At 53.0% G+C, this 115,343-nt stretch carries 91 protein-coding genes and 1 pseudogene (1 of these 92 cut by a window edge); 49 read left to right on the forward strand and 43 right to left on the reverse strand.

Features of this window, described 5'->3' with window-relative positions; all coding sequences use genetic code 11:
• Positions 1-569: the 3' portion of a stringent starvation protein SspA gene (gene sspA / locus WKR14_RS03560; RefSeq protein ID WP_039035519.1), read on the forward strand. It extends 61 nt beyond the left edge of the window; the window shows 569 of its 630 coding nt (coding positions 62-630); the start codon falls outside the window, past its left edge; the stop codon is at positions 567-569.
• The gene (locus WKR14_RS03565) at positions 569-1,021 is read left to right on the forward strand and encodes a ClpXP protease specificity-enhancing factor (RefSeq protein WP_025011320.1); all 453 of its coding nucleotides are present in this window, start codon (positions 569-571) and stop codon (positions 1,019-1,021) included. The genes sspA and WKR14_RS03565 overlap by 1 nt, the downstream gene beginning before the upstream one ends.
• A 44-nt stretch (positions 1,022-1,065) precedes the next feature.
• On the opposite strand, the gene WKR14_RS03570 is transcribed toward WKR14_RS03565, so the two are convergent.
• A complete protein-coding gene (locus WKR14_RS03570) occupies positions 1,066-2,196 on the reverse strand; it encodes a GGDEF domain-containing protein (protein WP_052657931.1) in 1,131 nt (376 codons plus the stop codon).
• A 168-nt stretch (positions 2,197-2,364) separates the two neighbouring features.
• Between WKR14_RS03570 and WKR14_RS03575 the strand changes: the two genes are divergently transcribed.
• The 11 genes from WKR14_RS03575 (at position 2,365) to WKR14_RS03625 (ending at position 17,934) form a co-directional block, all read left to right on the forward strand.
• Entirely contained in the window at positions 2,365-2,937 is a 573-nt protein-coding gene (locus WKR14_RS03575; RefSeq protein ID WP_339087383.1) for an aminodeoxychorismate/anthranilate synthase component II, read from the forward strand.
• A 177-nt stretch (positions 2,938-3,114) separates the two neighbouring features.
• Positions 3,115-5,595, forward strand: coding sequence for a S9 family peptidase (locus WKR14_RS03580; protein ID WP_339087728.1), 2,481 nt, complete (start codon positions 3,115-3,117; stop codon positions 5,593-5,595).
• A gap of 136 nt (positions 5,596-5,731) precedes the next feature.
• Positions 5,732-6,874, forward strand: a complete 1,143-nt coding sequence (locus WKR14_RS03585) for an HDOD domain-containing protein (protein ID WP_101056776.1) — start codon at positions 5,732-5,734, stop codon at positions 6,872-6,874.
• A gap of 37 nt (positions 6,875-6,911) precedes the next feature.
• Positions 6,912-7,817, forward strand: a complete 906-nt coding sequence (locus WKR14_RS03590) for an alpha/beta hydrolase (protein WP_335923557.1) — start codon at positions 6,912-6,914, stop codon at positions 7,815-7,817.
• 305 nt (positions 7,818-8,122) lie between these two features.
• Positions 8,123-9,340: an aspartate aminotransferase family protein gene (locus tag WKR14_RS03595; protein WP_339087384.1), complete on the forward strand. Its 1,218-nt coding sequence runs from the start codon at positions 8,123-8,125 to the stop codon at positions 9,338-9,340.
• 101 nt (positions 9,341-9,441) lie between these two features.
• On the forward strand, positions 9,442-10,461 hold the full coding sequence (gene astA / locus WKR14_RS03600) for an arginine N-succinyltransferase (protein WP_039035546.1): 1,020 nt from the start codon (positions 9,442-9,444) through the stop codon (positions 10,459-10,461).
• A gap of 10 nt (positions 10,462-10,471) precedes the next feature.
• Positions 10,472-11,932, forward strand: a complete 1,461-nt coding sequence (astD, locus tag WKR14_RS03605) for a succinylglutamate-semialdehyde dehydrogenase (RefSeq protein ID WP_339087385.1) — start codon at positions 10,472-10,474, stop codon at positions 11,930-11,932.
• Between the two features lie 83 nt (positions 11,933-12,015).
• Positions 12,016-12,816, forward strand: a complete 801-nt coding sequence (locus tag WKR14_RS03610) for a DUF1338 domain-containing protein (protein WP_339087386.1) — start codon at positions 12,016-12,018, stop codon at positions 12,814-12,816.
• A 327-nt stretch (positions 12,817-13,143) separates the two neighbouring features.
• Positions 13,144-13,536, forward strand: coding sequence for a hypothetical protein (locus tag WKR14_RS03615; protein WP_339087387.1), 393 nt, complete (start codon positions 13,144-13,146; stop codon positions 13,534-13,536).
• A gap of 52 nt (positions 13,537-13,588) precedes the next feature.
• A complete protein-coding gene (locus tag WKR14_RS03620) occupies positions 13,589-14,452 on the forward strand; it encodes a hypothetical protein (RefSeq protein WP_206194653.1) in 864 nt (287 codons plus the stop codon).
• Positions 14,453-14,475: 23 nt separating this feature from the next.
• The gene (locus WKR14_RS03625; RefSeq protein ID WP_339087388.1) at positions 14,476-17,934 is read left to right on the forward strand and encodes a zinc-dependent metalloprotease; all 3,459 of its coding nucleotides are present in this window, start codon (positions 14,476-14,478) and stop codon (positions 17,932-17,934) included.
• Between the two features lie 80 nt (positions 17,935-18,014).
• Here the strand turns inward: WKR14_RS03625 and WKR14_RS03630 are convergent, their stop codons facing one another.
• The 4 genes from WKR14_RS03630 to crp all read right to left on the reverse strand — a co-directional run bounded on the left by WKR14_RS03630 (position 18,015) and on the right by crp (position 21,069).
• Positions 18,015-19,346 carry an ATP-binding protein gene (locus WKR14_RS03630; RefSeq protein ID WP_165564482.1) on the reverse strand — a complete coding sequence of 444 codons (1,332 nt, stop codon included), beginning with the start codon at positions 19,344-19,346 and terminating at the stop codon, positions 18,015-18,017.
• A complete protein-coding gene (locus WKR14_RS03635; RefSeq protein WP_101056768.1) occupies positions 19,346-20,020 on the reverse strand; it encodes a response regulator transcription factor in 675 nt (224 codons plus the stop codon). The genes WKR14_RS03630 and WKR14_RS03635 overlap by 1 nt, the downstream gene beginning before the upstream one ends.
• Positions 20,001-20,348, reverse strand: a complete 348-nt coding sequence (locus WKR14_RS03640) for a PepSY domain-containing protein (protein WP_101056767.1) — start codon at positions 20,346-20,348, stop codon at positions 20,001-20,003. Before WKR14_RS03640 ends, WKR14_RS03635 begins: the two co-directional genes overlap by 20 nt.
• An 85-nt stretch (positions 20,349-20,433) precedes the next feature.
• Positions 20,434-21,069 carry a cAMP-activated global transcriptional regulator CRP gene (gene crp, locus WKR14_RS03645; protein WP_025011303.1) on the reverse strand — a complete coding sequence of 212 codons (636 nt, stop codon included), beginning with the start codon at positions 21,067-21,069 and terminating at the stop codon, positions 20,434-20,436.
• Between the two features lie 356 nt (positions 21,070-21,425).
• Between crp and WKR14_RS03650 the strand changes: the two genes are divergently transcribed.
• Positions 21,426-22,208, forward strand: coding sequence for a tetratricopeptide repeat protein (locus WKR14_RS03650; RefSeq protein WP_373296859.1), 783 nt, complete (start codon positions 21,426-21,428; stop codon positions 22,206-22,208).
• 345 nt (positions 22,209-22,553) lie between these two features.
• Here WKR14_RS03650 and WKR14_RS03655 read toward each other — a convergent pair whose 3' ends face one another.
• From WKR14_RS03655 to WKR14_RS03665, 3 genes are all read right to left on the reverse strand, one after another.
• Positions 22,554-23,441 carry a phosphoribulokinase gene (locus WKR14_RS03655; RefSeq protein WP_039035531.1) on the reverse strand — a complete coding sequence of 296 codons (888 nt, stop codon included), beginning with the start codon at positions 23,439-23,441 and terminating at the stop codon, positions 22,554-22,556.
• Positions 23,442-23,543: 102 nt separating this feature from the next.
• Positions 23,544-23,801, reverse strand: a complete 258-nt coding sequence (locus WKR14_RS03660; protein ID WP_156020294.1) for a YheU family protein — start codon at positions 23,799-23,801, stop codon at positions 23,544-23,546.
• The gene (locus tag WKR14_RS03665; protein ID WP_101056779.1) at positions 23,785-24,762 is read right to left on the reverse strand and encodes a hydrolase; all 978 of its coding nucleotides are present in this window, start codon (positions 24,760-24,762) and stop codon (positions 23,785-23,787) included. Before WKR14_RS03665 ends, WKR14_RS03660 begins: the two co-directional genes overlap by 17 nt.
• A gap of 122 nt (positions 24,763-24,884) precedes the next feature.
• Here WKR14_RS03665 and WKR14_RS03670 point away from each other — a divergent pair, with 122 nt between their 5' ends.
• Together WKR14_RS03670 and WKR14_RS03675 are read left to right on the forward strand one after the other, a co-directional pair.
• Positions 24,885-25,391: a TAT leader-containing periplasmic protein gene (locus WKR14_RS03670; protein WP_101056764.1), complete on the forward strand. Its 507-nt coding sequence runs from the start codon at positions 24,885-24,887 to the stop codon at positions 25,389-25,391.
• Positions 25,392-25,410: 19 nt separating this feature from the next.
• Positions 25,411-27,024, forward strand: a complete 1,614-nt coding sequence (locus WKR14_RS03675; RefSeq protein WP_101056763.1) for a GMC family oxidoreductase — start codon at positions 25,411-25,413, stop codon at positions 27,022-27,024.
• On the opposite strand, the gene WKR14_RS03680 is transcribed toward WKR14_RS03675, so the two are convergent.
• Positions 26,984-27,436: a DUF2390 domain-containing protein gene (locus WKR14_RS03680; protein WP_096141983.1), complete on the reverse strand. Its 453-nt coding sequence runs from the start codon at positions 27,434-27,436 to the stop codon at positions 26,984-26,986. The genes WKR14_RS03675 and WKR14_RS03680 overlap by 41 nt on opposite strands.
• 44 nt (positions 27,437-27,480) lie before the next feature.
• Positions 27,481-29,388, reverse strand: a complete 1,908-nt coding sequence (locus tag WKR14_RS03685) for an ABC transporter ATP-binding protein (RefSeq protein ID WP_226563738.1) — start codon at positions 29,386-29,388, stop codon at positions 27,481-27,483.
• A 330-nt stretch (positions 29,389-29,718) separates the two neighbouring features.
• Between WKR14_RS03685 and WKR14_RS03690 the strand changes: the two genes are divergently transcribed.
• The 5 genes and pseudogenes from WKR14_RS03690 to WKR14_RS03710 all read left to right on the forward strand — a co-directional run.
• The gene (locus tag WKR14_RS03690; RefSeq protein WP_165564483.1) at positions 29,719-31,623 is read left to right on the forward strand and encodes a Tox-REase-5 domain-containing protein; all 1,905 of its coding nucleotides are present in this window, start codon (positions 29,719-29,721) and stop codon (positions 31,621-31,623) included.
• Positions 31,623-32,372 (forward strand): Imm52 family immunity protein, encoded by a 750-nt coding sequence (locus tag WKR14_RS03695; protein WP_144220432.1) that lies wholly within the window; start codon positions 31,623-31,625, stop codon positions 32,370-32,372. Before WKR14_RS03690 ends, WKR14_RS03695 begins: the two co-directional genes overlap by 1 nt.
• Before the next feature lie 205 nt (positions 32,373-32,577).
• Complete coding sequence (locus WKR14_RS03700; protein ID WP_000082736.1) at positions 32,578-33,558, forward strand: IS5-like element ISEc68 family transposase; 981 nt, start codon at positions 32,578-32,580, stop codon at positions 33,556-33,558.
• Between the two features lie 191 nt (positions 33,559-33,749).
• Complete coding sequence (locus WKR14_RS03705) at positions 33,750-34,739, forward strand: transposase (RefSeq protein WP_339087389.1); 990 nt, start codon at positions 33,750-33,752, stop codon at positions 34,737-34,739.
• Between the two features lie 204 nt (positions 34,740-34,943).
• Positions 34,944-35,108: pseudogene (locus WKR14_RS03710) on the forward strand (alpha-amylase family glycosyl hydrolase); the annotation flags it as partial.
• Positions 35,109-35,698: 590 nt separating this feature from the next.
• Here WKR14_RS03710 and WKR14_RS03715 read toward each other — a convergent pair.
• A complete protein-coding gene (locus WKR14_RS03715) occupies positions 35,699-36,970 on the reverse strand; it encodes a hypothetical protein (RefSeq protein WP_101057779.1) in 1,272 nt (423 codons plus the stop codon).
• Positions 36,971-38,188: 1,218 nt separating this feature from the next.
• Between WKR14_RS03715 and WKR14_RS03720 the strand changes: the two genes are divergently transcribed.
• From WKR14_RS03720 to WKR14_RS03750, 7 genes are all read left to right on the forward strand, one after another.
• Positions 38,189-39,073, forward strand: coding sequence for a LysR substrate-binding domain-containing protein (locus WKR14_RS03720; RefSeq protein WP_101052688.1), 885 nt, complete (start codon positions 38,189-38,191; stop codon positions 39,071-39,073).
• A gap of 106 nt (positions 39,074-39,179) precedes the next feature.
• Positions 39,180-40,289, forward strand: a complete 1,110-nt coding sequence (locus tag WKR14_RS03725; protein WP_224867552.1) for an efflux RND transporter periplasmic adaptor subunit — start codon at positions 39,180-39,182, stop codon at positions 40,287-40,289.
• A complete protein-coding gene (locus WKR14_RS03730) occupies positions 40,286-43,384 on the forward strand; it encodes an efflux RND transporter permease subunit (protein WP_335917980.1) in 3,099 nt (1,032 codons plus the stop codon). The genes WKR14_RS03725 and WKR14_RS03730 overlap by 4 nt, the downstream gene beginning before the upstream one ends.
• Positions 43,384-44,859, forward strand: a complete 1,476-nt coding sequence (locus WKR14_RS03735) for a TolC family protein (protein ID WP_339087391.1) — start codon at positions 43,384-43,386, stop codon at positions 44,857-44,859. The genes WKR14_RS03730 and WKR14_RS03735 overlap by 1 nt, the downstream gene beginning before the upstream one ends.
• 106 nt (positions 44,860-44,965) lie before the next feature.
• On the forward strand, positions 44,966-46,273 hold the full coding sequence (locus WKR14_RS03740; RefSeq protein WP_224867548.1) for a paraquat-inducible protein A: 1,308 nt from the start codon (positions 44,966-44,968) through the stop codon (positions 46,271-46,273).
• Position 46,274: 1 nt separating this feature from the next.
• Entirely contained in the window at positions 46,275-47,939 is a 1,665-nt protein-coding gene (pqiB, locus tag WKR14_RS03745) for an intermembrane transport protein PqiB (protein WP_101052702.1), read from the forward strand.
• A gap of 1 nt (position 47,940) precedes the next feature.
• Positions 47,941-48,543, forward strand: coding sequence for a PqiC family protein (locus WKR14_RS03750; protein ID WP_101052680.1), 603 nt, complete (start codon positions 47,941-47,943; stop codon positions 48,541-48,543).
• Between the two features lie 189 nt (positions 48,544-48,732).
• On the opposite strand, the gene dbpA is transcribed toward WKR14_RS03750, so the two are convergent.
• Positions 48,733-50,118 (reverse strand): ATP-dependent RNA helicase DbpA, encoded by a 1,386-nt coding sequence (gene dbpA / locus WKR14_RS03755; protein ID WP_101052678.1) that lies wholly within the window; start codon positions 50,116-50,118, stop codon positions 48,733-48,735.
• 140 nt (positions 50,119-50,258) lie between these two features.
• Positions 50,259-51,758 carry a DEAD/DEAH box helicase gene (locus WKR14_RS03760; protein ID WP_144167907.1) on the reverse strand — a complete coding sequence of 500 codons (1,500 nt, stop codon included), beginning with the start codon at positions 51,756-51,758 and terminating at the stop codon, positions 50,259-50,261.
• A 223-nt stretch (positions 51,759-51,981) separates the two neighbouring features.
• Here WKR14_RS03760 and WKR14_RS03765 point away from each other — a divergent pair, with 223 nt between their 5' ends.
• The 5 genes from WKR14_RS03765 to WKR14_RS03785 all read left to right on the forward strand — a co-directional run bounded on the left by WKR14_RS03765 (position 51,982) and on the right by WKR14_RS03785 (position 58,008).
• A complete protein-coding gene (locus WKR14_RS03765; RefSeq protein ID WP_234556373.1) occupies positions 51,982-53,028 on the forward strand; it encodes a DUF3626 domain-containing protein in 1,047 nt (348 codons plus the stop codon).
• A gap of 356 nt (positions 53,029-53,384) precedes the next feature.
• Entirely contained in the window at positions 53,385-55,274 is a 1,890-nt protein-coding gene (cydD, locus tag WKR14_RS03770; RefSeq protein ID WP_339087395.1) for a heme ABC transporter permease/ATP-binding protein CydD, read from the forward strand.
• 1 nt (position 55,275) lies between these two features.
• Positions 55,276-57,021 carry a heme ABC transporter ATP-binding protein/permease CydC gene (gene cydC / locus WKR14_RS03775; RefSeq protein WP_339087396.1) on the forward strand — a complete coding sequence of 582 codons (1,746 nt, stop codon included), beginning with the start codon at positions 55,276-55,278 and terminating at the stop codon, positions 57,019-57,021.
• 154 nt (positions 57,022-57,175) lie between these two features.
• Positions 57,176-57,466 (forward strand): DUF134 domain-containing protein, encoded by a 291-nt coding sequence (locus WKR14_RS03780; RefSeq protein WP_025888568.1) that lies wholly within the window; start codon positions 57,176-57,178, stop codon positions 57,464-57,466.
• Positions 57,463-58,008, forward strand: coding sequence for a NifB/NifX family molybdenum-iron cluster-binding protein (locus WKR14_RS03785; RefSeq protein ID WP_339087397.1), 546 nt, complete (start codon positions 57,463-57,465; stop codon positions 58,006-58,008). Before WKR14_RS03780 ends, WKR14_RS03785 begins: the two co-directional genes overlap by 4 nt.
• Before the next feature lie 67 nt (positions 58,009-58,075).
• Here WKR14_RS03785 and WKR14_RS03790 read toward each other — a convergent pair whose 3' ends face one another.
• Positions 58,076-59,374 carry a DUF5666 domain-containing protein gene (locus WKR14_RS03790; protein ID WP_101052666.1) on the reverse strand — a complete coding sequence of 433 codons (1,299 nt, stop codon included), beginning with the start codon at positions 59,372-59,374 and terminating at the stop codon, positions 58,076-58,078.
• 432 nt (positions 59,375-59,806) lie between these two features.
• Here WKR14_RS03790 and WKR14_RS03795 point away from each other — a divergent pair, with 432 nt between their 5' ends.
• Both WKR14_RS03795 and WKR14_RS03800 read left to right on the forward strand, forming a co-directional pair.
• Entirely contained in the window at positions 59,807-60,070 is a 264-nt protein-coding gene (locus WKR14_RS03795; protein ID WP_101052664.1) for a hypothetical protein, read from the forward strand.
• Positions 60,071-60,300: 230 nt separating this feature from the next.
• Positions 60,301-61,530, forward strand: coding sequence for a dicarboxylate/amino acid:cation symporter (locus WKR14_RS03800; protein ID WP_101052662.1), 1,230 nt, complete (start codon positions 60,301-60,303; stop codon positions 61,528-61,530).
• A 75-nt stretch (positions 61,531-61,605) separates the two neighbouring features.
• On the opposite strand, the gene putA is transcribed toward WKR14_RS03800, so the two are convergent.
• The 4 genes from putA to WKR14_RS03820 all read right to left on the reverse strand — a co-directional run bounded on the left by putA (position 61,606) and on the right by WKR14_RS03820 (position 67,735).
• The gene (gene putA / locus WKR14_RS03805; RefSeq protein ID WP_226563757.1) at positions 61,606-64,797 is read right to left on the reverse strand and encodes a bifunctional proline dehydrogenase/L-glutamate gamma-semialdehyde dehydrogenase PutA; all 3,192 of its coding nucleotides are present in this window, start codon (positions 64,795-64,797) and stop codon (positions 61,606-61,608) included.
• Positions 64,798-65,052: 255 nt separating this feature from the next.
• On the reverse strand, positions 65,053-65,631 hold the full coding sequence (locus tag WKR14_RS03810; protein ID WP_101052658.1) for a TIGR04211 family SH3 domain-containing protein: 579 nt from the start codon (positions 65,629-65,631) through the stop codon (positions 65,053-65,055).
• 127 nt (positions 65,632-65,758) lie between these two features.
• The gene (locus WKR14_RS03815; RefSeq protein ID WP_101052656.1) at positions 65,759-67,027 is read right to left on the reverse strand and encodes an inorganic phosphate transporter; all 1,269 of its coding nucleotides are present in this window, start codon (positions 67,025-67,027) and stop codon (positions 65,759-65,761) included.
• Between the two features lie 27 nt (positions 67,028-67,054).
• Positions 67,055-67,735, reverse strand: a complete 681-nt coding sequence (locus WKR14_RS03820; RefSeq protein WP_039034527.1) for a TIGR00153 family protein — start codon at positions 67,733-67,735, stop codon at positions 67,055-67,057.
• A 232-nt stretch (positions 67,736-67,967) separates the two neighbouring features.
• Between WKR14_RS03820 and WKR14_RS03825 the strand changes: the two genes are divergently transcribed.
• Complete coding sequence (locus WKR14_RS03825; RefSeq protein ID WP_248952493.1) at positions 67,968-69,452, forward strand: inorganic triphosphatase; 1,485 nt, start codon at positions 67,968-67,970, stop codon at positions 69,450-69,452.
• Positions 69,453-69,529: 77 nt separating this feature from the next.
• Here WKR14_RS03825 and WKR14_RS03830 read toward each other — a convergent pair whose 3' ends face one another.
• The 8 genes from WKR14_RS03830 to WKR14_RS03865 form a co-directional block, all read right to left on the reverse strand.
• The gene (locus tag WKR14_RS03830; RefSeq protein ID WP_101052654.1) at positions 69,530-70,330 is read right to left on the reverse strand and encodes an ion transporter; all 801 of its coding nucleotides are present in this window, start codon (positions 70,328-70,330) and stop codon (positions 69,530-69,532) included.
• A 71-nt stretch (positions 70,331-70,401) separates the two neighbouring features.
• On the reverse strand, positions 70,402-70,728 hold the full coding sequence (locus WKR14_RS03835; RefSeq protein ID WP_100144902.1) for a hypothetical protein: 327 nt from the start codon (positions 70,726-70,728) through the stop codon (positions 70,402-70,404).
• 6 nt (positions 70,729-70,734) lie between these two features.
• Positions 70,735-71,385 carry a hypothetical protein gene (locus WKR14_RS03840; RefSeq protein WP_039034530.1) on the reverse strand — a complete coding sequence of 217 codons (651 nt, stop codon included), beginning with the start codon at positions 71,383-71,385 and terminating at the stop codon, positions 70,735-70,737.
• A gap of 6 nt (positions 71,386-71,391) precedes the next feature.
• The gene (locus tag WKR14_RS03845) at positions 71,392-72,081 is read right to left on the reverse strand and encodes a PspA/IM30 family protein (RefSeq protein WP_025010358.1); all 690 of its coding nucleotides are present in this window, start codon (positions 72,079-72,081) and stop codon (positions 71,392-71,394) included.
• 11 nt (positions 72,082-72,092) lie between these two features.
• Complete coding sequence (locus WKR14_RS03850; RefSeq protein WP_025010359.1) at positions 72,093-72,506, reverse strand: YjfI family protein; 414 nt, start codon at positions 72,504-72,506, stop codon at positions 72,093-72,095.
• A gap of 79 nt (positions 72,507-72,585) precedes the next feature.
• Positions 72,586-74,313, reverse strand: a complete 1,728-nt coding sequence (locus WKR14_RS03855; protein ID WP_286996229.1) for a polyamine aminopropyltransferase — start codon at positions 74,311-74,313, stop codon at positions 72,586-72,588.
• Positions 74,314-74,317: 4 nt separating this feature from the next.
• On the reverse strand, positions 74,318-75,217 hold the full coding sequence (locus WKR14_RS03860) for a DUF350 domain-containing protein (protein ID WP_101052649.1): 900 nt from the start codon (positions 75,215-75,217) through the stop codon (positions 74,318-74,320).
• A gap of 31 nt (positions 75,218-75,248) precedes the next feature.
• Entirely contained in the window at positions 75,249-76,199 is a 951-nt protein-coding gene (locus WKR14_RS03865; protein ID WP_039034534.1) for a hypothetical protein, read from the reverse strand.
• A 234-nt stretch (positions 76,200-76,433) separates the two neighbouring features.
• Here WKR14_RS03865 and glnE point away from each other — a divergent pair, with 234 nt between their 5' ends.
• Entirely contained in the window at positions 76,434-79,286 is a 2,853-nt protein-coding gene (gene glnE / locus WKR14_RS03870) for a bifunctional [glutamate--ammonia ligase]-adenylyl-L-tyrosine phosphorylase/[glutamate--ammonia-ligase] adenylyltransferase (protein WP_339087400.1), read from the forward strand.
• 63 nt (positions 79,287-79,349) lie between these two features.
• On the opposite strand, the gene zapE is transcribed toward glnE, so the two are convergent.
• Positions 79,350-80,468: a cell division protein ZapE gene (zapE, locus tag WKR14_RS03875; RefSeq protein WP_339087401.1), complete on the reverse strand. Its 1,119-nt coding sequence runs from the start codon at positions 80,466-80,468 to the stop codon at positions 79,350-79,352.
• A gap of 184 nt (positions 80,469-80,652) precedes the next feature.
• Between zapE and WKR14_RS03880 the strand changes: the two genes are divergently transcribed.
• Together WKR14_RS03880 and WKR14_RS03885 are read left to right on the forward strand one after the other, a co-directional pair.
• On the forward strand, positions 80,653-80,994 hold the full coding sequence (locus WKR14_RS03880) for an FKBP-type peptidyl-prolyl cis-trans isomerase (RefSeq protein ID WP_025890081.1): 342 nt from the start codon (positions 80,653-80,655) through the stop codon (positions 80,992-80,994).
• 100 nt (positions 80,995-81,094) lie between these two features.
• Positions 81,095-81,916 carry a M14 family metallopeptidase gene (locus WKR14_RS03885; protein WP_025890080.1) on the forward strand — a complete coding sequence of 274 codons (822 nt, stop codon included), beginning with the start codon at positions 81,095-81,097 and terminating at the stop codon, positions 81,914-81,916.
• 68 nt (positions 81,917-81,984) lie between these two features.
• Here the strand turns inward: WKR14_RS03885 and WKR14_RS03890 are convergent, their stop codons facing one another.
• The 3 genes from WKR14_RS03890 to WKR14_RS03900 form a co-directional block, all read right to left on the reverse strand.
• The gene (locus tag WKR14_RS03890) at positions 81,985-82,899 is read right to left on the reverse strand and encodes a L,D-transpeptidase family protein (protein WP_025890079.1); all 915 of its coding nucleotides are present in this window, start codon (positions 82,897-82,899) and stop codon (positions 81,985-81,987) included.
• A 111-nt stretch (positions 82,900-83,010) separates the two neighbouring features.
• Positions 83,011-84,531 (reverse strand): nitric oxide reductase transcriptional regulator NorR, encoded by a 1,521-nt coding sequence (norR, locus tag WKR14_RS03895; RefSeq protein ID WP_101052642.1) that lies wholly within the window; start codon positions 84,529-84,531, stop codon positions 83,011-83,013.
• A gap of 85 nt (positions 84,532-84,616) precedes the next feature.
• The gene (locus WKR14_RS03900) at positions 84,617-86,890 is read right to left on the reverse strand and encodes a nitric-oxide reductase large subunit (protein WP_339087402.1); all 2,274 of its coding nucleotides are present in this window, start codon (positions 86,888-86,890) and stop codon (positions 84,617-84,619) included.
• A 515-nt stretch (positions 86,891-87,405) separates the two neighbouring features.
• Here WKR14_RS03900 and WKR14_RS03905 point away from each other — a divergent pair.
• A complete protein-coding gene (locus WKR14_RS03905) occupies positions 87,406-89,130 on the forward strand; it encodes a potassium/proton antiporter (RefSeq protein ID WP_144438680.1) in 1,725 nt (574 codons plus the stop codon).
• Positions 89,131-89,203: 73 nt separating this feature from the next.
• Here the strand turns inward: WKR14_RS03905 and lpxL are convergent, their stop codons facing one another.
• Entirely contained in the window at positions 89,204-90,127 is a 924-nt protein-coding gene (gene lpxL, locus WKR14_RS03910) for an LpxL/LpxP family Kdo(2)-lipid IV(A) lauroyl/palmitoleoyl acyltransferase (RefSeq protein WP_339087403.1), read from the reverse strand.
• Between the two features lie 106 nt (positions 90,128-90,233).
• On the opposite strand from lpxL, the gene hldE reads away from it, so the two are divergent.
• The 3 genes from hldE to WKR14_RS03925 all read left to right on the forward strand — a co-directional run bounded on the left by hldE (position 90,234) and on the right by WKR14_RS03925 (position 93,127).
• Positions 90,234-91,664, forward strand: coding sequence for a bifunctional D-glycero-beta-D-manno-heptose-7-phosphate kinase/D-glycero-beta-D-manno-heptose 1-phosphate adenylyltransferase HldE (gene hldE / locus WKR14_RS03915; protein ID WP_101052633.1), 1,431 nt, complete (start codon positions 90,234-90,236; stop codon positions 91,662-91,664).
• Between the two features lie 179 nt (positions 91,665-91,843).
• Positions 91,844-92,491, forward strand: coding sequence for a hypothetical protein (locus tag WKR14_RS03920; protein ID WP_339087404.1), 648 nt, complete (start codon positions 91,844-91,846; stop codon positions 92,489-92,491).
• A 156-nt stretch (positions 92,492-92,647) separates the two neighbouring features.
• Positions 92,648-93,127 (forward strand): TetR family transcriptional regulator, encoded by a 480-nt coding sequence (locus WKR14_RS03925; RefSeq protein WP_101052629.1) that lies wholly within the window; start codon positions 92,648-92,650, stop codon positions 93,125-93,127.
• 162 nt (positions 93,128-93,289) lie between these two features.
• Here the strand turns inward: WKR14_RS03925 and WKR14_RS03930 are convergent, their stop codons facing one another.
• From WKR14_RS03930 to WKR14_RS03955, 6 genes are all read right to left on the reverse strand, one after another.
• Complete coding sequence (locus WKR14_RS03930; protein WP_101052627.1) at positions 93,290-95,509, reverse strand: PAS domain-containing protein; 2,220 nt, start codon at positions 95,507-95,509, stop codon at positions 93,290-93,292.
• A gap of 181 nt (positions 95,510-95,690) precedes the next feature.
• The gene (locus WKR14_RS03935; protein WP_165564495.1) at positions 95,691-96,308 is read right to left on the reverse strand and encodes a TatD family nuclease-associated radical SAM protein; all 618 of its coding nucleotides are present in this window, start codon (positions 96,306-96,308) and stop codon (positions 95,691-95,693) included.
• 169 nt (positions 96,309-96,477) lie between these two features.
• Positions 96,478-99,627 (reverse strand): efflux RND transporter permease subunit, encoded by a 3,150-nt coding sequence (locus WKR14_RS03940; RefSeq protein ID WP_101052621.1) that lies wholly within the window; start codon positions 99,625-99,627, stop codon positions 96,478-96,480.
• The gene (locus WKR14_RS03945; protein ID WP_339087729.1) at positions 99,627-100,841 is read right to left on the reverse strand and encodes an efflux RND transporter periplasmic adaptor subunit; all 1,215 of its coding nucleotides are present in this window, start codon (positions 100,839-100,841) and stop codon (positions 99,627-99,629) included. Before WKR14_RS03945 ends, WKR14_RS03940 begins: the two co-directional genes overlap by 1 nt.
• Before the next feature lie 281 nt (positions 100,842-101,122).
• Positions 101,123-102,346 (reverse strand): ATP-dependent RNA helicase SrmB, encoded by a 1,224-nt coding sequence (gene srmB / locus WKR14_RS03950; protein ID WP_101052619.1) that lies wholly within the window; start codon positions 102,344-102,346, stop codon positions 101,123-101,125.
• A 108-nt stretch (positions 102,347-102,454) separates the two neighbouring features.
• Positions 102,455-103,186 (reverse strand): tRNA1(Val) (adenine(37)-N6)-methyltransferase, encoded by a 732-nt coding sequence (locus WKR14_RS03955; protein ID WP_101052698.1) that lies wholly within the window; start codon positions 103,184-103,186, stop codon positions 102,455-102,457.
• 576 nt (positions 103,187-103,762) lie between these two features.
• Between WKR14_RS03955 and brnQ the strand changes: the two genes are divergently transcribed.
• The 5 genes from brnQ (at position 103,763) to WKR14_RS03980 (ending at position 109,425) form a co-directional block, all read left to right on the forward strand.
• A complete protein-coding gene (brnQ, locus tag WKR14_RS03960; RefSeq protein WP_101052617.1) occupies positions 103,763-105,172 on the forward strand; it encodes a branched-chain amino acid transport system II carrier protein in 1,410 nt (469 codons plus the stop codon).
• Between the two features lie 132 nt (positions 105,173-105,304).
• Positions 105,305-106,249 (forward strand): site-specific tyrosine recombinase XerD, encoded by a 945-nt coding sequence (gene xerD, locus WKR14_RS03965; RefSeq protein ID WP_101052614.1) that lies wholly within the window; start codon positions 105,305-105,307, stop codon positions 106,247-106,249.
• 199 nt (positions 106,250-106,448) lie between these two features.
• Positions 106,449-107,177, forward strand: a complete 729-nt coding sequence (gene dsbC, locus WKR14_RS03970; RefSeq protein ID WP_101052612.1) for a bifunctional protein-disulfide isomerase/oxidoreductase DsbC — start codon at positions 106,449-106,451, stop codon at positions 107,175-107,177.
• Between the two features lie 86 nt (positions 107,178-107,263).
• Positions 107,264-108,988 (forward strand): single-stranded-DNA-specific exonuclease RecJ, encoded by a 1,725-nt coding sequence (gene recJ, locus WKR14_RS03975; protein WP_101052610.1) that lies wholly within the window; start codon positions 107,264-107,266, stop codon positions 108,986-108,988.
• A 122-nt stretch (positions 108,989-109,110) separates the two neighbouring features.
• Entirely contained in the window at positions 109,111-109,425 is a 315-nt protein-coding gene (locus WKR14_RS03980; protein ID WP_101052608.1) for a cupin domain-containing protein, read from the forward strand.
• A gap of 94 nt (positions 109,426-109,519) precedes the next feature.
• Here the strand turns inward: WKR14_RS03980 and rpiA are convergent, their stop codons facing one another.
• Complete coding sequence (gene rpiA, locus WKR14_RS03985) at positions 109,520-110,176, reverse strand: ribose-5-phosphate isomerase RpiA (protein ID WP_025008999.1); 657 nt, start codon at positions 110,174-110,176, stop codon at positions 109,520-109,522.
• Between the two features lie 289 nt (positions 110,177-110,465).
• On the opposite strand from rpiA, the gene WKR14_RS03990 reads away from it, so the two are divergent.
• Positions 110,466-111,419: a DUF808 domain-containing protein gene (locus tag WKR14_RS03990; RefSeq protein ID WP_101052605.1), complete on the forward strand. Its 954-nt coding sequence runs from the start codon at positions 110,466-110,468 to the stop codon at positions 111,417-111,419.
• A 99-nt stretch (positions 111,420-111,518) separates the two neighbouring features.
• Here WKR14_RS03990 and sodC read toward each other — a convergent pair whose 3' ends face one another.
• The 5 genes from sodC to WKR14_RS04015 form a co-directional block, all read right to left on the reverse strand.
• A complete protein-coding gene (gene sodC / locus WKR14_RS03995; RefSeq protein WP_144379894.1) occupies positions 111,519-112,040 on the reverse strand; it encodes a superoxide dismutase family protein in 522 nt (173 codons plus the stop codon).
• Positions 112,041-112,443: 403 nt separating this feature from the next.
• Positions 112,444-113,112 (reverse strand): GAD-like domain-containing protein, encoded by a 669-nt coding sequence (locus tag WKR14_RS04000; protein ID WP_339087405.1) that lies wholly within the window; start codon positions 113,110-113,112, stop codon positions 112,444-112,446.
• Positions 113,113-113,129: 17 nt separating this feature from the next.
• Positions 113,130-113,798 carry a GAD-like domain-containing protein gene (locus tag WKR14_RS04005; protein ID WP_339087407.1) on the reverse strand — a complete coding sequence of 223 codons (669 nt, stop codon included), beginning with the start codon at positions 113,796-113,798 and terminating at the stop codon, positions 113,130-113,132.
• 71 nt (positions 113,799-113,869) lie between these two features.
• Positions 113,870-114,493, reverse strand: coding sequence for a polymorphic toxin type 15 domain-containing protein (locus tag WKR14_RS04010; protein WP_339087408.1), 624 nt, complete (start codon positions 114,491-114,493; stop codon positions 113,870-113,872).
• Entirely contained in the window at positions 114,466-115,203 is a 738-nt protein-coding gene (locus WKR14_RS04015; protein ID WP_339087410.1) for a hypothetical protein, read from the reverse strand. Before WKR14_RS04015 ends, WKR14_RS04010 begins: the two co-directional genes overlap by 28 nt.
• Between the last annotated feature and the right edge of the window lie 140 nt (positions 115,204-115,343).

A 115,343-nucleotide genomic window follows, 5' to 3' on the forward strand; every position in this document is an offset into this window, starting at 1 on the left:
ATAGCCATCAGGTTCGCATCGTATTGGCTGAAAAAGGGGTAACTGTTGATGTGTTGCAGGTAGATCCCAATGATATGCCAGAGGATCTGCTGGAACTCAACCCTTACAACTCAGTGCCAACGCTGGTAGACCGTGAACTGGTGTTATACGAAAGCCGTATTATCATGGAGTATCTGGACGAGCGCTTCCCGCACCCGCCGCTGATGCCCGTTTACCCAGTTTCCCGTGGTCAAAGCCGTTTGATGATGCATCGCATCGATACAGACTGGTATTGCCTGGTTGATCGCATTCGTAAGGGTGACCGCGCCGATGCGGCCCGTAAAGAGTTGCAGGAAAGCCTGCTGTCTATCGCGCCTGTGTTTGCCGAAATGCCTTACTTCATGAGTGAAGAGTTCGGTTTGGCCGATTGTTATCTTGGCCCCTTGTTGTGGCGCCTGCCGGTGCTGGGTATCGAATTGGATAACCGCACGGGTAAAGATATCAAAGCCTATATGAACCGTATTTTCGAGCGTGAGTCCTTTAAGGCCTCTCTGACCGAAGCCGAGCGCGAAATGCGCATGGGTATCTGATGAAAGATTTGACCCCAAGTCGTCCATATCTGCTTAGAGCTTACTATGAATGGCTGATGGATAATCAGCTGACCCCACATCTGGTAGTGGATGCCACTGTGCCAGATATTCAGGTACCGCTGCAGTATGTTAAGGATGGTCAAATCGTACTGAATGTCGCCGGCAGTGCTGTCGGTGGCCTGCAGCTCGGCAACGAGTTTGTCGAGTTCAATGCTCGTTTCGGTGGTGTGCCACAGCAAGTGCTGCTGCCTATGGCTTCTATTGTTGCCATCTATGCCCGTGAAAATGGTGCCGGCACAGTATTCGATATGGAAGACGCCTATCTGCTTGAAGAGGGTGAGGAATCACTGCTGAATGTGGTTGAAGAGGTTGAACAGCCACGGACTGAAGCCGAAACTGAACCTACAGCAGACAAGCCCAAACGGCGTGGCCACCTGACTTTGGTTAAATAAAGCCGGGTTGACGCTTCAGCTACAGCATTGCAAAAAGCCAGTCACTATGACTGGCTTTTTCTTTTCAGCGGCTGCAATACCGTGCCGGCCAGCTCCACTCGGTTACGACCATTTATCTTGGCCTGATACAGAGCCTTGTCAGCCTGTTTGAGTGCCTCGCTTGCACTATCTCCAGGATCGAGAGTTGCCAGGCCAACAGAAGCGGTCAGTTGTAGGTAATGGCTTTGATATTCCAGGCCTTGTTGTCTGAGGGACTCAAGGAGTTGCTCGCCTCTTTGCTGCAGGGCCTGAGTCCCGGTTTCATCCAGCCTCAGCAGCAAGGCAAACTCTTCCCCGCCTATTCTGGCCAGTCGCTCCTGAGGCTTGAGTGCTTTCTTGAGCAGCTTACTGACATGAATAAGGGCGACATCGCCGGCATCATGGCCAAAGTTATCGTTTATCTTCTTGAAGAAATCCAGATCCAACAGGGCAAGCACCCAGCAGCCCGGCTGCTCTCTTTGCAGTGCGACTTGGCGCATGAATGCGCGGCGGTTAAGCAATCCGGTCAAGGTGTCTGTGTCGGCCTGATGTTGCAGTACCAGCTCGGCGCGCTCGGCATACATTTCGCTGATCAGCAGTATGGCGCAGGAGCTGATAATACATGAGCAGATCACCAAGGCCTTTAAAATGGCCAGAGTGTGTGTAGAAAGCAGGGCGATATCAGGGTGGGATGGCCAGCCGTGCAGCTCAAAGAAGCTGAACAACCCCAGATTGGCTAACATCAGGATCAGGATGGAACGCCATTCACGGATCTCAAACAGTACAACCAACATGATGGCAAACAGCAGGTAATAGCTGTGGATTTTGATACTGGTACCTTGGGCCGTCATTAAAGCTGTGGCGGCATCGGCCATCAACAGCAACATTAAACACCACCTGGCGGCAAAGAACTTTCCCTTGTAGTTGAGCAGTAACACCAGAGGAAGCAGGGCAACAAAGGGCAGCTGATTCAAGCCGGAAAGAATAAAGCCTTGGTTACCGCTGATATAAAAACCCAAAATAAACAGCAATATAGTTGTTACGGAAACCAGTACGCCCAAGTTGACCTGAATGACTTTGCGCTCCCGGGTCTTGATAGCGCATCTATCACACCCCAGCATCAGCAAAAAATTCAGCAACCTGGTCATATTGGGCATAGGCAAAGCACTTTTATAAGCCACTCGAAATATCAGCTTAATTCAAACGTGGTTATTGAACCAGTGTTGGCTGACTTTCGGTATGATCCCCGTGCGTCAGTATGGTAGCATTTCTCGCCTGCACGACCTTTACCGTGCAATTGCCGGGAAAGATAAGGTGAGACCACAATGCTGCTGATGATCGACAATTATGATTCCTTTACCTTCAATCTGGTGCAGTATTTTCAGCAGTTGGGGCTGCAGCCTGTTATCAAGCGTAACGATGAGATTGGGCTCGATGAGATCCGCGAATTGGCGCCGGATTATCTGGTGATCTCTCCCGGGCCCTGTAGCCCGGATCAGGCGGGGATCTCGCTGGCCGCCATCGAACATTTTGCCGGTAAGTTGCCTATCCTGGGCGTCTGTCTTGGACATCAATCGCTGGCTCAGGTGTTTGGTGCCAAGGTGGTTCGGGCCAAGCGGGTGATGCATGGCAAGACATCGGCAATCAGTCACAATGACCGTGGGCTGTTTCAAGGTCTGGCCAATCCTTTGACCGTGACCCGTTATCACTCGCTGCTGATTGACTCTGTGCCTGAAGGCTTTAGTCTGGATGCCTGGTATGATGACCCGGTATACGGGCGGGAAATCATGGCCATCAGCCATGCCGAGAAACGCCTCTACGGCGTGCAGTTTCATCCCGAATCCATTCTGACCCAGCAGGGGCTTGAACTGCTCAATAATTTTCTGCGTCTGGCTTAAGGAGCAGTGAGTCAGTCCTGGATTCGTACCAAGGCTCCATCCTTAACAAGCCTTTACAAGTTTTCAGCTTTTGCAGAACAACATCCTCTGGCAAATATGGTATAACAGGCCGCAATCGCTTGTTTTCTGTCATATGTCGCTTCCCGGCGGCCAAGATAACTATAAAAAGGAAGGATGATGAAAAGCCTGATGCGTCATGCCGGTCTGAGTGTTTTGACTCTGGCCGTTCTCAGCGGCTGCGCCGCTACTGAGCCGCAACTCACCCCCCAAGAGATCACCAACACCAGCCAAACAGTACCCTTGGCAGCGCCTCCTGTGGCCGACAAGCCGTTAACTCTGAATCAAATTATGGCGGATCCCGATTGGATGGGACTCGCCCCCAAGGGTGCCTACTGGAGCGATGACAGCCACGCTGTGCTGTTCGCCCGCCAGCAGAGTGCATCTGTGCTGCGCAGTTACTATCGTCAGGGAGTGGCAGACAAACAGGCGCAGGAGCTGGCGTTGTCTGAACTGCATACAGTTTCGCAACGAGACGGTGTTCTGAGCCCGGATAAGCGCCGCAAGGCTTACATCTATCAAGGCAACCTGTTTGTGAAGGCGCTCGATAGCGGTGAGATCACTCAGTTGACCCGACAAAATACCAAGGTTGAAGGGCTGCGTTTTTTAGCGAATGGCGATCTTGCCTATTGGCAGGCGGGGCAGATATTCAGATTGCATGCAGACTCAGGCCTTGTGGAGCAGCTCGCGGATATCAAGATGGCCAAAGAGCCGGCACAGGCCCAAGAGCCGGAAACTTATCTCGCCAAGGAGCAACACAAGCTGATCCGCTATGTGGCCAAACAGCAGGAAAACGCCAAGTCTCGGGAGACATATCAGCAGCAGTTACAGAATGAAGACCCGACCCTGTCGGCCAAGCCTTGGTATCTGGGCGAGAGTGAGCAGTTGGTGGAACTGAGCCTGTCGCCGGATGGCCGCTATGTGCTGCTGGCGTTGCAGGACAAGAGCTACAACTGGCGTGGCGAGCATGACATCATGCCCAACTATCTTGGCAAAGATGGCTATGTCGATCCTGTGCCCGTGCGAGCCAGAGTCGCTGAAGACAAGGCACCGGGGCAGCGCTTGGTACTGCTGGACTTGCAGCAGCAGAGTCAGAAAGAGATAACCATCGAAGGTTTGCTCGGTTACAACCAGGATGTGTTGGCCGAGGTCAAGGCCGAAAACGCCAAGGCGAAAGGCGAGCGCTATGAAAGCAAAAAGGCCCCGCGCAAGATCCAACTGATGCAGGATTGGGGCTGGCGCCAAAGCGCTATTCAATGGCAAGACTCAGGCAAGCGCTTGGCCGTAATGCTGGAAGCCGTGGACAACAAAGACCGGTGGCTGGCCAGTGTCGATCTGGCCAAGGGCAAGCTAGTCACTGAGCACAGACTGCATGACGATGCCTGGGTCAACTATGACTACAATCAGTATGGTTGGTTACCCGGCAGCGAGACCCTTTACTACCTGTCGGAAGAGAGTGGTTATTCGCAGCTGTATCTCAAGCCGCTCGGTGGCAAGGCGCGGGCTTTGACCTCGGGCAAGTTCGTGGTCAGTGACATCACTCTGAGCCCGGATAACCGTTATATCTACTACAAGGCCAACAAAGAACACCCCGGCAAGTACAATGTTTATCGGGTTGAGATAAGTAGCGGCAAGGATGAACAACTGACCCAGTGGAATGGAGTGCTTGACTACAGCCTGAGCCCGGATGGACGTTCGCTGCTGTTGACCGCCTCCAGCCTGACCCGGCCGGATGAGCTCTATATTCAAACCATAGGCGGTGAGCTGACCCAGCTGACCCATTACACCAGCGACAGCTTCAAGAGCTATCCTTGGCAGGCGCCTGAGGTGGTTGCCGTGCCTTCCAGCCATGGCGCAGGTGAAGTCTATGCCAGGGTGTATCTGCCGGCAGGTTTCGACAAGGATCGCGCCGAATCATATCCGGCGGTGATCTTCAATCATGGTGCCGGTTATCTGCAGAATGCCCATTATGGTTTTTCCGGTTATTTCCGTGAGTTCATGTTCCATAACCTGCTGGCACAGCAGGGATATGTGGTGATGGACATGGATTATCGCGGCTCCAAAGGCTATGGCCGCGACTGGCGCACCGCCATCTACCGTAATATGGGGCATCCGGAAGTGCAAGACTTGGCCGATGGCGTCAAGTGGATGAGCCAGCATGCCAATGTTGATGCCAAGCGGGTAGGCACCTATGGTGGTTCTTACGGCGGCTTTTTGACCTTTATGGCACTGTTTACCCAACCCGAGTTGTTCCAGGCCGGCGCCGCGCTGCGGCCGGTGACCGACTGGGCTCACTATAATGCGCCCTATACCTCGAACATACTCAATACCCCGGAGGTGGATCACATTGCCTATGAACGCAGTTCGCCCATCTACCATGCCGAGGGTTTGCAAAAGCCGCTGCTGATCATGAGCGGAGTCATGGACGATAACGTATTCTTCCAGGACAGTGTCCGCCTGGTGCAGCGACTGATAGAGCTGGAAAAACCGATGTTTGAGACGGCTATCTACCCGGTGGAACCCCATGGCTTCAGGCAGCCATCAAGCTGGCTGGACGAGTATCGCCGTATCTATAAGTTGTTTGAACAAGAGCTGAAATAGTCACTTTACAGGCCTCATACGAGGCCTGTTTCTTTTTGCTATCAAGATATTGCTGATAAAGCCGCTACATATAACAATAAAGGGGCTAACATAAAAACACAGGGCCCGGACACGGGCGTGGCAGGAAGGTAACATTTTGGCCTTGTCGGTAGCGGGTGGGGTTAAACCCGGCAGTGTAATAGAGATAGAGCAGCGTCTGTATCAGCAGTTGATACTGGGCAAGCAACGCATTGACAGTGGTGGCGATAAGCTTGAACCTGAGCTGGAGGCGGTGGCTTTCAAGCTTGAGGTTGAACGCGAGGCGACTCTGGAACGGCTCGCCAGGCAGCAACAGGCCAAGGCGCTCTATCAGAAGGTGTCGGCTCAGTTAATCGAGACCCTGGCGGCAGAGCTCGGCAATCGTCTGGCCTCCATCGAAGAGGTGGCACGCCTGGCAGGCATCACAGATAAACAGATCTTGCTGCTGGAGTTATTGCTGCACCCAAGGCTTGATTTGGCGCGCATTCGCCCGGTCGTTGCCGAGCAGAGTTGGCTGGTGAGAGACTTGAGCTCTCTGGTCAACAGTCCCTCATTCAGGGCTCGCAGGCCGCAGAATCTGGATGTACAGCTGACAGATCTCAAGTTGGTGCTCAGCTATATCGGGGTTGAGAATCTGCGCATTTTAGTCCCTTACTACAGCTGTCGTTATTGGCTGCCCACAGGCCATGCCAGTCTGCTTTGGACTGTGCGCAAGCTATGGCGTTTCTCGCAGGTGCAGGGCATTGCTGCCAGAACCCTGGCCAAGTTGCATGACTTGGATGCCCCTATGCTGCATGCGGTTTCCCTGATGCAGCAACTGGGGATCTCAGTGCTGCTCTCCATGAGCGCCAAGTTGTTTGAGCAGTTGCGCGGCTCATGGCTCAGAGAGGCGAGTCGAGACAGGGATAAGGCTCTCTATGATGCCATTGCCCTGTGTGATTTCCCCGCGGCCTTGGTCTATTCCCTGGTTAAGCAGCATGCGCTATCACTCAATTGGCAACTGCCAACCCAGCTTGGGTTTGCGGATGCGGCCATGGTGACTCTGCTCAAGGAGCGGGACACGGCCCTTGGCTTCAGTCAGTTGTCAGCCAATGCGGCAGTGCTGGCCAAAGCCGATTGTTTTGCCAAGTGTTTTTTACTGGAAGAGATGCGGCAACTGGAATTCAGGGACAGGCGGATCATGATGGCGTATCATGAGCTCACGGAACAGGAACTCATTCGTCTCAAAGGCCAGAATTACCGCAAACCCGAGCTGCTTTAAGCCGTTGCGGAGCCTGTAGGCCTTCCATGGAGGAGCTATGCCCAGTTGGCAAGCCTCGGTATTGAACCGGTTGTTAACTTATGTGGCGCGGCCATCGGTCAGTCGCGGCAGCGCCAAAGTACCACTCAGTGCTATTCGTCAGCGTTTGCTGGAGATGGATCGTCGCTTGCTGGGCTGGCCGCCGGAACTCAAGGTCGAACACTGGCCGTTGAGCCACTCGCCGCTCATCCATTACCAGCTGCCGCAACCCAGAGAAGTCAGCCTCTTTTATATCCGCGGCGGAGGCTTCTGTTTCAAGACCCCCCATGCCCATGCCCGTTTCCTGGCCGATATCATGCAGCGCAGTCTGGCAGATTGTTACGTGCCCGATTATCGTCTGGCGCCGGAGCACCCGTTTCCGGCGGCCTGTGATGATGTGCTGGAAGCTTATCGGATGACGCTTGAGCATTGTGACCCGGACAAACTGGTGCTGATGGGGGACTCGGCCGGAGGCAACTTGGCCTTGAGCCTGTTGTTGCAGCTGAAACAGCTTGAGTTACCGTTGCCGAGAGCCTGCGTGTTGCTGTCTCCGGCGCTGGATCTCGGCATCACAGGCGATACCGAGCGCATTTTGGCGGCCGACGACCCCTTGTTTACCGTTGAATCCCTGCTCAGACTCAGGGGGGCGTATCTCGCCGGTAGTAACCCCATGTCTGAGCGGGTTTCGCCGCTTTATGGTTGCTTTAAGGACTTGCCGCCCATCTTGCTGCTGGCCGGTACCCGTGAGCTGTTGTTGCAGGATGCCGAGCGCCTGCAACAGGCGGTATTGCGCGACGGAGGCCGGATAGAAGCCGGTTTCTACCTCAATATGCCCCATGTCTTTCCGCTATTTGAACTCTTGCCCGAGGCCATGGAAGCCAGGGGCCAAATCGCTGCTTTTATACGCAATAATCTACTGTTATGATTGTCGTTAACTATTCAAAATAGGTGAATAGTTAACGAATTCGGTGTCAGTTGAGATTTTTTGTGACTATTTATGCCGTTAAATGGCAGATATTTGCCTGCTTAATTCTCAAACTCAGATCTTTATGCACTTATAGGCCAAGGCATTGCTCCTGCATATTGATCAAACTGGTATTTTGATCACAATTTCGCTAATAATGACACCTAAGCAACACAAGTAAGTGCAGTTTTACTCACAAATAATAAAGATTAACTGCTTAAAACGGTGGCCGACAGAGCCGCCGACAACACAAAGGATGAGAAGGAATGAGTGTAAACATGAATTTGACACGTGCCCAGTTTGATGAAGTTATGGTGCCTAATTATGCACCGTCACCCGTTATCCCGGTTCGTGGCGATGGCAGTCGTGTTTGGGATCAGGAAGGCAAAGAGTATGTCGACTTTGCCGGTGGTATTGCAGTTAACTGTTTGGGCCACTGTCATCCAGCCGCCGTTGAGGCGCTTAAGGCGCAGGGTGAAAAACTCTGGCACTTGTCCAATGTGATGACCAATGAGCCGGCACTGGCATTGGCGACCAAACTGGTTAACGCCACTTTTGCCGACAAGGTCTATTTCGCCAACTCAGGTGCCGAAGCCAATGAAGCGGCCCTGAAACTGGCCCGCCGCTATGCTCTGGATAATTTCGGCGCCGGAAAAGATCAGATTATAGCCTTCGACAAGGCCTTCCACGGCAGAACCTTCTTTACCGTCAGCGTGGGTGGCCAGGCCGCCTACTCAGATGGTTTTGGCCCCAAGCCGCAGGGGATCACACACCTGCCATTCAACGATGTTGCCGCATTGGAAGCCGCGGTGTCGGACAAGACCTGCGCCATCATGCTGGAGCCGCTGCAGGGTGAGGGCGGTATCATAAACGCCACTCCAGAGTTCCTGGCCAAGGTGCGTGAACTGGCCGACAAGCACAATGCGTTGGTGGTGTTCGATGAAGTGCAAACCGGCGTTGGTCGTACCGGCGAGCTGTATGCCTACATGGGGACAGATATAGTGCCGGACATTCTCACCACGGCCAAGGCCCTGGGCGGCGGTTTCCCCATCGCGGCCATGCTGACCACGGACAAGATTGCCGCTCATCTTAAAGTGGGCACTCATGGTTCCACCTATGGTGGTAACCCTCTGGCCTGCGCCGTCAGCAACGCGGTATTTGATCTAGTCAATACCCCCGAAGTGTTGCAGGGCGTTAAGCGTCGTGAGCAACTGCTGCGTGATGGCCTGGAAAAAATCAATTCCAAGTACCAGGTGTTTTCCGAGGTACGCGGCAAGGGACTGTTGCTCGGCGCCGTGTTGAATGAGCAGTATCAGGGACGCAGCCGTGAGTTTCTGTTGGCCTCGGTCGACAGTGGCCTGATGACACTGATGGCCGGTGCCAACGTGGTTCGTTTTACTCCTTCTTTGATCATCCCTGAAAGTGATATTGCCGAGGGTCTGGCACGCTTTGAAAAAGCGGTCGCCAAGGTGGTTGCCGCCTGATCCCCGTGGGCCCAGGCCCACTTAGCGCAATAGACTCACAGCTGCTGTTCTGACGGGCGGGCCCGACGGAGCAGCAACTGTGGATGAGTGGAGATTTAACCATGTTAATCATACGGCCTATCCGAGCCTCAGATTTCCCGGCGCTGCGCTGTATCGCCGAAGAATCGGGCCATGGATTCACCTCGCTGCCGGTCAATGATGAACTGCTGACCCGCAAGATCGCCCGTTCGGAAACCTCTTTCGCCAAGGCGGTGGAAACGCCTTTTGATGAAGGCTACCTCATGGTGCTGGAAGACACAGAGACCCAGGAGGTTGTGGGCACCTGTGGTCTGGAAGCCGCAGTGGGAATGGAAGATGCTTTCTACCATTACCGTTTGGGCACAGAGGTTTATCATTCGTCGCAGATAGAAGTACGTAACGAGGTTGAAACCCTCAGCCTGTGTCATGACTACACAGGTGCCGCCGAGCTCTGCACCCTGTTTCTGAGAGACTCCTATCGCAAGGGCAACAATGGCCGCATGCTGTCACGCAGTCGCTTTCTGTTTTTGGCCCAGCATGCCAATCGGTTCGGTGAAACTGTTATCGCCGAGATGCGCGGGGTCAGCGATGAAAACGGTAATTCCCCTTTCTACGGCTGGCTGCAGCAAAACTTCCTCGGCATAGACTTTATTCAGGCCGATTATCTCTCTGGTCTGGGGCAGAAGGCCTTTATGGCCGAGATGATGCCCCGCAGCCCTGTCTATGTCTGCCTGTTGCCCGAAGCGGCGCAGAAGGTTATCGGTGAAGTGCATACCAATACACGCCCGGCCCTGAGCCTGTTACAGGCGGAAGGTTTCCGCTGGCGCAACTATGTGGATATTTTTGATGGTGGCCCCACGGTTGAATGCAATCTGGCGGACATTCGCTCCGTGCGCGAGAGTCGCCTGCTGACGGTGCGTATCGGTGATATGCCCCAATCAAAGGACAGTTTTATTCTCTCCAACACCCATTTGGCAGACTACCGTGCCGGTTCGGCCAAGCTGGCGCTGACAGACGACAGTGAAGAAGTGATCCTGTCGAGCGAGTTGGCCGCCGCACTTTTGGTGGCAGACGGGCAATCGGTCAGGGTATTGGCAATATAGGAACAGCATAATGACACAATTTATCAAGGGCCAATGGCTCGCTGGCGAAGGCCAGGCAATGAGTTCAAGCAACCCGGCCAACGGCGAAACCCTGTGGCAGGGTAATGCCGCTACCCCGGCTCAGGTAGACGCTGCCGTTGCAGCCGCCAGAGAGGCGCAGTTTGACTGGTTTATGCTCGGCTTTGATGGCCGCCTGCAGGTGATAGAGGCCTATCGCGATCAACTGGAAGCCCATAAGGCGGAAATCGCCGACACCATAGCGCAGGAAACCGGTAAGCCACTGTGGGAAACGGCCACTGAGGCGGGTGCCATGATAGGCAAAATTGGTCTGTCGGTCGCGGCTTATCACAAGCGTACCGGCGAAACTGAAAATGAATTGCCTGCCGGGCGGGCGGTGCTGAGACACAAGCCCCACGGTGTAGTGGCGGTCTTTGGGCCTTATAACTTCCCTGGGCATCTTCCCAACGGCCATATAGTACCGGCTTTGCTGGCGGGCAATACCGTGGTATTCAAGCCATCGGAGCTGACGCCCAAAGTGGCTGAGCTGATGCTCAAGCTGTGGGAGAAAGCCGGTCTGCCCGCCGGGGTCATCAATCTGGTGCAGGGCGAAGTGGAAACCGGCAAGAGGCTGGCTTCACATCCTCAGCTTGATGGTCTGTTCTTTACCGGCAGCTCCCGCACCGGCCACTTGCTGCATCAGCAGTACGCCGGTCATCCGGGCAAGATCCTTGCCCTGGAAATGGGCGGCAACAATCCGCTCATTGTTAAAGGGATCTGTGATATCAAGGCGGCCGTGCACGAAATAATTCAATCTGCCTATATCTCCAGTGGCCAGCGCTGTACCTGTGCCCGCCGTCTCTACATAGAGAAAGGTGAGCAGGGCGATGCTTTGATTGCCGCCTTGGTTGCAGCGGTCAAAGCGATAGCTGTCGGCCCCTGGAATGCCGAACCTCAGCCCTTTATGGGCTCGATGATCTCTGAAGCAGCAGCCAAGGGAATGGTCGCGGCGCAGCGTAATCTGCAGAATCTCGGCGGGGTCTCGCTGGTGGAACTGACCCATATTGAGAGCGGTACCGGTCTGGTGTCTCCTGGGTTGATTGATGTTACCGAGGTGATTGAACTGCCGGATGAAGAGTATTTCGGACCCTTGCTGCAACTGGTGCGCTACAGCAGCTTTGACCAGGCGATTTCGCTGGCCAATGATACCCGCTATGGCCTTTCTGCCGGGTTGCTGGCCGATAGCCGTGAAGACTATGACTATTTCCTGGCACGGATTCGTGCCGGCATAGTGAACTGGAACAAGCAGATCACCGGAGCCTCTGGTGCGGCGCCATTCGGCGGTGTCGGGGCATCGGGTAACCACAGAGCCAGCGCCTTCTATGCGGCCGACTATTGTGCTTATCCCGTGGCTTCCATGGAGGCCGATGGTCTGAGTTTGCCACCATCATTGAGTCCGGGACTTAGCCTCTGACAGTGAAGGGAAGCGCAGTGGCGCTTCCCTTTTTTGAACATACCATTTGCCTTTGGGCAAACTGCATTACACAGGGAATAACCATGCATACAGATATCAATGCGCTGTTCAATGCCATGTGGCAGGACTATATCAAGATGACGCCATCGGCGGCCAAAGTGCACCAGCTGTTGGGGCAAGGCAAGGCGATTATTAACGACCATATCGCCTTGCGTACATTCAATCTGCCTAAGGTGGGCTTGGATGTGCTGGCAGCCCATTTCGAAGCGCTGGGCTATGTGGTTTGCGGCGATTATCGCTTTGAGCAGAAAAAGCTGGTGGCAAAGCACTTTGAGCATCCGGACCCGACTCAGCCCAAGGTCTTTATTTCTGAGCTGCTGGTGGAAGAGTTCAGCCCAGAGTTGCAGCAGCGGGTTGCCGACTTGGTTGAGCAGATCCCAACCCAGGCGTTGACCGCAGATAACTTTACTTATTCAGGCAGACACTGGCAGCTTGACTATGACACCTACCAAGCCCTGCTCGCCGAGAGTGAGTATGCTGCCTGGGTTGCCGCTTTTGGTTATCGTGCCAACCACTTTACCGTGTTTGTGAACCATCTGGCCGAGTTCAGCACCCTGGCTGCCGTGAATACCGCGCTCAAGGAGGCGGGGTTTACCCTCAACAGTGTTGGCGGTGAGATCAAAGGATCAGCTGAAGTCTTGCTGGAACAGTCTTCCACCATGGCCGACAGAATCCCCGTCGCCTTCGATGACAAGACGGTAGAGATCCCCAGTTGTTTCTATGAATTTGCCCTGCGTTATCCCAAAGCCGATGGTGAACTCTATACCGGCTTTGTTGCGGCCTCGGCAGATAAGATTTTTGAGAGCACTAACGTCAAAGCATAGCATTGCTTAAACTTTTATAAATGGCCTCCTTAATTAGGGAGGCCTTTTTTTATAAACAAAACGACATGCTTAATATATTGATGCGTTAATGTGTTTGTTGTGTTTTAAATATGTTTTTCATTGGTGTTTTTTATGCTGTGTTAATTTGTTTTTATGATGTTTTTTATGACGTACACCCAGTTTTTAATCTATTTAGACTAGTCATTAAGTATTGTTGTTGATTGTAAGGTTTTTCACGCCTATGCTTGTTTACATACGTAACAATATGTATTGAGTGCATTAGAATCAATATCGAGACGCTATTCCCCTTGGAACAGCGAAAAAAACATGAACGAGAGAAAAAAGTCGAATAGTAAATTGCTGAGCTTGGTTAAATTTGTCATGCCTTTGCTATTGTTCTTGGCTTTTTCTAATGCAGCGATATCTAATGAGTTTGAAGAAGTTAATACACTGATATCTATTGCCAAACAGAACACATCACAGGTAAATCAGCTGGCAATCTATTCTCTTTCCTTGCCTTGTATTATGGCCGTTAAACTGGCTGACAATGCCGTCTTGGCCGAAGTGTTTAAATTTATTGCCGTCAGTTGGTTTATTTTGTTTTTCTGCGGGCCCCGTATACCCAACCTGGGGGTCCCGCAACTTTCCTTTGATTGGATGCCCTATTGGGCGCAATTACTCCTCGAATGGGTAAAACCTATTTGTGGCAGTACCTCTTAGACTGGAATTATCTCCAGATTAATTCGTTTTAAATAAATTAAGGCTTTTAAATATGAGATCCGGTAAATATCACCGCGATCTGGCCTTGTCACGCATAATAAAAAGTAAAAAAGCAAAGACGAGCTTCCCTTTGCTGGGCTTACTATTGCTTGCGGGACAAGCTCAGGCGGTTAATGAGTTTGAACTCAAACAGGAAGAATTCGGCGAATGGACTGCCTATTTTAATGCGTCTTATACCCGCAATGTCTACAGTGAGTCGGCCTTCGATGCGTATCGGGCTTATAGTCTGGATGCCAGGGTCGATTACAACAGTGATTGGGGCAGTGTGCTGCTGACTTTTGGCGGTGAAAAAGAGACGCTGCACGGTAAGGAGTCGAGCTTTTTTGACCCCTTGCTTGAGTATAGGACGCCACTCTATTCCCTGACCAATACTCTCTCGCTCAAGGGCAGTGTCGGTGTCTATCTGCCAGCGGGACATTACAGCAAGCTGGATAGACTGGAGTATGCCCCCAGAGTGGCGGCTTATCTCTTCTATCGTCCTGAGGGCAACTTCAGCTTCTACCTGTCTCCCAGATACAGGTACAACGCCTACAAGTACAAGACCGCCGGTGAGCGGGTGCTGATTGAACATCAGGTCGATCTGGTGGCCGATGCCTATTGGCAGTTTGCCAGTAATTGGTACCTGGATATCAGCGGTCGCTATCGGATGTCGAAGAATTACCGTGGTCGTCGTATGGATGACCAATTCACCTTTGCCCAGGAACTGGGATGGATGCCTGCCGAGAGTTGGACATTGGCCATTGGCCATAACAACAGCGGTCGTTTCTACCACCCGGAACTGGGGCCTTCAGAAGGATTTGAGCTGTATGACAAGCGCAGCTCCACCTTCTATTTCTCAGTAACAAAATACCTATAAACTCAATTTATTCAGAGGATTAAATGAAGAAGTCAAGTCTGAGCCTGGCGATAGCAGCCAGCCTGGCACTCGCAGGATGTGGGGCAGGAGAAGAACCGTACAAGGAGTTGCCCAAAGATGAGAAACAGATTAGCAGCGACTCGATAGAGAAGGCCGGTGAGCGCCAATACCTCTATATCCGCAGTGTCGGCAAGGCGCCGCGTTATGCCGCCGCTATCCGCGGCTTCAGCCAGGGGGATCCCAAGTTGGTGACCCTGCACAAGACAGAGAATGGTATTCAGGTTCGCCAGTTGGACCGGGACGCCATAGGTCTTGGTCATAACAGCCGCTACCAGGAGGGCATCAACCAGGCCCCGGTACTGACCATCCCAGGTGAGTACATAGACTTCAGATGTACCGAAGACAAGTGGCGTGAATGCATCAACGTCGAGCAGGTCAATACAGATGCCAACCTGACCTGGCAGGACAAGCGCTTCTTTGTGCCTGACTTTGCCGACACCAAGATTGCCGAGCTGGGGATCAACGATATCTTTATGTTTGGTGAGTGTGTCACCGAAACTGAATCCCCAAAACTGGTCAATGCCGGAGCCTACAAAGGCTATGAAATGGACCTGGACAAGGGCGTAATCAACTTCGAGATTGAACACACCTATCAGGCATCGGGCCAGTGTTTCAATCAGTTTTACGGTGGCAATCTGGATAATCTGTCGTTCACCACCACGGAATTTATCTCCATAGTGGCGCTGGATCAGCTTGCCAGTGAAGATTATCAAGCCATTCCTTACAGCGAGCATGAGAAGGGCACCTTTGGTTTCTTCAACTCCAGTCACAGCTATCGGGACAGAACCGACTCAGAAGGGGTGGATGGCTATGTTCGTACCTACCTGAACCGCTTCAACCCGGCTAAGGGTGAGTTGGTGTACTACTTGTCCAACAACTTCTATGAAGCCAAGAACAAGCCTTTCCTGGATGCGGCTATCGAATCTGTGACCGCGATGAATATCGCCAACAGCCGTTATCATACCGGCTTGCCACAGATTAAGCTGGAGCAGGCGGGCGATAAACGCCATGGCGATCTGCGTTATAACCATATCACTCTGTTTGATGAGCCTCTGGATAACGGTCTGGCCGGTTACGGTCCTTCAGCAGCCAACCCACTGACAGGGGAGATTGTCAGCGCCAGGGTTAACCAATACAGCTCCAACCTCAAGCAAGGCGCGGTGCGTTACTATCGGCAACTGATGCTGGATTATAACCGCGGCAAGCTGAATGCGGCTTCGGTCGAAGCGCTCACCGGCGTGCCTTATCAGCAAGCCGTGGTTAAGCCAGCGGCTTCCACCACATTGCAAGCTGTGCCTGCGGCGCTGGACAAGCCCGCCGATGTGATGGTGGCGGCCATTCCGGCCGCTTTGCCACTTAAACCTGCCGAGCAGCAGTTCAACGCCTTGGCCGATTTCGATGAAGCCAGCCGTGACTATTGGTCCGAGCATACTTTGATGCATGTCGACACTGTGTTTGCCGCAGGTGGTCAGCAAAGAATGCTGCCGGCCGGCGTCAAGGATCACAAGATTGATTGGCAGAATGCCGAGTTGTGGGTCAATGGTGATGTTGGCGGTAAGCTGCAGGCATTCGAGAATCTGAGCCTGGACCTGCAGGATAGCCTGAGCACGGCGCTGGCCGCCCAGGCCTTTGCCGGTACCCTGACCCATGAACTGGGCCACAACTTCGGCTTGAGACACAACTTCGCCGGTAGCCGCGATGGTGACAACACCTTCAGCCAACAGGAATTGGAAACCCTGAACCAGGCCTTTGCCGGTGCCGGTTATCCTGATCTGAAAGTGAACGCCGAGTTCTCCAGCCAGATGGACTATAACGTCAACCGTTTTGCCACGACATTTGAGCCCTATGACCTGGCGGCGCTGCGTTTCGGTTATGCCCGTGAAGTCGAGGCTGACAGCGGTGACTTTGTCTCCCTCAAAGCGGAAGATGCCAAGCGTCGTGAGGAGCTGCAAAAAGGAGTGCTCCAGGGCGAGACACGTTTCGGCGCGCTCTACAACATTGCCCGCGACCACAAGCTGCGCAGCTATGCCTTCTGTACTGACGAACATGTGTCGCTCAACAGCAACTGTAACCGCAGTGATGCCGGTCAGAACCTGGATGACATCGCCCAGTTCTATATCGACAGATATCAGGACAGCTATGAAACCAGTAACCTGAGACATAACCGTCAGTCGCTTTATGAAGACCACAGCCTGGGTTACACCATTGCCCGCAAGCGTCAGTTTGATGAGATCCGCCAGTTTATTGAAGATGTCAGCTTCCTCGAGGGGATCTTTGACTTGCCGGAAAATTTCTTCGCTAATGACTGTCAGGTGAAAGCCGCAGCCGGCCAAGATAGCTGGTATTGTGCCAACCAAAGGGCGATGAACAAGGCGGCCGACCTGTTCCTGCGCCTTGCCGGTGAGAACGATGCCGTGGTAGATGTCACCTTCCGCACCGAAGATGGTCAGGCAGCCCTGAGACAGCAGTACAACTTTGCCAAGTTGTTGGAGCAGTATCGCTTCAAGAGCGCCGACATGACCATGAAGTTTGCTCCGGGTGAAGTGATCAGCCGGTTTGCCGACTCTCCAGAGGCATTGAAGGAACTGATTATCAACTATGGTATCAAGGAAGAGTTCCGGGATATGCTGAGCGCCGATGTTACCTTCGCCGGTCGTTTGCTGAACGGGATCAAGGCGCCTGAAGGCTCGCCCAACCATCCTTACGTCAACGAGCGTGATGTGCTTGGGGTATGGCCGGACAAACTGCTGGCAGTGCGTGCCTTGGTAAGTCGCACGACGCCGAGATCGACTTCCAGCCGTGGTCACAAGGCGCTGGTGGATCTGCCACAAACCGGCAAGCTGTTCGAAGATATGCTTTGCCGCATGGCGCTGGGTAATGGCCCGGATCTGGTCAGCAATGGCAAGCCTTTGTTTGCCGATGCCTGCAACAGCAGCCCTGAGCTGGAAACGTATCTGCCTTACTACAGCGATTTTGCCAGCCAGAGCATAGAGCCTCTGCCCAATTATGACCGCACAGTATCACGCTTCTTCGGCTTTGATACCGTCAATGGTCAGCCCAAAGGCAAGAGCAACCTGCTGCAGATGATGCTGAGACAAGTGGTGTTGGCCTCGGTCGACAGCGATTATCAGGGTGAGCAGAAGGCCAGGGTATGGCGTGAATATGTTGGTATTCATCAGGCTGCCCCTGGGCTGGATATGCAGGCCCAAGTGTCCCTGAACGGTAAAATCTATGCCGCGACCGCCGAGAATAAGTTGGCGCTGGCGCTGATTGCCCGCATCAAAGAAGTGCAGCAGTTTATCGCCTCGGCTTCTCCTGAACTGCTGGCACAGCAGCTCAAGGGCGGCACTGTGGGTGAGATACTCAATGGTCAATTGAGCCGTGACCGCCTGGCTCTGAGCTACCTGCCAGTGCTTGATTGAGCCAAGGGCTGACAGCTTGATAGCAGAGAACCCAGCCTAGGCTGGGTTCTCTATTTTTGTTTGAGGGGCCAGGTTAACCTTCAGGCCTTAAAGGTCAGTGAAACCTTGAGTCCACCCAGTGCCGGGCTCTTGCCGAAGTCGATATCCAACTGATATTGCTCGGCAATATCCTTGACTATCGATAACCCCAGCCCATGACCATTGATCTCTTCATCCAGGCGATTGCCGCGGCGGGTGAGGGTTTGCATGTTTTCCTTTGCCACCCCGGGGCCATCATCCTCGACGCTGACATATACCTGCCCCTGATGTTGCCATACCCTTACCAATACCAGGCTAGAGGCCCACTTATAGGCGTTATCAAGTAGGTTACCGAGCAGCTCCATGCCGTCTTCTCTGTGGATTGGCAGCCTGGGAATGCCATCACTGATATCGAAGCGCCAACTGATTTGCTTGTATCTATGTACCTTATCCAAGGTCTGGCACAGGCTTTCCAGATCTCTTGGCAGTACCAGCTGCGCCGCCGGCAGCATATCGCCGGTTATTCGCGCCGCCGCCAGTTTACGCTCTATCATTTTGTGGATCTGATCCAGTTGTTGCTCCAGTGCCCTGGCGGTATCGGGATCTTTCAGCCCCAGCGCTTCTACCTGCTGGCGCATCACTGCCAGTGGCGTCTTCAGACCGTGGCTGAGATTGCCAAGGTTGTTGCGGCTGCGTTGAATTTGATTACTCGTGTATTCGAGCAACTCGTTGTAGGTCTCGGCTAGGGGTTTGACTTCTGGGGGAATGGTCTCCAGCGACAACGAGTTGATCTCCCCCTCTCTGAGTTTGGCCAGCGCCTGTTTTATCTGCTTCACCGGCTTGAAGGATTGCCGCAATACCAGAAATATCCCCAGGATCATTGCCAGCAGCATGGCCAGGTTGACACTCAGTTTGGTGCCATAAACCTCGGTAAATACCTTGCGGCCTATACTGAGATCCTGCGCCACTGTCAGAGTGGCATTGATCTTCTTACTACTGGAGGTCAGCCCCAATGACAACAACTGAATGTCGTGATTTTGTGGCCCTTTGGTTTGCCAGGCGCGGGTTTGCCCCGGCTCCAACTGCACTATTTCCAGGCGTTGATCCCATAAGGAGCGGGAGCGGATCTCCCGATCCGGCAGATTGAGCTGGTAGTAGCGCCCGGAATAGGCGGGTTTGTAGAAGCCGGAAAGCAGGCTCTGATCTATCAGGATCTCACCGTCATTGAGGTGAGTGGCCAGTGCCACCTGTTCCAGATCTTCTTGCAAGCGGTTGATGATAGAGTCGTGAAATGCCTGGCGCAGCATGGACTCCATAAACGCCAGGCCTATCAGGGTACTCAGTAACACCAGTGCTGTCAGCCACAGGCTCAGCTTGGTGCGGATGGACATCATCAGGATTGGCTGCCGTGAAAGATATAACCTTGGCCGCGACGGGTTTCTATCGCTGTCTTACCCAGTTTCTTGCGCAGATGGGTGACATAGACCTCGACCACATTGCTCTCTTTCTCATCGTCAAACTGGTACAGCTTATCTGTGATCTGCGCCTTGGAAAGCAGTTTCTTGGGCGACATCAAGAAAATTCGCAGCAAGCGAAACTCCATGGCAGTCAGGTCGAAATGTTGTCCATTGACTGTCACCGCCTGTTCGGCTTCATCCAGACTGACGCCGCCGAAGTTCAATTGCTTGCCAGGCACAGTAGCACGGCCATGGGTACGGTGGATAATTGCCTGCAGTCTGGCCAACAGTTCCTGGGTGTGAAAGGGTTTACCCAGGTAGTCATCGGCACCTGCATTGAAGCCTTCGACCTTTTCATGCCACTGACTGCGAGCTGTCAGCATAATCACAGGAGTGGTCAGTCCCTGCTGACGCCATTTTTCCAGCAACTGCAAGCCGTTGCCATCGGGCAGGCCGATATCGAGAATGATGCAGTCATACTGGGTTTCTTTGACCAGATAGTCGGCTTCTATGGCTTTGTCGGTGACATCCGTGACATAGCCTGCTTGTTTTAATTGTTTTGCCAGTTCTTCAACCAGCAGGGCGTTATCTTCAACGAGTAGCAGTTTCATTGGGACGACATTCGCTCGGTAATGGGGTTAGGTCATCGTATAAACCTGTGCCTGCATTCAGGCTCAGGCTGACGATATGGCCATGTTCGACTTTTATCTGCAAATCATAACGCCATTCACCCTCTTTCTGATAGAGATGAGCGTCAATCAATTTGCCATGGCACACCCATTGTAGCTGAGAGAGAGTGGCATCCAAGGAGAGAATCGTCCCGGATTTCACTAATTCCTTGGCGATATCGTGATCGGGTTCCAGGTGGGGACTTGCCACTTCAGCCTTTGCAGTACTCAAAGTCAGGCTAATAAAGCAAACGAAAAATAGCCCTCTCAATTGATGCTCCTGAAAAACAAAAGTGGCCAAGGTTATTTACCTTGGCCACTCTATAGAATCAGGCTTAAATCAAGCTGAAGCTGGCTTAGCGGGTACCGTAAACCACTATGGTTTTACCGTGCGCCTGGATCAGGTTCTGCTCTTCCAACATCTTGAGGATGCGGCCCACAGTTTCGCGGGAACAGCCAACAATCTGACCGATTTCCTGACGGGTGATCTTGATCTGCATACCGTCTGGGTGGGTCATGGCATCAGGCTGTTTGGCCAGATGCAACAGAGTTTGAGCGATGCGACCTGCCACGTCGAGGAAGGCCAAGTTGCCCACTTTCTGACTGGTGCTTTGCAGACGGTGAGCCATCTGAGCGGCCAGTTTCATCAGGATCTCTGGGTTAACCTGGATCAGTTGCTTGAACTTCTTGTAAGAGATTTCAGCAATTTCACAGGCTTGCTTGGCGCGAACCCAAGCGGTACGCTCGGCTTGCTCTTCGAACAGACCCAGTTCACCGATAAAGTCGCCCTGATTCAGATAAGAGAGGATCATTTCCTTACCTTCTTCATCTTTAATCAATACGGCAACAGACCCTTTAACTATGTAATACAGGGTGTCTGAATCTTCACCAGCATGGATCAGAGTGCTTTTGGCTGGATACTTATGAATGTGACAGTGTGATAAAAACCACTCCAAAGTCGGATCTGGTTTTGGCTTACCAATCAGAGCCATGCCTATGTTCCTCGATTGATTAAAACGAAAGTAAGGATATTCTAAATAAGGATTTTACGTCAATATCAAAGAGTAAACTTTGAACCAGGTCTTAGTTTAGACTGAGTGAATCAACGCAATTAAATCGCTAATCTTGGTTATCATTCTGATACTTTAGTGATACATGTCAACCAATTCAGATTAAAAGCCTCCGGATTCGCTCGAGTCTGTAGGTTAAATCACATCTTCTCTGCCTTGCTCACAATTCGCCAAGCTCATTGAGGGCTATTATTAGCATTTTATTGTTGGATTGACCTCGACTTTTACGCCGGGTTCGGGCTAATTTATGAGTCTGTATGCGTAGATTATCAAAGGGTATCAGAGTGAAATCTCCCTTAATTGCAGCGGCTGCCATGTTGGCCTTGAGTCTGTTCAGCGGACAGTTACAGGCCTTTGCCATTCCCCAGCCAAGCAAGGAAATTGCCGCCAGCAAACTGGCCTATATTCAGCTCAATGCCGCCAATGGTGAAGTGGAGGCTCAGTACCTGCTTGGTTTGATGTACCTCTCCGGCCGTTTCGTCGTCGAGGACAAAATTGCCGGCCTTGCCTGGTTGACCAAGGCTGCCGACGGGGGCGAAACCAAGGCGCAGCAAACCTTGGCAGACCTGGCATTTGAAGGCAAGTTGATGCAGCGGGACTTGGCGCTGGCCGAGCGTTGGTATCTGCCGTTGGCGGAGCAGGGCAACCATTGGGCCAAGTTCAGACTGGGTTTCCTCTATGCTTCAGGTGGGGAAGGGGTTAACCGCCATTGCGGCAAGGCTGTGGCGTTTTTCAGCTCGGCCGGTGATGACATCTCTCTTGGTAATGCCGCCTGGATCCTGGCCACTTGCCCCGAAGCCAAGTACCGCGATGGTGGTCGGGCGTTGGCGCTTGCCAAGCAACTACTGGAAGACAACAATCAGGACCCCACCAATCTCGATAACTTGGCGGCTGCTTACGCCGAATTAGGGAATTTTACTGCCGCAGTGGCGACTCAGCAGCAGGCCATTGCAGCGCTGGAGCAGTCGCAGGATCTCAGTAAGGCGCTTGAATTCCGGCAGCGGCTGGAGAGTTATCGCAGTCATAAGCCTTACCGTGAAGTGGTGCCCTTGATGGAATAACGCCCATTGTGAATGCTTCAAGCCGATACGGATAATTCCTTTGCCGAACGCTGGGGTTTTGGTTGAAGTTTTAGCTGTGGTTGATTGTGTTTGCGTCAGAGGAAGAGACTGACGCTTGCATGGAGAGCAAGAATTCGGGCAATAAAAAATGCCCATTATGGGCATCTAAAATAGGGTAGGTTGTTGACATACTCGAGGGAACAAACAGATCAAGATGGGGGAATCTATCCCCAAGAGTATGTCAACCATCAGTATTTCGCCTGAAATCCCGATGACTGTAATTTACCCCTTTAGACTTAAATCAAACTTAATCGAGTCTGAAGCCAAAATTTATCTGCATCCAGCCTATTCAATATCCTGCTCCAGCAGGGCTTGGCGCTTATCCATCAGGTCTTTGATAAGCGGTGTCAGAATAAGCTCCATCGCCAGTGACATCTTGCCACCCGGCACGACCAGGGTATTAACCCTGGACATAAAAGCTCCCTGGATCATCTTCAAATAGTAAGGAAAGTCGACATTGTTGATACCGCGAAAGCGGATCACCACAAAGCTTTCGTCCAGGCTGGGAATATCCTTGGCGCTGAAGGGGTTGGAGGTATCTACCGTAGGGACCCGCTGAAAATTGATATGAGTGCGGGAGAATTGCGGCGTCATGTGATTGATATAGTCGTCCATCGAACGCACGATTGAGCCCATCACTTTTTCACGGGTATGGCCGCGCTCAGAGGTATCGCGGATAATCTTCTGGATCCACTCCAGGTTGACTATGGGTACCATGCCAATCAAGAGATCCACGTGCTGGGCAACATTGCTTTCGCCGGTTACTACACCGCCGTGCAGCCCCTCGTAGTAGAGCATATCCGTGTCTTCCGGCAGCGGTCGCCACTGAGTAAAGGTACCCGGCATCTGGTTGTAAGGCACGGCTTCATCGAAGGTATGCAGGTAGGAGCGGGTTTCCCCTTGTCCCGTGCCGGCATAGTCGGCAAAACACTTTTCCAGACGGGCAAAGTCATTGGCTTCCGGGCCAAAATAGCTGATGTTGCGGTTCTCGGCCTTGGCCTTGCGGATCATCACTTCCATTTCGGCGCGGGTATAGTGGTGAAAGCTATCCCCTTCCACCATGGCCGCGTTGATCCCCAGTTGTCTGAAGATGTGACTGAAGGCGGTTGTGGTAGTCGTGGTTCCGGCACCCGATGAACCTGTCACTGCGATAATTGGATGTTTTGCAGACATTTTTCCTACCTGTTTTAAAAAACTTGGGCGCAGGCCGACGCTGTGGTTGTCTGGCCCGTTAACCTTTAGTTAACTACTTATAAAGGAATGCAGGGGGACGGGTCAATCATGGGCAAGTGGAGTTCGGCGCATGATCTCCTCGCGGGAGCGGATGGCAACAGACTCGTCATCTTCGCTGAATTCTACCAGTAAATGCCCTTCCTTCAGCGCCAAGCGGCACTTGCCGATGGCCTGTTCCAGCGCTTTGTCACCCAGGGCATCAAAACTGCCGTCTTCCACCTGGGAGAGCAGGAATTCTTTAATCAGGTTATCCAGGGTTTCATTGGGCAGTTGCAGCAGGGATTCATAGGGTATCAGCATGAGTTGACTCCGTTAGATAACGCAGCAAACGCTGCTCCAGATAATAGCGTGGCTGCCACGGTGTGCCGCCCTCGATAAAGCCCACATGGCCGCCATTGGCATGAAGCTCATATTCGACGCAGGCGGGCAGATGTGCCAATGATGGGATAACGGCGTCAGTCATAAAAGGGTCGTCTGCTGCATGAATTATCAGGGTCGGCTTGGCTATCTTACCCAATAAAGGCAAGGCGCTGGCCTTTTGATAATAGTCATCGACACCGTTGAAGCCGTGCAGCGGTGCCGTCACCTGATGGTCAAAATCATAAAAGGTGTTCAGCCGTTTGATGGCTTCGCCATTCAGCGGCAACTGACTATTGCCCCGCTCGAGTTTTAGCAGCATTTTTTGCTGCAGTTGGCGGATAAGATAACTTTGATAAACCTTGGAGAAGCCTTTCTCCAACCGCTTGGCACAGGATGCCAGCGCCAGCGGTGCCGATACCACGGCGGCGCGGCTGAGCAGGCTTTTCTCTGCAAATTCTCCCTGGTACTTGGCCAGTACATTGCCGCCTAGACTGTAACCTACCGCCAGCAGAGGCGAATGGGGATAGCGCTGCTTCAGGGTTTGCAGGCTATGGCTGATATCGGCCGTATCACCGCTGTGGTAACTGCGCGCCAGGCGATTGTCTTCACCCGAGCAGCCTCTGTGATGGTGCACTACGGCTGCCAGCTCCTGCTTCTGACACTCGCGCAGCAGGCGGCGGATATAGTGGGAGTCGGCGCTGCCTTCCAGCCCGTGCAGTATTACCAACAAGGGCTTACCCGGGATAGGCGCTTTAAGCCAGTCGAGGTCGATAAAGTCGCCATCTTCCAGCTCCAGACGCTCACGCCGCAGCGGCAGCCCAGCCACCTTGGTCAGCACGGGAATGATAGTTTGAAAATGGGGGCTTCTGGCCCACCAGGGCGGACGAAAACTGCTGCTCATGATATCTCGCATGCAAAATGGCCTATTGCCGTGGGCGCTTTGCTGTGGTTAATTGGTTATCGGCCGAATTGTAACACAGATGTCAGCACAGCCCAGTGCAGGGAAATGACAGGAGGACAGGCATGCAAAGACGGCAGTTTCTACTCTGGACTTTGGGAGGAACAACGGCACTGGCGTTAGGTGTCAGCCTCTATGTGGATGAGGAGATCGCCAACCTGAGTGAGCACGAAAAACCCCATGACCTTCTGCTCGGCGCCTTGATCCCTGTGTTGCTGGAAGGCGCATTGCCGGAGATTAGCAAGCATAGAGTTGATGCCATCAATCGCACTCTGGATGCGGTCAATCAAACTTTGAAATGGCTACCTAAGGCCCAGCGTCAGGAGCTGGAACAGCTGCTCGACATGCTGGAAAACCGCTTTGGCTTACTCTTGCTGAGCGGCAGCATGACTCCTCTGATGTTGCGCAGCCCCAACGAATTGGTCGAGATGCTGGAATCCTGGCGCAGCTCTTGGATGGCGCTGCTGCAACAAGCCTATCTCGGTCTCAGAGAGTTGTTGATGGCAAGCTATTATGCCTGCCCTGAGCATTGGGACAGACTTAACTATAACAAGCCAAAACTGGCACTCTGATACCCGACTGGAGACACATTTGCCGATAGCTGATCCCATTTTGGCCGGGCTGGCCGCAGGTTGGAAACATACAGATGGAGCCTCTTTGACCGAGGATCTTGAACTGGAGACGGATGTTGTCATCATAGGCACAGGTGCCGGCGGTGGCACGGCGGCTGAAATATTGACTCAGGCTGGGCTCAGAGTCTTGCTGTTGGAGGCCGGGCCGCTCAAGTCATCCTCTGACTTTGTCATGGAGGAGCGCCGCGCCTATCCAGAACTCTACCAGCAAGCGGCGGCCATGAAGACCCTGGATAAGGGAATAGGTATTTTCCAGGGCAAGTCGGTCGGCGGCTCCACCACAGTCAACTGGACCACTTCGATTCGCACCCCCAAAGCCACCTTGGATTATTGGCAAAGCCTTGGGGTTAAAGGTTTGTCCCGCAGCGAGTTGAACCCCTGGTTCGACAAGATGGAGCAAAGGCTTAATATCAGTCGTTGGCCGATAGATCCCAACCGCAACAACCAGGCCCTCAGGGATGGCTGTGTCGAGCTTGGCTGGGACTACACAGTTATCAAACGCAATGTGCTGGGCTGCTGGAACACGGGGTACTGCGGCATGGGCTGCCCGGTTAATGCCAAGCAATCCATGCTGGTCACCACCATACCTGCTGCCCTGAATGCCGGAGCAGAGTTATACAGCCATGTTCGCGCCGAGCGCTTCGAGCATCATGGTGAGCGGGTTTTTGCCCTCAGAGCCGAGGCGCTCGATGGCTATAACAAGCCCACTGGAGTCAAATTGATGATCCGCGCCCGTCATTATGTGGTGGCGGCCGGGGCAATCCACACTCCGGCATTACTGCTGCGTTCACAAATGACAGATCCCTATCAGCGCCTCGGCAAGCAGACCTGTTTACACCCAACCGTGCTCAGTGGCGCTCGCTTTCGGGAGGCAATCAATGCCCACTCCGGGGCACCGCAGTCGATATATTCGGATCAGTTTGTTTGGCAAGATGGTGCCACTGGTCAACCAGGATATAAGCTGGAGGTACCGCCGGTGCATCCTGTGCTTATCGCCTCCAAAACCCTGGGGTATGGGCCACAGCATGCCGAGCTGATGTCCTGGTTCAATCATCTGCAGGTCACCATAGCCCTGATCCGGGATGGCTTTTCGCCGGAATTGCCCGGTGGCCAGGTATTGCTGACAGATAAAGGCACTGCCCTGGATTACCCTCTGACGCCGGCCTTGTTTGCCGCCGCCAGACGGGCCTTTGCCAGCATGGCCGAGCTGCAGTTTGCCGCAGGCGCCGAGCAGGTTATGCCCATCAATGAGGGCGCCGGAATTTTGTCCTCCTGGCAAGAGGCCAAACAGGTTATTGCCGACATGCCGCTGGCGCCACTGAAGACCATAGTGGCTTCGGCGCATGTGATGGGCGGCTGCGCCATGGGGGAAGACAGGCAGTTATCCTGGGTGAACAGCGAAGGCCAGGCGCATTACTACAGCAATCTGTCGGTGATGGATGGCTCTGTATTCCCCAGCAGTTTGGGAGCCAATCCACAGCTGAGTATCTATGGTTTGACTGCGCGCAACGCCAGCTTACTGGCCCGGAGGCTCAAGCCTGAGCCAGCAGTGCAGGATGTTGCTGAGGGCTGAGGTTGAACTGTGCCAGATAGGTACTGAGATTGTGTTGCTTGTCTTCAGTGACGCTGCGAGGCAGGCCATTGAGTTTGTGCAATATCAGCTGCTGCCCTCTGCGTTCCATCATCAGCTCGACATCCAACATCTGTTGGTACTCGGCTTGTCCCAGGTTGGGTTTGGCCAAGCGTCTCAGCCGCCGATAGGGGCGCAGAATGCCGCTTTCCCACTGCTCAACTTCGCTGTGGAGCTGGGACCATGATCCCTGGTTGAGGCTAACGCCTTTGTTGTCCAGAGTCAGCGCCAGCAGCAAGAGGTTGACTATCAGGCCGTGTTCGTCCTGCAGTTTTATCAGCAGGCTTTCCAGCGCCGGGTAAAGTGTTTCACATTCCTGCCAAAGACTAGAGGTAAACAGACTCGTATGTGGCACGCTTTTCTCCTTGCTTGCAATCTCAACACCCGGGTTTCCCCGGCTCAAAGGCCTGACTCGGCTTCGATGGTGTCTATCTCTTCCTGAAGTTCCAACCAGTTCATTTCACTCTCTTCCAGCGCCTGCGAAAGTTGGGTGCGCTCGGCGAGGATCTCCGTCAGTCTGGGCTTTTGCTCGGCCTCGTAGAGAGAAGTATCCGCCAGCAGATTTTCCAGCTCCGCCAATCTGTCGGTAGCCTGGCTCTGCTCGGCTTCCAGTTTGGCCTGGCGTTTCTTCAGTGGTGATAGTTTTTGTCTCAATTCAGCTTCCAGGCGCTTTTGCAGCTTCTTGTCCTGGGCCGGTGAGGCTTCGTCAACCTGGGACACACTCGCCGTTGCGGCCTTGGCGGCATCCAGCAACCACTGGTGATAGTCATCCAGATCGCCATCGAACATCCGCACTTCGCCGCCGTCGACCAGATAATAGTCGTTGCAGGTGAGTCTCAGCAGGTGACGGTCGTGGGAAACTATCACCATGGCGCCTTCAAAGCCCTGTAGCGCTACGGTCAGGGCGTGGCGCATCTCCAGATCCAGATGGTTGGTGGGCTCATCAAGCAGCAATAGATTGGGGCGTTGCCAAACCAGCAGCGCCAATACCAGACGGGCCTTTTCACCACCGGAGAAGGGACGCACTTGGGCCAGTGCCATATCTCCCTGGAACCCAAAACCACCGAGGAAGTCTCTCAACTCCTGTTCGCGGGCATTGGGTGCCAGGCGCTGCAGATGCTGCAGCGGGGTATCATCCAGCTGCAGAAACTCTATCTGATGCTGGGCAAAGTAGCCGATATTGAGCCCGGGATTGGGCTCGTACAGGCCGCGCATGGGCGAGAGCTGCTCAGACAGCAACTTAATCAGGGTGGACTTACCGGCACCGTTGCGCCCCAGCAAACCGATGCGGGCGCCGGGTACCAGATTGAGATGCACCTTGTTGAGAATAGCCTTGTCGCCGTAGCCGACCGACACATCTTCCATCTTCACCAAGGGGTTGGGCAGCGCATCCGGCTCGCGAAACTCCATATAGAAAGGGCTGTCGGCCTTGGAAGGCATCAACTCAGTCATCCTTTCCAGTGCCTTCAGGCGGCTTTGGGCCTGTTTGGCCTTACTGGCCTTGTAACGGAAGCGGTCCACAAAAGACTGCATATGCGCCCGCTCTCGCTGCTGGCGCTCATAGGCCACCTGTTGCTGGGCCATACGCTCGGCGCGAGTGTGTTCAAAGGCGCTGTAGTTACCCTTGTAGAAGTTGAGTTTCTGGTGTTCCACATGGACGATTTCGTCCACTATGGCATCGATAAAGTCACGGTCGTGGCTGATCAGCACCAGCGTACCCTGATAGGATTTAATCCAACCTTCCAGCCAGTACATGGTATCCAGATCCAGGTGGTTGGTGGGTTCATCGAGCAGCAATAATTCTGAGCGACACAGCAGTGCCTGCGCCAGATTGAGACGCATCCGCCAGCCGCCGGAGAAGCTCTTCACCGGATGGCTCTGCTGGGCCTCGGTAAAGCCAAGACCTGCCAGCAAAGTACCGGCACGGGCGCGTATGCTGTAGCCGCCTACGGCATCAAGCTTGCCGTGCAGTTCGGCTATCCTGTGGCCATTATCCTCGGCTTCAGCCTTGGCCAACTGGGTTTCGAGCTCGCGAAACTCTCGATCGCCATCGAGCACATATTCCAGTGCCGTTACCTCCAGCGCCGGGGTTTCCTGGGCGACAGTTGCAATGCGCCACTGGGATGGCACGCTGATCTCGCCTTTGTCCAGGTGTAGTTGCCCTAAAATCAGGGCCAGCAATGAGGACTTGCCCGTACCGTTGGCGCCGACTAATCCCACCTTGTGGCCGGGATAAATAGTCAATGAGGCCTCGTCAAGCAAGGTCTTGGTGCCACGGATCAACTGGGCATCGGAAATGGTGATCATGAATACTGCTTTGGAATACGCTGAATTTATGGGGCCAGATGATAGCCCAGAACCCCGGCCTCAGGCTATAGCAGCAACACTTTGCTGTGAGCTGGCACCTGGGGGTAAAAGTAGGCCATCATTTCGAATGAAAGACTACCCTTAAAAGTATAGTTTTACGGCTAACGACGCGAAAAATATGGGAAAAAGCCAAAGTTTCAGATATTTCTGAGCTGCTTTTTGTAAAAACTTGCAGTACCATCCAGGTGCGCTCAAAAAAGCGCCACAGGAAACAAGGAGTTTTACCAAGGGGTAACCTAATTACCTTGGGGCAGACAGGGAGAGTCGTAGATGGGCGTAATCCGCGTAGTCAGCATGGCTGAGTTGCATCTCAGCGATGCCGGGCAGATTGAGGCCAACTGGCAAAGCTTGAGCAATGAACAGCTGGTATCTTTGGCGCCGTCCGGGCGCTCGCTCGAGCAGCTCAAGCGGGAACTGGCCGATGGCAGCAGAGTGATCCTCAGTGATACTCCAATCTTGCCACTATTTCGTTATCAATCAGGCGAGTGGATTACCAACATTCAAGAAGGTATTTCCCCTCACGCCGTTAATCAGATCCAAAAGCGTTTTGCCTCTGCAGGCAGCAGTGCTCACTTTAAGACATCCACCGGCAGCCTGGCCCCGGCCATCGAACCTGTTTACAGCCCGGATCCCAGCCTTACTCAGATTGCGCCCACCACGGCGCCAACGGCCAAAATCAGCCCCAAGTTCGCTCAAGCCAGACGCAGGTTGGAGTTGGAACTGGTCTACGATGACAAAGAGGAGACGGCGGCCGGTAAGGTGCCCTATAGAGTCGAATTTAGTGATGGTTCGCAAAAGAGCGGGGTATTGAATGCCAAGGGCTGGGCCTGCCTGGAAGATTGCCCCAACGGGGAAGCCACAGTGATCTTCGGCGATGAGGCAGAGCGCCAAAGTGCAGAGCAAAGGTTACCCGACCTCTACCGTCAGTTGGCGGCGTCGCTGGACACTGCGGCAGCGGAAATGGCCAAGAAAAGCGAACAGTTGGCCGCTCAGGCGGATGTTCAGCAAGTCAGTGACAGCTTCAGGCAAAAAGTGGATGCACAACTGGCGGAGCTGACGGCTCAGCGAGAGCAGTTCAACCAACAGCAAATCTGGCAACAAGCCTTGCAGACTGGCCAGGCTTATACACAGGGGCTGAGTCAGGGAACAGCCAGCTTCATGGACGATTTGCTGGATTTCAGTGGCTTGATGGCATTCCTCGAGGAAGCAGAGATAAGTCTTTCTTTGTTGCTCGAGGCGATAATGACAGGCGATGTCGATGCTCTGGAGGCCAAACTGGCCCAATGGCGTGCCCGCGGTGAAAATGGCTTGAAGGCCACCGGTGAGGCGATGGAAATGCTGATCTTGCTGTTAAAAGATGAGTATGTCCGCGCCTTATTGCAATCACTGCCACTGCGTTATCTCGACGCCATTCCCAAAGATAAGCTGGCCGAAATAGCCGGTTATATGCATAGCCGGGTCAGTTTGGATGGCATGTTGGAGATGTCTCTTGTCCTGCTTGCGGCGCTGGTTGGCAGCGTCTTTGGGGTGATCCTGATGTTCCTTTTGGTGACAAAGAAACGGGCCAATAGGATTATCAGCCCGGCCAGCAGCGTATTGGAAGATATCGCCAAGGCCCAAAAGGCGGTTCGGAACGACCATGCAGTTCAAACTTATATCGGGAAACACCAGACTCCACTGAATAGCAAGACACCAAAGGGTGATGTTGACACTCCTTTGAAAAGTCAGGAAAATCCGAAAGGTGTTCCAAGCAAACTTAAACCTTCCTATGTTCATGGGCAAAGTGATGGAGGCCCTGGTGTGTGGGCTAGTCGACATACACCAGAAAAAGGCGCTGCATATCAAATTGAAGTCACGGGTGCTCCACGGCATACAGAGTATGTTGTAAAGACGGATTTAATGAAAAGCGGTGAAATCAAATTTGATGGATTCAACCCTGAACGTGGAGTTTTAATTGATGCTAAGGATTTTAATAAATGGCCCAAAGATGAGGCTTGGTCGCTTGATGTTGTTTTGCGAGATGCGAGAAAGCAGTCAGCTGTAGCATCACAGGTGAAAACGAAAGTCGAGTGGCATATACCTAATCAAGAAAAGTTTGATCTTGTAAGTCAGTTGTTAAGAGAGAATAAAGTTAAACATATTAAACCAGTTTATACGCCTAAGGGTGGTCAATAATGATTAGAGCAAAAGAATACATGGGATTCTATTGGCAAGACAGGCAACAGTGCCTAGATGAATACTTATCTTTCATCATTGATTTACTCATAGGTATTGAGGCAGCGGTAGAACGCCCGTGCTCATTTGAAATACTCTCAAAGGGACTAAAACTAGATGTGATGCCAGATGATTTTCTTGAACAAAAGAGTAAAATTATTAGTTTAGTGCTTGACCCTGATGTCGCATATACAGAAGTTGTTCAAGAAGATTCGACTGTTTCCCTATTGTCCCCTTTGGGGTTCACATCGCAGTGGAAAGTTAAATTGGACTGTGGGCCAGTTTTTTTTATTATAGTGAGTTCGGGAGCATATGGTACTGCTAGCCCGGGAAATTCTGTTGTATGTAAACTAGATTCTCCTGTTGAAAGTAGAGTCAATGAATTGCAGTTTTTTAGGCAAGTTTGGAAGCTTTTAGTTACACAATGTAATCCAGAATTTGCAGTGTTCACGTCTCATGATTTGGCTTGCAAAATAGATCCTGATATGGAGTTTGACAATAGTGTCGGTTGGATTTCATACGTGAGTTCTACAGTCAACAGCCAGTCTATGCCTAGTGATATCATAATTAGTAATCTAGCTAATGGTTGTCAGTTGGAGGTAATTGAACGCTTAATGGGTGTTAATGATTCTGAAGTCGTTAATCTATTGAGAAATACTCAGAACGCATTGGTTAATGCAGGAATTATTTCTGTTGAAGATGATTTCTAGCTAAATAAGTGATCCTAATTGTGCTCCACTTTCATGACAGGGCGGGATTCCACTTTGCTTATATCTTAACCAAACACAATTTACAGCAATTTACAGGACAGCCAAATCTTTTTGATGTTTAGCCCAGCCTTGACTAGGGAAGGTGCGAATAAGTCCGAGATGTGAGATCATCGTGTTGTAACCTGAACCCAGAATGAGTAACCGGATGAGCCAGCAACTGACTTTTGCCGACAGTGAGTTTTCCAGTAAACGCCGCCAGACCCGCAAAGAAGTTTTCCTTGGCAGAATGGATGACTTGCTTCCCTGGGACAAATTACTTGGCGTTATCGAGCCTGTGTATCCCAAGGCCGGTAATGGTCGCAGGCCCTATCCGCTGGAAACCATGCTGCGTATTCACTGCATGCAGCAATGGTACAACCTGAGCGATGAGGCCATGGAAGATGCCCTCTATGAAATCGCCTCCATGCGACAATTTGCTCGCCTGTCACTGGATAAAGCCATTCCAGACCGCACTACCATCATGAATTTCCGGCATTTGCTGGAGCAGCATGAACTGGCCCGCAAAATCTTCAGTACCGTTAATCACTGGCTAGCAGAGTGTGGCGTTCTAATGACCCAGGGCACCTTGGTGGATGCCACCATCATTCAAGCCCCCAGCTCTACCAAAAACAAACACAACAGCCGTGATGAAGACATGCACCAGACCAAGAAAGGTAACCAGTGGTACTTCGGCATGAAAGCGCACATTGGCGTGGACGCCAAAAGTGGCCTGACCCACAGTCTGGTGACCACGGCGGCTAACGAGCACGACCTCAATCAGGTTGGCAAGTTACTGCATGGCGATGAAGAATTTATCTCAGCCGATGCTGGTTATCAGGGGGCCGAAAAGCGCGATGAGCTCAGCGATGTCAGCGCAGACTGGCTTATCGCCAAGCGTCCCGGCAAAGTGAATGCATTGAAGCAACACCCGCGCAAGAACAAGCTGGCCATCCGTTACGAATACCTGAAAGCGAGTATCCGAGCGAAGGTTGAGCATCCATTTCGGATAGTAAAATGTCAGTTTGGTTTCGTCAAAGCCAGGTACAAGGGGCTGGCTAAAAATGACAGTCAACTGGCGATGTTATTCACCCTGGCGAACCTGGTTCGAGTTGACCAATTGATACGGGCACAGGCGAGATCTACCTGAAATGAGGAAATTGGCCTGAAACAGGGCCAAAATCAGCCACGAAGAGACGATTTTGGGCTGAAAATTGGAAAATTGAGCCACAGGACGTCGATAAAGGACGGTTTGGGGCGTCATATCGGGAGCTGCGGACCACTTAATCGCAGCTTCCCTAGGCTTTGAAATACCCATCAAAGCTCAGTCGAGGTTTGGTTATGACCACAGCCCGTCGCCAGTTGATAGATGCTGAAAGCACGCCCTTTTACCACGTGATTAGTCGCTGCGTGAGAAGGGCATTTTTGTGTGGTGAAGATGCTCTGTCGGGGCGCAGTTACGAGCATAGACGTGGCTGGATAGTGGATAAAATCAGGCAGTTGTCGTCAATATTCTGCATCAACGTTTGCGCTTATGCGGTTATGAGTAATCACTACCATTTGGTGCTTAAAATCGACCTTGCTGCGCAACAATCGTTGTCACCATTTGAAGTCATTGAGCGTTGGACCGGGCTCTTTAGTGGCAATCCTGTGGCGGCAAAGTTCCTCAAGGGCGATAGTCTCTCAGACGGTGAACGAATACTGTTGGATACGCTGATTAGCGATTGGCAGGAACGCCTTGGCAGTATCAGTTGGTTTATGCGCTGTTTAAACGAAGATATCGCCCGCAAGGCCAATCGAGAAGATGGTTGCAAGGGTGTATTCTGGGAAGGGCGCTTTAAGTCGCAGGCGCTGCTCGATGAACAGGCGCTGCTGGCCTGCATGATGTACGTGGATTTAAATCCCATTCGCGCAGGTATTGCTGATTCGCTGCAAACTTCTGATTACACGTCCATTCAGGAGCGTATAGAAGAAGTTGCTGAGCCTGCATCTGCCAACGCTTCAATTAAGCCACTGCTGCAATTTAATGGTGCAGCCACTGCCACCGAACAAAGCGGCATTCCGTTTCACTTTGCCGACTATCTGGAGCTGATTGATTGGACAGGCCGGGCGGTGCGGGAAGACAAGCGTGGCTTTATTGCCTGTTCCAGGCCCAAACTACTGCTTGAGCTTGGTATCAGCGACGATGCCTGGATAACTTCCGCCAAGGAGTTTCGCCGTCAGTACAGTGGCATGAGTGGCCGATGGGATGCCATGTGTGCCATGAAGGCCAAATATGGCGGTAAATGGTGCCGGGGTAAGCAACAAAGCCAAGCAATACATCCCCATTAACCTTAAACCCTTGGTGATATTGCAGCAACAGGCTTAAGCCTGCCGTTGGCATGCCTGGCAACCGCAGTTTTTGTATGAAGCACGCAGATTACTCGTCTCAGAGAGCCTACTTCCAAAAATCCGTCGTTATTTCTCAGAGACTGACACCCTGTAACGAGTTTCCTTGCAGCTCGGAAAGTGTTTAGGATGTCCTATATATCGTTTGAGCTTGGTATCAGTGACGATGCCTGGATAACTTCCGCCAAGGAGTTTCGCCGTCAGTACAGTGGCATGAGTGGCCGATGGGATGCCATGTGTGCCATGAAGGCCAAATATGGCGGTAAGTGGTGCCGGGGTAAGCAACAAAGCCAAGCAATACATCCCCATTAACCTTAAACCCTTGGTGATATTGCAGCAACAGGCTTAAGCCTGCCGTTGGCATGCCTGGCAACCGCAGTTTTTGTATGAAGCACGCAGATTACTCGTCTCAGAGAGCCTACTTCCAAAAATCCGTCGTTATTTCTCAGAGACTGACACCCTGCAACGAGTTTCCTTGCAGCTCGGAAAGTGTTTAGGATGTCCTATATATCGCGCAGATTACTCGTCTCAGAGAGCCTACTTCCAAAAATCCGTCGTTATTTCTCAGAGACTGACACCCTGTAACGAGTTTCCTTGCAGCTCGGAAAGTGTTTAGGATGTCCTATATATCTTTATATATCTGGCGCTAATAAACCAAAAAACAGAGTATATCGTTAAGTAACTAACTGATTTTAATAAGTCCAAAGAGTTGATGTGCTGACAGGTAGAACCGACTCTCTGTGAACCTGACAAATAGCTGGGCTGCTAAAAGCCATGGCACTAATGAGGACAGAGAGTACGGATGTTCATTAGGGCTCACGAAGCCGGATATATGTGTGTGGCTACTTTGTCAGAAAGAGACCTGCCGGTGCTTGCATCGGAGAGGTGTCCATATAAGCTATTTAGCCTTTATCATAGTGGCGAATGGGCAGTTGGCTGACACTGTCGAGTCGCCAGGCTCCCTTCTCATACACGAAGCGAACGCTGTGCAGGGCATCCTTAAAGTCATAGCGTTGGTTCGAGTCTGGCAGGACCTTGTTAAACTCCAGCTGAATGTTTTGATAGCCATCCTCAATAGACAACTTACCCAGATGATTTGGCAAATCGATAAGGCGGCTCAGCGCCTTGTCCAACTCGCGATTTTGTATCGGCAGTTGCTGCTTAAACTGTTCACTGAACAAGGCCGCGAAGGCTTGTTTGTCCTTGCTGTGGATATAGGCGGCATTGGTCCAGTCGGCCAACAAGAGTTCGAAGGTCTTGTCTGCCCGGGTTAGAGATGCGATGGGGGTTTTGTTGTCGTTGGTAAGGTAACTTTTAAGAGCTGCCTCGGCTTCTTCAAGGCCGCGCTCGAATATTTGCGCCACCTTTATCGCAGCCGGATCCTGGTTGGCCTTTAGCTCAGCGCTAAGTCTGTTGACGGCTTCCACCCGCTCTTGCCAACTGTTGAAACCTTTCATTAGGCTTTGTAGTGAAGCTTTATGCTGCTTCATTGCTTCGGCGACGGCCTCATCTTGCTGCCGCGCCGCTCTGGCTTCGGAGCTCACATAATCTCTAAAGGTGCTGTTGAGTATGGTTTCGGGGGCATCGAAGTAGAGTCCCGCGCCGCTGTAGGGATCGACCCAGAGATCGCCTGTGTTTATTGGAGCTGATGGCTTAGGGTGGATATCGCCGTAATAGATTCGATCTAATTTGGCTTGGTTTTGGCTAAGGAAGGCGCTAATCGCCTTGCCATCAGTGGCGGACAGTCGTTGGTATTCGGCCGCCAGTTGCTGCAACTCTTTGGAGTTCTGCACCCTTTGGCTGGCATAGTAGCCACAGCGCAGGTCACAGGCTTGCTTGGTCAAACTGGAAGCCGGGTCTAAGGTGATCGCCTTGCTCTGGACAAACACCTCGGCGGTATAGACGCCTCTGGGAATAACACCACTCTTATCCATCAGGTAAATGGTGTTGTTGGGACTATGGCGGCCGACGACTTGAAGATCTTGTTTGCTGGCGCACAGGGAGTAGTCCCTGCTGGTGACCGGCAGTTCCTTGCCATAGGTGGAAACGACCAACTTATCCAGGCTAATCCCTTCGGGCACACTGCCTGTAATGCTGAGATCGCATTGTTGAGCGTTGACATTGAGAGTTAGGCCACCCAGGGCCAGGCCAAGAAATATCAATCTTTGTTTCATGCAAAGTCCTTGTTGCGAGTTGTTTCTTAAAACTTGTAGTGAGGCTTTTCCCATCAGTCTTTCGTGAAAAATCCCATATTTGCAGTTAAAATTAGTTGCTTAGTGAATGATGGTTTAATTTGTTTATGCTATCGCGAATTGTCCTGCCTTGTCACCAGTTAATGGGGGGCAAGTAAACGGATGATTGTAGAACGTAAGAGATGTGGTACATCATCCTATGTTAAACATATCTCACTGATGCCTCGGATCGACTGTAATTGGCGGAAATTATGCTTTCAGTCACTGTTTATAATGTGGTTTCAGGTGTATCAACAACGGGGCCGCCGAGCTAATCTTTGAAGTGGTGCCTGATTCTGCTTGGGAGAATTAGTTGGCCTGACTGGTAACATGGCTATAGGTATTAAAAATGATCAGCACTACTACAAGTTTGAATCATCTCTGTTATAAACAGTAATTGGATAATAGATGTTTTCAATGGCGAGTTATAGCTTTATATAAAAATATGACTCCATTAAGTGTTGGGGTTGGTACCAATTTCGAGATTGGAAAAATGAAAGCTTTACTGTATTTAATTTAGATGAAAAATAGCCAAAGACATTCAGTGAAGTAAATTATCCCACTGCGACACACGGAACTTTGACTTTTTTGTTGCAGAAGGTGAATAACTTTATGTGACTGGTTGATTGAGTTTTGATTGAATCCTTTTGGATAGTATTTAGGTTGAATTCGCGATAAGTTGCAGAGCCAAAATTGAAATGTTCAATGTTGGCAGGGTAAGCCAATGTCAGTCGGGTTATTGCTAATTTTATAATTGCCAATATCATTAATGTTAATCTGTTAAGTGTAGAGTGTAATTTACTTGCAACCCAATAGTAAGGTGAAGGGTTGGCTCTTCTAGTTTTTATAGGTCTATATTATTTACAAGTGTACTTTTTATAATGTAAGTATGATTGTCGGTTTGTGAACTGTGATAACATTGAGGTTCAATTGTTGTATTTTGAATTTATACTGAATTATTTTGTAACTGTAGATCTTGGTAAGGCTTTAATAACACCTTTTATGAGTTAATGGCTTACAATGAGTAAGGAAAGGTGGGATTGTGACTGGTAGTGCGGAGCCATGCTCATACGTTATCTGAGCTGTTGATATTCCGCATTTGTCATCTTGGTCTCCTTAGAGGCATAGTGTGTAACTTATGTTTGGTATGAGAAGAAAACAGTGAAAATTGACGACCTCAGATTATTTTTATCGGTTGTGGATCTGGGCAGCTTTGCCGCCGCCGCCAGTTCCATAGGTGTTCCACGAGCCTATGTCAGCCGCCGTATTGGTGAGTTGGAGGCTGATTTAGGTAGCAAACTCTTTACCAGAACTACACGTAAGCTGACTCTGACGCCCACCGGAGAAATTTACTATCAGCAGTTGCTGGAGATTATTCCCAGATTGGAGTCGTTAAATGAGTCAATCAAGAACCAAAGGAATATGCCAACGGGCTCTGTCAAACTGGGCTTGATTGGCGATGCCGATATTGTCGCCCACAACTTGTTGCAGGAATTTCTTCGAAAATATCCGCTGATCACTTTGGAAACTCATGTCAGCAACCTGGGATACCACGATATTTTGACCTACGGTCTGGATGCCTGTGTTCATATAGGTGAGATGAAAGACAGTTCCTTCGTGGCCCGCCCCTTGATGAGAGGATTGCGAAAGCTCTATGCCAGCCCGGATTATATCGCGCAGCATGGCATGCCCACATCGATAAATGATCTGGATAATCATGCTTTGATCATTCACCGTTTGGCCAACGGCGAGCTGGAAGATAAATGGATTTTTAATCAGGGTGAATACCGAACCCATAGCCGGCTGATCTCCAACAATAGTTCCTACGTAAAACATGCTGTTATGAATGGTGCTGGTATCAGTTTGTTGGCTGAACTGAGCGCCGAAGAACACGTCAAGTCGGGTGAGTTGGTAGAAGTACTGCCCGAGTGTGAAGTTTATGTTGATGATGTTTGGTTGGTTTATCCGAGCCGCAAGGGGATGACCCATGCCGCCAGGTTATTGATCGACAGTATTATTGAGGAGGCACGTAAGTTGGATCTGTAGATTGTCATGAATTCCGTGACATTGATGTGTAAATATATGTTATTGTTTTAAATATGGCCTGGTATTACTCTGTGCCGCAATTGATATAAGTAGTTAGGAAATTGCAGTGACAAGAGTAAAATCGACCGGGCTTAAGTTAAGTCTGCTATGCAGTAGCGTGGTATTCATGCTGTGGGGTTGTGGCAACAGTGAGCAACCACAGGCGGCCTCGACCGCGCTTCCACTGGTTCAGGTGATGGAGCTTCCGGCTCCGGTCAGTGACAGAGTGCATCAGTTCAGTGGCATTCTGGAGTCGGACAAGACGGCTGAGCTGTCTTTTAGGGTGCCGGGCACACTGGAGCAGATCTTGGCTGATGAAGGCAGTCAGGTTAAAAAGGGTCAAGTCATCGCTCGTCTGGATCCTCATGATTTTCAGGTCAGCGTGATGGAGCTTGAGGCCAGGCTCAGTGAGGCCGAGGCTGCACATCGTTTGGCAGCCATCGAGCTCAAGCGGGTTCGCGCCGCTATTAATGATAAGGCGATAGCCGGGGTCAAACTGGATCGGGCCATTAGTGCCGAAGCACGCGCCAAGGCGGGTGTCGAGCTGCTGAAGCAATCTTTGAAAAAGGCCCAGGACTCTCTGGCCTATACCTCTCTCAAAGCTCCCTATGACGGCGTCATAGGTAAGCGCTTTGTCGACCGATATGAGCAGGTGGATGTTGGTACTCAGATAGTGACTATACATCAACCCACCACACTTAATGCCGTGGTCGATGTCTCTGAAAGTCAAATTTGGAATCTACGCCAGGGCGCAAACGGTGAAGTCTCTTGGTTCAATGCTGAAGGTTCGGTTGCGGCCGAGATCACCCAGATTGCCAGTGTCCCCGATAGGCTCAAACGCACCTATGAAGTGACCTTTGCCCTGAAACAAGCGCCTAAGCAGTTGGTTGCCGGAAAGGCGGTCAATGTGGCGGTGAACTTACCTTACGCCAGCCAAGCGCCGGTGTTTTGTATTCCGGCCATGGCGGTATCCAGTCAAAAGAGCCAGCTGTACGTTAATCGGGTAGTGAATGAGCATGCCAGCGCAGTAGCGGTTAAAGCCATGAGTCAAACCGACGACTCTATCTGTGTTTCCGGCGAACTCCAGCAAGGTGAACGTATCATTTTGGCCGGTGGAGCCTTTGTGGAAAATGGACACAAGGTGGAGGTATTGGGCGAGGCGCAGGTTAAGTCATGAATCTGTCTACCTTTGCACTGAGACAAAAAACCTTTGTCATTTTTTTCACGATTCTTGGCATGATTGCCGGGATCTACTCCTATTTTGATCTGGGGAAGTTGGAAGACCCTTCATTTACGGTTAAAAGCGCGGTTATCGTGACTCTCTATCCGGGGGCCGATGCCAAGGAAGTGGAACAGTTGGTGACCGACAAGGTCGAGACCAAGTTGGAAGAGATGGAGTCGCTGTGGAAGCTGCGTTCACTATCCCGTCCCGGTAGCTCGATGATCTTTGTCGATCTCAAAGAGAAGGTGAACTCTGACGAACTGCCGCAGCAGTGGGACTTACTGCGCCGCAAAGTGGAAGATGTGAAGCTGGAGCTGCCGATGCAGGCGCAGATCAGCATAGTCCAGGATGAGTTTTCCGAAGTCTACGGCATGTTGTTTGCGGTCTATGGCGACAATATGAGCATGGCGGAGATGAAAGATCACGCCAGAGAGTTGCAGCGGCGGATCAAGGCGGTTGATGGCGTGAAAAAGGTGCAGCTGCACGGTATTCATGAGCAGGTGGTTAATATCCGCGTCTCGGAAGAACGTCTGAGCGAAACCGGCCTGACCATGCTGCAACTGATCGATCAGCTGCAGAGCCAGAATATGCCAGTGACCGCCGGTGACTTTGATCTCGGGATTGAAAACCTGCGGGTAGAGCAGGGCGGCAGTTTCCAAACTGTGGATGATATTCGTAACGTCAGTATTCAGACCGGGATCAATGGTTTGAACTCGGCGGTGATCCGCTTGGGCGATATCGCCGATATCACTATGGACTATCAGGATCCTGCAACTACTTTAAGCCGTTTCAATGGCCAACAGGCGGTTACTCTGGCTGTGAGCCCAGTCAACGGTATCAATGTGGTTAGCATAGGCGACACCCTCAAACAGGTGCTGGCGGATTATCAGGCCGAATTACCTGCGGGTGCCGGTATCGGAGTTATCGCTTATCAGCCGGAAGAAGTACAGAAGTCGGTCAATAACTTCATTAGCAATCTTATTGAAAGTATTGTGATAGTTGTGGTTGTGCTGCTGATCTTTATGGGTTGGCGCAGTGCTTCGATTGTTGGTGCTAGCTTGTTGCTGACGATTCTATTTACCCTGGTTTACATGAATTTGACCAATGTGGATCTGCAGCGGGTCTCCCTGGGTTCCTTTATTCTGGCCCTGGGGATGCTGGTGGATAACGCCATTGTGATAGTGGATCTGTTCCAGGCCAAGATTAAACAAGGGATAGAGCGTACCCAGGCGGTTGTCGATAGTATCAAGGAGATGGCTGTCCCGCTACTGGCGGCGACTGTGATTGCCGCCATGGGCACGGCGCCGGTATTGCTGTCACAAACCGATTCGGCCGAGTTTTCCCTGTCCATTGTCCAGGTGCTGTGCAGTTCACTGCTGCTTTCCTGGGTGATCGCCATGATAGTCACGCCGTTGATGTGCTGGTTCTTCCTCGGCACGGCCGTTGATGAAGACAAAGCAAAAGCCCCTTCACGCTATTGGTTGATGTACAAAAATGCGGTTGATTGGGTAGTGGAAAACCCCAAGAAAACCTTGTTGTATGTTGTTCCTTTACTGGTCGGCACCCTGTTGGCCGCACCGTTGCTGAAGGTGAACTTCATGCCGTCATCGGACCGGGCGATAGTGTTTCTGGATTACTGGTTGCCCAATGGTGGTCGCATAGAGCAGACCTCTGCCGATATGCGCAAGGTCGAAGCCTGGTTATTGCAGCAACCAGAGGTGGAGAGTATTTCTAGCTCGGTCGGCGAGAGTGCACCGCGCTTTTCGGTGACGGTTGAACCCGAGCCGCTGGACTCCAGCTATGGTCAGATACTGATCAACACCCGCAGCTATGAGGATATTGAGCCCCTGGTCAGTCGTGGTGATGCTTGGTTAAAAGTGCAATTCCCCTATGCAGAGCCGAGATTCAGGGATCTCAAACTGGCGACCAAGGATAAGTATTCGGTTGAAGCGCGCTTTATCGGCCCGGATCCCGAGGTGCTGCATCGTCTGGCCGATGAGGCAAAGGCTGTAATGGCCTCACACCCCAATCTCAAATATGTTCGCGACGATTGGCGCCAGGAAAGTAAGGTGATGACGCCTATGGTGGACCTGCATGCGGCGCGTCTCGCCGGCGTGACCCGAACCGATATTGCCAATGCCATCAATCGGGTGACCGAAGGCAGCCAGGTGGGCACCATGAGGCATGGGGATGACCTTATTCCCATTAAGCTGCGCAGCGCCAACGCAACTCTGGAGCACTTTGAGAATATTCCGGTGCGCTCTTTGCTGGGCACTCACAGCGTGCCTATGGGACAAGTGGTTGAGAGCATAGAGATCAAGGGTGAAGAAAGCATGATCTGGCGTCGCAACCGGCTGCCGGCTATCACGGTTCAGGCCGGAGTTAGCGGCGACACCGCATCCAATGTTCGTCAGCAGATTGCCGCTGAGATTGAAGCCATTGCCTTGCCGGCCGGCTACAAGATGGAGTGGGGCGGTGAATACTATGACGAGCAGCGCTCAATTGATGACTTAATGAAACAGAACCCCAAGGCCACCTTGTTGATGCTGATCATTCTGGTCGCCATGTTCAATGCCTTCCGCCAGCCCATGATCATCATGATCACCTTGCCGCTGGCCTCCATTGGCATTGTCTGGAGTCTGTTGTTGCTGGATAAACCCTTCGGCTTTATGGCGATAGTCGGCATGATCTGCCTCTCGGGCATGATCATCAAAAACGGTATTGTGCTGATGGATCAGATAGAGCTTGAGCGTCGTAACGGTTTGGGCATTGCCGAGGCGATCAAGGCTGCGACCTTGAATCGAACCATGGCGATCTCAATGGCGGCGTTGACTACGGCGCTGGGGATGATCCCTCTGCTTACCGATCGCTTGTTCGATCAGATGGCGGCCACCATTATTGGCGGTCTCACCGCGGCATCCGTGCTGTCACTGTTTGTAATGCCGGCCCTTTATCGCTTGTTTTATCACAGGGATGAACAAAAAGAAGCCGAACAACTTGAGTTGGCGGCCCCATCACAGCCTGTATTGACAGCCAAAGAGGTGAAGTAATGAAGAAGCATATTTTGGCTGCCATTGTCGGCGTAACCCTGGTCAGTGGTTGCAGCATGGCACCTGACTATCAGTTGCCAAGCGTGAAGGTCAGTGAGCTGTATTTCAATGCCGATACCCAAGGCGTGGCGGCTCAGGCCCTTGACTATCAAGAGTGGTGGCGGCAGTTCAATGATCCGCAATTGGATGCCTTGGTAGCCACGGCGCAGCAGCAAAACATCAACCTGAAAATCGCCGCCGAGCGGATCCGTTCGGCCCAGGCCTACGAAACGGCAGTGTCATCTTTGAAGTTGCCTTCGGTTTCTCTGGGCGGTGGGTATATGGATCTGCGGATCAGCGAGAACGATCCCATGATGGGGGGCGCAGTTTCCGGCGTCGACTTGCCCGACTCCCTCGGTGGCGGCAGCGTCAAATTGATGGACAGAGACCCCAATAGCAGCTTTCTCGGGGCGAAGATAGCCTGGGAGGCCGATCTGTTTGGTCGCATAGATAGCCTGAGCCGGGCCGCCGAAATTCGGGTTGAGCAGGCAAGAATACTGAGAGCCAACCTCACCACCTTGATGACGGCCGAAGTCATAGATAACTATCTGCAATATCGCGGCGCCGAGGAGCGGATGCTGATCGCGGCCAAGAATATCAAGGAGCAGACAGAGGTGCTGGCACTGGTGGAATCGCTGGAGCGCCATGGTTATGGCTCCAGCCTGGATGTAGCCAATGCCAAGGCTGCGCTGGCGACGACCAAGGCGATGCTGCCCATGCTGGACTCGGCCAAGCAGGCACATCTGCATCGGCTGGCGTTGCTGCTTGGGGAGAATATCAACCAAACCCAGGCGCGTTTGACTGATGCCGCATTGCCGCAGATGCAGCAGTTGATCCCGACCGGTGTGCCTTCTGAATTGTTGACCCGGCGTTTGGATATCGCCTTGGCCGAGCGGGAAATTGCCGCCAAGAATCAGGAGTTGGGGGCCGCCATTGCCGCCAAGTACCCCAGCTTTTATCTAACCGGCGCCCCGGGGATATCGGCAGATCACTTTGACGATCTCTTCTCCTCTGGCTCCACGACTTGGGCGCTGGCAGCGGGGTTTAACTGGAATATTTTCGATGCCGGTCGGACTCAAGCCATGGTCGATATCCAGGAGAGTGGCTTTAAGACAGCTGTGTTGAGTTACCAACAGACGGTCAATAACGCCATCAATGAGGTTGAAACTGTGCTGAGGCTCTACGGCAATAGCCAGGAATATCATAAGCATATAGTCAAAGCAGAGGCCCAGGCCGAGACGGCTGTGACCAAGGCCACTTCCCTGTATCGAGCCGGGCTTGAGAACCACTTGAGTGTGTTGAATGCCCAGAATGTCAAAAACAACATTCAGGATGCCGAAGTCGTGGCCAGGCTCAATACCGCCTCTACTGTTGTCAATCTGTATAAGGCGCTCGGGGGCGACTGGAGCTTGAAGCAAACCCAGTCGCAACAATAAGGCGTTGATCATAGGTGCAGAAGGCTTTGTGTGAGTCTATCCCTGCACCCGCTTTTTCCAGGGTGAACAGCTGAGTCTGGTCACACTGAAAATCACAGGAGTTATTGTGGAGTCGTTAAATACCCCGCCGGAAGGTGCTGACAGCCAAGGGCAAAATACCAAGTTGCAGGCCTGTGAAGAGTGCGGTTTGGTGAGTGCTTTTAGCGAGCCCAAACCCGGCAACAAGGTGAGCTGTCCTCGCTGTCATCACGGCTTACAGTCAGCCTTGAAGGCACCGTTTCAGCAGGTTTGGGCCTATGGTTTGGCGACCCTTATCATGTTGGCGTTGAGCCTGGGATTTCCCTTTCTGTCTTTCAGTGTCCAGGGCTTGTCGCAAAAGGTCAGTCTTTGGGGGGCCTTGGTCAGCATGCATTACGCCAGCAATAGTATATTGGCGTTGGTGATCTTGCTGTGTGTGATCATCTTGCCGTTGATCTATATCCTTTTTGCCATGTCCATCTATCGCCTGGGTTATCTGTCGAGCCAAGGCAAGGCTGTGTCTTTAGGTTGGGCCCGAGTGGGCAGCAAGCTTGTTTTCAAGTTTGAATCCTGGTTGATGGCCGATGTGTTTCTGGTGGGGATCTTGGTTGCCATGGTGAAGATTATCGCCTTGGCGGATGTTGGTTTTGGACCATCTTTCTGGGCTTTTTGCGTTTACAGCCTGCTATTGGTGAAGTTTGTCTCCGTCATTGATAGTTCGTGGATCTGGGATCGCTTGTCGCCCAGAGACGAGATTGCCAAGGTTCGTAGTGGCGACAGTCATCTGAATCACAACCACGAGACCTGCCATATCTGCGGCCAATTAAATTTGGTGTCGAGTAAAAACTGCTGTCGCTGTGGCGCCGGGGTTCAGCCTTATATTCCGCTACAAAGTATGCAGACTGCCTGGGCTTTTTTGTTGGCCGCCGTGGTGTTTTATATACCGGCCAATTTTTATCCCATCATGTATACCACCAGCGTTGGGCAGACTGAGGCCTCAACCATTATCAGTGGTGTGGTCTTGCTTTGGCATCTGGGTTCCTATCCTGTGGCTTCAGTAATTTTTCTGGCCAGTATAGTGATCCCTACCGCCAAGATCCTGTCTCTGGCTTATCTGTTTCGCCAGGTGGGCAAAGGAACAGGCAAGGGTAAAGAAAATCGCAATCAGTCGCTGTACCGGGTAACCGAATTCATCGGCCGCTGGTCCATGATAGATATCTTTGTGGTGGCTTTGCTGACCGCTCTGGTTCAGTTGGATGAGCTTATGGCCATTAAGCCGGGACCTGCGGCACTTTCCTTCGCCATGGTGGTGATCTTGACCATGTTGTCCGCTATTAGTTTTGATTCCAGGGTGCTTTGGAGTCAGTCAGGGCTTAAAAAGTCTACCCATGAATAATATGAGTGAATCTATGTTAAATGATGAATATGTCCGGGCCGAAGAGTCCCCAAGCGCCAAGGTGTCTGCCGTTTGGCTGATACCTATAGTTGCACTGGTGATTGGTTGCTGGATGCTTTATGACTACTTCGATCAGCTTGGCAGTGAGATCAAGCTTCACCTCAAGACTGCAGAAGGCATTGAGGTGGGTAAAACTTTTCTCAAGTCACGTAATGTCAATGTTGGTGTGATTGAGAGCATTAAATTGAGTGATGATTACAGCGCGATTATCGCGACGGCAAGAGTGTCTCCGGATGCCGAGAGAATGCTGACTACAGACGCTCGTTTCTGGGTGGTGAAGCCCAGAATCGGCAAAGAGGGGATCACAGGACTGGATACCTTGTTGTCCGGTGCCTACATAGAGTTGGAGCCGGGAAGATCTGCCGTCGCCAATTATGAGTTCAATGTACTGGAGCACCCTCCGGTAGCCTCGGCCGATGAACAGGGCATCAGGGTCGTGCTCAATAGCCGCCAGGCGGGCAAGCTTGGCGTCGGCGACCCTGTACTCTACGAAGGCTTCACAGTCGGCAGAGTGGAAAGCACCGGCTTTGATACCGATAAACGCCAGGCGTTTTACCAGCTGTTTATCAATAAACCCTATGATGAATTGGTGCGCAGCAACAGCCAATTTTGGCTGGCATCGGGGCTGAATATGCAGCTGTCCGCCAAGGGGCTTGATCTGCAGGTGGGTTCCCTGGAGTCATTGCTCAGAGGAGGCGTCAGCTTTGGCTTGCCTGAGGGGCGTTTGGCCGGGGAAAAGGTTGAGGATGGTGAGGACCATTTCCGTCTCTATGACTCGCGGGAGCTGGCTAGTCAGAGTCTTTATAGCCAGTATTTGGAATATGTCATGTTGTTTGATGAGTCGGTGCGGGGGCTGCATGAAGGCGCCAGCGTCGAATTCCGCGGTATTACCATAGGTAAAGTGGTCAAGGCACCGCTGACGTTGCAGCAGTATGGTGTTCATGGCGCAGGACTCAGCAATGGCACCATTCCGGTATTGGTCAGAATTGAGCTGGCGCGGGTATTTGAAAACGCCGAGTCGGCGGGGCTTGAGCAGCTGCGCTCAGAAATAGACAGAGATTTGGGGGCGGGCCTGAGAGCGAGCCTCAAGACAGGAAGTCTGTTAACCGGCGCGCTGTTCATCGACTTGGATCTGTATCCGGATGCCGAGCCATACCAGGCCGGAACTTTTATGGAGTATCCACTGTTTCCCACCAAGCGTGCCGGAGTGGCCGAAATACAAAAGCAGGTGGGGCAACTGATCAGCAAATTAAATAACTTACCACTGGAGAGCACTTTCCAGGGGGTCAACCATACCCTGGAAAACACCAGTGCCGCCTTGGCGCAATGGGACAAGGTGGGGCAAAAATTGGAGCAGTTGCTTAAGCAACAGGAGATGCAGGCCTTACCGGGTGAGCTGCAAAACACGCTGCGGGAATTTCAAGGGATGGCGCAGGACTATGGTCAGGACTCGGCCATGTACGCCGAATTGCAATCCAGCCTGAAACAGCTCAAGGCTGTGATGCGGGAGTTGCAGCCCTTGTCACGGCAACTGAATGAAAAACCCAACCTCTTGATCATGGGGGCAGATACTGCCGCTGATCCGACACCGAAAAAGGCCGATTGATATGCGAATTATCCTGTTTTCTCTACTGCTGGTATTGGCCGGCTGCTCCAGCCAACCCCAGGTAACCACTTATTTCTTGGGTAAAGCGCCGCAGGCAACTTCTGAAACGAGAGCAACATCCCATCTGCGCCAGTGTCAATGGCGCCTCGCCGGGGTGGAAATGGCCGACTTTCTGGCGGGCAATGGTTTGGTTTATCAGGTTTCAAACCATGAATTGGCTATCGCCCGTCAGCATCTGTGGGCCGGTGATATCACTGAGCAGATAAAGGTCAAGATGGTATCTTTGTTGGCCAATGAATGCCCACGTGAGGCCTCGGTCAATATACCGGCGCAGCAGCCGTTAACCCTGACTTTAAGTTTCAACGAGTTTCACGGACGATACAGCGGCGATGCCTTGATTGGGGGCCATTGGCGCATCAGTAAGACTTCCGGCGAACAAGTGTTGCAGGCCGACTTTCATTATGACGTGCCCCTGACTTCAGACGGATACCCGGCGCTGGTGGAGAGCCTCTCCCTGGGGCTTGAAAAGCTGGCGCGGGATATTGATGCCGGGATTGCGAGCCTGAATCTCACTAGCGAACAGAGTTTGGCTTCCACGCGCTAAAATACTGTTGAACGCAGCCAACTTGCTGACTAATGCCAGAGGCTTGCTGATGGCTTTTGCCTAACGCTATTTGGCTGGCAGCATCAGCAGACTGCCGCTATGTGGATAAACATAAAAATGCCTGCAAAGTGATGCAGGCATTTTTATCATCCTTAAACCACCGCCGCTGGCGGTGTTGATGGTTTCGGTTTAAGGTTTCATCGCCCAGGCGCGGAACGACTTGCCTTTGAGCTTGCGTTCACTCAGTAATTTGACTGCGGTATTGGCGCACTCGCTGCGCACCGCCACATAAGACCAGATATCCTGAATTTGTATCTTGCCCACATCGGCGCCGGTCAGGCGGTTGTCGGCTGTGATAGCACCGAGAATATCCCCCGGGCGCAGCTTATGCTTCTTGCCGCCTTCAATGCGGATGCAGCGCATGGCCGCTCTTATCGGCGCTGAGGAATAATTGCCGGGCTTTGGCAGTTCGCTCATGGTTTGCGGGCCGAAGATATCCTCCAGCAGCGCCATTCGCATGCCATCCTTGGGGCCTACCAGGCTGACGGCCTGGCCCGAGGCACCGGCGCGGCCGGTACGACCGACCCTGTGCACATGCACTTCGGGATCGAACGCCAGTTGATAGTTGATCACCAGATCCAGGGCTTCGATATCCAGGCCCCTGGCGGCAACATCTGTGGCCACCAACACCACCACGCTCTTGAGGGCAAACTGCACCAGAGCTTGATCGCGCTCGCGCTGATCCAGATCGCCATGGAGTGCCCGCACGCTGAAGCCCTGCTGCTCCAGGCTGTCGGCCAGCTCCTGGGTTTCTCTTTTGGTATTGCAAAATATAACTGCACTCTCCGGCCTGTGGGCCAGTAGCAATGCTTCCACCGCTTGCAGCCTGGAGGCGGTGTCCGTCACTTCGATAAACTGCTGCGCTATGCTGAGTTGATCATGTTGCTGCTCCAACTTGATGCTGAGCGGCTTATCCATCATGGCGCGGGCCAGTTCGGCAATCGGCTCCGGGAAGGTGGCGCTGAACAGCAAACTCTGGCGCTTGTCCGGCATATAGGCGCTTATCTGCTCCAGCGCATCGGCAAAGCCCATCTCCAGCATACGGTCGGCTTCATCCAACACAAGTTGCTGCAATTCGCCCAGATCCAGACGCCCCTTCTGCAGGTGGTCCAGTACCCGCCCCGGGGTGCCAACTATAATGTGCGCGCCATGTTCCAGCGAGCCTATCTGTGGCCCCACAGGCACGCCGCCGCACAGGGTCAGGATCTTGATGTTGTGAATGCCGCGGGCAAAACGGCGCAGCTCCTTGGCCACCTGATCGGCCAGCTCCCGGGTAGGGCAGAGCACCAGGGACTGAACCCGAAAACGTTTCACATTGAGTCGATTCAACAGCCCAAGACCGAAGGCCGCCGTTTTGCCCGAGCCGGTTTTCGCCTGAGCCAACACGTCGCGGCCTTCAATAATGGCCGGCAGGCTGGCGGCTTGAACCTGGGTCATGGCGGTGAAACCAAGATCGTTCAGGGTGGCCAGCAGGGCGGGTTTCAACGGCAGGCTGGAAAAAGGTAAATCACTCAAGCTGTGTCCTATGGGCTCGCAAATGGAGCAAAAATGGTAAAGGGGTATTGTAACAGGCGGGGATGGTTTTTAGGCAGACTAATCTTGCGGCATTGAAAAAGCCCACTCGAGTGGGCTTTCAATCTCAGGCTTGATTGAGCTTAGCGCTCATTTCTTTGCCGGGAGCCGCGCGCTTGTGAGTCGCGTTGCTGTGATGTTCTGCCCTGGTTATTGCGCGGCTGGCCTGAGCCGCTATTACCCTTGCCGGCGCCTTGCGGCTTACTCTCCTGGGAGCGACCGCCCTGAGGCTTGGCGTTTGTGGGCTTACGTCTGGCACTTGAACCCTCGGTCTTGGCGCCCTGGGCCGGACGACGATGGCGGTTTTCAGCATTGGCCGGCTTGTTGCCATTACCTTTGTCCAGGTTGCCGCTGCGCTGGCCATCCTGATGTCCCTCTTTGGGCTTTTTCGGCTTCTTGGGCTTTTTCGGGCCTATCTTGTTCGGGTTGAGTCGCGATTCCGGCAAGGCTTCCTGAGGTTCAAAGCCATTGACGATTTCACGCTCGATAGTCTTGCCGATCAGCTGCTCTATGTCTTTGAGTTGCTTGAATTCTTCCGCACTTACCAGAGACACTGCCTGACCACTGGCACCGGCGCGGCCGGTACGGCCGATGCGGTGCACATAGTCTTCGGCCACATTGGGCAGATCGAAGTTAACCACTTGTGGCAATTGATCTATATCCAGGCCGCGGGCGGCAATATCTGTGGCAACCAACACCTTGACCTTGCCACTCTTGAAATCGGCCAGTGCCTTGGTTCTGGCACCCTGGCTCTTGTTGCCGTGGATGGCGGCGGCGCCAATCCCTTTGCCATCCAGGTGCTTGGCCAGACGGTTAGCACCGTGTTTGGTGCGGGTAAACACCAGTACCTGTTGCCACTTGTACTCTTTGATAAGCGAGGTCAGCAGCGCCGATTTCTTTGACTTGTCTACCGGGTGCAACTTCTGGCTCACCCGCTCGGCGGTGCTGTTGGCCGGAGCCACTGAGATCTCGGCGGGATCGTGCACCAAGCCCTTTGCCAGGCGGCGAATGTCGTCAGAGAAGGTGGCACTGAACATCAGGTTTTGCCGCTTGGCTGGCAGCAAAGCCAGAATTTTTTTGATGTCGTGAATAAAGCCCATATCCAGCATGCGGTCGGCCTCGTCCAGCACCAGCACTTCCAGCTGGCCGAATTTGATGGCATTTTGTTGGTACAGATCCAACAGGCGCCCCGGTGTGGCCACCAGGATATCGACCCCTTTTCTCAAGGTCTGCATCTGCGGGTTAATGGAAACACCGCCAAAGACCACTGAGCTACGCAGATCCAGATGCTTGCCATAGAGACTGACGCTTTCGGCCACCTGAGCGGCCAGCTCACGGGTGGGGGTCAACACCAAAGCGCGGATATGGTTGCCCCGCGGACGAATGCCACCATTGAGACGCTCCAGCAAAGGCAAGGTGAAGCCGGCGGTTTTGCCTGTCCCTGTCTGGGCGGCAGCCATCACATCCCGGCCCTGCAATACTGCGGGAATGGCCTGGGCTTGAATGGGGGATGGAGTGGAGTAACCTTGTTCGGCGACAGCGTTCAAAATCGGGGCCGACAGGCCCAGGGAGGCAAAACTCATGCAATCTTCTCAATTGACAGCGCGGAGCTGAGATATGGGAGCCGCAGTGCACAGCGTTGCGGCGAAGGCGGCAAGCTTACAGCATTTGCGGCCAAAGTGCTAATTGCAGCCAACTTGAACCCTTTTATTTTATACTTGTCTTAATTTTTACTGTTGCAAAGCAGCCGCTTAACCTATCTTGGAAAAGCAAGAGCCAAATTCAGGCCTCGACTCGGTGAGGTGTATGAGGGCAATAGAGCATATACAGGCACAGGCGCTGCACCGCAGGGAGTATGCCCTGAGCGTGATCAAGAATGTGCAGTCGATGTCCGCCATCGATACGGCACGGCTCGCTCTTGGGCTGAATATGCTGGCTCAACATGGCCGTATCGCCTTTCATTTTCACCCGGACAGAATCGATTCCCGCGGCTGGCCCGTGTTGGCCGGTATGCTGGCCGATGGTATTTACAAGACCCAGTTTGAAACCCGGGTATCCAACGGCAAACTTTCGCCTCAGGTTGGTGGTCCGCGAGATCATTGGGAAAACCAGCTGTTCGGCGACTGTTATCGTGGTGCCAGAGGGCGCCCCAAATACGGCGCCCTGGATCTGGGCATGCATCAAAATGGCCCTTCGGCCCGTTTCGGCAGCTGTTATCTGTTGTCATCACCTGCGTTGTTGCACCGCTGCACGTTCAGCTATCTGGACTCCTGCCGTGAGCCCAGGGAAAAAGGCACTGCGGCCTGCTTTGAAGATATTTTTGCTGCGCTGTTCAACGAGTGCTTTGAGCGAAGCTCGGCATTGGGTGTAAGTCAGTTGCGCCCGGCGGCCTTGGTTGATTATCTAGTTGATGCCTTACCTTTGGGGGTGGCAGCCAGGTTTGAGCGCCCCATGAGCGGTGACCTGGATCATTATATTGAGGCTCAATGCCATGGTGAGCTGGTGATAGGTGAAGACCTGACTCACTTGGTGGCCGATCCGGCATTCAAAGGCACTGAGATGGAGATCCTGATGCAGCGCTTGTGTGACAAGTACCGACTGCAGCTGTGTTGGCATCAGGGCTATCAAATGCCGGTTGATGAGGTGCCGCCTGACTTTCGCGGTGCCGCCATGCCCAAACTCGCCGCCTTGGTGGCACCGGATGGCCAGCTCGATGCCCGTCTGATCGGAGAGGCGGCGCTGGCACTGCATAAAGATCCGCAGCAGTGGCGCATGCATGGCAATGAAACCGAGCTCAAGCAGCAGCTCAAGTTGCTGTGGCATGTGCTGGTGCGTTTTGGTCACAGCCGTTGAGGGCACTCCATCTCTGGTCGGTCGTCTCGATTGAGCTGGTATTACCCCGTGAGTATGCACTGTGTGCTCACGGCGGTAGCTGTGCCATCGAAGCGACCCTCTAGCGTTAAGTAGAACTAGCGTTAAGTAGATAGCGGGGATGTCGTTAACCTGGGGTTAAGCTGCTTGGCTTATGGTGCGTTTTTTTGATCTGGCGCAAATTTTGTGAGTCCGGTAACAGTTCCTTGGCAACGGGTTTATTCCCTTGACGATGCCTGCGATACTGCTTGCCTACCGAACGATTCGCCTTAGGTCAAGCTATTACCTTGCTGCTTTGGCAGCAACAGCGTCATTAGCTGATTTTGCAGTAGGATCCCATGGACAAATCCTTAGAGAAACAACTCGGTCGCTGGCTCAAAGCGCAACAATCTGCCTGTGGCCCCTTCCTTAAACTCTCTGTGTTGTTGGGCGTACTCAACGGCTTGGCGCTGGTGGGTCAGGCCTGGGTGCTGGCCACTGTGTTGCAGGGGCTGATTATCGACGAGCTAGAGAGACAGGCATTTATTCCGCATATGTTGGCCTTTGCCACCTTGGTGCTGCTGCGAGCCGTTATCGCTTGGCTCAGAGAGCGAGTCAGCTTCGAGGCCGGCAGACGCCTCAGAGAGCAGATGCGCGCCGCTGTGCTCAATAAGCTTGAGCGTCTGGGGCCGGCCTTTGTCAATGGCAAGCCTGTCGGCAGTTGGGCCAGTATAGTGCTGGAACAGATAGAAGACTTGCAGGATTTCTACGGCCGTTACCTGCCGCAGATGAGCCTGGCGGCCTTTATTCCGCTGATCATCTTGGTATGTGTGTTCCCCATCAACTGGGCCGGTGGCCTGATTTTGCTCGGCACTGCTCCCCTTATTCCACTGTTTATGGTCTTGGTCGGCATGGGCGCCGCCGATGCCAACCGCAAGCATTTCGGCGCGCTGCAGCAATTGAGCGGCCACTTTATGGATCGCCTCAAGGCTTTGCCAACGCTCAAGCTTTTCTATCGCGCCGAAGCGGAGCAGCGCGCCATAGGCAAGGCCTCGGAAGATTTTCGAGAGCGTACCATGGCGGTGCTCAGAATGGCGTTTCTCAGCTCCGCCGTGCTGGAGTTTTTCGCCGCGGTATCCATCGCCATTTTGGCGGTGTACTTCGGTTTCAGCTATCTGGGGCACCTGGACTTTGGCCATTACGGCATGGGTATCAGCCTGTTTACCGGGATGTTTGTGCTGATTTTGGCACCTGAGTTTTATCAGCCGCTGCGCGACATGGGCACTCACTACCATGCAAAGGCCCAGGCGGTAGGCGCCGCCGAATCCTTGATGGCACTGCTGGAATTGCCTGAGCCGCTCAAGCGTGGCGAACAGCCCCTCCCCGGTGAGAGCGTTGAACTGCAGGCCCGGGATCTCAAGGTGTTGAGCATAGACGGCGTGCCTTTACTGGGGCCGCTGAGTTTTAGCTTAGCGGCGGGCGAGAAGCTGGCCTTGGTGGGCCCGAGTGGCGCCGGTAAAACCAGCCTGCTCAATGCTCTGCTGGGGTTTCTGCCCTATGAGGGCAGCTTAAAGCTCAATGGTATTGAACTGGCCGAACTGGATCCTGCCGCCTGGCGTAGCCGTATCGCTTGGCTTGGCCAGAATCCGCAGCTGTTCCACGGCACCATCGCCGATAATCTGCGCCTCGGCCAGCCCGAATTGACCGAGGCGCAATTGTGGGATTATCTGCAACAGGCCAAGGTGGCCGACTATGTTCGCGCCTTGCCGGATGGGCTGGCGCATCAATTGGATGAATACAGCGGTGGCCTGTCTGTGGGGCAGGCGCAGCGGTTGGCACTGGCCCGCGCTCTTGGGCGTCAGGCGCAGCTGTTTGTGCTCGATGAGCCCAGCGCCAGCCTCGACAGCCAGAGTGAACAACTGGTGCTGAGTGCACTGTGGCAGGCGATGGCCGGTAAGAGCTGTCTGGTGGTGACCCACAGATTGGATCAACTGGATCGGATGGACAGAGTCCTGGTGCTGGATCACGGAAAACTGGTGCAGCAGGGCACCTTTGCCGAACTCAAAGCACAGCCGGGCTTGCTGGCGCAGATGTTGGATGAGCTGCCGCTGGCGGTCTCCCTCGATGATACGCCAAAGGCATCGGCACCGCCGATTGCCGCGGCCGCTGAGTCGGAAGCCGGGTCAGACTCAAAACCCGCGTCTGAGTCAAAGTCAGAGTCAAAACCAGAGTCAGGGGAGGAGCGTTGAGATGAAGCTGTTACTGCCCTTTATCCGGCTGTTCCGCCGCCAGTCTTTGATGATGTTTGTCGGCCTGCTGCTGACAGTAACGACCCTAATGGCCGGTATTGGCCTGTTGTCGCTCTCCGGCTGGTTCTTATCTGCTACCGCAGTGGCCGGTCTGGCTCTGGTGACGGCGGAAGCCTTCAACTACTTTACTCCGGCGGGCGGGGTGCGTTTCCTCTCCATTGCCCGCACGGCAAGCCGCTACGGTGAAAGGCTGGCTACCCATGAGGCCACTTTCAGGATCCTGACCGATCTCAGGTTGTGGGCCTGGCGCTCTTTGCTGCCTTTGAGTGAACGCAATCTCTCCGGAATGCGCCGCGGCGATCTGCTCAACCGTTTGGTGGCCGATATCGACACGCTGGATCACCTGTATCTGAGGTTGTTGACGCCGCTGACGGCCTTCTTGCTGATGTTGTTGGCATTGACCGCCTTTATCGGTTGGTTTGATCTCAACTTGGCCATCCTGCTTTGTACTGGCCTCTTGCTCAGTTGGTTGTTGTTGCCGAGTGTGTTCTATCTGCTTGGCAGGCAGCCCGGGCGCGAGTTGATTGAAGCGCGGCGCTGCTACCGGGTACGGCTGCTGGAGTGGTTGTCCGGCCAGGCGGAGCTGAGTTTGTTCTCCGATGCCAAAGGCGGCGCTGCTGAAAGCTTTCGCTCGGAACTCGACCGCGCCGAGCAGAGCTGGTTTGCCAGTCAGAAGGCGATGGCGGCGATCACCGGCCTGAGCCAGGCCATGTTGATCCTCTGTCACGGCTTGTTGGTGTTGTTGCTGTTCTGGTTTGCTGCCGCAGGTGTTGGGCCGGCCGTGCCTCCCGGGCCTTTGTTGGCCATGGTCTTGTTTGCCACTCTGGCCTGTATCGAGATGATGATGCCGCTGGCCGGCGCCTTTCAACATCTGTCTTCTGTGCTCCTGGCTGCCAAGCGGGTGTCCGAGCTGACAGAGCAGCGCTCCGACATTGAATTCCCTGCCGTCTCGGCAGCCATGCCCGATAGCGGCGCCCTTAGCATCAAAGATGTGCATTTCGGTTACACAGATACCCAGCCAGTGCTGCAAGGCTTGTCGCTGCAGGTGCCGGCGGGCAGCAAGGTGGCGCTCCTTGGGAAAACCGGCTCGGGTAAGTCCAGCCTGCTGGCCTTGATAACCCGTCAGTGGCAGCCGCAGCAGGGGGAGATACTGCTGGGCGGCGTGCCTGTGGCCTCCTTGGATGAAAAGACCTTGCGGGCTTCCATGACAGTGGTCAGTCAGCGGGTACAACTGCTCAGCGCCAGTCTCAGAGATAACCTGCAGCTGGCCTTGCCGGAAAAAGTTACCGATGACACGTTAGCCGAGGTGCTGCGCCAAGTTGGGCTGGAGGGGCTGCTTGCGGGCGAGGGGCTCAATGCCTGGATAGGTGAGGGCGGGCGTCAGCTATCCGGTGGCGAGCAGCGCCGGATCGGCGTGGCTCGTGCATTGCTGCGGGATGCGCCGCTGCTGCTGCTTGATGAACCTACAGAGGGGCTGGATCGGCGTACCGAGCAGGAGATCCTCAAGTTGCTGCTGCAGTTTGCCAAAGACAAGACGCTGGTGATGATAAGTCATCGCCTAACCGGTATGGCGCAGATGGATGCCATTCACCTGTTGGATGAAGGCAAGATAGTGGCCAGTGGTAGCCATGAGCAACTGCTGCAGGAGTCGCCAGCCTACAGCGCCCTGTATCAGAGGTTACACTGAGCCGCAGAGGTTCAAGTTAGCTTATTCAAAGGGATGCATCGGCATCCCTTTTTCTTTAAAAACGCAAAATTCTTGCCTGGATCACAGATCCCATACAGGTTCAAAGTCAGAATAGAGTTATTGGCATATGCCAATAACAAATAAGGATACTCCCATGCCCAGACCCAGAAAATGCCGCCGCCTGCAGCATGGCACGCCCTGCCGCTTCTACAAACCCAACGGCATTCCGGCCTCAGCCCTGGAGGCGGTCGCGTTGGCTGCCGATGAGTTTGAGGCCCTGGCGTTGGCCGATTTTCGCGGTCTGGCGCAACAAGAGGCCGCCGAGCAGATGGGGATATCCAGGCAGACTTTTGGCAACTTGATTAAGCAGGCACGCCATAAGCTGGCCAAGGCCCTGATAGAGGGACAGATGCTGGAGTTGCCCCACACTGAGGAACAGAGATGATAGTGATACCCTTGAGCCGGGGCCGCTTGGCCGGGCATTTTACCAAGGCCAAAGAACTGGCCTTTTATGATAACAAGCACAACTACTGTTTTACCCTGGATAATCCGGCAGCCGCAGGCGGCAACTGCGCCGCCAAAAAGGCGATGCTGCAACTTATCAAGGACAAAGGCGGCCGCATTGTGTTGGTGGATCAAATCGGCGAGCGAATGTTGGGTAAGCTGCTCGATGGTGGCATCAGCGTTTGTCGGCCCGGCAAAGAGAGCAGCGATATAGCCGCTTTGCTGGTTGCGGCCAGTGATATTCAGTTACGGCTGACCAGTGCTGCGGCTGGACGTCCGTCACTCAAACATCAAGCCAAAGGAGGCTGTGGTGGTGGCTGTGGTTGCCATGGTGATGAGCATGGCCATGAAGCGGAAGCGAAAGGCGGTTGTGGTGGCGGCTGTGGCTGTAAGAGCCGCACTGAGGCCAAATTAAAACCCCTTGGTGACCCGTTAAACCAGCAAGGCAAGTTGAGTTACGCAGGCTTCAGGCCTTTGCGATAAAGCCGTCTACAGAAATAGAAACAAGAGTGCCGGCAGAAAGCCGGCACTCTTTTGTCATCTTGTGTTGTCAATCATCCAGGCGGCACTGGCTCAGCAGTTCGCCACTTAAGCGGCATTCCAGGTCGACCCTTTTGCCAATATGAGGCGCAAGGCTGTCGTCGCTGGCCTTATAACCCCAGAGGCTGGCGCCTTGGCCGTCATCATTGACCAAGCCCTTGAGCTCTATGTCCGCTTCCTGCACCTCAGGTTCGATTTCCATTACCAGGAATTGGCCATTTTGCTCTGATCCTTCAACCTGTACCCAGGTGCCGTTGAGGCTGGCTTGGTTCAAACCATCTTCAAAGCGGGTCTGAGGCGTGAGTGTCAGCGCTATGCCGTTGATGCTGAATACACCGGCCTCATACACAGCCTTGCCTTCAACTTCAAAAGCGTGGCTTGCAATCACTGGTGGCTGACTCTGTTTTTCAAAGTCAATCTCGGTGGCCTTCAGCTCTTGAGTATCGTCTTGCCACAGGCCTTCCACATCGACCAAGGCACCGGGTTTGAGATCGGCAACAGTGCCATCTTCATAGAGAGTTTTACCATCCAGTGTCACTTGCCATTTTTGGTTCAAGGTGAAGCGGGTTTGCAACTCGTTGACCCAGGTAACCTGACCTTCGAGTTCTACCTCAGTGCCCTTGTCCAAATCCGGGGCGCGTTCGACTTCCACTTCAGAAGCCAGTAATACTTCACCCTGATATTGACCTTCAACTTCTACCCAGGAACCATTGGCCAGCGTGTCATCTACCTGAACGGCATTGGCACCATAGTCCACCTGCATATTACCGAGATAGAACTGCTTCAGATGAGTGTCCAGCTTGCTTACCCGACCTTCAACTTCCATCTCTTGCCTGTCATTGTCGATAGCAAAATAGGTGGCCTTGAACTGACTATCACTCAGGTTGTAACCACTGAGTTCAACTATATCACCTGCCTTGACTTTACTGAGGTCAAGTCCAGTTACTTGGTAACCGGCCACAATAGCCTGCTCGGCATCAATTGCGCTCACCGGGGAAACCAGCACAGGGTCATAGTCTACGCTGATGGCACTGTTGCCATCTGTCTTGATGTTGAGCTGCATACCGGGCTTCAACTCAGTGAGGCTGGCCTTGGTTTCATTGATTTCAACACTGGCCCTGGCCGCCGGGATTGCCACACCATTGACCCAAAGCGTATCCGTATCGACCTTTTGCAGGGTACCTTGGATAGTCTTGGCCAAAGTGGCAACCGGCGGTTGGGGATCGGGATTGTTCGACTCATTGGAGTCTGAACCGCCACAGGCGCTCAGTCCGGCAACGAGAGGAACCAGCCATATGCTTCTTTGCATTCTGTTCTCCTTAGGGTCTTGGTTTTTAAAGCGGCGGCAGGATAAACAACTGCAGATGAGGTTAAGATTAGGGCGGGATGAAAGTTTATTAATGATCGTATGCTGTCGTTAAAAAATAGAGGGTTACTTTGAAAATTCCTCTGCAGATGTGTTTGGTTTTTGAATTCAGTTAAGGTTTAAATCAGCGTGATTTACTGCAATCGGCAGACAAACATGCTGTCTATACACTTTTTGTTCACATCCCAAGCCAACTTAAATCGCAAGTAGTATGATTTTTAGAGGGCTTATAAGGGAGGTGTCCAGGCAGTGGGAGACTCTGAATAGCTAAAAAAGAGAACAAGTTACTACTTGGAACTATGCTTTTTTATAGCTACAGTTATCAGTATTAGAAAAGTTGTGACAATGACGTCCCCCACTAATCAGGAAGATACTATGACCCTCACCAAAGAGAGTTCCTTGGATTTGGAAGTGATCAGTCTACTGGAAGACAGGCAGACGATTCATGCGATTAAACTCCTGCGAGAACGAGATAACCTGAGCCTGAAAGAGGCAAAAAAGAAGGTGGATGACTATTTGCAGGGGCATCCGGAACTGGAATTGGCCGACAAAGAGCCAGGAAGCGGCAATGCCATTGTTTGGATAGTGCTGGTAGGGTTGGCTGCAGCAGCAGCCTTGGCTGTCTCGACTCATTTGTAGCTGTTGAGATATCTCTATTCTAAGCCGTTATAAAGCGAGTTTATTTAAGCTTTCCTCATTAAAATGCAAAGAGAATTGAATATTTTAAATTCTCTTTGCATCTTTTGCCATTTTTGACTAATTGTTGAGCCTGAGTCGAGAAAACTCACGGAAGCGATTGGCTTGAATGTGGTACCTTTGCCCGCTTTGATTTTGACAAGATGACGCCCTTGTGCGGCGGAGACATAACAATGAATAACAAACACTGGATTGGCAATATCGGCGTGCAAGTCGTGATTGCCATGTTTTTGGGGGCGGCTGTCGGCTGGTGGTTTGGTGAGGATGCCAGCATGTTTGCCCCATTGGGGACTATTTTTATCCATTTGATCAAGATGTTGGTCATACCGCTGGTATTGGTGGCTATCATCTCAGGTGCAGCCAGTCTGGGGGATACCCCTTCGGCTGGGAAAATCGGTCTAGGAACATTCGGCTTCTTTATTGTGACTTCGGGGATCGCAGTCACCTTGGCATTGGTGCTGGGAAACCTGTTTCAACCTGGTAAGGGGGTTGATTTTACTGCTCACAGTATGACTGACCTAATGGAAGTCACCAAAGAACAGGGTGATCTACCAGGTGTAATGGATACTTTCATTGGCATGATACCAACCAATGTGTTTGAGTCGCTGACCGGGGGGAATATTTTACAGATCCTGGTGTTCAGTATCTTCTTTGGCATAGCACTGACCAAGGTCAAGGGCGATGGGGCCAAGCCGATCCTTGGGGCGCTCAATGCTATCACAGAGGCTATGGTCTGGATGATCAACTGTGTCATGTTGGTGGCACCCATAGGGGTATTCGGTCTGATGGCCGACTCAGTCGGCACCTTTGGTTTTGACGCTCTTGAGGTGGTATTTAAACTGTTCATCGTCTTCGTTGGGGCGATTTTGATTTACGGTTTCATCTTCTTCCCCTTGATGGTGCAGCTGTTTTCCAAGGTGTCGGCGGCGCGCTTTATCAGTGCAATGAAAAAGCCCCAGGTGATGGCCTTGTCTACGGCTTCCTCCATGGCAACCTTGCCGGTGAATATGGAAACTTGTGAGCAGGAGTTGAAGGTCTCAAAAGCCACAGCTTCTTTCGTATTGCCGTTGGGCGCCACCATCAATATGAGCGGCAACGCCATTTACTATGGTTTGGTCGCTATGTTCTTTGCTCAAATGTATAACATTGATCTGAGCCTTGCCGCCTATGCGGCTATTATATTCACTTCCACTTTGGGCGCTATTGGCCAGGCCGGGGTGCCGGGACCTTCTTTCCTGGTGGTGGCCGTATTACTGGCGGCCAAGATCCCTATTGATGGACTGCCACTGCTGTTTGCCCTCGACCGGGTATTTGACATGATACGTACATCGCTGAATATTACCGGCGATGCCGCCTGCGCTCTGGTGATGGACAACTTTTGTCCCGAGGAAGCCAAGAGCTGATAGCGTGAGTTTGTTTGCCGCGAGCAGGTAATAAAAAGCCAGGAAACTATTCCTGGCTTTTTTCATGGGTGGAGATTATTCCGCATCACCCAGTGACAGCAGAGTGGCATTGCCACCTATGGCTGTGATGTTGTTGGTGCGGGTCTTTTCTGTCATAAAGCGGGTCAGGTAGTGTGGCCCGCCAGCCTTGGGGCCTGTGCCGGAAAGCCCCTGACCACCGAAGGGCTGTACACCCACCACAGCGCCAATCTGGTTACGGTTGATATAGACGTTACCTACATTGACTCGGTCGGCAACGCTCAGGGCGTGGCCTTCATTGCGGCTGTGGATCCCCAGAGTCAGGCCAAAGCCTGTGCTGTTGATATCGGCAATCACCTTGTCCAGCTCTGAGGCTTTGAAACGGATAATGTGCAGTATCGGGCCGAAATGTTCTTTCTCCAGCACCTTGATGGAATCGATTTCCACCGCGGTTGGCGCAACGAAATGGCCATCCTTGCAGTCAGCGGGCAGCTCCACCTGTTTGATAAGCTTGCCTACCTGTTTTATGTGCTCGATATGGGCGTTGAGATTGGCCTTGGCTGTGGCATCGATCACCGGGCCGACATCTGTCTTCACTGAACCTGGATAGCCAATGCTGAGTTCATCCATGGCACCCTTGAGGATCTCCAGCACCCGTTCGGCGATATCTTCCTGCAGATAGAGTACCCGCAGCGCCGAGCAGCGCTGGCCAGCGCTGGTAAAGGAAGAGGCAACCACATCGTTGACCACTTGCTCCGGTTGGGAAGTGGAGTCCACCACCATGGCATTTTGACCACCTGTTTCGGCGATAAGTGGAATGATGGCGCCTTCGCGGGCAGCCAGAGCGCGGTTGATCACCTTGGCCGTGCCGGTAGAACCTGTGAAGCAGACGCCGCCGATACGTTCGTCGCTGGTCAGTGCGGCGCCGACACTGGCGCCTGTGCCCGGCAGGAATTGCAGCGCTTCTTTGGGGATCCCGGCTTCATGGGCCAGCTGTACGGCGCGGTAACCCACAAGGCAGGTTTGCTCGGCTGGTTTGGCGATAACTGTGTTGCCGGCAGCAAGGGCAGCAGTCACCTGACCGAGGAAAATTGCCAACGGGAAGTTCCAGGGGCTGATACAGACAAAGACACCGCGGCCTTGAACAAACAGCTCGTTCAATTCACCGGTCGGCCCAGGGAGCAGCTCGGGCTTGCTCATCATCTTCTTGGCCTGCACCGCATAGTAGCGGCAGAAGTCGATGGCTTCACGGACTTCATCTATGCCGTCCTGCAGGCTCTTGCCTGCTTCGCGGGTACAGAGCACTATCAGCTCTTCGCGATTTTCTTCCAGCAGGTCGGCCAGTTTTTGCAGCGCGTTGGCGCGCTGTGCCACCGGTGTGCGACACCAGGCAGGGAAAGCGGCGACGGCTGAACTGATGGCCTGCTCGACGGCTTGGTTGTCGGCAAAAACCACCTGACCGACGGTTTGTGTTGTGTCATAGGGGCTGACAACCGCCTTTGACTCGCCGCTCAGGGTTTCACCATTGATCAGCGGGCCGCCATGCCATTGATGAGTCTTGAATTGATCCAGCGCCGCGAAGAAGGGTTCGGCTTCAGAGAGAATGTTCATATTGAGTCCCTTGGAGTTTTTGCGTTCGCTGCCAAAGATGTCGGCAGGCTTCACTATCTTGTTATTGGCCAGGGTTTTGTATTGTTTGACTGTCACCAGAGGGTGGGTGATCAGTGAATCGATAGGCGTGTTGGGATCCACCAACTTATGCACAAATGAAGTGTTGGCACCGTTTTCCAGCAGACGGCGCACCAGATAGGGCAGCAGATCTTTATGGGCACCTATCGGCGCATAAATTCGGACGGTGCGAGCTCGGCTTTCCGCCAAAATAGTGTCGTATAGTTCCTGTCCCATGCCGTGCAGACGCTGGAATTCAAACTCACGATCGCCGGCCATATCGCTGATGGCAGCGACTGTCTGGGCGTTATGGCTGGCAAATTGTGGATAGATGGCACCGCGGGTCTTGTCCGACAGCAGGAAGCGGGCACAGGCCAGATAGGACAGATCCGTTCCCACCTTGCGGGTGTAGAGGGGGTAACCGGCTTCACCTGCCTGCTGAGCCCACTTGAGTTCGCTGTCCCAATAAGCGCCTTTCACCAGTCTCAGCGGGATTTCATCACCTTGCTCTTTGGCAAGCTTGGTTAGCCACAGGAGTACAGGCAGGGCCCGTTTGGAGTATGCCTGCACCACTATGCCCAAAAGGCCCCAACCCTTGGCGGCTTCAGAGTTGTATAGCTTGCGGAACAGCTTGAGCGACAACTCAAGACGGTCTACCTCTTCGGCATCGATAGAGATACCGACATTCAGGCTGCGAGCCTGCTCAATCAGCTTGATCACTGTGGCATACAACTCGGACATGACTCTGTCTTCATTGGCCACTTCATAGCGGGGATGCAGCGCCGACAGCTTGATGGAAATCGTCGGTCTGGGCGCCTGGGATTCATCGTACTGCTGGGCCCCCAATTCGCTGATGGCGTGGGAGTAATCCTGGAAGTATTTCTGGGCGTCTCTCTGAGTCAGTGCGGCTTCACCCAGCATGTCGTAAGAGTGGGTATAGCCCTGTTTGCGCTTGTCTTCACTGTTTTTTAGTGCTTCTTTAACTGTGCGGCCGAGTACGAACTGTTTGCCCATGATCTTCATGGCGGCATACATGGCTTGACGGATCACCGGCTCACCCAGGCGATTAACCAAGCGCTTCAATAAGTTGCTTGGACTGCCATCCAGGTTGCGATCCAGTTTGACGATTTTGCCCGTCAGCATCAGGCCCCATGTCGAGGCGTTGACCAATACTGAATCACTCTTTGACAGATGCTCGTCCCATTTGGCTCCTGAGAGCTTGTCTTCAATCAGGGCATCGGCCGTTTCCGGATCCGGGATCCGCAGCAGGGCTTCGGCCAGGCACATGAGTATGATGCCTTCCTGAGTCTCAAGGCTGTATTGCTGTAAAAAAGCGTCTATACCTACCATCAGACCTTTTTTGTCATATTGACGAACCTTGCTGACCAAGTCGTGGGCGCGACGGGTCACACGCTCAATGGTTTCGTCACTCGACGGGACTAGCTTGATCAGATCGGACAAATATTGCTCTTCGTCGACAATATAGTTGTCACTGATGGCTTTAAAGAGTTCGTCGAGATTGGCGCTATCATAGTGGCCTGCCAGAACTTCACTCGCTTTGAACATAGTTATCGCTTCCATCTAAGCCGGTTGGGGGCAGTTAATGACTGCTCGAATTACCTGGAATATGTCTGACGCAAAAGACGCTTTATTAATTTTGTATACAATATTGGCGCTTGCGCGCGCCGATTATACAATCAAAATGTGATCTGTGACACCAATCTTGGCGGGAATGTGAAAATTGTTTAATTGGCTTTACGCACCCCAGCTGTAAAGTCACATAAACAAAAGGCCAGTGGTTTTAAACACTGGCCTTTGAGAAGGGGAAAAATGCTATTACATCCAACGATCTTTCTTGCGTCGCTGTGGTCTTGGCATGTAAACCAGAATGACCCCGAGGATTAAACCCAGGGCGGCGATAAGTCCGCCTTCCTGCCACATACGAAAACGTTCGTTATCTTTCATTGACTTGAGCTTGGCAATGGCTTCATCGCGTTCTGTGCTAGCCTCTGCCAGTTCTGCCTGGGCCTTGCTCAACTGAGACTTGAGGCTACCCAGCTCGCCCTTGAAATCGCCATTTTCGTTCTGAAGCCCAGCGAGCTGGCCTTTGGCTTCGGTCAATTGGCTTTCCAGCTCAGAGACGCGAAAACGCAGCGATTTGTCTTTGGATATCATGCTGGTCAGAACCCAGCCTTCGCGATCCTTATGGTCGATAATCTTGGTGTAATCGCCTTGGCGCTCAGGTAAAACGCTTACCTGTTGACCGGCTTCAATACTACCCAGGATCCGGTATTGAGTGCCGGGTCCACCATGAATGTAGATGTAGACATCGTCCGAAATATAGCGCGTCTGGCCTTGGGCCAATAGGGTGGGAGACAGGAGCATCATCCCTATGAGAGTCAGGAGTCTTAACACTTAGTCATTCTCTGTCGCAAAATACTGCCCACATGCTAGGGATTTGAAGGCTTCAATGCAAGAGGGAAGTCATTCGACTTCCCTCTTATAATCATGATATTTACCGTGATTTCTAATGCTACTTCTGTTAACCGAACACACCCTTGATAGTGAAGAAGAACAGAATAGACAGGCCGGCACCGGCTGGTAGGGTCACGACCCATGAAACTACAATGTTGCGAACCACACCTATATTGATGGCGGCAATACCCCTGGCCATGCCCACACCCAATACCGCACCTACCAGAGTTTGAGTGGTAGAGATAGGTAAGCCTGTACCCGAGGCGATAACCACGGTTGAGGCCGCGGCCAGTTCGGCGGCAAAGCCACGACTTGGGGTCAGGTGAGTAATATTCTTACCTATGGTGGTCATTACGCGCTTGCCGAAGATGGCCAGTCCCATAACGATACCGACGGCACCCAGAGGCAGGATCCACCAAACCAGCGGTGCCTTGGCTTCAATGGCACCGCCACTGTTTACCACAGAAACTACTGCAGCCAATGGGCCAATAGCGTTGGCCACGTCGTTGGAGCCGTGGGCAAAAGCCATACAACAGGCGGTAACAACCATCAGAATGGCAAAGACTCGTTCAACGTTGCCGAAGTTGGTCTGGCGATCATTTTTGCTGCTCATCTTCAGACGGCTGATGGCGATTTTACCCGCAATACCCACCAGAATGGCGATCGCCAGTGCCAACAGATAGGCTTCTACAGTGCTGAACTTGAGACCAACGTGTTTCAATCCTTTGGTGATGGTAACCAAGGACATCACAAAGCCGGCAAATGCCATATAGAAAGGCACATAACGTTTAGCGTTTTCCAAAGGGTTTTCAGTATTGAAAATCAGTTTTTGTACGCTCTGGAAAATCATAAAGGCGATAAAGCCTGAGATGGCCGGGGTGACGACCCAAGAGCCAACGATACCAACGACTTTGCCCCAGGCAACGGCTTCAGTGCCAACACCCACAGCGGCAAAGCCTATGATGGCTCCCACGATAGAGTGAGTGGTGGAAACCGGCCAGCCCAGAGCTGATGCGGCTACCAGCCAGATACCCGCAGCCAACAGAGAGGCTATCATGCCGTAGACCAGTAGCTCGGGACTATCTATGAAGAAAGCGGAATCTATGATCCCTTTCCGTATGGTACTAGTGACTTCACCACCGGCCAGATAGGCGCCGGCGAATTCAAAGATCATTGCGATAATAATCGCTTGCTTAATGGTAATAGCGTTTGAACCAACAGACGTACCCATAGCATTTGCTACGTCGTTGGCCCCAATGCCCCAGGCCATAAGAAACCCGAAAACAGCCGCGATACCTATGAGCCATGGGCCATAGGTGACTAATACATCAACCATGTTGTTACCTTGATAACCTTTTGTTTGTTAGACGCGAGCCAGCATCAGCTCAAGGCGGGAACCGACACGTTCGGCAAGATCTGCCAGGTCACCAACCCACTCAATTATCTTATAGAGGAACATGACATCGATAGGATTAAGTTCAGCTTCCATGGCGAACAGCTGTCGACGCACCTGAATTTGCAGATCATCAGTGTCTTCTTCGATAGCATCGAGTTCACTGATCATTTTGGCTACCAAATCCACTTCACGGCCTCTAAAGCCTGCTTCCAGCAGATCATCGAGCTCGTTGATCGCTTCTTTGGCCAGGGCGACTGCATCCAGGCAGCGCTGCAAATAAGCGATGAATGGGGTTTGGATGGTTTGAGGAACAAGCAGTTGGCGGCCGATGATTCGACCGGAAATATCTTTAGCTTTATTAGCGATTTTGTCCTGTTGGGTCAGGAGCTCCAGTAAGTCAGTCCTTTCTACTGGCATAAACAAGCCACCTGGCAGTGTCAGGCGGATTTCGCGTTTAAGAAAGTCAGCTTCTTTTTCCTCTTGGCTGATCTTCTTGCGAATAGTGACCGCACTGTCCCAATCTTCAGCTATGGTCGCTTCGAAGAAGGGCACGAGTAGCGAAGCACAATCGTATACTTTGTCTATATGCTCTTGCAGAGGTTTTATCGGCGATTTTGCAAACACGCCTAAAATAGAGTTTACTGGCATAGCCGTTTACCTATTTAGGTTATTCCACTATTGGAAATGCGGGCGAATGTTAACCCAAGCGTCCGCTTATTGAAACTGTGTTTTTACAGAAAACACGTCAGTTTTTATTCTATCGGGTTATATATCACCCGACAGGATAATCCTAGGTCATTTTTGTGACAACAATATGACATTGTGACCTTTGCATGACGAGATGATGAATTTTTGATGACAAAATGAGCAGTAGTGCACCATGGATGCCGACAATCAACAAAATGAGATAGAACTTAAGCTCTTTTTCCCCGCCGCAGAAGTCAGTCACCTGACTACATTTCTGAACTCCTTACCTGCCGCCACACCCCAGGGATGCCGACAGTTGAGTAATGGCTATTATGATACGCCCGAGCTGGCACTGCGTCAGCTGGATATGGGGCTTAGAGTCCGCGGATGTGACGGCAAGCGGGAACAGACCATAAAAACAGCCGGCCGGGTCAGCGGTGGGATCCACAGTCGACCGGAATACAATGTCGATATTGATGTTAACAGCCCTATTTTATCGCTGTTTCCTGCTGAAATCTGGCCTGAGAATACCGACATCGACGCACTGCAAGCCCGGCTCGGTTGCCTGTTTCATACCGATTTTCAGCGTTGCTGCTGGTTGGTTGTTCAGGGGGAGAGTCTGATAGAGCTGGCACTGGATACCGGCACTATCACTGCCGGGGGACGGAGCGAATCGCTTTGTGAGTTGGAGTTTGAACTCAAGCGGGGCCGGGCGGCCGATCTCTTACCGCTGGCACAGCTGGTGGCAGCCAATGTGCCTCTGCGCCTGGGGAAGGCCAGTAAGGCGCAGCGAGGCTATCGCCTGGCGCAGCAGGCCAGTCCACTGGCGTTGGAGGCGCTGCAATATATCAGCCTGCCTTGTGATAGTGATATCAAGGCAACACTCTTGGTGGTGCTGGAAACGGCGTTGGAGCGTTGGCAATTGCTGGAGGGGATGATTGCCGAGAGTTTTGATGATCCGTCAGGGCAAGCGCTCTTGTGGCAGCGTCTGCGCTCTTGTGTGCGCCTGCTGCGCTTGACTTTGGGGCAGTTTACTCTGGGCAACAGCCAGACAGATGCGGGATTTGCCTGGCTGGAGCAGCAACTCGGCTTTGTAACAGAAGCCAATTATCTCACGCGTTTGGCCCAGGATAAGTTGCTGCTTGGTAAGTTGGCCGATGCAGATGATGTGCGTGAACGGGCATTGCAACAGCTGCAAAAGATGGATTTCCGCAGCCGCTTGCAAGCGCTATGGCAGGATTGCCGCTATGGTCAGCTGCAGTTGCAACTGGTGAACATGTTGCTCGAGCTCGCCAGTGGTGAGATGCAGATAGTCGTGGCCGGAGGTTTGCGGGGAACCTGTGACGGTCTGCAGGAGGCTTCCTGGCAAAAGCTGCTCGCGGCCATGCCGGGGGATGAACTCAGTCGTGATGATTATTTGAATCTGGCTGCCGCTTTAGATGAAGGTATTTTGGTGGGGCTGGCCTATGGCAGTCTCTACTCATCCAAGGCTCGTGATAGTTTCCGCGCGCCCTGGCAGGATTTGAGTCAAGGGATCATTAGTCTTGGCGCTTATGTCATGGCCGAGCAGTTGGCGCCTGAGTTTGCCGAAGCCCTGGCCGACAAACAGCAGAGTTTGACTTTTGCTATGGAACAATCCCGTAAGATGGCGCTGCAGCAACATCCATACTGGCGCTGATGCCTGGTAAGAGTTCCGGACGAATCGCTCGTGAGTAAGCACTAAGAAGGACGCCTCGGCGTCCTTCTTAGTTGATTCTATTCGTCCCGCTGTTGCTGCGCCAACTTCTGTTTCAAGTCGGCGATTTCCGTCAGCATCTGTTGTTGGTTAGCTTCCATACGTTCGAGTACCAGATCCAACTCGCTCTTGATGACCTTGCTTTGGTTTTCCAGGCTCTCTTGCTCATCGGGGGCGACAAACAGCGATGCCATATAACCGGAAATAACCCCGAAGAAACTGACCCCGCAGACGATGACTACGCCACCTATCACATGGCCTACTGTCGTCACAGGGTAAAAGTCACCGTAACCTACGGTTGAAATAGTCACAATCGCCCACCAGATAGCGTTTTCGGCGGTTTGAATATTGGCGCCTTCGACGCCGCTTTCCACCAGCAACATCATGACCGAGGCGATAGTGATGATAGTCACCATGGACACCAGTAGACTGGCGATGGTGGCCTGACGCCTTTGTTTTAGTAGTGGCCCTATCAGGGAACTGCTCATGCGAATGAGCCGCAATACCCGGAGGATCTGGAATAAACGGGCGAAGCGCAGCGCTTCAATCGCCGGAATACTGGCGACAAAGTCGACCCAATGGTATTTGATGTAGGCGAGTCGATTTTCTGCCCGGAAAAGCCCTATCAGAAAATAACTCATAAAGATAAAACAGATACCCGTATCGATGTAAAACAGTAGCTTGTGGGTTTCGGGATCGACAGGGACAAAGGTCATGATCAGGATCACAACCACAGAAATCAGCGACAATAACATCATCGCCAATTCGAAAGGGGATACTTGAACAGGCGGCTTCAGGAACCAGCGAGATTTATCCGGCATTGGTTCTTCCATTGAAAAACTAGATATCCTTTCAGGGTAAAAGACTTACCGTTTCCTGTAAACGCGCGTGTTTATTGTTCGTCTACGAATTGTACCAGGTCTTCCAATACCCGTTTTTTAATTTCTAGCTGTGCATCCGGCGTCAAGCCGTATTTTTCGGCGAGCTGGACATAGTCGGCAGGACTGAGCGAAACGGTTAACCGTGGCCGCTTGGGACGCTTGGCCACGGATAAACCCAATATCATGCGGATCTGATCTGAAGGGCTGACACCTGTATCCAGGGCCGCCTTGCGGATAGAGTATTGAAACCTTTCATCCAGATCGAATGCTACCTGAGTCGCCTTGGCAGCCTTTTGGTTTTGTAACCATTTTTCCGGATAAGGGTGGTTCTTGCTCATGCCGCATTATTCTCCTGGCCAGTAGTCACGAATATCGCTGAGGGGGCGGTAAAGGGTCAGCGCAACGTCGGTTTCGCCGCCTTCATAGACTTCGATATCCACAGCGCGAGACTCATCGTCATCCAGCAACTGATAGCTTTCGAAGGCATCACCTGTTGCACCGTCAGCATCCTGAGGCGGCCTGAGTCCACGGTAATCTTCCCGGTGGAAATAGCCAAACTCAGCAAAACTGACCTGATGGTAGTGTTTCCCGAGCCATTGCTCAAGCATCTCAGTCTCGGCAGTGAGTGCCTTGGTACTCAGCTCAGCTTTCCCCGGCTCATCGAAGATGGCGGAGAAATCATCCAGATCGAATAAGGCATCCACCTGAGCGCGGCTTATCTTCAGCGAGAAAGCCAGCCAGGTTTCGTCGTCTTCATCCAGCCCCAGATAGATGGCTTCGCCGCTGTGCCCCTTGAGTACCCACTCAGTCGACTGACTGCGCTGATACTCATAGGTATTGACGGCTTCGACCCTAAGCTGCTGCCCGCGCAGATGCGCGGGCAGGGCAAAGCTGTCATCAAGGGAGATCATATCGCCCTTTTGCAGCTCTGATGGGTGCTTAAGCTGACGCACTGGAGTTTCTTTTTTGCCAAACAGGCTGCCAAAGAATCCCATAGGTTATCAGCCTTTCTTGGCTTTCAAACGCTCGAGCACATCGCTGGCGTTGCTCTTCTGCTCACCGATACCGGCTTCAGCCAGCTTGGCTTTCAGCGATTGGTCGCTGTTCTCGGCTTCCAGGTTTTCGGCAGCCTTCAAGCGGTCGTCAAACTGTTGCTGACGTGCCTTGATACGCTCCAGTGAGTCTTTGGCGTTGAGCAGCTTGGAGTTGCTTGACGCGAAAGAGTCGGTAATGGAAGCCGTGGCCTTTTGCACGCTTTCAGTGGTCTTGACCATGCTCAACTGGCGCTGATAGTCGGCCAGCTGGCGTTCGGTCTTCTTCACTAGATCTTTCAGGCGGGCAGCATGGGCGCTGAAGCTGTCGTTGGCAGTTTGTTGCTCGGCCAGTTCCATTTCCAGCTGGGCAATCTTCTCGGCCACTTCCAGCGCCAGGGTTTCATTGCCTTTTTCCAGTGCCTGAGTGGCATAGCCTTCATGTTCGGCGACAGCACGCTTAATGCGATCGATTTCGCGGCTGGCTTGCATCTCTTTGGCCATCACATCTGTCAGTTCACGCTTGGCCTTGGTGAGGTGTTTCTCGGCGTCACGGATCTCCTGTTCGAAGATGCGGGTTGAATTGGCATCCACTATGCTTTGGCCGACTTCGTTGGCCCCACCGCGGAATGCTGTAAGAATTTTGTTCAGTATGCCCATGATTTGGCTCCTTATTTCAAAAAGTCGACCAGTTCGTCAATGACTTCGAGACAGTTGTCAGACAGGACAGAGAGTTCCTGCTCTATTTCCAGCATGCTCGATTGCAGGGAGAGTGCACCGTAAACCACATACTTATCGTCAATCTTGGCGAATGAAGACAGTGGCATAGGGATGTTGAGTTCCAACATGGTTTCAAACATCTCGGCACGGCGTTCCTGCTTGAGTTCATCCTCTCCCCAGAGATAACTGATGCAGAGGATTTGGTTTTCCGTTACCGAAACAAATACGGGGATCTCTTCACGGCCAACCACATTGACCTGCAACACTTCTACATCCCCTTCAATGGGGTAACAGTCAAACTGGAACCCAGTAGAGCTGTTGTCGCCAAGTCCATTTAAATGATTGGCAATAGTGTGAATATTCATATTTGTCCTCTTTGACATATTATGTCTGCGTTTAAAGATAACATCGAGACATAATATGTCAAGCGTTATCTTTGCCTGTTTAAAAGGTTGCTACACCCTGTTCATCTGTCCATGCCTGCAGGTGGTAGTAATACAGCTGCAGTGAGCCTATGGTGTTGGGCTGAACTTGGTCCATCTTAGTGTAAAACTGTTTCGGAAACTCGAAGGCGCCGCGAATAAGTCCGGGCGTCAACCAGTCATCCTCTACCGGCAGTTGCTGCATCTGCTGCAGCCGGCTCTTGGCGTCCTGGCCATTGAGTGTCCCTATGGTCCAGCCCCATTCGCCAAAGCTGGGCACATTGTGGTGATACTGATTCACCTTGAATCCCGCCAGCGCAAGGGTCTTGCCTACAGAGATAAAGGCCTTGGTCGCATGGTAAGGCGAGGTGGACTGTATACTGATGGCCCCATCCGCGCTCAAAAGTTCCCTGAGTTTTTTATAAAACAGGTCTGAATAGAGCTTATTGAGATCCGGATGGGAGGGATCAGGCAGATCCACTATGATGGCATCGTATTTATCGCCGCGGGCCAGCAAGCGGTCGACACCGTTAAAGGCATCGTCGAAAACCGTTTCCACCCTGGGATCGGCAAAGGCGTTGCCGTTGAGGCCGAGCAATGCTGTCCTGAGATCTTCCGGTACGTCAGCCCCGGGTTCTTTGAATAGCTTGACCATCTCGGCATCGAGATCCACCAGAGTGACCTGCTTGGGTTGCCATTTCAGTACCTGTTTCAAGCCCAACCCATCACCACCGCCTATGATCAAAACCTTGTCGTGACGGGCGCTTGCCGCCAGAGTCGGATGTACCAGGAAGGCGTGATAGATATGCTCATCGCTGGAGGAGAACTGCAACCTGCCATTGATATAGAGGGAGTAAACAGGTGGCAGATGGTTACCCATCAGGCGTTTGGTCAGGGTCAGTTGCTGAAACCGGGTAGCCTTGGCATAGACCACCTTGTCTTGATACAGGAGGTTGTTGAACCCTTGCTCCCAGGTTGGCCCCTTAATGGCCAGCATCAGCAGCACCCCTGTGGCCAGTACGTGTGCCGCCAGTAACCAGTTGGCGGCGCGGATCCTGTCCCTGAAGCGGATAATAAAGATAAATCCGGCCAAGAGGTTAAAGGCGGCGGTCATGGCGGCAGCCAGCTGGATATCCAGCGCCAGCATAAAGCCGACCCAAAGCGCGGCGCCGACACCTGCGCCTATATAGTCGGCGCCATAAATGGTGCCGGCATTGTGCAGCAGGTGTTCTTCGGAAAGAGCCTGACGCACCCTGGCAATGAGCGGGATCTCCATCCCTATCATTAAACCGAGTAACACACCCCAGAAATAGGGCAGGTAGCGGGACAACTCCTGAAAACGGCCGATAAAGCCACCCTGAGGCAGATGATCCGGCGGTAGTCCCAGGGTTCGTCCTATCAGTTCCGGCAGCTCGTGGCCAAAACCGATGACAGCTGCGGTGATCAGAATCGCCAGAGAGCCCAGCAAGGCGACAGTCAATTCCAATACTGCAAAGCCACTGAAGGCGCACTTTATCTTGCGGGCGGCAAAGGCCCCCAAGCCCATGGAGACTATCATCAAGCCTATCATGGTGTAGATGGCCGCCTCGAGGGCGCCCAAAATGCGCCCGGCATAATGGGAAAGCAGGTATTCGTATATCAGACCACAGGCCGCCAGTACCCCCATGATCCCTAAAAGCAGGGCATCATCAAGGGCACCCAAGTGGCGTCTGTTGGGCTCTTGGGTGTTGGCGTTACTACTTAGTGCCACGGGATCAGGCCATCAAAGCGGTGAGGATCAGCGCAACCGCTATGCTGATCGCCATTTCAACTGCGGCCAAGCCTATGTTGTGCTGCTTCTCCACCTCATCGGCGAGGTCAATTTTTGCCAGCACCAGGAGTTTGACCAAGGGCAGCAACAGGCTCAGTACCACCAACATAATGAAGGAGAACACCAGCCAGCCAAGGGCGTTGGTGACATAGGCTTCAGGGCTGAAGACGATAAAGTGACTGGCGGCATTGAAGCTCAGCGCCATGGCTATCATCGCCCCGGCATGACGTATCGCCAGGGCGGTATTTCCCTGCGCCAGCGCCTGCTGCATTGAGCTGTCCTGATTGCGGGCGGCGTAGCGATTCTCTCTGAGGCGGGTCAGCAACACCAGCATCAATTGAGAAATAGCGAAGGCGCTGAGGATGGCAATAAAGGTATCCAGGGTCAGATCTTCGGCCCACAGCAGCACGGCGCGGATAATAATCGCAGTGGCGATAGCGGCCGAGGCATCGACTATCGCAACCGACACATTGCCTTTGAGTACCAGGGCGTTCTTGTCGATATTATTCAAGGCGATTTTATCGTGCAAAAAGCGCCCCAGTTTGATTAGCACTAGACCAAACAGGCCGTAGGCGCTCATGCCAATGGCTTCCTGCAGATAACTGTGGGCGGCGGCGCCGGTAATGGCGCCGGTCAGCACTATACCCAGTGCCGCCACAGCGCCGGCGGTGCTGATGCCGAAGGCGAAGTTGTCTCTGACCGCCAGCTCTTCACTGCTGTTTACCCGAATACTCCAGCCCTGCAGGTAGCGGGTCAGAGTGAGCAGTACCACGGCGATAGAAAGGTCGATGGCGAGTATGACGGCCAGTTCCTGAGTGATGCCGAATTCCTGAAATAGAGTCATGTTCATTCCTTAAGTTGTGATCCTGGCTGAGTTATTTGCCCCGGCTGACACCACGGCTGGTGCGACTGCCAGAATTACGGAAACTGCTGTCTTTAGAGTAATTTGAGCGAAACTTGCTGGCCGATTGTCCACTGCTGGATGGCTTGGGTGCGGCGCTGCTCTGACGAGAGAGGGCGCTGGAGCCGGAGCGGGACTTGGCATAAGGGCTGTCAAAGCGTTTGCCTTGAGAGTCGAAACGTTTTTTGGTGCGCTCATAGACCTGGGTTTGGGCCTTGGCCTGCTTGGGGGATGTATAGCGATAGCGCCCCACATCATTGTAGTAGCTGTAATCCCTGCCTCTGGACCAGTTGTCATAATAAACCGGCCTGTGGAACAGGTTGGAAAACATGGAGTACATGCCATACCAGGCCCAAAAGGACATGCCGTTGGAATCGGTTTGCCACTGGCCATAGGCGGGGTTACCCACCAACTGGCTGCCGGCACCAAAGTCTTCCGAGCCATTGGCCAGGGTTGAAGCCTCGCGGCTGATGGCGTTGACCCTGGCGAGTTTGCCCTCTGACATATCGGCAATCACATTGACGGGATCTGACAGCATGTCGTTGAACAGGCTTGAGTCCAGCGCTTGATAGAGGTTGTTTTCCTCTTCCAACTGTTGGTCAAGATTAACAAAGTTGCTCGCCACCTTGGCGTCTTTCACCCTGCTTTCCAGCGACTTGTACAGTGGTCCTTTACTGGTGGCATCCAGTGTCAGTTGCTCCACCAGCGGTTGTAATTCCGGCCGCTGCTGCGCCAGAATTTGACCATACTGTTTGAGTAAGATGCCATTGCGCAGCTGGTCTTTGTCCAGCATCTGGCCGAGTTTTTCCAGACGTTGGTCATTCAGCTGTTGCAACTGGGCAATCTGCTCTGGTCTATCGTCACCGCAAGCTGTCAGTGATAACAGCATCAGCAGACTGAGAATACGGATCAGCATTCCTGCCATGTTTTCTCCATTATGATAAGCACTTGAGACTGGCAAACGGTGCTAAAACCTCTGGTCCCGTAGGCCGTCAGTGCAAGTTGGTGTAATCTGTGCACAGAGTATCACCCACAAGAATTGGGGTGAAGTCAGAATCACAGGCATCGACTTGGTAACCCCCATGTCGAGCAGAGATACGTGCAGCAAAATGACATAATATGTCTAAATAGTCTTCAATACAATCGAACAGGGATAACTATGGAATTGGGGTGTGACAGTCAAAAGCCGTTTTCCGAGTTGCTGTGCCGGCAGGCCGGTAAGCATTGGCATCTGCTGGTGGAGCGCTGGCCTGAGGTGGTCACTGAGCTCAGCCTCATCGAGCAGCAGGAGCTGCAGCGGGTTATGGGCCTGAGTGATTATGTTGCCACTCAGCTGTGCCGCCACCCAGAATGGATTGCCCCCTTCTTTAGCGGCCAGCTCACTCGCCTGGATAGACAAGACTTTGCCGACGAAATCCAATCCCTGCTCGACCCTGTCACCCAGGAAGAAACCGCCAAATCAGTGCTGCGAAACTATCGCAACCGGCAAATGGTACGTCTCGCCTGGCGCGACTTCATGGGTTATAGCCCGCTGCAGGAGTCACTGCTTGATCTCTCTGTATTGGCAGAGGCACTTATAATTGGCGCCAGAGACTGGCTCTATCGCGAAATGTGCCAGAGTCTGGGAACCCCCTGTGACTGCGACGGCAAGCCACAACCTTTGATGATCCTGGGGATGGGCAAGCTGGGCGGTCGTGAGCTGAACTTCTCCTCGGATATCGATTTGATCTTTACCTTCCCGGAACACGGTGAGACCCAGGGCGGTCGGCGCAGCCTGGATAACCAGCAGTTCTTTATCCGCATGGGGCAACGCCTGGTCAATCTGCTGGGGCAAGTCACAGTCGATGGTTTCGTGTTCCGGGTCGACATGCGTTTGCGTCCCTATGGCGAGAGTGGCCCGCTGGTGGTCAGCTACAGCGCCCTTGAGGATTATTATCAGGAGCAGGGGCGTGACTGGGAGCGTTACGCCATGGTCAAAGCCCGCGCGCTTGGTCCCTGGACTCAATACTCTGACGAACTTCACGACCTGCTACGCCCCTTTGTTTACCGGCGTTATATCGACTTTTCCGCCATAGATTCCTTAAGGCGGATGAAGCGCCTGATTGCCCAGGAAGTGCGGCGGCGCCAGCTCAAGGACAACATCAAACTCGGTGCCGGCGGTATCCGCGAAGTGGAGTTCGTGGTGCAGAGTTTTCAGCTTATCCGCGGCGGCCGGGAGCCGGCGCTGCGCAGTCAAAGCCTGTTCGATGCCATAGATACCCTCTTTAGTTTGGGACAACTTGAGTACCTGGCGGTAGATGAACTCAAGCAGAGTTATCTGCTGCTGCGCCGGGTAGAAAACCTGTTGCAGGCCATAGGGGATAAACAGACCCAGACCCTGCCGGATAACGGCCTGGATTGGCATCGTCTCTGTTTTGCGTTGGAGATGGCCAATGAAGCTGAGCTGCGCAGTGAGATTGAGGCTGCGATGTTCAAGATTCATCGCCATTTTCGCGATACTGTCGGCGGTGATGAAGATAATGAGGAGCAAAGCGATAGCTGGGCCTGCCAGCTCTGGGTCTGTGACAGCGAGGAAGACATACAATCGCTGCTGGCCGAGCGAGGCATAGAAGACAATGAACTCTGGAGCAGTCTGGCTCATTGGCGCGAGACGGTATCACGCCGGGCCATAGGCCCGAGAGGGCGGGATACCCTGGATAAGCTGATGCCGAAAATGCTTGAGGAGCTGACGCTGCAGCCCAATCCCGGCAAGGCATTCAAGCCGGTAACCGGCGTACTGGAGCAGATCCTGACCCGCACCACTTATCTTGAACTTCTGTGTGAAAATCCCGGCGCCCGCCAACAATTGGTGAGCCTGTGTTGTGCCAGTCCCTGGATTGCCCTGCAGTTGGCGAAATTCCCCATGTTGCTGGATGAACTGATCGATCCGGCGCAGCTTTATGACACCACCTCTCTGGATGACTACGGCAGTGAACTGCGCCAATACCTGCTGCGGGTTCCGGAAGAGGATATGGAGCAGCAGATGGAGGCGCTCAGGCAGTTTAAACTGTCGCAACAGTTGAAAATTGCCGCCGCGGATGTCACCGGGGTCTTACCTATCATGCAGGTCAGCGATCACCTGACTTTTCTTGCCGAGGCCATCATAGAGCAAGTGGTGCAACAGGCCTGGCAGCAAATGACAGAGCGCCACGGCGTGCCGCCTGGCCTGGCTGACGGCGAGATAGGTTTTGCCGTCGTCGGCTATGGCAAGCTGGGGGGCATTGAGCTGGGCTACGGCTCGGATCTCGACCTGGTGTTTCTGCACAATGCCAAGGGTGGCTCGACTGACGGTGACAAGCCGTTGGATGTAGGGCACTTCTATCTCAAACTGGCGCAGCGGATATTACACCTGTTTTCCACCCGCACCATGTCGGGCGAGCTTTACGAGGTAGACATGCGCCTGCGACCATCGGGCGCCTCCGGGCTCTTGGTCAGTGAAATTGGTCGTTTCGGTGAATATCAGCAGCAGGAGGCCTGGACCTGGGAACATCAGGCTTTGGTTCGTGCCCGCTTTGTCTTCGGTGATAACGCCCTGGCGCAGGAATTTCAGGCGGTGCGTGACAGTGTGCTGCGCCAAGCAAGAGACAGGAAAAAGCTGGCCAGCGAAGTGCGCGAGATGCGCCTTAAGATGCGCGACCATCTGCTCAAAGCGCCACAGGGAATGTTCGATCTTAAACAAAGCGTTGGCGGTATCGCCGATATTGAGTTTATCGCTCAGTATCTGGTGCTGGCCCATGCCCATAAGCACCCCGAGTTGTGTATCTGGTCTGATAATGTGCGGATTTTTGAGGTGTTGGCCGAGCTTGAGCTGCTGCCCTTGATGTCGGCGCAGCATCTGACCCAGGCCTATTGCATGCTGAGGGATGAAAACCACAGGTTGACTCTGGCCGGTTTGCCTGGGCTGGTGGCACAGGAAAAAGTGGCGGAGCAGGCCGAACGGGTCAGCAACATCTATGAGCTTATTTTGGGGTAAGAGTTATTTATGGCTGATGGGCAGGCTCGGATACAAGAGGTTGATGCCATCTTTATTCGACTTTCAATAATCTGCCCTTGGCTTGCCGGGAGTTCGCTGCAACATTTCGCTTAAGCGGCTGTAGGTGCGGCGAAACTCGAAGCTGAGGGCGCCGCCCTGATACAGCTGCTCCAGTGGTACTTGGGCATGCAGCACCAGTTGTTTACCCCTGTCATAAAACTCATCTATCAGGGCGATAAAGCGCCGGGCGGCATCATCCTCCGGCGCATAACTGAGTTTTCTATCGCCTGTGCTGACGGCTTCGGCAGCATCTTCGGTGCCGCGGGCGCGGATCCAGCCGCGGCGCTCACCGCCAAGCCTGGGCACATGGCTCAGCAGCAGAGTATCCAGTGTTTCGGCCAGCTCCATATAATCCAGAGTGGATCTCGGCCCTTCGCAGAGCTGATCGAAGCGAAACCAGGCCAGGGATTGTGTGGCTTCCATGGCTTGGAAAAAAAGCGCTCTGCCCATTATGCTGAGTTGCCCTGGGCCCGAGGCGTTTTTTGAAAACCACTGGCTGAAGTCAGGTTCATTGCCAAGCTGCAGCAGGGGAAGTGCCGCCCGGGCATGGGGCGCGCCTTTGGTGAGGCGATGGTCCTGCTCGCCATTGAGGTGCAGCGATTCCATCTTCCGTTGCAACAAGTCGATAGTCGGCAAAAAGCGCTCTCGCTGCAGGCCGTTTTCATAGAGGCGCTCGATTGGCGTATTGGAAGTGCTGACCAGCATAACGCCACGGTTAAACAGGCCTTCGAGTAAACGTCCGAGAATAATGGCATCGCCGATATCTGAGACGAAAAACTCATCGAAGCATAACAGGCGGCATTCTTTGGCCAGTGTGGCGGCAATCTGATCCAGAGGCTCACGGGTGCCGCTGATGCGGTTCAGATCTCTGTGAACCCTGGCCATAAAGTGATGAAAATGCAGTCTGAGCTTGGGTTGCCCCTCGACGGCATTGAAAAAGAGATCCATCAACATGGTCTTGCCGCGGCCGACATCCCCCCACAGGTAGAGCCCGGGGACTTTGTTTCCCTGACCGAGCGCCTGAAAACGCTGATCAAGCGCTGCCAGCGCAGGCAACTGGGCGGGGTCTTGCTGCCAAGGGCCTTGGGCATAGCGTTCAGAGGGGGAAATTGTGTGCTTCATTCTGGACGTCCCATCCTGTGACTGTTATTTAAGTGCCATATAAGTGCCGCGGGCGGCCAGTATAGCAAGGGCTTGAGCCTGAAGGAAAAGTGCCTGCCATGCCGCTTCATCTATCCATGGAATAGTGTTCAGTTCCTTTTATGGATAAGATGCGCCTTTTGAGCCATAGATTGAGGAACAAGCCATGACGGCAGAATTGGCAATCATAGATATCGAGGAAGGTCAGGGCAAAGCCGCGGTGAAAGGAGCGCTTATTACGGCTCACTACCGAGGTTGGTTGAGTGACGGTACTCAATTTGATTCTTCCTGGGACAAGGGCCGTCCCTTTCAGTGTGTCATTGGCACAGGGCGGGTGATCAAGGGCTGGGATCTGGGTTTGATGGGGATGAAGGTCGGTGGCAAACGCCGACTTAAGGTTCCGGCACATCTGGCTTATGGCGAACGCCAGGTTGGGGCGCTGATCAAGCCGAATTCAGATCTTGAATTTGAAATTGAACTGCTGGAAGTCCTGACCCGCGACGATTGAGTCCAGGGCTTTTGAGCGCTATTGGCTCAGATGGATTTTGTTTTTATATAAAGCTGATATTATAGCTTTGCCCTTCATTCATCTGAGTCATAAAAGCACTATGAGCCGTTCCCCCTTCGCATCTTTTCAATGGCATTCAGACATTTTTGCCTGCGACAGTACGGATATCGAACATTTCTATGCCCAACTGCAACAGGAAGTTGACCGTCTGCAGCTGGGTCGCAAGAAGCTGGGCGAAATAGGTGATTATCCACTGGAGCTGTATCAGTCGCCCTCAGCGACGGCGGAGCTGCCCTCTGTGTTGATCAGTGCCGGATTCCACGGTGAAGAGGCTGCGGGCCCTTGGGGTATGCTGCATTTCCTCAGTGAACTGCAACAGGATATTTTCGAGCGAATTAATCTGAGCTTGTTGCCCTTGGTCAACCCCACTGGCTTTGCCAAGGGGCACAGATTCAATAAGTTCGGTGAAAACCCCAACCGGGGGTTTTTACAGCCCAAAGAGGGCGAAGCCAGTTCACCTTCGGTTGAAGGCAAGCTGCTGCTGGAATATGGCCAACTGCTGCAGGGCGCCAGCCGCGAAGGCATATTGACCTGTCATGAAGATGTGTTGCAGCAGCACACCTATATCTATTCTTTTGAGCCCAGACAATCACCCGGCCAGTTCAGTTTGCAGCTGCGTGATACTCTGGGGCGTTTCTTTGATATTGCCGCCGATGGTGATATCGATGGCTGTCCGGTGCAAGACGGGGTCATCTTCAACCACTTTGATACTTCGTTCGAGGCCTGGCTGGTTCGCACCGGTGCCAAGGTGGGTGTTTGCAGTGAAACGCCGGCGACCCAGAATCTGGATCAGCGAATTCTGGCCAACAGCGCCGTGATGCACGCCTTTGTGCAGCAGCAGTTGGCTCCCATCAAGGGGTAACAGCCAAAAGCGATACCGCTCAAAAGCAAGACCCCAGCCTAAGCTGGGGTCTTGCTTTTGAAAGGCTTTCAGGGGTTGAGGCGGGTAGGGATACCGCTTCTGTCATCCAACAGGCGTTTGAGCACGGTGGAGTCGGTGTCGGCATGGGCGATAAAGCGGCTGATGGCCGGGGTCATCTTCAATACCACAGGTGCGGTGGATTCAAACTCGGCCTCGGTGCGCGACAGCGGCTGATGCACTTCCAGATAGCGACCTCCATCCGGCTCCAGGCTGGCCTTTATCGGCTGATTGACAAACTGTACCCGGGTGCCGTTGGGCACAGTATTGAACAAATGTTCGATATCCTGATTGCGCAGGCGGACACAACCTTGGCTGACACGCAGGCCGATACCGAAGCTGGCATTGGTGCCGTGAATGGCATACAGGTTACCGATATAAAGTGCATACAAGCCCATGGGGTTATCCGGGCCTGCAGGCCATACCTTGGGCAGGGTGATACCGTTGGCGGCATATTCCTTGCGGATCCTGGCCGTTGGGGTCCAGGTGGGGTTGGCACGTTTGCGATAAACCTTGGTCACCCAGTTTTCCGGGGTATCCCGGCCTATCTGACCTATACCTATGGGTAAGACCTGTACCGTATTGCTGTCTTTGGGATAGTAGTAGAGGCGCATTTCGGCCACGTTGATCACTATCCCTTTACGAGGGGCATCCGGCAGGATCAGCTTGTGAGGGATCAGTAATGTGCTGCGTGGCTTGGGAAGAAAAGGGTCGACCCCTGGGTTGGCCTCGGTCATGTTGGTTAGTCCCAGTTGATATTCGTCGGCAACACTCTCCAGTGTGCGCTTGTCATCTGGCACCACATAATACTGGTTGTCACCGACGATACTGCTGCCTTCGGGCGGCAGAGGATATTCAACGGCCTGCGACAGGCAGGCGGGAAGCAACAGGCCCAGTAACAGGGCGAGGCGGGGAATTCTTGTCATAGGATATTTTTCTTCATTAAACGCTGTCAGTCGCCCTGGTTTCAGGCATCAGAGTCGAGCAGGCATCCTTACCTTTTCCGGCGCAGATTTCAACAGATTGCGGCAAAAAAACTATTTCAGTTGTAGGCGTTTTGCCAGTCGATGCAGGTTGCCAGGGTCGACGCCCAACTCGCGGGCACTGGCGGCCCAGTTGTATTGATGCCGCTCCAGCACACTGCGCAGCAGCTGTCTTTGGAACTCCTCTGTGGCTTGCTTGAGTGTGATGGCTTCTGCAGGCGCTGTTGTGTCCAGCTGGCGCGACAGCGCACTTGGAGAGGGGGTCTTTGACTGCAACTCACCCAGTTGCAACTGGCATTGGTTATGGTCACTGGCGGCGCGCGCCAACACGCTGGCGCGGTGCAACAGGTGTTCCAGTTCCCTGACGTTGCCAGGCCAGTCGTTGGCCAGCAGCCAGGCTTCCGATTCGGCGGACAGACTCAGGCGCTCCAGCCCCAGCTTGCTGCGGCAACGTTCAAGAAAATGCCCGGCAAGCAGCAGTATGTCGCGACCCCTTTCTCTCAGTGGCGGTACAAGTAGCGGGAAAACACTCAGCCTGTGGTAGAGATCGGCGCGAAAGCGGCCTTCAACCACCTCGGTTTTGAGATCCTTATTGGTGGCGGCGATAACCCGCACATCCACTGTCAGGCTTCTGTCTTCGCCAACCCGTTGCAGATCGCCGTATTGCAGCACCCTGAGTAACTTGGCCTGCAGCGGCAGGCTGAGCTCGCCTATCTCGTCGAGAAACAAAGTCCCCTTGTCGGCCAATTCAAACTTACCGGCGCGATTGCTGATGGCGCCGGTAAAGGCGCCTTTGACATGACCGAAGAGTTCACTCTCGGCGACCGACTCGGGCAGGGCGGCGCAGTTGAGGTACACCAGAGCCTTGTTGCCTCTGGGCGAGGCGGCGTGTACTGCCTTGGCAACCAGCTCCTTACCCGTGCCGGTTTCACCGAGGATCAACACGTTCAGGTCGCTGGGAGCGACCACGGCAATTTCCCGCTTCAGCGCCAACATCAGCGGGCTTTCCCCCAGAAGTTCACTGTGGCCGGTTTCCGGCAATGGTTGACTCTGGCTCTGTAGCGACAGGCTTTCCAACTTATCCAGCAGCAGGGCATTGCCGAGGGAGGCGGCGGCGATGGCGCTCAGGCTTCGCAACTCTTCATCGCTGAAATCGTCGAACTGGCAAGGGTCCAGACCATCTATGGTCAAGGCGCCTATCAGCTGTTCCTTGTCCAGCAGCGGCAGGCCGATACAGGCATGCACCTTGAGCTTATCTGTGTGGGCGGCTATCAGGCCATCGTAGGGATCCGGCAATTGGCTGTCTGCCGGAAAGCGCACCAGATCGCCGGCGCGGGCGATGGCCTCCAGTCTCGGGTGCTCTGTGATGTTGAAGCTGCGACCGAGTACATCGGCCCTGAGGCCGTCGATTGCCAGTGGGATAAAGCGATTGCCCTGAAATCGCAGCAGAGCGGCGGCATCACAATGGAGATTGTCCCGTACTGTCGCCAGCAGGCGACTGAATCTGTCGCTGTTTGGCAAACCTGAGGTGATATCCAGCGCGATACGGGTAAGATCGGAATGGCTGAGTGGCATAAGCTGACCTGAATAGAATCCCTGGGGTGAGTCTACCCCAGGGACAGCGGAATGTCATTTTGACATTATTTTTCAGTGCGAGTGGCTAGTGACTGGTAGCAATGGCCAAGCGTTTGGCCTTGACCGCCTGTCGCAACAATCCCAAGAGGAAGGCGCCCAGCAATAAACCGCCGACGGAGAAGATGATGTCACCAAACATCCGCATCCATACCAGGCGTTCTACCAGCGGGCTGTGGATCACCTCTGCCGAGCGGGCAAACCAGTAGCCATGATCCAGCACGGCGAAGAACTGCACTATGCCCACCGGCAGCAATGACAGGAACAACATGGCGGCCAGCCCCAGATTCAGGCTCCAGAATGCCCCCTTGAGCCACTTGTCTTCCCAGCGCAGTTTACCGGCAAGTCCCGACAGGCAGAACAACATCAGGCCTATCCCCAGCATGCCGTAGACTCCCATAAAGGCGCCGTGGGCGTGGGTGGCCGTGGTATTCAGCCCTTGAATGTAATAGAGGGCAATCGGTGGATTGATCAGGAAGCCCAGTACACCGGCGCCCACCAGATTCCAGAAAGCGGTGGCAACAAAGAACATGATGGCCCAGTGATAGCGTTGCATCCAGGGAGCGGCCCGGCGCAGGCGATAGCTTTCTACCGCTTCAAAACCGATAAGGGCCAGAGGCACCACTTCCAGCGCCGAGAAGATAGCGCCCCAGGCGATGACCGAAGTGGGTGTGCCGGTGAAATAGAGGTGATGCAGTGTGCCTATCAGGCCCCCGGTCAGGAAGATCAGGGTAGAGAAGAGTACCGCACTATTGGCACTGCGGGCACGGATCAGGCCAAGACGCACAAACATCAGGGCGATAACCGAGGTAGCAAAGGTTTCAAAGAAGCCTTCAACCCACAGATGTACTACCCACCAACGCCAGTATTCGGCGATGGCAAGGTTAGTGTGCTTGCCCATAAACAGCCCGGCACCATAGAAGAGGCCGATGGCAACACAGGAGGCATAGAGCACCCAGAGCACAGGTTTTAGCTCAGACTCCTGTTTCAGGGCGGGCAACATGGCGCGGCTCACCAGCGCCAGCCAGATCATCAATCCGGCCAACAGCAGCAGTTGCCACACCCGGCCGAGATCTATGTATTCATATCCCTGGTGACCGAAGAGGAAGTTGTTGTCCAGTGAGAAATATTGCTGTACCCCCAGCCATTCACCGGCCATGGAGCCCAGCACCACTACCAGCAGAGCGACCCACAATAGGTTGACACCGAAGCGTTGATATTTGGGCTCGTGGCCGGAAAGCGCCGGCGCGATATAGAGTCCGGTACCGAGCCAGGCCGTCGCTATCCAGAATACAGCCAGTTGAGTATGCCAGGTGCGGGTCACTGAATAGGGCAGGATCTCACTCAAGGGAAAACCGTAAAACTCCTGGCCTTCAACCGCATAGTGCGCCGTGACGCCACCTAGCAGTATCTGCAGCAGAAATAGGCCGATAGCGGTAATGAAATATTTACCTGTGGCCTTTTGTGACGGTGTGGGTTTGTGTCTGAACAGGGGATCTTTTGTGGCGGGAGCCGGCAGGGCTTCATGTTTGCCGGCTGCGTGATACCAAACCAGGGCACCGATACCGGCCAGCAGAGTCACTATGCTCAGAATCGACCAGACGATATTGTCTGAGGTCGGTGTGTTACCCAGTTGCGGATCGTAGGGCCAATTGTTGGTGTAGGTGTAATTGGCATCCGGGCGTTCGGTCACTGCGGCCCAAGCGCTCCAAAACAGGAAGGCATTGAGCTGTTGACGGCGCTCGGCAGATCCTATGGTATTGGTTTTCATCGCATAGGCTTCCCGTAGCTCATTCAACGCGGGATCGTCACCGAACAAAGATTGATAGTGCTGACTCACTTGCGCCATGGCGGCGATACGGGTGTCGGAAAGCATTACCCGTGTGTGACCTCTCTCGTCTGTAGTGACAGTGTTATGGCGCAAATCATCCCTTAAAGCTTGCTCCAATGCGGCCTGAGTACTCTTGTCCAGGCTATTGAAAGGTTTGTTGTATGTCTCCTTGGCGCGAATATCCAGCCAGGCTTCGGCCTCACGGTGCAGCCAGTCTGCAGTCCAATCCGGAGCCACATAAGCACCATGGCCCCAGACGGAGCCAAGTTGATGCCCGCCCATGGAGCGCCAAACCAACTGCCCTTGTTCTATATCCTTGCCGCTGAAAACCACTTGGCCCTGGCTGTCGCTATAGGTATCGGCAATCGGTGGTTTTTCCCGATAGATTTCACTGCCGATACTGAGAAGCACAGTGAAAGAAGCGACCAACACAAGTAACAGTGCGATCAGGGTGAATTTTTGTCTGCTCATTGGCATCCCTCTGACAAAGTCTATTTGATAGGTTTCCTTCCATAGAGCAGCTAACGTGCCAACTTTTATTCTTGTTTTTAATCAGTGTATTACTTATTTGTGTGCTTTTGATATTGTCATTTTGATTGTATTTAACGTGTCCTTTTAACATTAATTATTGTCATTGTGACACTGACTGTTTACCAGAAAGCTATAACTGATATCTTGACGAGAAATCTTGGATTTCAAATTCTTTAGTTAATTGAAAAAATAGGTTTTTTTTCATTAATTTGAGTTTATGTTTCTTTGGGTGCGCATTTGATGTTTTATGGGTAAATATTCTATTTTTTAATGGGTTACCTGGCTTCTTTTTCTGGTTTTTTTTCGCTAAAAGCAAAAATAAGTCAACTGTTTCTACTGAAAAATAACCCTAATTAATGATATAATCCCGCCTGTAACCCACGTGTTTTCCGGAGTCTCGTTAGAGCCAGGTTTCTCTTTTATTAGCTTCCCCGCATTTTCAACTGGAGGGTCATTTGAACGCAGATATCATCAACAGCTTTTTCCTTGTCGGGGCCTTGCTTGTCGCAGTCAGCGTACTGCTCAGCCCAGTATCGTCGCGACTCGGTATTCCTATTTTGGTGGTATTTCTCGCTGTGGGTATTTTTGCCGGTGAAGATGGTCCTGGCGGCATAGTATTCAACGACTATTCAGTTGCTTATTTGGTTAGTAACCTGGCGCTGGCGGTTATTCTGCTTGATGGTGGCATGCGTACCCGGGTTGCCAGTTTCAGGGTGGCATTGTGGCCGGCCTTGTCCTTGGCCACTTTTGGGGTGGCGTTAACCACCACGCTGACAGGTTTGTTGGCTGCCTGGCTGTTCGATCTCAACTTACTTCAGGGCATGTTGGTGGGGGCTATTGTCGGCTCGACCGATGCTGCGGCGGTATTTAGCCTGCTGAAAGGCAAAAACGTGAATGAGCGTGTCGGTTCGACACTGGAAATTGAATCTGGCTGTAACGACCCCATGGCCGTGTTTTTGACCGTGACTCTGATTGCCATTCTTGGCAGCAGTGGCGATGAACTCTCGGGCAGCTATCTGGCACTGAGCTTTATCAAACAGTTTGGCCTTGGCGGGATCCTCGGTGTCGGCGGCGGTTGGCTACTGTGGCAGGTTATCAATCGCAATCAATTGCCCGAAGGCCTCTACTCCATTTTGGTGCTAAGTGGCGGACTGATGATCTTCGCCATCTCCAATGCCCTGGGAGGCAGTGGTATTCTGTCTATCTATCTGGTGGGACTGTTTCTCGGTAATAAGGCGACCCGTGGCAAACACTCGATTCTCAACGTGCTCGATGGTATGACTTGGCTCAGTCAGATAGGCATGTTCCTGGTTCTGGGACTCTTGCTGACGCCATCGGATCTGAAAGATATCGCCTTACCGGGTTTGGCACTGGCCTTTGGGATGATCTTTCTGGCGCGGCCGATTGCGGTTTGGCTCAGTTTGCTACCGTTTCGCAGCTTTCATGACAGAGACAGATGGTTTATCTCCTGGGTCGGGCTGCGCGGCGCAGTACCCATTATTCTCGCGGTATTTCCCATGATGGCGGGGCTGCCACAGGCGCAGCTTTACTTCAACCTGGCCTTCTTCGTGGTGATGGTTTCCTTGCTGCTGCAGGGCAGTACCTTGTCCAAGGCGGCGCAGCTGGCCAAGGTGGAGTTGCCACCCAAACCGGCACCTATTTCCCGCGCCGGGGTGGAAATTTATCCCACCAGTGAATGGGAGATATTTGTCTATCGTCTCAGCGAGAACAAATGGTGTATCGGTGAACCTCTGAGGCGCCTTGCCATGCCGGCGGGAACCCGGATTGCCGCCGTATTTCGCAATAACGAACTGTTGCACCCTTCGGGGAGTACCAGGCTGATGGCCGATGACATTCTTTGTGTGCTGGGGCAAGAGGACGATTTGGAGCCTCTGAGTCAGCTGTTCAGTGAGGCGCCAGAAAAACGCGAGGCGCCCCGCTTCTTTGGTGACTTCTTTATTTCAGTGGATGTGATGCTGGCCGATATGGCACCGATTTACGGCATGCAGCTGGAACCCGAATATGAGCAGATGAGGGTTGCCGACTTACTGCTACAGCAACTCGGCAGTCACCCTGTAGTGGGGGATCAATTCCTCTGGCAAGGGCTGGACTGGATAGTCGCCGAGGTGCAGGAAGGGACAGTCAGCCGGGTTGGTTTGAGATTGCCCTCTGAAGACTGAAAAAAGCGAAGAACGAAGAAAGTGAAAAGTGAAGAAATGCCGACTTTGAGTCGGCATTTCTACGGTTATTTTCTCAATAGAGCGAAGCATCGCTCTCATTGGGGCGGGTCTTGAACCTGCGATGCAGCCACATGTACTGCGCCGGATTACGGCTGATCAACTGCTCGACAATGCCGTTACCGCGTTTGGCGTCTTCCACCTCATTTTCGCCGGGGAAGTTATCCAGCGGCGCCTGTATCTCTATGTTGTAACCCGTATCGTCGGCGTTGCGCTCGACAAAGAAGGGCAGCACTTTGGCTTTACCCAGCTTGGCCAAGGTGGTGCCGCCGGTGATGGTGGCAGCATCGGGAACGGCGAAGAAGGGGATAAATACGGCGCTGGAGCGGCCAAAGTCCTGATCTGCTGTATACCAGATGACATCAGGGTTACGCAGGCAACGCACCATCTGCCTGAGATCCCGCTTGGGAACCAGCGCTTTGTTTGAACGCAAACGGCCCTTTACCTGCAGGTATTCCATTACAGGGTTGTTATGGGGGCGGTACACACCAACCCCAGGCTGAAATTGGCCGAATATTCTTGCGCCCATCTCCAGCGGCAAGCAGTGAACCGCAAACAGAATAACCCCCTGACCGGCTGCCAGTGTCTGCTCTACATGCTCCTGACCCTTTATCTGCATGTGCTTTTGCACCTTGTCATTGTTCCACCACCAGGCATTGATGGTATCGAAAATCGCCTTGCCTGTTTCCTGGAAATTACGTCTTAGCAGCGTCTCTCGCTCGGCCTCACTCATTTGTGGAAAACACAGCTCAAGGTTACGCCTGGCGGTGTTGACCCGGCTTCCGGCCAGCTTCATTGCCAGAAGGCCAAAGGTGCTGCCAAGCTTCATTTGCCATTTAAGTGGCAGCAGGAGAGTCAGCCTGGCCAGGCCGACAGCAAACCACAGCAACCAGAATTTAGGATGATACAAGTGAGTGGAAAATTGCGCTTTCTCTACCAAAACGATAAACCCGTTTACTGGAAAAATTACCGCATATTCTAACCCAATTTATTGTGAAAATTAGGTACAATTAGGGTTTATTTGGCCCGAAGAAGACAAGTTCGTTATGAAGGTAACTCTGCCCCCATTTGAAAAAGCCAAGGTTCTGGTCATTGGTGATGTAATGCTTGACCGATACTGGGGTGGCTCAACCGGTCGCATTTCACCCGAGGCGCCTGTACCTGTGGTGCGAATCAATCAGATAGAGGATAGGCCCGGCGGTGCTGCCAACGTGGCACTAAATATCGCGGCGCTGGGCGGTTCGGTGCAACTGGCCGGTATTGTCGGTGCCGATGAGGCCGCAGCTGCCCTGCATATGGGCATCAGCACCTTAGGCGTGGAACCCAAGTGGCTGACAGTCGAAAACAAACCCACGATCACTAAGCTGCGAGTGCTGAGCTGCAATCAACAGCTTATCCGCTTGGATTTTGAAGAGACCTTTGCCCGGGAACAGAGCCAGGCGTTATTGGCGCAGAGCGAGGCCTTGCTGGATGATTGCAAGGTACTGGTATTGTCTGACTACGCTAAAGGGGCCATCGACCAACCTCAGGCCTTTATTGCCAAGGCCAGAGCCAAGGGGATCTGTGTCTTGGTGGATCCCAAGGGCAGTGATTTCGGTCGTTATGCCGGAGCCAGCCTGATCACCCCCAATATGAATGAGTTTGAGGCTGTAGTGGGCACTGTCAGCTCTGAGGCCGATCTGGTGGCCAAGGCGCAGGCCTTGATTAGTGAGCATCAACTGGGGGCGATTCTGGTGACTCGTTCGGAGAAGGGCATGACACTTATCACCAGTGAAGGAGATGAGTTGCATATCCCGACTATGGCCAGGGAAGTTTATGATGTGACCGGTGCCGGAGATACAGTGATCTCGGCGCTTGCCACAGCTTTGGCTGCAGGCAGCGACCTGCCGCAAGCTTGCGCCATTGCCAATAGCGCCGCCGGTGTGGTGGTTGGCAAGCTGGGGACTTCCACCGTCAGTCGTATTGAACTCATCGAGGCCCTGGCTCAGCATCAGGGAGAGTCGGGCTTTGGGGTGGTCAGCGAAGATCAACTGCTGTACGCCATTCAGCAAGCCAAGCTCAGAGGTGAGCGGGTGGTGATGACCAATGGTTGCTTTGACATACTCCATGCCGGGCACGTCAGTTACCTTAAAGAAGCCAGGGCCTTGGGTGATAGATTGATAGTAGCGGTTAATGACGACGCTTCGGTAAAACGGCTCAAGGGTGAAGGACGTCCGGTCAATAGTCTTGAGCGGCGAATGGCAGTACTGGCGGGGCTGGCTTCTGTCGATTGGGTGGTGCCTTTCAGCGAAGATACGCCGCAGCGGGTGATCGCCAGATTGTTGCCGGATCTCCTGGTCAAGGGGGGCGACTACCGGGTAGAAGAGATTGCCGGCGGTGAAGAAGTGATCGCTGCCGGTGGCAGTGTAAAGGTGCTGGGATTCGAAGATGGTATCTCCACCACTGCCATTATTCAGAATATTATGACCAAGTCCTGATGTTGATGGCGGCGTTGCTATCGGGAAGCTTGTTTTGGACCGATGTGGGTCCGAAACAGGCTTTGATATGTCCGCCATCTGAATTACCTCAGTGTTTGCAGCAACTCCCCGATAGGGTCAAGCAACAATTGCCTCTGTCTCAACAAGCTTTCTTTGATGCTTTGGGGAGGAGAGGTGCCATGTCTCTGCCTGTCGAAGATGACAGAATTGCCGGCATGGTTCTCTGGGCACCGCAATATATCCCTCAAAGTCAAAGTGCTATCTGGAATGGTCAAAATCATGAACTGCCGTTGCAGCATCAGCCGCAATTAACTCTCTGGCATGAGTTGGGGCATTTGGAAGTAAAGCGCCTGCAAGGAAATGTTCTGCCTGCCGAGTTGTCTGAACTGGACCATGAGTGGCTGGCTGATACTTATCTCGCTTGGCGTTGTGCTAAAGAATGGAACAGTCTGGAACTTGTTTGGCAACAATACCATCGTCGCAACCTGGCCGTCATTTCTGATATCGGCAATTTGTCACACTGGAGTCCCCTTTACCTGATACAAGTGTTAAGAAGATATGATCAAAAGAAAATCGCAGGATTTGCTGATTTTACAACATTTGTGCTCGATTTTTATCCGGTTATCAGTAGTTATTCTCAGGACGAAGTGGCGGAATTTTCCAGCTTGCTGCAACATCTTTTTTCTCGAAATCGTCGGCAAGCCCTTCCGGGCTATATGTTTTGGCGTCGTGAGCAGTTGGGTAGAGTGTTGCAACCCACCTTGGAACAGCTGTTAGGAACCGAAAGCGCCAATTTTTTGTTGTTTAAAGAATGCATGTTGCAATAATGTGAAAAATAAGCGCTTTTTTTAGTTTTCTTAGCTGAACCTTTGCTGAACAAAAGTGAAAAACACTGTTAACCTCCCTCTTTTCGGCAGTATTCTCTTTAGCCCTTTGATAAGCTCGTTTGCAATAAAAACAACAGGGATAAGAGGCAAACAAGAATGGCCAAGCGTTCAAAGGCTCAGACTGAGCTGACTATCAATCAGATTATGGACGAAGCTCTCAAACAGATCTTAACTATTGGCTTTGAGGCTATGTCTTATACAACACTTTCTGAAGCAACGGGGATTAGCCGCACGGGAATTAGTCATCATTTTCCGCGCAAAATTGATTTTTTAACAAGATTAGATGTGCGTATTGGCCGATTGTTTCTGGCCGCTCTGGATTTTTCCAGTGTTGAAGCGCTCGAACATTCCTGGATGCAGGCGCTGCAACAAGCAGAGCATAGGGCGGTATTGAGGCTTTTCTTTAGTCTTTGTGGATACAATAATCCAGAGATCACTCTGTTTCGTGCCGTAGCTATGGCCAGAGAAAACGCTCAGATAGAGCTGGGGGATAAGGGTGACCAGATGATCAACGATCTCCTGGGGCGCAGTGCTGTTATGTTATTGTCCGACCCGGGTATCTCTTACGCTGCTTAAAATCCCGTTTAAGCGACTCCCATTCAAGCGATTCATAGAGATAATTGAGACAGCAGGCTTAGGCCTGCTGTTTTACTTGGACGCTCTGTATATTAAGGCCAGCTGTCGCTGCGAAAAGCAGCGCCGTACACAGCAACTCTTTATTATCAAAGGCAACTTATATCAGAGCTGGCGGGTATAGGCCTGGCAGATATTCTGCTCACCTGTCTGCTTGGCTCGTTTCAGTGCCACTTCTGCATTGCCGAGGAATTGCTCCAGACTCTGGCCCGGTAGATAGGCGGCTATACCTATGCTGATCCCTTCGGCCAAGCCATTTTCACTTAGGCTGGCCAGAGCCTTGACCGCATAGTGGTGCGCCTGGTTGGCATCGGTTTCCGGCAATATGATAATGAGTTTTCCCAACTGCCAGTGGGACATTTGATAGCTGTTGGGCAGATCCCTGAGTAGTTGCATCTCCACCTCGTGTTGGCGGTTTTCCAACTGGCCTATATCACTCATATGGCTGAGCATGCCCTCGGGGCTTATGTCCATCAGAAGCAGACTGGCCTGTAGTTTTTCATCTTCGGACATGGACTTGAAGTAGCGATCCAGATCTCTGAGATTCACCAGGATGGTACTGCGGTGCGGCACCAGATCGCCACTGGCTTCAACTTTATTTCTCGGGGTTGCCTGTTCCAGGGTGCATATCAGATACTCAATCTCGCCGTCTTGATCCAGATAGCCCTTGAGCGTGGCCTGCAGGCAACTGCCATGACGCTGGGTACAAAGGATCTGCCCCTGCCACTGGCCTTGCATACTCACCAATTGGCTTATTCTTTGCCATTGGTTGCCAAGATCGTTTTCCAGTAGAGCCGCCAGACTATGGCTGATATCGCCATTGAGCTGCATCAGCTTATCGAAGGCGTCGTTAACTTTGAGCAACTGCCCCGACGGCGTGGTCAAGGCGGTAGCAACATTGCTGCCGGTCAACAGCTTGCTGAGGAAGGCTTCCTGTTGGGCTTGTTTGAGTTCGCCGATATCCTCAAAGGTAATCAGTAGATAAGTCTGTCGGCTGGCATAGTAACGGCGGATATGCAGTCTGAGTTGGGCGTTGTCCAGAGACTCTAGTTGCACCTCGCCACGCCACTCTCCGATATCTGCAAGTTGCTGTTTTATTGATGCGTAGAGCTCATCCTCCAACTGCAGGATCCGCTGCAAACTGCGATCCGGCAGCTCATCTTGTTCGAGTTGCAGAATACGGGCAGCAGTGGCGTTGGCGCTGACGATACGGCCACTAGGGTTGACCAGTACACAACCCAGGTTGGAGCGGAACAGGCCACGGGCCAACTCGATGCTGTTTTGTCTGGCACGCTGTTCGAGGCGGAACATATGGGTCAGCAGAATAACCGCGGTCGCCAGAATGGTCAGTATGGCGGCACAAGCCAACAACATATTGCGCCATTGGAAAAAGCGCGAAGCGATATCGTGATTGCGGATATAGGAAAGCAGCAGATATTCACGCTTGGCATCATTGGGCGAGGCCAACTGCAATTTGAGGTAGACGAAGGTGGCGTCTTCACCGTGGAATTGGCCAAAGTTGCTTGCGGCCATCTTGCTCCATAGTGCCGGGTAGCTCTGTCTTATGCTGCTGCCCATGGTTTCCGGTAACCTTGCCAAGGGCTCCAGATCCGATGCTCCGGCATAGAGCAGGCCTTGATTGTCAAACAGCAATAGCGGCGAGGCATTGCTGGAGAAAGCGGGTTTTATCGCCTGCAGCATTTGCAACATGGAGTTGTAGGTGACCAGATAACCGCGCACAGTCTGATCTTGAGTTTCCAGTCGGGCGACTTGATATATGTAAGGTTCGAGACGCCCGCTAATCGGGGCAAACTCCAATGCCGAGGTATAAATATCCTGGCTTCCGAGGTTATGCTTGTTACCCAAGAGTGCCGGCGGCATAGACATGCCGCCGAAGGTATTACTGGTAGCGATACGAAACTTGCCATCGGCATCAAACAGGGCCAGATCCAGTAGCTCTGGGGTGCTACGCTTCAGGCTGTCCCAGCTCGTCAATAGACGCTGATATTCCTTGTGTCCCGGATTATCCAGGTACTGGCGTAGATACTCGGACTTGGCAAACATCTGGGTGCGAAACTGTTGGAAGGAGATTTTATCGGCCAGCAGGGCGCCGACGGTTTGCAGCTCGCTGTATCTTTGTACCGCCCATTCCTCCTGCAGACGTCGTTCGCCTAAGGTGATTAACACATTGGTAATAAGTATCACAGTGATCACCAGCATGCTCAGCTGACTGGCAACGGCCAGCAAGCGCTGCTGGGACCAGTGAATACCCTGAGCCGAGATAAGCAAAGGCGTGTCTTTGAGTCCGGTATTCTTTTTGAACATGGAACTGTGCTGGCTCCAGAGTGAAAAATTGCGCTCATGTTAACACGAAATAACCCGGCGGGCATCGACGGTGACTGAGTGCTCACCGAGCGGTTAACAATGGGGCCAAGCAAGGCGCAAATCAGTTATGTGACGGTTTTGACCGGGGTTATGGCATCATCGGCTGGATTCAGCGGTTAAATTATCCCAGCTGCCCGAGGATCCTGTGCTTGAATTGACAACCGGCGTCTTCCACTAGTTTGCGACAGGCGTCGATATCCACCCCTTCCAGGCCATCGAGTGCCGATACCTGCACCTGCTTGATGTAACGGGGCGCTTCGCGGATAAAGGCGTTGACCGCATCCCAGGACCCCGCCAGCCGTGGGCGACAGTGTTTAATATAGCCTGTCTCTGTGTCGGCATTGAGTGAGATCGACAGGGCATCGACGCACTCGGCCAGCTCAGGCAATATGTTGCGCCTGTGAAACAGGTTACCGAGGCCATCGGTATTGACTCTAACCTTACCACCGCGGTGTTTTATTTCGCGGGCCACTTCCAGCAAGGTGTCGAGATTGAGTGTCGGTTCACCGTAGCCGCAGAACACATATTCATCGAAACGGGTTACCTCGCCGAGTAGCGGAATGATATCGCTGCCGCGGGGGCGGACCTTGAGATCCAGCTGATACTCATGAATACTCTTGCTGCCGTTGTGCTTGGGGCAGAAGCGACATCTCAAGGTGCAGCGGCCGGTAATATTCAGATAGCGGCTGTTGCGTATGTCATAGACGAGTGTGGGTTGGCTTTGGGCTGTGCTGCTCATAACGACTCAATAGGGCATGCAGGATATATCTTTGAGTCTAACCAAGAATCCTTGTTGAAAATGCTAGCAGGATCAGAAAACCCCTACTTGGGGCCTGTATTGGTCGGCTTGATATGAATTTGTTGCCTGATAAGGGAAGGGAGCCTTTGGGCTCCCTTAAATAACTTACTCAGTGTTGCGATTCATTTAACTGGGCCTCAGCCTCTTTAGGACGCCACCACCAGTGGTACAGGGCCCGGCTCTTGTGGGTCAGATCATCGAGAATGATATAGAGCATGGGTACCAGGATCAGGGTCACCAAGGTGGAGAACAGAATACCGAACGCCAGAGAGGTGGCCATGGGGATCACTATCTGTGCCTGCAGGCTGCGCTCCATTATGATGGGCACCAGGCCGACGAAAGTGGTCAGCGAGGTGAGGATAATCGCCCGGAAACGATAACACCCCGAATCTATGGCAGCCTTGACCACTGACTGACCCTGCTCACGGGCGCGGTTGACGAAGTCTACCAAAATCAATGAATCATTCACTACCACCCCTGCCAGAGCAACTATGCCGCAGAGACTGAGAATGCTCATGGACAGCCCCAGAATAAAGTGGCCAAAAAGTGCGCCTATCATACCGAAGGGGATCACCGACATGATGATCAGCGGCTGGCTGTAGGACTTGAGCGGAATGGCCATCAAGGCATAGATGGTAAATATCGCGAAGAAGAAGCCTTGCAGCAAGCCGACCATAGCCGCCTGTTCATCCTGGCTGGCACCGTCGAGGCTGGCGGAAATATGGGAATATTTACGCTCGAGCTCAGGCATAAACTTCTCCTGGATCTCCTGCACCACCTTGGAGGGCTCCACTTTATCCTTGTTGGCGTTGGCGGTTACGGTAATCGCCCTGCGACCATCCACCCGGGTTATGGAAGAGTAAGATTCCCCCAGTTCGAGTTCGGCCACGGTAGAGAAGGGCACCGCCATGCCATTTGGCGTGCGGATCATCATGTTCTCCAGATGGCCTATGGTGCGGCGCTGTTCCAGCGGATAACGCACCATCACCTTGACCTCTTCCTTGTTGCGCAAAATTCGTTGCGCCTCATAACCATAGAAGCCATAACGCACCTGGCGCGCCAGATCCGATAACGTCAGCCCAAGCGCCTCGGCCTCGGGACGAATTTTGAGGCGAATTTCATGGCTGCCGGAGGAGAAATTATCGGCAATATCATAAACGCCTTCATAACTGGCAAGCTTCTGCTTTAGTTCTTTGGCGGCTGCTGACAATTGTTCCAGATCGGTGGAGGTAAAGCGAAAAGAGATATCGCCGCCGGCATCATTGGTGCTGGCATTGATATTGAGTTTCTTCACCGCCACCAAGTCCGGCAGCTGTTTGCGCCAGGCCTCGGCTATAGTCACGCCGTCCACTTCCCTGTCTTCACCCTTGGTCAGCTCGGCAAAGATAAATGCCGAGGTGCGGCTGCTCATATTGATAAAGCTGTGCTTCACCACAGGGTAGCCGATTTCGGATTCCATCTGCTGGTTCATGGTATAGAGGGCATTTTCAATTTTCTGCACCACATCCAGGGTGTTGAGCTCTGAACTGCCTTCATCCATTTCCAGATTGACCTGGATAAAGTCGGATGGAATATCCGGGAAGAACACCCAGCGCACCTTGCCACTGGTGACCATGGCGACCGACAGAATAAGCACGCCGATAAAGCCCGCCACCAGGGTATATCTGTGGGGGATCATCCGCTCCATAAAGTTGCGGTAACTGTGGTGGATAAAATGCTGCACTTTTTCGTTGAAGGCGCGCTTGAAGCGGCCAAATGGCCCAGGGTTGGGATTGGGTTTGCTGGGCTTCATGTGCGCCAGGTGCGCCGGCAGAATGAACTTGGACTCTACCAGTGAAAAGGCCAGGCAGAGGATCACTATCATGCCGATGGATTTCCAGATGATCCCCATGGGACCGGGCACCATCAACATGGGGATAAAAGCGGCGATAGTGGTCAACACTCCGAAAGTGGCGGGCATGGCGACCTTCTTGGCGCCGCGGATCACATTGGTGATCGAGTGGCCGTGACGCTCGACCTCGGTATGGGCACTCTCGCCTATGACTATCGCATCATCCACCACTATCCCCAGCACCAAAATAAAGGCGAACAGGGTCAACATGTTGATAGACAAGCCAAAAGGTTCCATCGGCATCAGCGCCATGGCGCCGAGGAAGCACACAGGCAGCCCCAGCATAACCCAGAAGGCCAGTTTCAGATCCAGGAACAGTGCCAGGATAATGAACACCAACAAGGCACCCATAAACATGTTGGACAGCATCATGTTGAGGCGGCCCTTGAGATAGTGGGTTAGGTCACCCCAGTAGTCCAGTTTGGCACCACTGGGCAGAGTGGCCTGACGCTCGGCAATAAAACCTTTGACCTGATCGGCAATCGTCAAGGCGTTTTGATCGTCTATGCTGGTGATCTCTATGATGGCCGCTGGCATGCCGTCGAAGCGGGTGTACTCGAGCCGCTCCTCAAAGTCATCCTTGATCTCGGCCACCATGGGCAGCATTACCCGGCTACCATCGGCGCGGGTACTGACCACTATGTTGGCAAAGTCATCTCCCGTGTAGGCCTGGCCCTTGGTACGCAAAAGTATGTCACCGTCCTGAGCCCGAATTGAGCCACCGGGCAGATCTATCGAAGTGTTCTGCACTGCCTGCGCCACCTGAGTGAAGGTGAGGCCGTACTCTCTGAGCTTATCTTCCGAGACTTCGATACCGATTTCATAGTCGCGTACCCCGGTCACTTCGGCGCGGGTCACCGCTGGCAGGTTGGTGATCTCATCACGGATCTCCTTGGCCAGCTCTTTCATATCGTGCAGTGTCATGTCGCCATAGACAGACACCCAAATGACGTTGTTTTCTGGCTTGATCCTGAAAATATCCGGTTTTTCGATATTGGCCGGGAAGGTGGCGATGGCATCGACTCTGAGTTTGGCCTCATCCAGTACTTCTTTGGCATCATAGCCGTCTTCCACCTCTATGGTGACCGAGCCTACGCCTTCACTGGCAACCGAGGTGACTTTCTTGATGCCGCTGATGTCCTGAATCGCCTCTTCAATCTTGATGGTGATCCCTTCTTCAATCTCCTGCGGCGCCGCGCCGGGGTAGGCGACCGAGATCCGCAAATAGTTGAGTTCGAAGCTGGGAAACACCTCTTTATTGATCAGAAAGGCACTGAATATCCCGCCAATCAGCAAAACCCACATCAAGAGGTTGGCGGCGACATTGTTGCGGGTAAACCAGGCAATGATCCCTTTTTCTTGCTCCATCAGAGTTCACCCGCCGCAGCCAGGTGCTGCTCCTGAGTGTCACTATCTTCACTGTGGGAAGCGTCTTTGTCCTTGTCATTGGCGACACGAACCAATTGACCATTGGTCATATTGTTAAGGTTGGTCTTGGAAACCCGTTCGCCGTCTTTGAGGCTGTCCTTGATGTAGACATACTCAAGATCGGTACGCACCACGTTGACCTGACGCATCTCTATCTTGTTGTCCTTGTCTATTACGGCTACATGTTGATTACGCACCATATACCTTGGCAGTTTCACCAGACCATCCACTGTGCGGCCCTTGATCACGGCGTTGACAAAACTGCCGAATTTCAGTGGCAACTGGCCGCTCTGTTTCTGCTTTCGCAGATAAGGGTCCTGCACTTCGGCCACAAGATAGACCATGCGGTTGTCCGGATCTATCACCCCTTCACTGCGTACTACCTTACCGGTCCAGGTCACGGTTTTTCCCGCTAAGGCGGCGCTCAGGGTCACCTGAGTATCAGGGTTATCTACTGATTCCAGATAGGCCAGATCTTTGTTGGTCAGTGGCAGGCGTACTTCGGCCACAGCCGTGTCGTAAAGTTCTCCCAGGTTACTGCCTATGGAAACGTACTGCCCCAAATCGACACTGCGGGCACGCACTATGGCATCGAAAGGGGCTCGGATAACGGTGCGTTCCAAGTTGCGTTTGGCTCTGGCAAGTGCCGCTTCGGCATACTTGACGTTGGCTTGCTCTTTCTTCAACTGAGGAACCCGCAAGCCAAGCTCGGGTGGCATGCCGTTGTCATAACCGCTGAATTCTATCTTGGCGACTTCGCCGCGGGCAATTTCTTCATCCAGTGCTGCCTTGGCCTGGGCCAGAGTCGCCTGGGCTTGCATCAGGTCGGCCTCATAATCAGAGGGTTCTATCGTTGCCAGTTCATCGCCCTGGTGCACCACACCACCGGCCACAAAGGCCGGGGCTATGCTGAGGATGCGGCCCTGAACTTCGCTGACCAGCTGGGTCTTATTCTTGGGGGTCACACTGCCGTAGGAGGGCAGGTTGAGTGACATTGTCTGCTGTTCGACCTGAGTCACATCGACCACAGGCAGCGGGATCTCTTCCGCTTTTTGTTCCGGCTCCTGCTTGGTCATCATCAGGAGTTCGGCGCCAATTATGGCGACCGCTATGATGAGCAGTGGTGCTATTCTTCGGAAAAATGTCTTCATAATCTTCTGCATATCCATGCTTGCGGCTTGATCTGAGCCTAAATTACCAGACAAGCAACGGCCAATAAATGTGTTTTTGTAAATAAAATGTGTCAAAAGCTGTTGGTGGCGAGAAGGCTGTGAGGCAGGTAACAAAAAAGGACCCTAGGGTCCTTTTTGGCGATAGCTTAAGCCGAAGCTTATGGTGTTCTTGCAAAAGACTTAGTCCATTTGCCGCGAACCATGCCTTGTACTCAGGTCTGTAAGTCTAAGCAGAGAACCCATGGGGCTTGTTCGCCCCTAGCTTATTTCTTCTTCTTTTTCTTGCCGTTCTTGGTGCTGGTATCCTTGGTTTTGACCTTTTTCTTGGTCGGCACCTTGGCTTCTTTGTGCTTGGGACGTAGCTCTTCGATGATCCGCCGTTTCAGCTTCTGCTCAATATAGCGCTCAATCTTGTTGAGGATCCGCATATCATGGGCTTCCACCAGAGAGATGGCTGTACCCTTGGCGCCGGCGCGGCCGGTACGGCCAATCCTGTGCACATAGGCGTCGGCAGAGCGGGGCATATCATAGTTGATCACATGGGTAATGCCTTCGATATCTATGCCGCGGGCAGCGACGTCAGTAGCCAGCAGTACCTTGACTTCCCCCTTGGTGAAACGCCCCAGCGCCTGGAAACGCTTTTTCTGCTCCATATCGCCGCGCATAAAGGCGGCGGGGATCCCGGCTTGCAGCAACAAACCTTCCAGGCTGCTGACCACTTCGCGGGTCTTGCAAAAGACGATGGCGCGCTTGGTTTCTTCCTGATTGAGCAGGTGGCACAAGAGAGCAAACTTGTGCTCTTTGTTGTCGGCCAGGTGGATCCATTGATGGATTTTGGCCTTTTCGCTGCGTGGCGGTTCGGCTTCCACCAATACAGGATCATTGAGCAGCTCGCCGGCAAAACGGCGCACGCCGCTGCCTTCCAGTGTGGCGGAGAACAGCATATTCTGCTTACGCCCCTGCGCTTCTATGGCTAGGGTCTGCACCACCTGAGAGAAGCCCATATCCAGCATGCGGTCGGCTTCATCTATGATAAGCAGTTCCACTTCGGTGGCTTCAAACTTACGCTTCTCCAAGTATTCGAGCAGACGGCCCGGAGTCGCTACCAGAATATCCAGATTACCGGCCAGGGCTTCTTCCTGCGGGGCGTATGGAACGCCGCCTGTGATGATGCCAATCTCCAGCCCAAGTCCGGTTGCCAGATGGCAGGCGTATCTGTGTACCTGACTGGCCAGCTCGCGGGTCGGAGTCAGCACCAGTACTCTGGCCTGGCCAGGACGACGGCGAGGGAAGTCAATCAGGTGTTGCAGTGCCGGCAGCAGGAAACTGGCGGTCTTACCTGTGCCGGTTGGGGCGTGGGCAAGAATATCCCGCTGCTCCAGCGCCAAAGGCAGAGCCAATTGTTGAATACTGGTCGGTGTCTTGTGGCCCATGGCTTTTAGCGAATCCAAAAGCCTATGGTCCAGATCAAAATCTTCAAATAGCATGGGAAGCATCTCAAACAATAATGCGCGGGAGTATACCTTGTCTGGGTTGCCGTGCACAGCTTGTGGTCTGGGAACTTGCGAATAAGTCCCTTTGCTGCAAGCAATGGTTTAGAGTTTCAGGTAAAAATCCCGAGTCAGTTGTACCATGGCCTCTGAATAACGGCCATCGGCTTCTCTGATATAGAGAGCTGAGTGGGCTTCCTGCGCGGCAACTGCTTCCCCTTTCTTGACATGCTCAAGCAGTAACAGCTGTCGGTTACAGGGCTTTTGAGGCGTGCTGCTGACACTGACCCGTGCGGCCAGTCGCAAACCTTGCTCAATTGCGGCGCGTTTAAATCTGTCCAAGCTCTGGATTGGCAGAATAAGACTCGCCTGTCCCTGTGGTTTTAACAACTGCTTTATCGCCAGACACAGCTCGTCAAAGCTCAGATGCTCCGTATGTCTCGCTGTGGCTCGTTTGGGGTCATCCGAGCGCGGGCCGGTTTCGAAATAGGGCGGGTTACAGAGAATATGGTCGAACAGCGTTGAGTCAGCCAAGGTATGCTCATGGCAATAGGCCTGAATTGAGCCTTGATACAGAGCGAGTCTGCTCGACCAGGGTGAAGCTTTGAAGTTGGTATTGCTGGCATGGGCTGCGCTGCAGTCGAGCTCAACCGCCAGTATTTCGGCCTCACTGCGCTGCGCCGCCATTAGACTCAGCAAGCCGCTGCCAGCCCCTATATCCAGTACTCGTTTGGCCCCGGTTAAGGGCGCCCAGGCGCCCAAGAGCACCCCATCAGTACTGACCGGCATACCGCAGCCGTGATCTTCGATATGAAATGCCTTGAAACTGAATGCCATTAACTGCCCAACCTCTCAAGCAAAATGCTTGGCGCTGATTTTATCCCGAAAGAGTCGTGATTCGCCAAGGCTTTGCCATAGCTTTGTTTCGCTGGAGTTCATACTTTGGCAGGGGATGCTGCTCACTTTAGGTTAGTGATGTCGGGCGAGTGTGAAAGGTCGTACCAGCAGGGAGGTTGGGCCGCCAGTAAATGTTTGCAAAATGCTATGTCTGTTGCCTCGTTTGGGGCAAGGGTGTGACCTTGAACAACTTTTTTTCATCCTGAGATTTGCATCTGTTGTGTTTTTGGTCGGCTATCGGGGCGTGTTATTGCGTACTTTGGTTAGGTCTGGTATTAGTGTTTCCCCTTAATTCGCGGCATTCTGCGAATTAGATCAAGGTAAAACAGTTTTAGGATAAGCAAAGCAGCGAAAACCCCTGCCAATTGTTCATAAACTCGCCAAGAATGGGCCGAATTTACCACGGATGCCTGTAATAAAGGCTTTACACTCGAATAGGGCGAGCGCGGCGGCTGTTATTTCAGCTATAGCTAAAAATGTCGCAATCACTTAAGTTTATTAAAAAAACATAACAAGATGGGGCATACAGTGCACAAGACTCAATTGACACTTGGTGACACCCTGGGCCTGGGATTCATGACCTTTGCGTTTTTCCTCGGGGCGGGCAACCTGATTTTTCCTCCTTTTGCCGGACAACTGGCAGGCGATAATATGCCACTGGCCATGATTGGCTTTTTGATTACCGCAGTGGGGTTACCGCTGGCCGGTTTGATTGCTGTGGCCAAGGCGCAGGGCAAGGTGATGAAGCTGTTACCAGCTTTTGCCGCGACTGCTCTGGCGGTGGCAATTTATATCATTATTGGCCCAGCCTTCGCGGCGCCTCGTACTGGCCTGGTGGCCTATGAGATTGGTGCGCTGCCTTTTATTCAAGACCCTGCATCGGTAGTCAATATTTTGGGGCTGGAACTGAATAAGCCACAGCTATTCTATACTCTGGGATTTTTTGTGGTGACCATGCTGCTGGCACTGTTTCCCGGCAAACTGATGGATAGTATAGGTAAGGTGTTGACACCTGTGCTGATTCTGCTGTTGGTGGGTTTGGCTGTCTCGGTGATCTTGCTGCCCGGCAGTGAAGTACCGGCAGCCAGCGGCGACTATATCAAGCACCCGCTGACCAAAGGCATTATCGAAGGCTACAACACCATGGACACTCTGGCGTCTTTGATGTTCGGTATGCTGATTATCGATATTTTGCGTAACAAAGGGGTGTCTGAGCCAGGCTTGCAGACTCGCTATCTGGTACGCGCCGCCTTGGTAGCCGCTGCCGGTCTGGCATTTGTGTATGTGTCGCTGTTCTTTCTCGGGGCAACCGCCGGCGATATGGCCAAGGGCGCCGAAAGTGGTGGCCAGATCCTCACCAACTATGTAACTCATGAGTTCGGTGATATGGGTATTATCCTGCTGTCCACTGTGGTTACTTTGGCCTGTTTGACCACGGCTGTGGGGTTGGTGAGTGCCTGCTCCGACTTTTTCCAAGAGTTGATCCCGGGCGCCACTTATCGTTTTCTGGTGGTGCTGTTCAGCGTCATCTGTGCCGTGGTGGCCAACGTAGGCCTGACTCAACTGCTGGCTATCAGTATTCCTGTGCTGATGACCATCTACCCTGTGGCGATAGCTTTGGTGTTGGTGACCTTCCTGACACCGTATTTCCGCAATCCGAAGTTTGCCCACAGACTGGCACTGTCGGTGGCCCTGTTCTTCGGTATTTTTGATGCCCTAAAGGTGACTGTGGCTTCACTCAAGCCGCTGACTGAAGTTGCCGAACCCAATGGTTTGCTGCTGGCCTTTGTGTCCGGGGTGGAAAGCCTGGCTCCTGTGATGTCTACTTTGCCGCTTTACGAAGAGGGCATGGCTTGGCTACCGCCAACCCTGACAGTGATGATTATCTGTCTGTTTGTTAGCCCCAAAGCGGCGCAAACGGCCTGAGGAAGGTATTTTCTCACAGTTTGCATCTATGCTCTGCATTGGCTTATCGGCCTGATGTAACATAGTTTGCAGCAAATGACTTAAGTCCTTTCCTGAGTGACTGGAGTCCATTTCGAGACGGCGTTATCCTTGATGACGCCGTTTTTTATTGGAGTATTGTTTGTGGCCGCGACTTCTTCATCCGCTTATGTCCAGGATCCCTTGATTGAAGGTTTTCTCGATGACATCTGGTCCAGTAAGGGCCTGAGCGACAACACCCTGGCGGCCTATCGCAATGACCTGCGCCATTTTGATCAGTACCTGCAGGGAAGAGGGCTGACGCTCAGCGCTGCCGGGCGTGAAGTGGTGCAGGATTATCTCGGTTTTCGATTCGATAAAGGGGGAGCCGAGAGTAGCAGCGCCAGGTTAAAGAGTAGCTTGCGACGCTTTTACGGCTTTTTGCTGCGTCGGCAACTGATAACGGAAGATCCCATGGCGCGTATCGCCTCCACCAAGCTCAAGCGCAAACTGCCCGGCAGTCTCAGCGAGGCCGAGGTGGATGCCCTGCTGGCAGAGCCCATACGGGAAGATCCGGTCGAAGCCAGAGATAAGGCGATGCTGGAGCTGTTATACGCCACCGGGCTCAGGGTCAGTGAATTGGTGGGATTGACGCTGGAGCAGATGAGTCTGCGTCAGGGGCTGGTACGGATCACGGGTAAAGGAGGCAAGGAGCGCTTGGTGCCCATGGGCGAGGTGGCCGTCAGCGAAATCGAGTCTTTCCTCAAGCTGGCGCGCGCCGAGCTGCTCGGCGGTAAACAGAGTGATGTGGTGTTTCCCTCCAAACGCGCCCAGATGATGACCCGCCAGACCTTCTGGCACAGGATCAAGCTCTATGCATTGCGAGCCGGTATCAGCACAGAGCTGTCGCCCCATACCCTGAGACACGCCTTTGCCACCCATTTGCTCAACCATGGCGCCGACTTGCGGGTAGTGCAGTTGCTGCTGGGGCACAGCTCCTTGTCCACCACCCAAATCTATACCCATGTGGCCAATGCCAGGTTGCAGTCGCTGCATCAACAGCATCATCCAAGAGGTTGAACAGGTTCCCCCCTATCAGCAAGCTATTCACTCACTTGGCTTTAACGCTAATGCCTGGGAAGGCTTTGATGGGAGCAAGCTCTTGTATAAGATGGTATTAGTTGCTTTAACTGACAACAGCCTGTAACTTTTCAGCCTCTGGCCCGGTCTGATGAAAGACGATAAAACCCAATCAGGCCCAAATAAGATAGGATTTCCAATGAAGTTAACCCGTGCATTTTCCCTGTGTCTGGCGCTGGCGGTTACACCTTTTGTCGGTGTCGCCTCAGCGGCTTCCGAGCCGGATGATCAACTGAAGCAAAAGCTCAGTGACACCTTGGGTATTGAAGTGATCTCTATGGCAGATTCACCCATTCCAGGTTTGTATCAGGCAATCACCAACCGTGGCGTACTCTATATCAGCAAAGATGGTTCCAAGCTGCTGCATGGCAATGTTTATGATATGAATCAAGGGATGAAAAACCTCACCGAGGCGGCGCTTGCTGGCCCAAGGCTCGAGATGCTTAAGCCATTTGAAGATAAGATGCTGGTTTACAAGGCCAAGAACGAAAAACATGTGGTGACTGTCTTTACCGATATCACCTGTGGTTATTGCCGTAAGCTGCATAACCAGATGCAGGAATACAATGATTTGGGGATAACAGTGCGCTATCTGGCTTATCCCCGCCAGGGCGTACCTTCACCCAACGCCCAGGAGATGGAAGCGGTTTGGTGTGCCAAGGATCCTCACAAGGCCATGGATGATGCCAAGGCCGGCAAGAGTATCAAAATGGCCAAGTGCGATGCCAATATTCCTGGGCAGTATCAACTGGGGATGAGTTTCGGCATCAATGGTACTCCGGCGGTTATCCTCGAAGATGGCAGCCTGATCCCGGGTTATCAGCCACCGAAAGAGTTGTTGTATAATCTTGAGCGTGCTCAGCAGTAATCGAAAAATCCCATTCAAAAAGGCGAGCAACCCACTCGCCTTTTTGTTATCTTGCCCGGCAAAGCCATTTTCAAGAATAGCCCACAGTGATCCACAAAATCGTCCGTCGTCCCAGGGTGGACGACAGCCATTTACCCGCTAATCTGCATCCGCTGTTAAAACAGATTTACGCCTGTCGCGGCGTTCAGGCTCCCGAGTGCGAGTTGGTGCTCAAACGTCTGCTCAGGCCGGATACCATGCTGGGCTTGCAGCAAGGGGCCGAGCTGGTGGCCGATGCCATCGCGGCCAATCGCCGTATTCTGATCATGGGTGATTTCGATGCCGATGGCGCCACCTCCACCAGTGTGTGTCTGTTGGCGCTCAGAATGATGGGAATGGAAAACTGTGATTATCTGATCCCCAATCGTTTCGATTATGGCTATGGTCTCAGCCCTGAAATAGTGGCGGTGGCGCACGGCAAGGGCGCCGAGCTACTGATCACTGTCGATAACGGTATCTCCTCCATCGAAGGCGTCAGGGCCGCCAAGGCGCTGGGGATGACGGTTGTCATCACAGATCACCATTTGCCGGGCAATGAATTGCCCGAGGCAGATGCCATTATTAACCCCAACCAACCCGGTTGCAGCTTCGCTTCCAAGTCGATTGCCGGGGTCGGGGTGGCTTTCTATCTGATGTTGGCACTGCGGGCCGAGCTGAGAAAACGTCACTGGTTTGTTAATCATGCCTTGGCCGAGCCCAACTTGAGCGTATTGCTGGACTTGGTGGCCCTGGGCACAGTGGCCGATGTAGTGTCGCTCGATGCCAACAACCGTATTTTGGTGGATGCCGGTATCAAACGGGTGCGAAACGGCGCCTGTCGTCCGGGGATCACCGCCTTGCTGGAGGTGGCCCGCCGCAATCCGGCGCGTTTGGTGGCCGCCGATTTCGGCTTTGCGGTTGGCCCCAGACTCAACGCCGCCGGAAGGCTGGATGAGATGGCACTCGGGGTCGAAACCCTCTTGTGTGATGACATGCTCAAGGCAAGAAGGATGGCGGCCGAGCTCGATGGCCTCAATGCCGAGCGCCGCGAGCTGGAAACCGGCATGCAGCAAGAAGCGATGAAGAGCCTGGAGGCGCTGCAGCTCAAAGAGAGTGAACAGCCCTGGGGCATAGCCCTGTATCAGCCGGACTGGCATCAGGGGGTGATAGGTATTCTGGCTTCCCGGATTAAAGACAGGTTTCACCGCCCGGTAATCGCCTTTGCCGAAGCCAGCGACACTGAAATCAAGGGCTCAGCCCGCTCCATCAAGGGGCTGCATATGCGCGATCTGCTGGAGCTTATCAATGCCCGTCATCCCGGAATGATCCTCAAGTTCGGTGGTCATGCCATGGCCGCCGGGCTGTCTTTGCGTAAGGATGCCTTCGAGCAGTTTGCCGAGGCCTTTGACACCTGTGTCCGTGAGCTGCTGACCCTGGAAGATCTCAATGGCGAGCTATTCTCCGACGGTGAATTGCCGCTTGAATGCTTTACCCTGGATACGGCGCAACTGCTCAGAGATGCCGGTCCCTGGGGCCAGGCCTTCCCCGAGCCGCTATTTGATGGCCATTTCAGAATTCTGCAGCAGAGACTGGTGGCAGAGAAACACCTTAAACTGGTGCTGGAGACTGAGTGCGGCCGGATCATGGCCGATGCCATCGCCTTCAATGTGGATCTCAAGACCTGGCCCGATGCCAGCATCAATCATGTGCGCCTGCTGTATAAGCTGGATGTGAACGAGTTTCGCGGCAACAGTAACCTGCAGTTGCTGGTTGAGCAGCTGGAGCCCCTGTAAAACAAGCAGTAAAACAATCAGTAAAACAGGCAGTAAAACAGGCAGTAAAACCAAGTGCAAACCGGGGTCTATTTAAGATAGAGACAGGCTGAGTAACGGCTCATATGTCGCAGGAGAGCAAGATGAATAATCTGTTTGCCAACATACCCAAGCAGCTCGATGCCGAGCAGTTTGACGCGCTTTTGGCTACGCCGGATCTTAAAATTGAGCGCATTCTGTCCCACGGTCAGGTAACGCCCGAAGGGCAATGGTACGATCAAGCGCAGCATGAATGGGTATTGCTGCTGCAGGGCGCCGCCCGGCTGCAATATCAAGATGGTTCAGAAGTGAGCCTGAACCCGGGGGACTGGCTCAATATCCCTGCTCATGTACGCCACAGAGTCAGCTGGACCGCCGAGGATCAAACCAGCGTCTGGTTGGCCATTTTTTACTCCTGAACCGACGGTTCTTGCTCTGCTCTTGCTCTGCAATCCGCTCAATTTTCCACAAAAAAGCCGCCAGCAGGCGGCTTTTGGCATTCAAGCTTAGGGCTTACTTGATGGTTTTAACCCCTTCTGGGGTGCCCACCAGTAGCACATCGGCGCCACGGTTGGCGAATAGACCATTGGTCACTACGCCCACTATGGCATTGATCTGCACTTCCAGCTCTTTGGGATTCAGTATCTTCAGGTTATAGACATCCAGAATGACGTTGCCGTTATCTGTTACCACACCCTCACGATAGACAGGATCGCCACCCAGTTTCACCAGCTCACGGGCCACATAGGAGCGGGCCATGGGGATCACTTCTACCGGCAGCGGGAAGTTGCCCAGCACATCGACTTGCTTGGTGTTATCGACGATACAGATAAACTTGTCGGCCACGGCCGCAACTATCTTTTCCCGGGTCAGCGCGGCGCCGCCCCCCTTGATCATGTCCATGTGGCCGTTGATTTCATCGGCGCCATCGACATACACAGACAACTTATCTACCGAATTGAGATCAAATACAGGGATCCCCAACTGTTTGAGCTTGGCGGTGGAGGCTTCAGAGCTGGAAACCGCGCCTTCAATATCGGCCTTTATCGTGGCCAGAGCATCGATAAAGTGGTTGACGGTAGAGCCGGTGCCCACGCCAACTATGCTGTCTTTCTCGACATATTCCAGCGCTGCCCAACCGGCCGCCTTCTTCATTTCATCTTGGGTCATAATGCCATCCTGTTGATTCTGACAAATTCACTTGAACTTGCCCTAGTATACTCCGAGTTGCAGTGAAAAGTGCCGCTCAATCTTGTCCTGAAGAATAGTTCTTGAAGAACAACATAGGTTAAGCATTTTTTACTGCGCCCGCCTGCGCCCATGCGCTACCATAGCCGGTGGGGGAACGGCCAGGCTGATGTGGCAGTACTGCGCTGAAAAAGTGCACTGGTGCAGCTTGAATATGTCGCATACCGAACCTATTTAGAGCGCAAAACTGACCTGGTTTAAGGAGATTTAAATGGCTGGAGCGAGTCTACTGACTCTTTTGGATGATATTGCCACCATCCTGGATGATGTGGCGGTAATGAGTAAGGTTGCCGCCAAGAAAACCGCCGGGGTATTGGGGGACGATCTGGCGCTCAATGCGCAGCAGGTAACAGGGATCAGCGCCGATCGGGAGCTGCCTGTGGTATGGGCCGTTGCCAAGGGCTCTTTTCGCAACAAGCTTATTCTGGTGCCGGCAGCCCTGCTGATCAGCGCCTTTATACCCTGGGCCGTTACACCGCTATTGATGTTCGGTGGTTTGTTTCTCTGTTTTGAAGGCTTTGAAAAACTCTGGCATAAGGCCAGCCATAGCAAGGCTTCTGCCGAAGCAGACGATGAAGCCGCCGTCGAAGCTGCCATGAAAGAGGTCGAGGATATTCGTGCCTGGGAAGCGCAGAAAGTCAAAGGCGCCATACGTACCGACTTTGTGTTATCGGCGGAAATCATCGCCATCACCTTAGGGATTGTGGCGGAAAAAGCCTTTATGACCCAGTTGGCCACTCTGTCTATCATTGCCGTGGTTATGACTATCGGGGTCTATGGCTTGGTGGCCGGTATCGTTAAGCTGGATGACGTCGGGCTGTATCTTTCAAGGCGTAGAGGCGAGGGTTTTTCGGCTCACAACCTCAGGCGTATTGGGCTTATGCTGGTCAGCGCCGCGCCCAAGCTGATGAAGCTGCTCACCATAGTGGGTACCGCCGCCATGTTTATGGTGGGGGGCGGTATTCTCACCCATGGCCTGCATTGGGTCAGTGAGCAGATAACCCATGTTGCCAACTGGGTAGGCTCTCTGGCTGTGGTCGGCCCTGTGCTGGCAGCGCTGACACCTACCTTGCTCAACGCCCTGTTCGGCATTTTGGCCGGTGCTATCGCCGTGGCCTTGATGAGTATGGTGGAGCGTTTGAGAGGCAAGGGCGAAAGCCACTAAACGTGCCAAGCCAACAAAAGATCAAAGCTAAAAAGACATTGGCTTGAATTGAATTAAAAAACGCGGCACTTGAGCCGCGTTTTTTGTGTTTGGTGCGGCTCAGTTAATCACGCCACAGGCCATGCGGGCGCCACCGCCGCCCAGTGGTGACGGGTGATCTGAATGGTTATCGCCTCCCATGTGGATCATCAGCGCTTTGCCCTTGACGTCGGCCAGTTTCAACCTTGGTGCCAACACAGGTGTGGAAGCCATGCCATCAGCATCGACATAGAGCGGTGGCAGATCACCCTTGTGATTGTCATCTGTCCAGGGGTAACCGTGCTTGCCGCTGCCATCAGGGTCGAAGTGACCTCCGGCCGCGCCGCCCAATACCGTCTTGCCGTCTTTGCTGCTGGTGTCACAACTGCCATTTTGATGCACATGGAAGCCGTGAACGCCGGGCGTGAGTTGCTTGAGGTTGGGGGTTAACACCAGGCCGTAGGCAGAATCGCTGAGACTGATGCTGCCTATGGGGCTTGGGCCATCTGCCGACAGTAATGAGATGCTGACCTCTTCGGCGGCCAGTTGTGATGCGGCAAACACCAGTGACAAACAACCCGGGATCAGGATGGACTTTTTCATCGCTTGTTCTCTCCTTTGAGTGGAATTCCAAAAACGACAAGGCCGACTCGGCGGCACGATCATCAGCTGTATATATGGCTTTCAGCATAGAAGTCGTTTGGACAGAGTGCCAACAGGGCGGACGTTATTAACCGGCCCTGACATTCAAGCCAACGCCATAGGAGGATTCGCCAATTCACCAAGCTATTTCAGCAGCAATAACCGCCTAGAACTAGGTCTCAGTGTTGCTCCAGCTTGGCCTGTAAGCCACTCTCTACAAAAAGAGAAGGCCGCGAGGACTTATTCGCACCTTCCCTAAGTGACAAGAACAAGATGGAGAGGCAAGGTAGAGTCAAGTTTATCAAGGTTGCGATACTGGCGAGCCATGGTGATAAATACTCATTCATCGATAGCAGTCCGCATATTATTTGTGCAGCGCATTCGACAGCGCCACAATATCGGCCATGATCTGCTTTTCGCCCAACTCGGCCAAAAACAGCAGATGGTCAAAGAGGTTGACTTTCTGCAGATTGGCCAGCTTGGGGGCGCCGCCCAAGGCCAGGGCCGGGACAAAACCGTACATCTCCTCGGCGCGCAGCGGCCCCAGGCGAGCCAGCGCCCGCTGAAATAGTGGCTTGTTATCGGCGTCATCAAGATCCAAGTAGTCTTTTGACATAGCTGAATAAAACAGATCGATAGTCCGTTCAGAGCCTCGTTCTCTTAATTTGTCGGCGGCGGAGGCGGTCGGGAAGATCATTCCGTAGCAGGGTTCGATCTCCAGGCTCAGCCCCGAGGCTTCGCCCCAAATCAGCAACGTGCCGAAGGCGCCGCGGCCAATCACATGATAGTTATCCTGGCCCTCAAAGGGGGTGCCGGCCAGCCAGGCATGGAGCAACTCACGGTAGTCGCCCGGATCCACGGTCCAGAACGCGCCCTCGCCCCAGCCGCAAAAGCCGTATTCCTGCCAGTATTCGAGCAGCCTTGGCGGCAGTTTGTGCCGGTAAAAATTCAGCGTCTCGGCCGAAGGCGCCACGGCAGCAAATGCCGGCCCGAAGCCTTTAAAATGATAAAAGTTGTCAAAAAATTTATTCATCAATGGCAGTCCGCATATTATTTGTGCAGCGCATTTGACAGCGCCACAATATCGGCCATGATCTGCTTTTCGCCCAACTCGGCCAAAAACAGTAGATGGTCAAAGAGGTTGACTTTCTGCAGATTGGCCAGCTTGGGGGCGCCGCCCAGCGCCAGGGCCGGAACAAAGCCGTACATCTCCTCGGCGCGCAGCGGCCCCAGGCGGGCCAGCGCCTGCTGAAACAGTGGCTTGTCATCGGCGTCATCAAGATCCAGTGAATCCTTTGATAGACAAGCATAAAACAGATCGATAGTCAGCTCAGGGCCCTGCTCTCTTAAGTTGTCGGCGGCGGAGGCCTTAGGGAAGATCATCCCATAACAGGGGTTGATCTTGAGGCTCAGCCCCGAGGTTTCGCCCCAAATCAGCAACCTGCCGAAGGCGCCGCGGCCAATCACATGGTAGTTATCCTGGTTCTCAAAGGGGGTGCCGGCCAGCCAGGCATGGAGCAACTCACGATAGTCGCCCGGATCCACGGTCCAGAATGCGCCCTCGCCCCAGCCGCAAAAGCCGTACTCCCGCCAGTATTCGAGCAGCCTTGGCGGCAGTTTGTGCCGGTAAAAATTCAGCGTCTCGGCCGAAGGCGCCACGGCATCGAATGCCGGCCCGAAGCCTCCAAAATGATAAAAGTCGTCAAAATACTCATTCATTGTTATACGTTTCCTTTTGGCTTGGCGGTTGCGTTATCTATTGCGTTACCTGCAGGCATTATCCCTGGCCGTTAGTGGCATCTATGCAGTGTGATATTCATATGGGCATTCGGGCCGAGCTGGGCCAGGGCCTTTTGGGCCTCCCTATCCATCAATTGCACCCTGGTTAAGTCAGCATCGCCTTTGGTTTTCCACTGTGAGCCTATGGATTGATTGACACTGGCATCGCCAAAGCCCGAGATTTCATCTTTACCGCCGGCATACAAGTCCGGGCTGTGCAGCGCATTCAGTGTCTTCATATCTTGCTCTGCCAATTCCCGAGCCTTATCCAGCCCCTCCTGGCCCAGGTACTCTCTACTTTTACGAAATTTTTCACGATATTTCTCAATTAACTCTTTCTGATAATTTTTTCTGGCTTCCCTTTGAGCTTTTCCCGTGCTGATGGCCTCCAGTAACATAAAGATATCAATGTCAGCGGCTTCCATTAGCTCGCCAAATTCACCCAGATCGGGAAGGTATTCAGTGACTCCTCTGGTTGCGCCATTTTGAGTGGCTTGGGCTATTTGCCATGATTGAGACAGGAAGGAGAGATTATCAAACGCTTCACTTTGGGCGTTTAGCTCGGCAATTTTATCGTCAACAGCCTGTTTAAAGGATTCAGTTAATGCTACCCGTTTGGTTTCCTTGGCGACCAAAGCCTGCTGGGCGATGTGATTGGCTGTGTCATCAAGCGCTGGTCGAGTTGTTGATATTGTATGGTAATGGCAGCTTCTGCTTCGACTTTCTCGGCTTCATCACCAAATATGACCTGGGCCGGGTAATTGGGACCGCCTTCCACCATGGCCCAGCCCTTGCTGTTCAGTACACCTTGAATGACTGTCCGGTTAGGGTCACTGAAGATAACCGTATAAGGAACATTGCCGGCAAAGGTTTTTTCATTATCGTTGTAGCAGAGTTCCAGTTCGAGTCTCTGCGGCGACTTACTGAAATTGTCGCTGATGAGTATAGGGGGCGGTGATGGCGGGGTTTCTTGTACCCGGGAGGTATCGGCTACATAGCTTAGCTGTGGTGCCGGCTGCCAGACATTGCTGTTGCTTTGTGACCCGCTGCCGCCGGTGTTTGCAAAACGCTTGGTTAAGCGGGTTAGTACTTGGGCATCTATGTTTTCACCATAAACTGAGTTTACTATGGGCCCATTTCGAGACAGAGAGAACAAGGGCAAGCGGGGGCTGTCACTGAGTAACACTATTTCACCGTGTTTCAGCGCCTTGATGACATAGCTCCGGTCACGGCCTGTCGGTGTTATTGTTTGCCAATCGATATCGCTGAGATAAGTAAAGTCGGACTCAATCAAGGCGGCATCATGCAGCATCAATGAGTCCACAGAGGCTAAACGTACTGACATACTGCATAACTTCCTGTTATCTGCGTTGTAAACGAGTGGGGATCAGAGTGAGACGAATAAGCAGGATGTATGCCAGACTGTAAATTCACTGTTTTTCAGTGAGTTACTTTTTTTGCGTTTTAGGCTGGGCAATTTATTGC

It is taken from the genome of Shewanella chilikensis (assembly GCF_037953065.1).
Classification (GTDB): domain Bacteria; phylum Pseudomonadota; class Gammaproteobacteria; order Enterobacterales; family Shewanellaceae; genus Shewanella; species Shewanella chilikensis.

What these genes read in the sequence shown, in the direction of transcription:
- WKR14_RS03565 (WP_025011320.1), top strand. Translation starts at nt 569, where the DNA reads ATGAAAGATTTGACCCCAAGTCGTCCATATCTGCTTAGAGCTTACTAT.
- WKR14_RS03570 (WP_052657931.1), bottom strand. Translation starts at nt 2,196, where the DNA reads ATGCCCAATATGACCAGGTTGCTGAATTTTTTGCTGATGCTGGGGTGT.
- WKR14_RS03575 (WP_339087383.1), top strand. Translation starts at nt 2,365, where the DNA reads ATGCTGCTGATGATCGACAATTATGATTCCTTTACCTTCAATCTGGTG.
- WKR14_RS03580 (WP_339087728.1), top strand. Translation starts at nt 3,115, where the DNA reads ATGAAAAGCCTGATGCGTCATGCCGGTCTGAGTGTTTTGACTCTGGCC.
- WKR14_RS03590 (WP_335923557.1), top strand. Translation starts at nt 6,912, where the DNA reads ATGCCCAGTTGGCAAGCCTCGGTATTGAACCGGTTGTTAACTTATGTG.
- WKR14_RS03595 (WP_339087384.1), top strand. Translation starts at nt 8,123, where the DNA reads ATGAGTGTAAACATGAATTTGACACGTGCCCAGTTTGATGAAGTTATG.
- astA (WP_039035546.1), top strand. Translation starts at nt 9,442, where the DNA reads ATGTTAATCATACGGCCTATCCGAGCCTCAGATTTCCCGGCGCTGCGC.
- astD (WP_339087385.1), top strand. Translation starts at nt 10,472, where the DNA reads ATGACACAATTTATCAAGGGCCAATGGCTCGCTGGCGAAGGCCAGGCA.
- WKR14_RS03610 (WP_339087386.1), top strand. Translation starts at nt 12,016, where the DNA reads ATGCATACAGATATCAATGCGCTGTTCAATGCCATGTGGCAGGACTAT.
- WKR14_RS03615 (WP_339087387.1), top strand. Translation starts at nt 13,144, where the DNA reads ATGAACGAGAGAAAAAAGTCGAATAGTAAATTGCTGAGCTTGGTTAAA.
- WKR14_RS03620 (WP_206194653.1), top strand. Translation starts at nt 13,589, where the DNA reads ATGAGATCCGGTAAATATCACCGCGATCTGGCCTTGTCACGCATAATA.
- WKR14_RS03625 (WP_339087388.1), top strand. Translation starts at nt 14,476, where the DNA reads ATGAAGAAGTCAAGTCTGAGCCTGGCGATAGCAGCCAGCCTGGCACTC.
- WKR14_RS03630 (WP_165564482.1), bottom strand. Translation starts at nt 19,346, where the DNA reads ATGATGTCCATCCGCACCAAGCTGAGCCTGTGGCTGACAGCACTGGTG.
- WKR14_RS03635 (WP_101056768.1), bottom strand. Translation starts at nt 20,020, where the DNA reads ATGAAACTGCTACTCGTTGAAGATAACGCCCTGCTGGTTGAAGAACTG.
- crp (WP_025011303.1), bottom strand. Translation starts at nt 21,069, where the DNA reads ATGGCTCTGATTGGTAAGCCAAAACCAGATCCGACTTTGGAGTGGTTT.
- WKR14_RS03655 (WP_039035531.1), bottom strand. Translation starts at nt 23,441, where the DNA reads ATGTCTGCAAAACATCCAATTATCGCAGTGACAGGTTCATCGGGTGCC.
- WKR14_RS03660 (WP_156020294.1), bottom strand. Translation starts at nt 23,801, where the DNA reads ATGCTGATACCCTATGAATCCCTGCTGCAACTGCCCAATGAAACCCTG.
- WKR14_RS03665 (WP_101056779.1), bottom strand. Translation starts at nt 24,762, where the DNA reads ATGAGCAGCAGTTTTCGTCCGCCCTGGTGGGCCAGAAGCCCCCATTTT.
- WKR14_RS03670 (WP_101056764.1), top strand. Translation starts at nt 24,885, where the DNA reads ATGCAAAGACGGCAGTTTCTACTCTGGACTTTGGGAGGAACAACGGCA.
- WKR14_RS03685 (WP_226563738.1), bottom strand. Translation starts at nt 29,388, where the DNA reads ATGATCACCATTTCCGATGCCCAGTTGATCCGTGGCACCAAGACCTTG.
- WKR14_RS03690 (WP_165564483.1), top strand. Translation starts at nt 29,719, where the DNA reads ATGGGCGTAATCCGCGTAGTCAGCATGGCTGAGTTGCATCTCAGCGAT.
- WKR14_RS03695 (WP_144220432.1), top strand. Translation starts at nt 31,623, where the DNA reads ATGATTAGAGCAAAAGAATACATGGGATTCTATTGGCAAGACAGGCAA.
- WKR14_RS03700 (WP_000082736.1), top strand. Translation starts at nt 32,578, where the DNA reads ATGAGCCAGCAACTGACTTTTGCCGACAGTGAGTTTTCCAGTAAACGC.
- WKR14_RS03705 (WP_339087389.1), top strand. Translation starts at nt 33,750, where the DNA reads ATGACCACAGCCCGTCGCCAGTTGATAGATGCTGAAAGCACGCCCTTT.
- WKR14_RS03715 (WP_101057779.1), bottom strand. Translation starts at nt 36,970, where the DNA reads ATGAAACAAAGATTGATATTTCTTGGCCTGGCCCTGGGTGGCCTAACT.
- WKR14_RS03730 (WP_335917980.1), top strand. Translation starts at nt 40,286, where the DNA reads ATGAATCTGTCTACCTTTGCACTGAGACAAAAAACCTTTGTCATTTTT.
- WKR14_RS03735 (WP_339087391.1), top strand. Translation starts at nt 43,384, where the DNA reads ATGAAGAAGCATATTTTGGCTGCCATTGTCGGCGTAACCCTGGTCAGT.
- pqiB (WP_101052702.1), top strand. Translation starts at nt 46,275, where the DNA reads ATGAGTGAATCTATGTTAAATGATGAATATGTCCGGGCCGAAGAGTCC.
- WKR14_RS03750 (WP_101052680.1), top strand. Translation starts at nt 47,941, where the DNA reads ATGCGAATTATCCTGTTTTCTCTACTGCTGGTATTGGCCGGCTGCTCC.
- WKR14_RS03760 (WP_144167907.1), bottom strand. Translation starts at nt 51,758, where the DNA reads ATGAGTTTTGCCTCCCTGGGCCTGTCGGCCCCGATTTTGAACGCTGTC.
- WKR14_RS03765 (WP_234556373.1), top strand. Translation starts at nt 51,982, where the DNA reads ATGAGGGCAATAGAGCATATACAGGCACAGGCGCTGCACCGCAGGGAG.
- cydD (WP_339087395.1), top strand. Translation starts at nt 53,385, where the DNA reads ATGGACAAATCCTTAGAGAAACAACTCGGTCGCTGGCTCAAAGCGCAA.
- cydC (WP_339087396.1), top strand. Translation starts at nt 55,276, where the DNA reads ATGAAGCTGTTACTGCCCTTTATCCGGCTGTTCCGCCGCCAGTCTTTG.
- WKR14_RS03780 (WP_025888568.1), top strand. Translation starts at nt 57,176, where the DNA reads ATGCCCAGACCCAGAAAATGCCGCCGCCTGCAGCATGGCACGCCCTGC.
- WKR14_RS03785 (WP_339087397.1), top strand. Translation starts at nt 57,463, where the DNA reads ATGATAGTGATACCCTTGAGCCGGGGCCGCTTGGCCGGGCATTTTACC.
- WKR14_RS03790 (WP_101052666.1), bottom strand. Translation starts at nt 59,374, where the DNA reads ATGCAAAGAAGCATATGGCTGGTTCCTCTCGTTGCCGGACTGAGCGCC.
- WKR14_RS03795 (WP_101052664.1), top strand. Translation starts at nt 59,807, where the DNA reads ATGACCCTCACCAAAGAGAGTTCCTTGGATTTGGAAGTGATCAGTCTA.
- WKR14_RS03800 (WP_101052662.1), top strand. Translation starts at nt 60,301, where the DNA reads ATGAATAACAAACACTGGATTGGCAATATCGGCGTGCAAGTCGTGATT.
- putA (WP_226563757.1), bottom strand. Translation starts at nt 64,797, where the DNA reads ATGGAAGCGATAACTATGTTCAAAGCGAGTGAAGTTCTGGCAGGCCAC.
- WKR14_RS03815 (WP_101052656.1), bottom strand. Translation starts at nt 67,027, where the DNA reads ATGGTTGATGTATTAGTCACCTATGGCCCATGGCTCATAGGTATCGCG.
- WKR14_RS03820 (WP_039034527.1), bottom strand. Translation starts at nt 67,735, where the DNA reads ATGCCAGTAAACTCTATTTTAGGCGTGTTTGCAAAATCGCCGATAAAA.
- WKR14_RS03825 (WP_248952493.1), top strand. Translation starts at nt 67,968, where the DNA reads ATGGATGCCGACAATCAACAAAATGAGATAGAACTTAAGCTCTTTTTC.
- WKR14_RS03830 (WP_101052654.1), bottom strand. Translation starts at nt 70,330, where the DNA reads ATGCCGGATAAATCTCGCTGGTTCCTGAAGCCGCCTGTTCAAGTATCC.
- WKR14_RS03835 (WP_100144902.1), bottom strand. Translation starts at nt 70,728, where the DNA reads ATGAGCAAGAACCACCCTTATCCGGAAAAATGGTTACAAAACCAAAAG.
- WKR14_RS03840 (WP_039034530.1), bottom strand. Translation starts at nt 71,385, where the DNA reads ATGGGATTCTTTGGCAGCCTGTTTGGCAAAAAAGAAACTCCAGTGCGT.
- WKR14_RS03845 (WP_025010358.1), bottom strand. Translation starts at nt 72,081, where the DNA reads ATGGGCATACTGAACAAAATTCTTACAGCATTCCGCGGTGGGGCCAAC.
- WKR14_RS03850 (WP_025010359.1), bottom strand. Translation starts at nt 72,506, where the DNA reads ATGAATATTCACACTATTGCCAATCATTTAAATGGACTTGGCGACAAC.
- WKR14_RS03860 (WP_101052649.1), bottom strand. Translation starts at nt 75,217, where the DNA reads ATGACTCTATTTCAGGAATTCGGCATCACTCAGGAACTGGCCGTCATA.
- WKR14_RS03865 (WP_039034534.1), bottom strand. Translation starts at nt 76,199, where the DNA reads ATGGCAGGAATGCTGATCCGTATTCTCAGTCTGCTGATGCTGTTATCA.
- glnE (WP_339087400.1), top strand. Translation starts at nt 76,434, where the DNA reads ATGGAATTGGGGTGTGACAGTCAAAAGCCGTTTTCCGAGTTGCTGTGC.
- zapE (WP_339087401.1), bottom strand. Translation starts at nt 80,468, where the DNA reads ATGAAGCACACAATTTCCCCCTCTGAACGCTATGCCCAAGGCCCTTGG.
- WKR14_RS03880 (WP_025890081.1), top strand. Translation starts at nt 80,653, where the DNA reads ATGACGGCAGAATTGGCAATCATAGATATCGAGGAAGGTCAGGGCAAA.
- WKR14_RS03885 (WP_025890080.1), top strand. Translation starts at nt 81,095, where the DNA reads ATGAGCCGTTCCCCCTTCGCATCTTTTCAATGGCATTCAGACATTTTT.
- WKR14_RS03890 (WP_025890079.1), bottom strand. Translation starts at nt 82,899, where the DNA reads ATGACAAGAATTCCCCGCCTCGCCCTGTTACTGGGCCTGTTGCTTCCC.
- norR (WP_101052642.1), bottom strand. Translation starts at nt 84,531, where the DNA reads ATGCCACTCAGCCATTCCGATCTTACCCGTATCGCGCTGGATATCACC.
- WKR14_RS03900 (WP_339087402.1), bottom strand. Translation starts at nt 86,890, where the DNA reads ATGAGCAGACAAAAATTCACCCTGATCGCACTGTTACTTGTGTTGGTC.
- hldE (WP_101052633.1), top strand. Translation starts at nt 90,234, where the DNA reads ATGAAGGTAACTCTGCCCCCATTTGAAAAAGCCAAGGTTCTGGTCATT.
- WKR14_RS03920 (WP_339087404.1), top strand. Translation starts at nt 91,844, where the DNA reads ATGTCTCTGCCTGTCGAAGATGACAGAATTGCCGGCATGGTTCTCTGG.
- WKR14_RS03925 (WP_101052629.1), top strand. Translation starts at nt 92,648, where the DNA reads ATGGCCAAGCGTTCAAAGGCTCAGACTGAGCTGACTATCAATCAGATT.
- WKR14_RS03930 (WP_101052627.1), bottom strand. Translation starts at nt 95,509, where the DNA reads ATGTTCAAAAAGAATACCGGACTCAAAGACACGCCTTTGCTTATCTCG.
- WKR14_RS03935 (WP_165564495.1), bottom strand. Translation starts at nt 96,308, where the DNA reads ATGAGCAGCACAGCCCAAAGCCAACCCACACTCGTCTATGACATACGC.
- WKR14_RS03940 (WP_101052621.1), bottom strand. Translation starts at nt 99,627, where the DNA reads ATGGAGCAAGAAAAAGGGATCATTGCCTGGTTTACCCGCAACAATGTC.
- srmB (WP_101052619.1), bottom strand. Translation starts at nt 102,346, where the DNA reads ATGCTATTTGAAGATTTTGATCTGGACCATAGGCTTTTGGATTCGCTA.
- WKR14_RS03955 (WP_101052698.1), bottom strand. Translation starts at nt 103,186, where the DNA reads ATGGCATTCAGTTTCAAGGCATTTCATATCGAAGATCACGGCTGCGGT.
- brnQ (WP_101052617.1), top strand. Translation starts at nt 103,763, where the DNA reads ATGGGGCATACAGTGCACAAGACTCAATTGACACTTGGTGACACCCTG.
- xerD (WP_101052614.1), top strand. Translation starts at nt 105,305, where the DNA reads ATGACGCCGTTTTTTATTGGAGTATTGTTTGTGGCCGCGACTTCTTCA.
- dsbC (WP_101052612.1), top strand. Translation starts at nt 106,449, where the DNA reads ATGAAGTTAACCCGTGCATTTTCCCTGTGTCTGGCGCTGGCGGTTACA.
- WKR14_RS03980 (WP_101052608.1), top strand. Translation starts at nt 109,111, where the DNA reads ATGAATAATCTGTTTGCCAACATACCCAAGCAGCTCGATGCCGAGCAG.
- rpiA (WP_025008999.1), bottom strand. Translation starts at nt 110,176, where the DNA reads ATGACCCAAGATGAAATGAAGAAGGCGGCCGGTTGGGCAGCGCTGGAA.
- WKR14_RS03990 (WP_101052605.1), top strand. Translation starts at nt 110,466, where the DNA reads ATGGCTGGAGCGAGTCTACTGACTCTTTTGGATGATATTGCCACCATC.
- sodC (WP_144379894.1), bottom strand. Translation starts at nt 112,040, where the DNA reads ATGAAAAAGTCCATCCTGATCCCGGGTTGTTTGTCACTGGTGTTTGCC.
- WKR14_RS04000 (WP_339087405.1), bottom strand. Translation starts at nt 113,112, where the DNA reads ATGAATAAATTTTTTGACAACTTTTATCATTTTAAAGGCTTCGGGCCG.
- WKR14_RS04005 (WP_339087407.1), bottom strand. Translation starts at nt 113,798, where the DNA reads ATGAATGAGTATTTTGACGACTTTTATCATTTTGGAGGCTTCGGGCCG.
- WKR14_RS04015 (WP_339087410.1), bottom strand. Translation starts at nt 115,203, where the DNA reads ATGTCAGTACGTTTAGCCTCTGTGGACTCATTGATGCTGCATGATGCC.